Source organism: Pantoea sp. ICBG 828 (genome assembly GCF_002928355.1).
In the GTDB taxonomy this organism is placed as follows: Bacteria; Pseudomonadota; Gammaproteobacteria; order Enterobacterales; family Enterobacteriaceae; genus Pantoea; species Pantoea dispersa.
The window spans coordinates 1-115,343 of sequence record NZ_POWN01000009.1 but is presented as its reverse complement, the minus strand read 5'-3'; the positions used below and the strand labels follow the sequence as shown (position 1 = coordinate 115,343).

Here is a 115,343-nt window from a genome sequence, read left to right as displayed (position 1 = left end):
AACCGCTTGCGCGTGGCTTCTGCCACGCGGTTGCAGAGTACGTCGCCAAGCGTCGCACGGTCGGTCTTGCACTGCTGACGCAACTCCTTCAACCGTGCAGGATCGGCAGCCAGTTCCTCGACGGTCGGGATGTTGGCCTGCTTGGGCGTCTCAGATGGGCCGCAGGCCGTGAGCAAGCCGGCCAGCAGCAATAGCGTCATTCGCTTCATAGCTCGATTTCCTCCTGTGGGTCAGATTCGGCTGACGGCACGGGCCTTGCGCCTTCGGGCAAGTCGATTGCCTGTACCCGTTCGACGAATCGAGTCAGCACTTCAGACTCTTCCCCTTCGCGCCGCAGAAGGTAGGTGGTCAGCATAGGGGAGCGCCCGGCCAATGGCCGGGCCACCACGCCGCATTCCCGGCTCGCCACGATATGCGGCAAGCCGGCTAGACCCAAGGCGAAGCCAGCGGAAACCACCACCATCATCAGCTCGAACGAAGCGACACGTTCTGCGATCAGCGGCTCGCGGTCGGATCGACGCAGCATGCGTTCCACCTGGCGAGCATGGCCCTCGCACGCCTGCGGATCGCAGAGCACCAGCGGAAATTGCAGCAATTCATCCAATGGGATTCGCTTGTGCTTGAGCAGGTGATGCCGCGCGGGCACAGCCACCATGAGCGGATCGCTCCATACGGCCTCGGCGGTTATGCCGTCACCCACTTCATCGGATTGAGCAAACCCCAAGTCGTACAGATCGTCTTGCAGGCCCTTGAGTTGCTGTGACAGCGGCACTTGGAAAAGCCGAATATCCACCTCGGGTTCCTCCTGCCTGCACATCGCCAGCAAGCTCGGGAGACGCGAAGACGTGATGCCGTCGGAAACGGCGATTCTCAACTGGCCGTGGAAGCCGTTGGATGCTGCTTTCACACTGTCGCGCGCTTGCTGCAAGGCCGTGAACACGCGTGGCACATGCTCTAGAAACAGCTTGCCTGCCCGTGTCAGGCGCGTGCTTCGGCTGGAGCGGATGAACAACTGTTCCCCTAGTTCTTCCTCCAGCTCCTTGATCGTGCGCGACAGGGGCGATTGCTGGATGTGCAGCTTTTCCGCTGCACGAGCGAAGTGGAGTTCTTCCGCAACGGCGACAAAGCAACGCAGGTGCCGTAGTTCCATTTTGTAGTCCTTACTTTGGTTAGCGCACAGCCGGAGGTGGCATATGTTTCCTATCGGCTGGCGCCTGTGCAGTTGTCACGCCCGAAAGTGTACTGTATAGTACGTTACATAAACGATGAAGCCAAGGACAATCGAAGTGGTAAAGGATCAGCGCACATCACCGACGAAGCATCGAACCGCAAAGGGCGCACAGCGCCTTCAGGATCTAATCTCCATTGCGGCTGAGCTATTCCTCGAACGCGGTTTCGACAGCGTCGCCGTGGATGACTTGATCGCCCGCGTGGGAGGTTCACGCAGCAACATCTATAGCCACTTCGGCGGCAAGGAAGGACTGTTCAAGGAGGCCATGATCAGTCTGTGCGCAGACGTGGCGAAGCCGCTGGAGCAGTTGCGAATCGGGAATGGCGGGCCAGAAGAAGTGCTTCCATTGCTCGGCAAGCGGCTACTACAGTCCGCACTGTCCCCACGCACGCTTGCCCTGCACCGTCTCTTAGTCAATGAAGGCAGGCGCTTTCCCGATGTTGCACAGGCAATGTGGGAAGTGAGTTACGGCAAGGCCATCGAGATCCTCTCCGACTGGATCGAGACGCAACAGCAATCGGGAAAAGACCTGTCTGGCGCGGTTCCAGCCAAAGTGCTTGCCGAACATTTCATTGGCCTGGTAGCCGGCCATGCCAAGCTGCTGGCAGCTTCAGGACTCCGTTCGTCACCTTTGTCCAACAGCGAGATCGACCGAATTGTGGGCCACGCCGTCCAGACCTTTCTTCATGGCTCATTGAGCCGTGGAGTGGAGCGTAGAGAGAAGAAATAACAACTGAATTTTTCTAGTCCGGGGTTAGCACTCACTCCATGAATCGGTCCTCTACCTCCAACGGAGAGAGCGATCCGGCCGAATCCAAGGCGAGATCAATTTGTCAACATTAAGGATGAGGTACACACATCATGATCGATCAGAAAGATAAATTTGACACTAAACAAGTACACGGCGCAAAGGCCAGCGCGGCGACTTCAGCACAGGTCGGAAAGCATTGGGCAGACCCTGGTTTTTTCAATGACAACGTACTGCTTGACGCACTGATCAAGCACATCCTGAGCCTGATGCCCTACGGCATGACCGATTTCGGCGAGGTCATGGACGTGGTGCACCAGCTCAAGGGCAGCGACGAAGAGGCTTGGGTCAGTGCCTGGGCCGCGCTGGCAGGCCGGCTGCAGGACAGGGCCGAAGCGGCTGACCAAAAAGGCAAGCGCGTCACCGCCGCCAGCGCCTTTCTTCGGGCCTCCACCTACTGGCGCTGCGCGCTCCTGTATTTCAGCGACTTCGAGGACAAGCGCATGAAGGAGTACGCGGTCGCCAGCGCCTCGTGCTACGAGCGCTACATCAAGCTGTCGGGCTACCCCGGCGAGCGCATCGAAATCCCCTACGAGGGCGACTTCCTTCCCGGCTACTTCTACCGGTCGCCCCATGCGGGCGCAAAGGCACCACTGCTCATCGTCACGCCTGGCCGGGATACCTGGGCCGAAGACACCCGCTGGGTGTGCGAAGGCGCGCTGCAACGGGGTATCCACTGCCTGACCTACGATGGTCCGGGCCAGGGATTCGCGCTGCGACTGAACAATCTCACCTTCCGCCCGGATTGGGAAAAGGTCGTCAGCCCGCTGATCGACTTCGCGCTGGAAAAATTCCCGGAAATCGACGCCTCCAACATCGCGCTGATGGGACTGAGCTTCGGCGGCTATCTGGCGCCGCGCGTGGCCGCGTTCGACAAGCGCATCAAGCTCTGCATCACCGATCCCGGCAACATCAGTTGGGGCCGCCAGATCATCGCGCAACTGGAGCGCTTCGCTGACCACCCGCTGGACCAGATTCCGGAGCAGATGCGCAACCTGGTGCGTGACTACGCCTGGAAGCACGGCGTGCCGAACACGATCAAGGATGTGGTGCAGGCCCTCCAGCCCTACGACAACTCGGCCGTTCTGGACAAGGTGACCTGCGAGACGCTCGTGCTGGACGGCACCGGCGAGGTCTTCCATGGAGCCAAGCCGTTCTACGACGCCTTGCAAGGTCCCAAGGAATACCTGTTGTTCGACGAGACCTCGACGGCGCAGTCGCACTGCCAGATCGGCGGTTATGCGACGGCCACCGAATACATCTTCGACCGGATCGCCGAACGGTTGGGTTGCGCGTGATCCGCGCGTCCCGCTCGACCTGACAACCTCACGCAACTCCCATCAGGAACACGAAATGAATTCTTCGCTTCCCAGTACCAATGAGTTCCGCCTTGGCGGAGAGCTGCCCATCAACCGGCTGGGCTTTGGCGCCATGCGCCTGCCTTGCAACGGCTTCCGTGGTCCGGCGCGAGACCCGGAAACCGGGCGTGCCGTGCTGCGCCGCGCAGTCGAACTCGGCGTCAACCACATCGATACGGCCGAGTTCTACCAGAGCACCGATGGTTCGGTACGCGCCAATGCGCTCATCCGTGAGGCGTTGTATCCCTATCGGTCCAACCTGGTGATCGCGACCAAGGTCGGGGTCGTGTTCAACCCGGATGGCAGCCATCGACCGGCCACCGGTGCCGACATGCGCAGGCTCGTCGAAGAGAACCTGTCGAGTCTTGGCCTGGACCGTCTCGATCTGGTGTACCTGCGCATCGGCGAGATGACGGTGCCTCACGGCGAGTCGCTGGCCGAACGCTTCGAGGCGCTGGCCGCACTGCGTGCAGAAGGCCTGATTCGGCATCTGGGCATCAGCAACGTCGATATCGGGCACTTCAACGAGGCCCGCGCCATCGCCCCGATCGCGGCCGTGCAGAACAACTTCCATATCGCCAAGCGCGAGGACCTGAGCCTGCTGAAGGCCTGCGAAGAAGCCGGCATCGCGTTCTGCCCGTTCTTCCCGCTCGGTGGGGGCATGGGGGAGATCGACGACGGGCGGCTGGCCCGGGTCGCCGGAAGGCATGGTGCCACGCCGTCCCAGATCGCGCTGGCCTGGTTGTTGGCATCCTCCCCGGTGATGCTGGCGATCCCCGGCACGGGCTCCGTCGAGCACCTTCAGGAGAACGTCGCCGCCGGTGGCATTTCCCTCACCGAGGAAGACCATGCCGAACTGGCATGAATTCGGCGTCCGCTCGGTCATCTCGCGCTTAGCGCGAGGTGCCGCGCTGCTCGCCGTGGTTCTCGGAGCAGTCAGCCTGTCGTCCGGGTGCGCAACGGTGGATTTCAGCGAGTCTCCGGTCGGCTCGGTGAGCTTTGAAAAGTATCGACGCGACACGATCGCTCAAATCCAGGCCGGCCGCAGTTTCCAGCTTGCCGACCGGGATGCCGAGTTGGCGTGGAATGCCCCACAGGAGTGGCGGCCCGCTGAATCCGAGGCGGGAGCGCGTCCGCGAAAAGGGATTCTGTTCGTGCATGGCCTCGGCGATTCGCCCTGGTCCTTCCACGACGTGGGGCCGCCATTGGCGAGCCAAGGATTACTGGTGCGAACGGTGCTCCTCCCCGGCCACGGCACGCGGCCCGACGACTTGCTGACGACAACGGCGGAGCAATGGCGCCAAGTGGTCTGGGAACAGGCCATGGCGCTGCAGCGCGACGTCGATGGCGAGGTGTACCTAGGAGGGTTCTCCACGGGAGCGAACCTGGTCCTTGACTACGCGTATTCGCATCCCGAGATCGCAGGACTGGTGCTGTTCTCGCCCGGCTTCAAGAGCATGCCCTTCGATTGGCTTGCGCCGCTGGCGGCCCGTGTCCGGCCCTGGCTCATCAAGCCTGACGGGACGATTCCGATGCAGAACGCCGTCAAGTACTTCAACGTCCCGTCCAACGGGTTCGCACAGTTCTATCGGACCAGCGCCAACGCACGCCGGCTGCTGCGCGACCGGGCCTATGAGAAGCCGGTCTTCATGGTCGTTGCCGAGCACGATTCCGTGCTGGATACCGACTATCTGTTCGATGTCTTCCAGCAGCGCTTCACGCACCCGGACAGCCGCTTGGTCTGGTACGGAGGCGAGCCGGACGGACTGACGGATCGCCGGCGCGTTCTGGTCCGGCAGGACCGGCTGCCCGAATGGCGCATCAGCCAGTTCTCGCACATGAGCGTCACGTTCTCTCCCGCTAACACTGTTTATGGGGACGGCGGCAGCCTGCGCCTGTGCCTGAACGGCTTGCGTGAAGGCGACACGCAGGCCTGCGAAAAGGGGGAGCCCGTCTGGTACTCGGACTGGGGCTATCGAGAGGAAGGGAAGATCCACGCACGGCTCACCTTCAACCCGTATTTCGAGTGGCAGACCTCGGTGATGCTGGCGATGCTTGACACCGCAACCACATCCGTCATCTCGCAGGACGTCACGTTGAAGACCTCCACGAGCGAACGCTCCCGGCCAGCATCGCCCCCTCGATCCATTGACATTCCAAAAGCAGCCGAAAGGTAAAGAGACACCATGAAAAGAGTGCAGTTCAGCAGCTACGGCGGCCCCGAGACGATGGCATTCGCCGAATATACACTTCCCCCACTCGAAGCCCGACGGGTGCGCGTGCGCGTGAAAGCCGCTGCGATCAATCCGCTGGATTGGAAGCTGCGGCGCGGTGTCATGAAGTTCGTCACCGGACGGAAGTTTCCCCAGGGTATGGGTTCGGACTTCGCTGGGGTAGTGGAAGAAGTCGGCACCGATGTCACCGACTTCCGTGTGGGCGACGAAGTTTTCGGCACGGTCGAGATTAAGAGGCAAGGTGCGTTTGCCGAGGTCGTCGATGCCGACGCCAAGCTCATTGTCCGCAAGCCCGCCTCGCTCACGTTCAGCGAAGCCGCGTGCCTCCCCATCCCGGCGGCAACCGCCTGGGCGGCCGTCGTCGGCGTCGCGCGCGTGGGCCACGGTTCGAGAATCTTCATCCACGGCTGCAGCGGCGCCGTAGGCAGCAGCGCGGTCCAACTCGCGCAGGCGCATGGCGCGCAGGTGTGCGGCGCGTGCGGCGATGCTTCGATCGCTGCAGCGAGGGCTGCTGGCGTCAATCCGGTGTTTCCTTACTCGGAGAAGGCCTCGTTTGCATCCGACGGCCTCTACGACGCGGTGTTCGACACGCTCGGTACGCTGGCCGTCGCTGATGGACTGGCGATGCTCAAGCCCAAGGGCCGCTTCATCGACATCAATCCGACTCCGGCCAGGATGCTGCGCGGCCTCATCTCCGGGCGCTACCGGATGACGTTCTCGACAGGCGGTTTCAAGAATCTGGAGGAAATCGCCAAGTTAGCCGGCGACGGAAAGCTGCGTTCTTCCATTGGTCTGGAAGCGCCGTTTGCCGATGCGCTGTCAATGATCAAGGACACGGAAGTCGGCCGGCGCCCGCCAGGCCGAATCGTGTTGATCATGTAAGCGTACCTGGAGTGAAAGCCAATTTTCTGATTTTGCCGAATCTATAGATCGCGCTTGAGGCTATCCGCATTTAATTTCTGAGGGTGAGAACGCCAAAGTGTGCGGAGTCAATTCTCCGGGCACTTTTTATCACACGAATCGACCAACCTCTCAGGGTCGCTCTGCTTCGTCAGTTCCAGTGGAAACGCTGCTTTAACCGAGAAAACCCCCGTATCCGGGCGCGTTCCGAACCGCGCATCCCCAACAGTGACGTTGGTGTTCTCACCATTTCCTTTGATCATCGCGAAGGGGAACCGAGACCAGTACAGGAAATCGGCCATCTGCTTGCTCTGCCCAGCCACCAGAGCAATCGCCGACTGGTCCATGTGAGAGGAAACAAGTTCCTGGTCCAGCGATACATGAGGGTTGGGAAGCCAGCGAAAATCACCAAAGCCATACTGATGCTCTGTCTGCACGACGATCCTCCGCCTGAACGGGTCGGCAAATACCGGATTCGCCAGAACCTGCTGCGGTTGACCCAGACCAGACTCCTTGAACTCGCGGGCTACACGTTCTTCCACAACTCGCCCACTCGCGACCATTGCGCCGCTATAGAGTGTGGTTACCAGAAGGGCCACTATCGCCGGGCTGGATGTCCGACCTGCGCCCGAGCGCTCGCGGCGCCGTGATAGCCAGATTCCTATGCCAAGGGCGAGCCAGATCCATGGATCGGCGATGAAAAGCGCATCGCCATAAAACCAACGCTCCGAGAACGGCATCAGAAGCCGGATGCCCCAGCTATTCATCCAGTCCAGCAAGGGGTGCGAAAGCGCGCCGATATAGCTGAGCAACAAGAGCTGCCCCGGCTGAACGGCGGGGCGCGCGCCTGGTCGTGAACCTCTACGGGTTTGCCATCTGTCGAACCACAGCAGCACGAGCGTTAGAACCGCTGGCAGCACGAGCAACCCGATCGGGCCATGTGTCCAGCCACGCCTGCACGAGAGAGCCTCGCCGAAAGCGATACACAAGACATCCACGTCGGACAGATTCGCGCCGATCATCAATGCCGGCATCGCGAGCGCCGTTCGCCGCTTGAGCCCGGCCTGCCCCAAAGCGGCGCCGACCAAAGTGTGAGTCAGGTTGTCCACTACAAGAAGCTCGCAGTTTGGTTGTCTATTGGGCGAATCGGTTCTCTCAAGAAACTCATGGAGACGACTCCTCCACGCCCACCATTACGGCACTCTCGCGCCACAAGCGCTCCTGGGCCTCACGGTTGCGAGCCAGCTCCGAGGGATCGGGAAAGGTGGGATTTCCCTTGACGAGGGAGATGTAAATGCGCCCCTCCGGCAGGGAAAGCGTTCCGAGCGCCACGTCGGCCAGCATCCGACCCGAGTGCTCGGGCGCATTCATCACGAACTCGGGGCGGAAGATACCGACCAGAGGGAAGATCGTGCGCATCACGATGCTAAGGAGCGCCTTCTGCAACGCAGACGCCTCGCGGCCGGCAGCGCCACCCGTTAGGCCCGGGTTGAAGGCGATGACCTCGATCTGGCGCGCCACCACCGTGTCATGCCGGGCCAGGGACAGTGCCGTCATGAGGTTGCACAATTTCGACGCCGTGTAGGAGCGTATGCCGTCACCCGAACCGCCTTTCGGCGGATACGCCCACTCCTGAAGGTCGAGCGTCTTGGGACCGATCGCTTTGATGGGCGGGTTGTGCATGTTGCTCGACGTGATCACCACTCGACCCCGCTCAGCCATATGCGGCAGCAGCAGACGCGCCAGCAGATAGTGAGCAAGGTGATTCACGGCGAACGTGAGGCCATAACCCTCGGCGCTACGCTGATCGGCGGGTGTGCCATGCAGGCCTGCATTGAGGACAAGGATGTCAATACGTTCATCCCCAAGCTGCCGTATCACGGCGCCGGCAAAGTCGCGGACGCTGGCCAGAGAGGCAAGATCAAGCGGCAAGACATCAACGCCTTTCGGCACGGCGCGATTTTCTCCACGAGCGCCTATGATGACCCTTGTGTCAGGGGAAGCGGCCAGATCCTGCAGCGTAAATTGGCCAAACCCACTTGTGGCTCCGGTCATCACGACGACGTACTTCGAGTTCATCGGTCTCACCTCGTTTCTCCTTGAGTCAGGCCACCTGCGCGACGGTCTAGTCGCTGTATCGAGAACGCGATTTCTTCCATCAGAACCGCCTGCCAATGGTGAAGCTCCCAAAGGCCGGTCGCTCGCGCTGTCCATCGAACTCGCGGGTCCGGTGGTAGCGCGCGAAGGCGAAACGCCAGTGGCCATGGGTAAATGCGATACCGAAGCCGATGTCTGCAACCAGTGGGCGCTTGTCCACGCTGTGGCTGGAGCGGAAGGTATTTCCGTCGAGCGTGATGTCGCGCAGGACCCAACGCGCATCGGCAGCGACGAAGAAATGGCCGCGCCACCCCTGCGTCGCGCTCGTGCGGATCGGGGATGTGTTCTCGCCGGCCGGCCGCATTGGCGCTGTACCAAAGTCGTCCGGCAGCAAATAGCCGAAACGGAACTCGATCCCGGTGTTGGCGTAAGTGGCGAAGTTGCCCAGGCTGCCGCCCCAATGGGTAATCGCGTCCCACCGCCATGGCCCGGCAGGCTGCTGCAGCGCGAACCGCTTTCGTCGCTCGTGAATGAACTGCACCACAGGTTCGTTTTGCAGTTGGTTGTCCCAGCCATTGAACCTGTCCACGCCAATGACGCCGTGCCACCAGTCCTGAACTTCTCCGGCTTTGGCAGCAGGCCCCACGATGCCTAACCGTAGTTGCGAAGTCCGCAGGTCGTCGCCTTTTCGAGCGTTGTAGCCCACGCTGAACATCAATGCGCCGGCGTAAGGCCGGTCGTCTGCAATCAGTTCGTGCGGCTCGCGGTCGGTGGGCGTGTACATCGTCTGACCGAGCCCAATAGTCATGTTCAACTCATCGAACCCGCCAGGCTGCAAGCCGGAGAACGCGTGGTTCAACCGTCTGGCGATATCGGGCAGGCTCGGGTCATCCGCACGGTGGATTAGATTCGGCGAAACCAGCGTGAGCAGGAAGCCATTGGAGTACCCCTGGTCCTGCCCGAGGCCGCCGAACATGTCGTTGTCGATTCGCAGATTCACCGTGGATTCGGCCGCAATGCCTTTGCGGTCGCAGCGCTCCTCAGCCAGCGCCGAGCCACTCCAGAGCATTGCCCCAATCGCCATCCAGCCTTTCCACGCAGGGGATTCACTCGCTACATGCGGCAAGCGGCCAGAGCGCTTCGCCGCCAAGCGAACGGAACACAGCGTTTCCAGCCCAGGCACTTCTGCCTGGCACATGGCAGGTTCGCATGCGCCGTCGATAAAGCGATGATGGCGTGGCGTTGCAGTGGGTGACGGCGTGGGTCGCCGCTGTAGAGCCGGCTTATTCATTTGGACGTCGCACTTCTGCAGTTTCGCCAACGGCGAGAACCCGCTTTTCTGAAGCAGTCAGCCCCAGTCTTTTCCACTCCGCCGCCAGGCGAACTGGAGGTTCATCGAGCGGTTCGTAGGTCAACTTGAACGTCCCCCAGTGCATGGCGAAAAAGCTCCGCGCACCCAAGTCTAGATAGGCTTGGACAGCTTCCTCTGGATTCATGTGTTGCGCCCGCATGAACCATGCCGGGTCGTAGGCGCCGATCGGTAGAAGCGCCGCGTCAATCGCCGGAAAGCGACGACCGATCTCCCGGAAGCCGTCGAAATATCCCGTATCGCCCGAGTGATAAATGCTGGCGGATGGCCCCTCGACGACGAATCCGCCCCATAGCGTTTCGTTGGCGTCGGTGAGGCCACGACGGCTGTAGTGCTGAGCAGGCACAAAAGACACTTTGGCGGAGCCAAGTTCAGCGGATTCCCACCAATTCAGTTCGCTTGCGGGAATGCCCTTCTTCGCCAGGAACGCCTGCATGCCCAGCCCGGCGATCACCGGCGCACCGACCTGCTGTACGGAGGGAAGATCGAGGTGGTCGTAGTGGTTGTGCGTGATCAGCACGGCATCGATGGGCGGCAGGTTTTCGGGCAGCACGCCGGCCGGAACATTTCGTCCCCCCGGGCCCAGGGCAAGGTCGCCAAAGATCGGATCGATGAGGAACGACTTGCCCTCTAGCTGCACCAGCCAGCTTGCATGTCCAATCCAGGTGAGGCGAGCGCCTTCGCCCGGTCCCGGCGGACTGGCGATCGCTACGAGGTCGGTCTCGACACATGGGACGGGTGCTTTTCTTGGAACACCGCGGCCACGCCCGGCTAGGCTGTCCAGGACCAACATGCGAAATGCCGGCAGCACAGTACCAGGGGCCGCGCTGCCGTCGAGATTCCTGAAACGTCTGGAGCCATTGCGAGTTGCCATAGCTACCCCTCCCACAAAAAGAAGATCGAGATGAACGCAGTTGGCAGTGGCTGGCCAGATAACGCGCTCCAGCACACATTCCCAATGCCCTGCGTCCCGCTCATTTCGAGTCGAATCCGAAACACAGCAAAAGCCCAGCAACGGGCCATGCCATGAATCGCCTTCTCAGAACCGATACAGGTAGCCGAGTCCCACGCCGTACTGCGTGCTCTTTTCGACCAGCGGGCTGTTGCGGATCGAACTGCCCATGTGCTTGGCGCCCATATCGAGGAACACCGTGTGCTTGGGCACAGGCTGCCAGTCAACGCGCAGTCCGATTTCGGTATTGACCGAGGAACTGCCGCTGTAGGCCGGGCGCCAGCTTTGCGCTTCGTCCGACCTCACGCCGTAGTAGTAATCCACGTACTTGCTGTCCACCCACTCGGCCGCGAGCCGCGGTGTCAAACCGATCGGGCCTGCGGTGAAACGCCGATCGATCTGCAGCGTCGCCCGCGTTCCCTTGCTGTTGCTCATGGCATCGGTTAGCACTTCGGCAGACAGGTTGGCAATGCCGCTGCGCCAGATGGCGGCACCGCCGACCCAGAAGCTGGAATCCCGGTCGCGCATACCCGCGAAGTACGGCGAGTCGCCAGAATCGAACTCATCCATGGCATACCGGCCACGCAGCCTGAAAGACACCGGCCCCAACGACGGGAGCTTGACGTCCAGGCCAGGGCCGGCCACCTGAATCCACTTATTCTCATAGGTGATCATCGGCAAGCCACGCACGCGGTTATCGAAGTCCCGGTAAACGCGGTACTGCATGCCACCGGCGACGCCGATCCCCCATGTCGATTCACTGCGCTCGGCTTCGGCCATGGCCTGGCCTCTCGCGGACCTCTTCGTATCGTCGGTCTGAGCAACGGCGGCGGGAGTGGAGAAAATGCCGGCGACCAGAATCGGCAGCGCCGCATAAGACGGCTGGCGTCGCAGCCGGGCTGCGCAATGAAGGCGTGATGACATGATTGATCCCTTTCAAGGAGAACGTGAAGAATGCCTCTCCCCATGCAGGGGATCGGCTGCTGGCGGACCGCGCCATCGAACTGCGCCGATAGGCTCGCGGACCGTCGGCAGACGGCCGCACTTCACCGTCTGCCTGACTTCCATCTCGTTTTGACGACCCGACGTCGTCTCGCACCAGTCCGGCCACACGCTGCTCGCCATGAAGGGAGGCGACGGACGCGCTGCGGGAGTGCCGCATCGTGGCGAAGGCTGCTGTGTCATCGTTCAAGCGCCTCCTCGCCGGCGGTGGCGCGCTCGGTGTGTCGAAAGAATCCGAGCGATGCCAGCCATTTCTCGAACTTGTCCACGTACAGGAACACGGCAGGCACGACGAGCAAGCTCAATGCGGTCGATGTGATCAGGCCGCCGATCACCGCCATGGCCATGGGCCGGCGGAAGCTCGAATCCGCGCCAAGCCCCAGCGCGATGGGCAACATGCCGGCGATCATCGCGATGGTGGTCATCACGATGGGGCGCGCTCGCTTGTGGCACGCGTCCAGCAAGGCATCGTGAACAGACAAGCCGCGATCGCGCATGCCGATGACCGCGTACTCGACGAGCAGAATGGAGTTCTTAGTGACGATCCCCATCAGCATGACCAGCCCGATCATTGAAGGCACGCTCAACTGGCTGCGCGTGACCAGCAGCGCGAGAAACGCGCCGCCGATGGACAGCGGTATGGCCGAGAGAATGGTGATCGGCTGAAGAAAGTCCCTAAACAGCAGCACCAGCACGCAGTAGATGCACAGGACACCAACCACGAGCGCCATACCGAAGCCCGCGCCGAGTTCGGCAACGATCTCTGCATCGCCGGCCTCGACCACCTTCACGCTGGATGGCAGGGACTTAATCGAAGGCAGGTTGGCGGCTGCTGCTTGCGCCGTTCCAAGTGCGGTGCCCCCCAGGTCAGCCGAAATGGTGACGTTGCGAAGGCGGTCGTGGCGGTCGATCTGCGCAGGACCACTCTCCACGGACAGACTGGCAACGCTGGCAAGCGGCACCGGCCCGTCGCGGCCCGGTACGCGCATGTTGCCGATCGTGTCAATGTCCTGCCGTGCTGCATCGGGAATGCGCGCACGGATATAGACCTGCCGGTTGTCCAGGTTCAGGCGCGCGACCTGCGAATCGAAATCGCCGCTCGTCGCCACCCGTACCACGTCGCCGATCGCTGCGGTCGTCACGCCACGCTCGGCCGCGCGTTCCGGGTCGGGGCGGATGATGATCTCGGGACGTTCCAGGCTTGCGGTGGAGGCGATGCCCGTGAGGCCCTTGACGTCGCGCAGTTCGGATTCCACTGCCTCTGCGCTCGCCTTGAGCACCTCGGCATTGTCGCTGGCGAGGATGATCGAAAGTTTCTCCCCCGGCCCTCCACCACCAACAGCGAAGCGCGCGCCTGCAACGTTGAGCAGGCGCTCTCGCACAGCTTTCTCAATGACCTGCTGCGATGGCCGATCGCCACGCGGCCCCATCGTGAGCGTGAGCGACGCCCGCCGAACCTCGCCAGCACGCGTGCCTCCTGGCCCGGCACTCTGCGCAGTGCCCACCGTGGCGAAGACGTGGGCGATGCCATCCACATCGCTGACGGCCTTGCGCGCAGACTCGGCAACCGCCAATGTGTCCGCCATCGAACTGGCCGGCGGCAACTCGATGCTCACGGTCGTCGTGCCACTGTCGGAGGCCGGGATGAAGCCCGTCTTGATGAAGGGTACAAGGGCGAGCGAAGCGGCCAGAAAGATGACCGCGCCGCCCAAGGTGGTCTTGCGGTGCTTCAGGCACCAGCGCGCCGTTGCCATGTACCAGCGCATGACCCGGCCATCTTCTTTCTCGGGAATCGGCTCGGGCTTGAGCAGGTAGGCTGCCATCATTGGCGTGAGCAAGCGCGCGACGAGCAGCGACGCGAGCACGGCGATCACGGCGGTCCAGCCGAACTGCTTGAAGACCAAGCCGCCAATGCCGCTCATCATGGCGGTCGGCAGGAAGACGACCACCAAGCTCATGGTGGTCGCCATGACGGCCAGGGCGATCTCGGTCACGGCATCCTCTGCTGCCTTCCGGATCGATTTGCCCATGTGCCGGTGGCGCTCGATGTTCTCGATCTCGACGATGGCGTCATCGACCAGGATGCCCACGACCACCGCAAGCGCCAGCAGCGTGACGGTGTTGAGCGTGAAGCCCAGCCAGGCCATGGCCGCGAACGCGGGCAGGATGGACAGCGGTAGCGCGGTCGAGGCGATCAGTGTCGCGCGCCAGTCGCGCAGGAAGAGCCAGACGACGATCATCGCCAGGATGGCGCCTTCGTACAGCATCGCCATCGAACCTTCGTACTGCTCCAGCGTCTGGCCGACCGACCCAGAAATCTCCGTCAGGCTGAGCGCCGGATCGGCCTGCTGGAGGCCGGCCAGGGCCTCGCGAACGCCCTCGGCCAGCCGCACTTCGTCAAAGCCCCTGGCGCGATACACGCTGAAGCCGACCACGTGCTTGCCATCGAGCAAGGCCGCGTGCGTGGGATCAGCCTGACCATCGATTATGGTCGCGATCTGGTCCAGCCTGAAGCTCGTGCCGTTCGACAGCGAGATCCGCAGGCCCGCAAGCTCCGATGCTTGGCGAACCGTGGCGATCGTGCGAACCGACTGCTCCTCGCCGCCGAGCTGTCCGCGGCCACCCGAGGACTGCTGCTGTACCTGGCGCAACGCTCGGGAGACATCCGCCGCGGTGATGCCAAGGGCAGACATGCGCAGCGGATCGACCTCGATCCGAACCTCGCGTTCGATGCCGCCAAGCCGCTCGAACCGGCCAACACCGGACACGCCGAGCACGGTCTTGGCGACTGTATCGTCCACGAACCAGGAAAGCTGCTCCTCGCTGAGACGGGAGGAAGCGATGGCATAGGTGAGCACCGGAGCACCGACGCTGTTGGACGCGCTGACCGTCGGTTGCAGCAGATCAGGCGGGAGGTCGGAGCGAATGCCGTCCACCGCGTTCTTGGTCTCGATCAGCGCGTCCGACAGATTCTTTTCCAGTACGAATTGCACCTGGATCGACACCAAGCCATCCGTGACTGATGTGGTCAGATGGTTCAGCCCGCTCAAGGTCGCGAGCGCGTCCTCGACCTTGCGTGCGACCTCCGTTTCGAGTTGAGCGGGGGCCGCCCCCGGCTGCGACAACGCTACCGTAACCATCGGCAGATCGAGGTCGGGCAAGTCCTGCGTGGGCAGCTTCTGGAATCCCCACAATCCGGCGAGCGCCAGCAGCGCGAACAGCAGGATCGAGGGTATGGGATTGCGAATGGACCAGGTGGCGAAGTTCATGGCTTGGCCGCTCCTGCCGGACGGCCTTGGGAGATGCGCACCAGATCACGGTCCTTGAGGAACCCTGCGCCCTGGACGACGACGTGTTCATCTTTGCCAAGCCCGTCGGTGATCTCGACCTCCCGGCCATTGCGCCGGCCGACAGTGACGCTTCGCAGCGACACCCGGGGCGTTGCGCTGGCGTCGGCCAACGCGAGCACATGGCTGCGCCCATCGCGAATGACGACGCTCTCGGCGGGCACGACCAGCGCCGCGCCGCTCCCCAGCCCAAGGCTGCCGCTGGCGTACATGCCAGCCCGGGCCGAGCTACCTGGTCGGAGGTCGGCATAGACGATGGCCAGGCGCGAGGCGCTGTCCAGCACGGGCGAAGTCTGTCGAACGGTCGCCGTCGCGGTGTTGCCGTCGGGAAGTTCAAGCGTGACTTCCTGGCCGATCTTGACTTGGGCCAGTTGTCCCGCCGTCAGCTCGCCACGCCATTCCAGGCGCCCCTGGCGAATCATCCGGAACAATTCCTGGCCCACCGGGACGACGGTGCCAAGGGTCGCCGTTCTGGCGCTGATGACACCATCATCGGGCGCCCTGACGTCGGTGTAGCGCAGCCGTAGCGCATTGGCCGCGAGCAAGGCATCGGCGGTCTTGGATTGGGTCACGAGCTGCAGCACGTCCTGATCGCTCATGGCGCTGCTACGCTGCAACGCCAGACCGCGCTGGCGGTTGGCGGCCGCTTGATCGGCATTCGCCTTCAGTTGCGCGTGTTCCGCCTCCAACAGCGCGCGATCGAAACGGGCGATCACCTGGCCCTTTTTCACAACGTCCCCGACGTTGACGCGAACGTCGATGAGTTGGTAGCCGCCGATCTGCGAGCCGATGCTGGCTTCTTCCCATGCGGCAATCGCGCCGGTGGCTTTGATTTGCAGCGGCCAAGACACCTCGCGTGGCGCGGCGCTTGTCACGGTGAGCGCTGGCGTGGCGGCGGGAGTAACTTCGGCCGGGCTCCGATCGCGCTGCACGAAGACGAGCGCCAGCGCCGCCGCAACGACGGCGATGGCCCCGATGGCATACGCGACCCGGTTCCTGCGCAGGTGACCAGGAGTGGGCGAATTGCGGGGGTGCTCTTGTTCTGGGCTCATCTGCGAATACTTTCGTTGCGGGCGATAGGGGTATCGGTCGTCTTTCGGGTCACCGGCGGCTCCGGTGCCGCCGCCGACAGCGGCGGATTCCCTGCGGCGCGCACGAGGGTAACCCAGGATCGAGCGCGATCGGAAGCAGCCGAAATGGCGCTCTCTTGCGCGCTGTTGAACTGCCGTCGCGAGCCTTCCAGCTCGAACAGGCTGATGGCGCCGGCGCGATATCGGGCTTCGTTGGCTTGCAAAGCAATGCGAGCTGCATCGGTAGCCTGTCGGGACGTGCCCACGCGCTGCTGCGCCGACGACAGCGCAGCCAGAGCGTCCTCGACATCACGGGTCGCTGTACGCAGGGTGTCTGCCAAGGTCGCCAGGGCCGCGCGATACCGCGCTTCGGCGACATCGACGTTGGCCGCCCCCAGCCCCGCATCGAAGATGGGCACGGACACCGCGGCGCCGGCGGACCAGGTATCGAAATTGACCGTGGACCCCAGTGCGCGAATCCACTGGCCCGTCAGGAGCGCAGACAGATCAACACGCGGCAGACGCTCGGCACGGGCAACACCGATCTCGGCATATGTGGCGGCGAGTTCCCGCTCGGCTGACCGGACCGCAGGATGCTGGAGAAGAACGGTTGCCGGCAGATCCAGTCGGGATGACGGCGCGATGGGTACGATGGCCGCGGGACCAGCCGGGCGGCTGATGGCTGCGGCTTGCGACGAGTCACCGCTGGGCGATACAAGCGGCGGCTGCATCGCAAGCTGCCGTACCGTCGCGGCCTCCCGGCCGCTAAGCGCGACAAGCGCGTCCACCAGGGTCGTGCAGGCCTCTTCCTGGCTGAAGCGATTGGTTCTCGCGGCGGCAAGATTGCTCAGTGCGCTGGCTTCTTCCACGGGCGCGACATTGCCAACCGCGAGGCGCTGACGGATCAGCGAAAGCTCGGTTTCACGCGAGGCGATGTCCTGGCCGCGAATCGCGAGGGAATAGTTGCAGGCGCGCAGGGCCACGACGCCGTCGGCGATCTGCGCGGCCAGGGACAGCCGGGCGTCATCGGCGTCCGCGTTGCGCGCGTCGAGCCGGCTGCGGGCCGCGTCTTCCGTCGCACGGGCACGGCCCCAAAGATCAAGCTCCCAAGCAAGGCTGCCGCCCAAAGAACCCGTAGTGGCGTTGATTGTCTCGGCGCCGCCCGTCTGGCCCTGCGACTTGCCGCGCGACAGCGATCCGTTGCCACCAAGCTGGGGAGCGCGCCGGGCACGGCTCGCTCCCAGCCCCGCACGCGCTTCATCGACACGTGCGGCTGCTTGTGCAAGCGTGGGGTTGTCGATCAACGCCGAGGCGACGAGGGTGTCGATGGCGGGATCGCCCAGATGCGTCCACCAGTCCTCGCGCAACTCGGCGCCACCGACTGGCGTACCTGCCTTGGCGTTCGCCCAAGCCGTCGGCACATCGACGTGTGGCGTCGCATAAGGCGGCTGCGTCGCGCAACCACCGACGCAAAGCGCTGCGGCCATCACGCACGCCCCAAGCCGCGGTCCAGGGTGACCTTGGCGATGCGTCAGATCGTGCAGCGTCGCCATCACAGCTCGCGCACCAGTGAGAACGCTCTTGCCATGATCGGCCGCAGATTTGCCTGCCCACCGTCGGCGTACCATTCATCCAGGGCGGCCGTCCATGCTGACGTCGCCGCGCCCACGATGATGCGCGCCTCCAGCAGGCTCAGGCCCCGTTCGCCGTATCGCTCCACCAGCACGGCGGCAAGCACCACTTCTCGCTCCATCCGCTTCTCGCACTCCTTCGCGAGCAAGGGCGGTGCTTCCTTCAGGAGGCGCACCAGAGCAAAAGCCATGTCGGGATTGGCGTCATAGAGTTTGAGCACCGTCCCCAGCGTTTCGCAGACCGCATCCAAGGGGCGCTCCTCGGCGGGCCTGCCCCTCAACTCGTCGGCCAACTGAACGGTCTTTTCTTCATGCCAGGCAAAGACCAGATCCTCTTTGGTCTTGAAGTAGCGAAAGAAGGTGCGCCGCGCGATGCCCAGAGGGTCGACGATCTGCTCGATGGTGGTGTGGGTGAAGCCTTGCTTCAGAAACAGCGCGAGCCCGAGGTTGGACAACTCCCTGCGGGTGCTCTCCTTGTGTCTTTCGCGAAGGCCAGGGTTTTTCTGTGTCATGGGTGCATTCTGCCTTAACTGGCACTTGGTGCCAATACTGCATTATGCGCCAATTGGCACTTTGTGTCACAATGACTGAAGTTTTGGCTGAACCGCCCCTGTCGGCGTTTCATTGGCTTCAGGGGAGAGAAGCGCTATGGAAGACGTATCCCGAGCCACGGTTGAGCCGTGCGAACCCGGTCGCGCGCAGGCCACCAACGCCGACCCTCTCGGCTGCCGAGCCGCGCGCTCCGACCTTTCCGATATGCAGGAGGCGGCTTCATGAGTCGCCTTCGGCCCCCGTTTCACATACTGCTGTGGGTACTGCTCGTCGCGCTGCTGCCAGGCTGCGCGGTGGTGTCCGTTTCATCCATCTCACCCAAGGAGTACCTGGCTGAGCGACGTGGCGACGTGCTCACCACGGGCCGGCTGAGCACGGCCGCGCAGGAGGTGCTGCGCGTGGTCGGCATCGACGACTGCCGTGAACGCCAGGAGGCCTGCCGACAGACCCTGGCGCAGGCGAGCGGCATCACCGAGGAGCAGCGCCAGTCCGCGCTGTCCGAACTGTGGCTGGAAGCGGCACTCGCGGCCGACCAGGCGCCTGCCAGCTCGACCCGGCAAGCCCCGGCGCTGGACGCGTGGCTTGAAGCAGCGCGGCACGCCTGGGCCTACCTGTTTTTCACCGAGCGGCGCCCCGGAGAACGCGCGTTCGAGGACCGCCAGACCCAAGTGCGCGACTACTACAACTACGCCGTCGAGCAGACCGTGACACGCCTGTTCAACGCCCGCTGGCGCGAGCGGGTTGCCGCCACCCGCAACACCGGGGCTTCTGTCCTCCATCTTGGACAGTGGCGTCTAAGCAGCCACGTCGAGGGGTTTGCACGCACGCAGGGTGCGGCGCTGCCAGAGGCGCTGGTGACCGCTTCCTCGCTGCGCTTCTCCGGCCTGCGCAACACCTATCGGCGCGACGGCTTCGGCGCCCCGCTGGTGGCGGTCCTCCCGCCGCTACCAACCAGTCCCCCGGTGCCTTATACCGAGATGCGGTATCCCGCGATCACTGCGCTGATCACCTTCGAGGGCCGGAACCTGCAAGAGGTGCTGTGCACCCGCCGCGTGGATATTCGCCTCTACGATCCTTACCGCGCGAAGCAGATCGACACGGCCGGGGTACAGGCTCCGCTCGCGGCCAACTTCACTGCCGGTTATGGCCTTTGGCTCGCGCGCTCCGGCTTCGCCACACAAGCGCTGCGTACCCTGTTCGGCATGAGCGACGGCATCGTGCGGCCGCAAATCCAGTTGATGCAGCCCTATGACCCGGAACGGGGGATCGTCGTCATGCTGCACGGACTGGCGAGCAGCCCGGAAGCATGGGTCAATGTGGCCAACGAGGTGCTGGGCGACGAGACGCTGCGCCAGCACTATCAGATCTGGCAGGTCTATTACCCAACGAATGCCCCCCTGGCCCTGAACCGGCACGCCATCGAGCAGGCGCTGACACAGACACTGGCCCACTTCGACCCCCAGGGCACGGCCCGCGCCTCACGCGACATGGTGCTGGTCGGCCATAGCATGGGTGGCGTGTTGTCGCGGCTGTTGGTGTCCGATGCAGGCCAGGCAATGTGGCCGTTGTTACCGTCGGGAGCGAAAACGCGCATGGCATCGGACCCGGAACTCCAGCGCGATCTGACCGCATATGTGGAGTTTCAGCCGATGCCGCAGGTCACACGCGCCGTTTTTATTGCCGCACCGCACCGCGGCACGCCCTTCGCCGAGAACCGGCTGGCACGCCACGCCGCCAATCTCGTCACCTTGCCTCTGGCCATGTTGGAGCAGGCGGGCGATCTGACGAGACGGCTGGCCCGGCTTTCTCCCCAGGGTCAGGGCAGCGAACCGCTGCATATCCCGAACAGCATCGACAACCTGAGCGACCGCGATCCATTCGTGCGTGCGGCTGCGCAATTGCAGATCAGCCCGAGGGTGCGCTACCACTCGATCATTGGCCGCGAACGTCCCGAGGACATACTGGCGCAGTCCAGCGACGGCGTGGTGCCCTATGCCAGTGCGCACCTGGAGGGCGCGTTATCCAAGAGGGTCATCACGTCATGGCACAGCGTGCAGGAAACGGCAGAGGCGATATTGGAGATACGCCGCATCCTGCTGGAGCATCTCCTGTCGGCCGCAGCCGATCTCCGCTGCGAGGGCTGTTGACAGGAAATGCAAAGGCCTTCGGCACGACACGAAACAGCCGGCGTGGAAAGCGCCGCCTTCGGAGCACATGCATGCTCCAAGGCAGTGCTCCACGGTCAATGACAATACGGCGCGTCGCCCAGGATGATGATCACAGCTCGTGAACCAATGCGAACGCGCTTGCCATGATGGGCCGCAGGTCTGCCTGCCCGCCGTCGGCATACCACTCATCCAGCGCTGCCATCCACGCTGACGTGACCGCACCAACGATGATGCGCGCTTTGAGGGGGATCAGACCCTGCTTGCCTTCTCGCTCCACCAATGCAGCAGCAAGCGCCAGTTCCCGGTCCATCCGCTTTTCGCATTCCTTGGCGAGCAAGGCCGGTGTCTCTTTCAGAAGGCGTACCAGAGCGAAGGCAAGCTCTGGATTCGCGTCGTAGCGCTTGAGGGTCGTCGCCATGGTTGCGCAAACCGCGTCCAAGGGGCGCTCCTTTGCCGCGCGCCAGTGATCGCCTGCCGCCGGTTCGCCACAAGTTCGGCCGCATCGCGCACCGGCTTGTCCTCGGTGTGGACGTAGTGCATGAACATCGCCACGGTCTTGTGGCCCGTCAGCTTCATGCCCACCTTAGTCGGCACGCCCGAATTGGCAATATCGGTGGTCGAGCGATGGCGGATGCCGTGCGTGCCGACGTGCGGCACGCCGGCGGCCTTGAGCGTCCGGCACAAGCCGCCATAGTGCTCGCCAAAGGTCAGGTGCTTGGCCGGGTCGTTCGGCGACGGCAGGACGTAGGGGCAGCCGTCCCGGCGCGGTGCCGCCGAAAGCAGCCGATAGGCTTCCTCGCTCATGGGCTTGGAGATGCCGCCAACCTTGTTGTCGGGCCACACCACGCGCCGGTTCTCGAAGTCGAGCCAGCTCCATTGGAGCGGGCAGATTTCGGAGCGCCGTGCCGCGAACTCGAATTGCAGCCGGATCGCAAGCGGGATGACGTAGTTTTCCAGGCCTTCCGCCTCCAGCTTCTCCAACTGGCGGAAGATCCGCACCATTTCCTCGTCCACGATGAGACGGGTTTCCTTGCCCGGCGGGTACATTGGGACGTGGCGGCACGGATTCGTGCCGTCCGGGCGGAAGCCCCACACTTCGGCCAGGTTGAACATCTTGCGCAGCACGCCGAAGGTCTTGTTGGCTTCGGTCGGCTTGTAGGCCAGCTTTTCCATCAGCCCCGCAATGTCGGGCCGCTTCACGTCATGCACCTTCTTGCGGCCCAGCAGCGGGATGATGTTGCGGTCGATAACGCCCTGATAGCCGTCCTGCGTGCTGGGCTTGTTGCGCTTCTTGGAGTAGTCCTCCATGAACTTCTTGCACAACTCGGCCATCGTGGGCGCCTTGCGCGCCTCGGCCTTGGCGCCGCCGGGGTCGCCACCCCGGCGAACCTCGGCCAGCCAGTCCTGCGCTTTGACCCGCGCCTGTTCGACGGTCAACTCCCCGTAGAGTCCCAGCGAGGGCTTGCGGGGCTGGCCGGAGTTCGTGCGGTACTGGAGCATGAACACCCGGCGGCCCGTCGGGGTAATCTTGCACAGGAAGCCGGGCACCACGGTATCCCGCAGTTCGATGTCCTTAGCCTGGGGTTGCGCCGACTCTACTGCGGTCTTGGTGAGCTTGATCTTTGCCATGATGACTCCTTGGAACGACCCGGATTCCAGGAGCCAGATAGGAGCGGCGCGAGGGAGAACCGGGTCAAGTTTCAGAAAGCACCGGCATATGATGGACGCGCGTAAGTTATTGATAAACCTGCTGTATCGAGCTACGTCGCAGTCCAGCGAACTACCGGGCTGGAGTCATCGTGAAACAAAAAAATCCTCACGTCACGCTCGATATCCTGAGTCCGGGCAGTGAGTCACCGTTCTGGCACGGGCTTATCTGGGTTAATCCCGATCACACCGGCCTGTACGTGCTGAACACAGAGCACTTTGAGCCGCAGGCTATTGGTGAGCTTCTGGCGCGCGTAGAGAACATGTTAGCCGACGGCTTCATACCATCAGAAATTGTGGCTGTTCTGGGCAGAAGAGGCGGGTGCGCATGAACTCAAAGGGCGCTTTCTCAGGAATCACACCACGACGCAACGTCGATTCGGGCGCACTGCACGGCAGCGCGTTACAGAACTTCGAGGATGCAGTCGCCTCAGCGTGTGCCGGGCCGGATATTAATCGCGTATTTACCGGACATCTCCTCCGGTTTAACGCTGCCAGCCCGGCCGGGGCTTCATCATCGGGGCCGACCATTGTCATGTCTTCTGCAAGGGCACTGCGCCGACGGGCAGAGGAGCAGGAAGCATTACTCTGCGCAGCGGAACTGGCGCTTGCGTTCCAGACGGCCTGTACTTACCGTCGCTGGTACACCGGGTGGCGCCAGCGCGGAGTGGGCGTCAGCGATCTGCTGGATTTGACCTGGAGCTGGTGTCAGCGTGCCTGCGTGACTAACACATCCCGGTCACACAAAGTCGCAGCGAGCGGGAGACTGCATACCCGTTGTGCGCAGGCGGATATCAATGCTGTAAAAGTCAGTCAGGGAACTGAACGGGAGGCAGGCGATGTTTCAGGAAAGCGTTGAGTGTTCTGAACGGCGAGCAGAAGAGGGGCCTCAGCATCCCGCCAGCCATCGCGTACGCTTTTTCAGCCGGCTTTTCGCGCTGAATGAGAAGGGAGAATACGTGATGGCGAGCGACAGTCAGGTTCTGGCTGAGGCTGTGCTGGCCATCGATTATCGATATCCGGTCGGTGCGCCTTTTTCCAGCGCTGCCGATACAAAAGCCTACTTCCGGGCAAAACTTGCCCGCCACGAATACGAGGTGTTTGCGGTAGCGTTTCTGGATAATCAGCACCGGCTTCTCGCCTGCGACGAAATGTTCAGGGGATCGGTGGCCACGGTAGACGTGCATCCGCGCGAGATTGCCCGGCGTGCGCTGCAGCTGAATGCATCGGCGGTGATTTTGAGTCACAACCATCCGTCGTTTAGGCCGCAACCTTCAGAAGCGGATGTTGCCATCACCCTGCGCATTCAAAAAGCGCTCAGCCTTATCGCCGTCAGGGTGATTGACCACATTATCGTTGCCGGCAATGAAACGTTATCCCTGGCCGGGCAGGGATTTTTAAACCGTTAGCGGTTTTGTTCCTGCTGTCATTCGGGCTGAGTCAGTCAGCGGTAACCCGCATGAACGCTGCTGGTGGACCGGCCCCTTGCTGTCGTCATTGGCTTTCGCCGATGCCAAAACCATTAACCCGGTGTAAAAGGAAAAAAATGATCGTCATTGTCCCTTACATACAGTGGCGTTCAGGGTTGCGGCCGGAGGAGCTCGTGCGGACGATTTCTTATTGATGACGGGTAACAAATTCAGGCTCATAGCGAACCGGAAAATTTACTGACCTTGCTATAAAACAGACTTTATGGATTTCATGATGAATCGCCATTGCGGAGTCAAGGTTAGTACCGTTTGCTACCGTGATTTTGGGTCGCAGTACAGCCGAAGTAAATCTACCCGCACCGCCTTTCAACACCTCCGCTGTGGCTATCGGAGAATCTTCATATTCCAGAACAGCGATCCCTGCATCTGAGGCAAGGTGCAGGTACCAGAGCATGTGGCATGCAGAAAGCGAGGATAGAAGAAGGTCTTCAGGATTCATTTTAGTGGCATCGCCACCCAGCAGGGGATCGTTTGAGCAATGGATAATCTCTTTGCCGGTAATGGCGATGTCCCAGGTCCTCGCATACGCCTTATATCCCGATGTTCCAGTGCCTTGATTCCCGGTCCAGAATATGTGCGAGGTATATTGATGTTCCATTGCTGATTCTCCTGTAGAGGATAAAAACTGTCTCCAGCCCCATAAGCGGTACGGGACGCTTGTGCTGCTGACTAAACTACACGATATAGCGTTGTAAATTCCGCGCAATGGAACTTGTTGCATCTCTGCTCTGGCAGGGGGCTGACATGATAAAATTAACGTCCGCCATCTTTCTCGCTCAGGATTTCATCCCCTTTTCTGGTCAAAATCGTGCTTGCCGGACAAGGTTCTGCTTTCCTGCCCAACATGACTCCTGTCACGAGCGCACAAAACAGCGTGATGGCCGCCAGCACGCTGAAAAGCGTCGTATAGGCGCTGTCATAGCTGTCGTGTAGTAACCATCCGGGAAAACCGGGTAAAATCGTAGCGGCTTCATCACTATTACCACTTCCCAGCCAGGCAGCCGCCCGATGAATCACCTCCGGGGGATACCCGTGAGCATTTTTCTCAAGCGTGAATGTGTTCATGACGGTTAAAAAAGCAGACACAATTGCCAGCGCGATCCCCTCTCCGGCAACGCGTACGGTATCAAAGAGGCCTGCGGCCATGCCGGCTTTCTCAACCGGCACCGCAGAGAGGGCCAGACCGTCCATGAGCCCCCAGGGAAGGGCCGCGCCGGTGCCGGTCAGCATCAGTGAAAGCACAAGAAAGCTACTGCTATTGCCGGTTAGGGCGTATGCGAGTAAAAGCAGCCCACCCGTTGACACAGTAAGCCCCATGGCTGAAACGGTTCCCGGGGAAAACCATCGTGTCAGCACTGCGGCAACGGATGGGAAAATCAGCATCGGAGACGTCAGCGCCATAAGATAAAAAGCGCTTTGAGCCTCACTCATTCGTAAGCGTCTCACCTGCACCGTCTTGCGCTTTATCGGTTCGGCCCACTTCACTCTGACAGCACAGGTGATGCTTGTTTCGTCTAATCGGCTTTGAGTGCCTCATATTTTTACTAAGATTAATCTGGGCGTGGATTAATCCCGTCTTTTTAATAGCTTTTAAATGGAGATTACAATGGAACTTGTAAAAGAAGCGGAACTGAACAGAAGCGTCTCGTGGGGCAGCATCATTGCGGGCGTGGTAACGGTAATGGCAGTGTCCCTGCTGCTGACCACGCTTGGGTCAAGCCTTGGTTTTTCAATGCTTTCACCTCAGTCTGACGATGTCATTAACGGTGCTGACAAGGCTGTTATTATCTGGTCAGTTATCTCGATAGTGCTGAGTCTGGCCTGCGGCGGTTTTGTGGCCGGCAGGCTGGCGGGCGCGGATGGAACCATCCATGGATTTCTCTCATGGGCCACATCCCTGCTTGTTGCTTCCGTGCTGGGCTTCGCCGCCGCTGGCGGCATTCTGCACATGGCGGGAAGCGCCGTTGGCGCAGCAGCATCTGCTACGGGTTCTGCTGTGAGTGGACTGGGCAGTGCCGCAGGAAAAGCATCGGGCGCAACAGCCGATATCGCTCAGAATGTTGCTGACAGGCTCGGACTGAACACGCAGCTCACAGCCCCGCAGGCGGACAAACAGGTACTTGATGCGCTGCGCAGGAGCAACATTAAAGAACTTCAGCCGGAATTTCTGCAGTCCCAGCTTCAGGCAGCGGGGAGTGATATTGCAGATTCGGTCAAAGATTTGGCTGTTAACCCGGGCAACAGTGACGCCATTATTGATACGCTGAGCGGTAAACTGAAGTCACGGGCGGATGCAGTCAGCAAAGGTGTCGACAGGAATGAGGTGAAAAAAGCGCTGGCAGAAAATACCCGTCTGTCACCGGAAGAAGCGGACAGGGCCGTCGATAACTTCATTCAGGCGCGTGACAAAACCGTTCAGGAGGTAAGCGACCGTATGGCCCGGCTCCAGAGTAATCTGAACGATGCGAAGGCGCAGTACGCGGAATTCAAAAAGCAGGCAAAAGAGAAAGCTGACGAAGCCGCCAGCGCGGCTGCAAAAATCGCTCTGTGGTCATTCATCGCTCTTCTGGCGGGGGCTGTTGTCAGTGCGCTGGCCGGTTTGTGGGGGGTGAATACTCACCCTGCCTACCGGAAAATCAGGGCCTGAAAGACACCGGATGGGCGTAATAACCCCAACCATCCGGAATGGAGGTTGTCTTTCTGATGTGTAGCTCATCTCTGGATTCAGCATAAATAAAAAGGGCTGCGGCTAAAGCCGCAGCCCTTTTGTCTGCTGAAAACTGCAACTGTCCCGGACGTGTCGGGTGCCTCCCGATAGGTCAGAAAAGCCAGAACCTGACCTGCCGTTTCTGCTCATTGCCAGGATGATTATGTTTGTATCTGACTTGGCCCCGCCGCTGAGGGGGATTCACGTCCGTTTGTTTACATCCATCAGATTTCCTGTAGAAAACTGAGCGGTGCCGGGTGCCTCCCGGTGAGTCAGGAAAAGCCACAACCTGACCCGCTTATTGGCCAAGGCTTTCAGCCTTTTTGTGGCTCAGCCCCGCCGCTTAGGGGGATTCACCGCTTGGTTAAAATAACATACCTCACGCGAAATTTTGGCATTACTCATCTTAAAAATGGTACTGATGAGTGGTACCTAAAAAAGTATTTTCCTAACGGTGGTAACCGTGACAGCCAGTGTTCAGTGCCGGCCAACAGCCGATACTGAAAGTCATTGTGGATTTGTCAGGGAGGTGATTCTGCCGTATAACCCGCTGTGCCCTGCGCTCATTTTAGTTCCGGTTGGTATCTGGTGTGGTAAAAGGGATGCTGATAAATTAAGTAATTATGAATTATTTCCAACTGAACAGAGCGCAAAATAACCGTGAAAATTCTGACTATTCAGTACGTACGCGGACTGGCGGCCTTGCTTGTAGTCATTGCCCATAACGCTGCCTTTCTGGGGGATTACTGGGCAAATCACATTCCCGGAGCCCTGGGCGTGGATGTTTTTTTCATCGTCAGTGGTTTCATTATGACGTTCATCACCCGCCAGGCACCGGAGGAAGCCAGTACATTTTTAATTAAGCGTTTTTTCCGCATATGGCCTCCCCTCTTTCTGGTCTGGCTCGCCTCACTTGTCTTTGTTTATCCTGAACGGACCATCGGCCAGATGTCATGTGTGCTTTATTTCTGCCTTCAGGATTACACCAGACCGGGGCCGACGTTTGGTTTCAGTCCGCTGGGGCCACCCTGGACCCTGTCCTATGAAGTCATGTTCTACGCCGTTTTTGCCCTTTCCATGCGTCTCAGTTATCGCTACCGCAGCTGTCTCTGTGCGCTGATTTTTATGACTGCCATGGTGGGATTTCAGCTCTTTTATAACGGCAGTTTCAGCTTCTCCTCTCAGGTATCACCTGAAATGGTTGTCTCGGACTGGTGGCAGGGCTGGATTAAAATTGGCAGTAACACGATTGTTTTTGAATTCATTGCGGGTATGTTTCTGGCAGAACTGATGGTGAATAACAAAATCAGTGACTCCCGCGTTATCCGGGCAGTGGCGTGGGGTGCTCTCGCTTTAGCCATTACTTTTGTCACCATCACCGGGCCGCAGGTTTTCGGCATGAGCGGCGGCTTCTGGCCGGCGCTGGTAATTATGGCTTCGGTCATTGCGCTGAGCTGCCATATAAAAACCGTAAACATTCGCGCGCTGTCATTTCTGGGTGATATTTCTTACTCACTGTACCTGGTTCATTACCCGGTGATGCTTTTTATCAAAAACGCTTTACCTTCATCGGCGATGCAAAACGGTAACCCGGCAGTATTTATACTGTCAGTCGTCATAAGCACGGGAATAGCGTCAGTGATGTTCAGGCTGGTTGAAATACCCTCGGTACAGTTAGGGAAAAAAATCACCAGGAGCCTCTTGCTAAAAAGAGCCTCCGAAAGCAGCCAGTCTTAAAGGGAAAAGTCATTTGAGCCGGAATCTTTAAAGCATCAGATATATGTATTGATGAAACCAGACTTCGCTTATTTCACGCCAGTATTTATGAAGTTTTTTCCTGAACGGGGTTCAAAATGATTCATGAAAAAAAGCACGTATTGTGGACCGTCAGCCTGATGAGTTTAAATTTACTTTCATTTTCATCAGTGGCAGCCAGTGTCTGTGACTCGGTTGCCGATGAAGATTCACAGACCGTCACCAGTCAGGAAACCGAAGAATGTACGGTTTCGCCGTCACTGGGTTTTTTCTCGGTGGCTCAGGGAGCTTCTGTTGATGTTACCCGTGAGGGCGTGGGTGGCGTCGCGGTCTATATTCCGGACAACAATCTGGAAGTGTTTGGTAATGGTGGCACCATCACTTCTGCTTACACGGGTATACGCATAGCCAGTAACGGGCCTGGGGTGTCAAACGAAACTCACATTGATGACTTTATTAATGACGGACTTATATCCGTGACCGGAGGGACAGGTATTGCCGCCGTTTATAACGTTTCAGGGTTTATTGGGGATTTTACAAACAGCGGCACACTGCAGAATGATTCCCTGATCACCAATATGGCCCTCAACAGCGATCTGACCGGAAACGACAATTACACCACCGCCCTTTATAACCTTTCATCAATTGACGCGGTTTTTAATAACGGGAAAATCAAAGCTGCGACAGGTATTACTAACCTTACAACGAGTGGAATAACCAACCGGATAGGTAAAATTGACAATACGGGCACCATTACGGGCTCCGTCGGCAATGGTATTCTCAACGAAGGAACGATTGGCAGTATCCTCAATGAGTCTGGTGGAATCATTCAGGGGGCAGACACGGGTATAAGCAATGCCGGTAACATCTCTCAGATTGTAAACAGCGGCACAATCAGAGGGGGAAACTGGTCTGTATACAATTCAGGCAACATTAGCGGCGGTATTCACAACTCAGGATTGCTTGATGGCTCTGTTTACCTTGGCAACTCAGCGATTTATATCAGTGGGACCAGAGCGGTTATTAACGGCGCATTAACCGGTCAGGCGGGCTCTGCAGTGTTCGTGGGGGATGGAAACTCGTCCGCAGCGTTCACCGCCACGAATAACGCAAGCGTGGACAATATTACCGTCACGTCCGGCAGTTCACTGACGCTCTCACCATCTGCCCGCTGGTCCGCCGCTAACGGCACGGTAAATAACGGCACCCTGACCCTGGAAAGCGGCAGTATCCTTGACGGTGCCCTGTCACAGAACGGCACACTGCTCTTCAGTACGGAAAAAAACGCCTCCTCAGTCATTAATGCCAGCCTGACCAACCGCGGAAGCCTCGTGCTGAATCCCACCCCGGCCAGCGCGGGCAACACCCTGACGGTTAACGGTGATTATACCGGACTGCCCGGCAGCTCGGTATCGCTCGGCAGCGTGCTGGGCGGCGATGACTCCCTGACTGACCGCCTCGTGGTGACCGGCAACACAAGCGGTGCCAGCACGCTTTTCGTGACCAACGAGAACGGCGGCGGCGCGCAGACGCTGGACGGTATCCAGCTCATCAGCGTGGGCGGGCGCTCTGACGCCGTGTTCTCGCTGGGTAACCGCGTGGTGGCCGGTGCCTACGACTACAGGCTGCGCAAAGGAAACGTTTCGGGTACCGACACGGCGGGCTGGTACCTGACCAGCACTGCCTTCGCATCAGTCCCTGACCCCACACCTTCTCCCGGGCCTTCACCTGAGCCAGTCCGCATGTATCGCCCCGAGGCGTCGGCCTACACGGCTAACCTTCAGGCGGCGAATACCCTGTTTGACCTGTCAATGCGGGACCGCAGCGGGGAAACGCGCTACAGCGACCCGGTAACGGGGGAGGCCCGTACGACCAGCCTGTGGATGCGTAATCTGGGCAGCCACGGGCGCGCGTCCATGGCGGACGGCCAGAACCGCACGCAGACTGACCGTTATGTGCTGCAGCTGGGCGGGGATATTATTCAGGGCTCCACAAACGGCACGGACGCGCTTCACGCCGGCCTTATGGGCGGCTACGGCCGGGCGGACAGCGGCTCACACAACGGCCTGACCGGCCGGGACGCAAAGGGCAGCGTGAGCGGATACAGTGCAGGGGTGTACGGCACGTGGTACCAGAACGCAGAGGCCAAAACCGGCGCATGGGCCGAGACGTGGGCGCAGTACAACTGGTTCCGCAACGAGGTCTCAGGGGATATGCTGCCTGTGGAGCGCTACAACAGTCAGGGAATAAAGGCGTCGCTGGAGGGCGGCTATGCCTGGCTGGCGGGACGCTGGCAGAGCCGCAGCGGAACGGAGAACCGCCTGTTCCTTGAACCGCACGCGCAGGCTGTCTGGTCCGGCATCCGGGCGGATGACCACACCGAGGCGGGCGGCACCCGCGTGCAGGGGACGGGAAACGACGGGGTCACCACCCGCCTGGGACTCAGAACCTACCTGAACGGGAAAAGCCGGCTGGACCAGCAGACCGTGCGCGAGTTCCAGCCGTTCGTGGAGGTGAACTGGCTGCACAACACACAGGTGTACGGCGTGCGCATGAATGAAGAAACGGATGATGTGCGGGGTAGCCGGAACGTGGCCGAGCTGAAAACGGGTGTGGAGGGGCGTCTGTCGAGGAGCCTGTCGGGCGCCCTGGTGTTCACGCAGCAGGCCGGAGGCGGTGGCTACCGCGACAGTCAGGGCTCGCTGCAGGTAAGCTACCGGTTCTGAGATATCATCCCGTCGCGGGCAGCAGGTCAGCTTTCCAGGGCAGCAGATCGCGCAGCCGGTTCACCGGCCAGTCCTGGATGTGGCCGATGACGTAACGCAGCCACGCCTCCGGCTCCACGCCGTTCAGCCGGCAGGTGCCGATCAGCGAGTACAGAACCGCTGCCCGCTCCCCACCTGCGTCTGAACCGGCGAACAGCCAGTTCTTCCGGCCCAGGGCGACGCACCGCAGCGCGTTTTCCGCGATGTTGTTGTCGATTTCCGCCCAGCCATTGCTGCAGTACAGGTTCAGCGCGTCCCACTGCTTCAGCAGGTAGGCGAACGCCTTTGCCGTATCGGAGTGGCGCGACAGCTCCGTCATCTGAACCTGTATCCAGTCGTACAGCGACTGCATCAGCGGCACGGTCTGCGCTTTCCGGACCGCCAGCCGTTCCTCTGCCGGGCTTCCGCGTATCTCCGTCTCGATGGCATACAGTTCGCCGATGCGCCTGAGCGCTTCGGTGGTGATACCGGTCGGCGTGCGGGCATGAACGTCGTGGATTTTCCGCCGGGCGTGGGCCATGCAGGCCGCTTCCGTGATGCGGTCGTCTTTGTACAGGGCGTTGTAGCCCCCGTAGGCATCCGCCTGCAGGATGCCGCTGTACCTGGCGAGATGCTGCTGTGGATGAACGCCCTTACGGTCCGGCGAGTAAGCGAACCAGACCGCCGCCGGCAGCTGCGAACCGGCGTTGCGGTCATCCCGTACGTACACCCACAGCCGGGCAGTCCGGGTTTTGCCGCTGCCCGGCTCCTGAACCGGCACCGGGATATCGTCGGTGTGCACCTTACCCGGCATCAGCACGTACTGACGCAGCAGCTTATACAGTGGCTCCAGCAGTTCGCTCACCGCGCCGGACCAGCGCCCCAGCGTGGCACGACTCAGCTCCACGCCCTGACGGCGGTATATCTCCGACTGACGATAGTGAGGCGTGTGCTCCGCGAACTTCGCCGTGACGATGCGCGCCAGCAGCCCGGGGCCCGCGTAGCTGCGCTCTATGGGTTTTGACGGCATGGGGGCCTGAACGATGTGGTCACAGCGGCAGCAGGCCAGCTTCGGCCGCTGCGTCTCGATGACCTTAAAGGCGCTGCTGATGAGCTCCAGCTGTTCCGACACGTCGCAGCCCAGCGCGCTGAGCTCGCCGCCGCAGGCCGGACAGGCGGTTTCTGTCGGTGGCAGCATGCGGATTTCACGGTGAAGCGAGGCCGGCAACGGTTTGCGGGCGGAAGACTGGCGCAGCGGCGGCGGAAGTACCGGGTCATGCTGTTCACCCAGGACCTCTGCCATCTCCTCCTGCAGGGCGCTGATGTGCTCCTCTGCCTGACGCACCTGACGCTGCGTTTTCTCCCGCAGCTTTTCGGAGCTTTTGCCGAACTGCATCCGCTGCAGCTTCGCGACCAGCGCTTTCAGCCGGCTGATTTCGCTGGCGTACGCCGCCACCCGTTGTGACAGGAGGCGGTTGTTTTCGGCCATCTGCTCAAGGCTTCGCTGCTGTGTGTCCAGCAGCGCCCTGAGGCGGGCATTTTCTGCAGAAAGTGAGCGTTCCATGCGCTCACATTACGCCGGTTCAGATGCGCAGGCCAGGAGGATTTATCCGCTGCGGATGCTTCCAGTTAATGCCTTCCAGCAGCATGGCCAGCTGGGCCTGCGTCAGGTGCACCCTGCCGTCCCGGTTCACCGGCCAGACGAAACGCCCCCGCTCAAGGCGCTTCGTAAAAAGACAAAGACCATCGGGGTCTGCCCAGAGGACCTTAACCATATCGCCGCGCCGGCCCCGGAAGATGAACAGGTGGCCGCTGAAAGGGTCGGCACGCAGCGTGTTCTGCACCTTTGCGGCCAGACCGTTGAAGCTGCAGCGCATGTCCGTCACGCCGGCAACCAGCCAGATGCGTGCGCCTGCCGGAAAGCTAATCATACCTCACTCCCACGGATTGCACTGACCAGCGCCCGCAGCAGCTCCGGTGTCACGGGGCCGGTCAGGCTCAGGGTGCCGCCAGGCAGCGTCAGCTTACAGCTGATAACGGGGGGCGAATCCGGTGTGCCGCCGTTCTGCCTGACCGGAACAGGAAAAGGCTCAACCGTGACGGGTATCATCCCGGCGCGCGTGGCAGGATCCAGCAGGCCCTGACGGTGCAGGTTGCGCCAGTTAAATACCAGATTGTCATTGACCCCATGCTCCCGGGCCAGCTTTGCCACGCAGGCGTCCGGCTGCAGGCTCAACTCTGCCATACGGATTTTGAACTCCAGCGGCCAGTCCGGACGCCGCTTTTTTACGGGCAGGTTCGTTTCCAGATTGAAGGCGTAGAGCTCCTCCTCAAGCCGTTCAGGCGTGTAGTCCTCGGGCAGCGGCCAGTTAATACCCGTACGGCGAAAACGCTTGAACATTTTATGCGTAGCGGAAGTGCTGACTTTCAGTTGCTCAGCGATTTCACGGTAGGTCAGGGCGTCGTTAAACCGCAGGCTGAGTGCAGTAATGATCCAGGGTCGACTGGTGTAAGGCGTGTTTCTGTCCACGGTAGTGTCCATGTTCGCGAAAGTGTCCATGGTAGGAAACACGGGAAGAAATGGAAGACGGTATAAACGTGACGCTTACACTCATTCCGTCACCGCCCATAAAATGCTGCGGGAGAATAATCAGCAACACCACATAGCAATAGCATGTTGCTACCGGAAGCAGCAAAACGCCGGCAAAGTGTGGACGCAGCAGCAATGAGATATCCAGAACCGGATTTTGAATACGCAGGCACCGCACCACAAAACCGCTTAAAAACAGCCCGGCTGAGACAAGCAAAACGAGCACGGCAAATGATAGCAATCCGAAGGCCGGTATCAGCATTACCGCCGATGTGAAAAGTATCAGGGCTGCAGTAAACAGCATTAACCCCGCTATGTCGGGTTTCTGCTGTGCGCGTTCCTGTGATGCAGGCAGAAACGCAGCCCCGGTAAATAACACAATGCCTGCAAGCAGCGCTAACAGGGCATACAGCCAACGCCAGCCCAGCGCATCCGTGATAAAGCCCAGTAATACCGGGCCGAAAGCCAGGCCTGCGCCAAACATGGTACCCAGTAAGCTGAAAGCGCGTGTCCTGCTGGTGCGTTCGTGAAGGCAGGCCATCGCGGCACTGCCACTGGCTAATATCAGGGCCGCCGCCAGCCCCTGTAGTGACCTGAATAACCCAGCCATAAAAAGACCCTGCGCCAGACCGATCACCACACTGCTCAGAAAAAACAGAACTGCACCTTCAGTAAAAATACGCTTCCTGCCGATGGCATCCGCAGCAACGCCGGCTGGCAGCAGGCAACTGCCGAAAGCCAGCATAAATCCATTCGTCAGCCATGACAGCGCCGCCGGCGAGCCGCCAAGCGTATGATGAATTGCCGGCGTTGAGATGACACCGCCAGTAAAACTTAAGGGCAGCAGTACCGCTGCCAGATAAACAGAAAAGGATGCCATTCTGCTGGTGTACCGGCTGCGCTTTCTGAGTGAAGTAGGCATAGTGTGACCCTGGATCCGTGATATGAATACGTCAAAAATTGCAGGGATGTTATTGCAGACGTAAGCGCGGATAAATACACTGGAATTCCCTTCTTTGCGGACATCAGGTTTATAATCGATGGACAGTCTGACGTCGCTCACTTCTTTATGTCCGGACAGCCGAAACGCGGAGCTTTGTGCTGGCGGCAAGGCTGCTTGGGATATCTGCCTCCGCGGTCGGAAAAAATGTGGCCAGACTTGAGCAAAAACTTGGCGTACGCCTTTTAAACCGCAGCACGAGAAACGTGAGTCTGACGGAGGAGGGTGCTGCTCTCCTGGTCCGCTGTCAGCACATACTTGAACAGCTGCATGAGGCAGAGTCAGAACTGACGAACAGCGTGGCACAGCCCGCCGGTAAGCTCAGGGTGTCACTACCTGTTATTGGCTACAGGCTGCTCCTTCCGCTTCTGCCTGCGTTTTCACGCCGTTACCCTGAAATAGAACTGGATCTGGATTTCAGCGACCGGCTGGTCAACATCATTGATGAAGGATTTGATGTGGCCATTCGAAGTGGTGAGCTCGCGGACTCGCGACTGAAATCAAAAAGGCTCGGAGACTTTCGTTTTATCCTCTGTGCCAGTCCTGATTATTTGAAAGAGCAAGGTGTGCCCGACTCCCCTGAAGCGTTAGCGATGCACAGATGCATTTCTTTTCGTTTCCCCTCAACGGGGCTGCTCCAGCCCTGGGAGCTGCGCGACATGAAGCCCCATGCTGACGTGAAGGCCGCTTCTTTTCTGACAGTAAATAATATAGAAGCGTCTGTTCGCCTGAGCCTTGCGGGGATGGGGATAAGCTATGTGCCCGATTTTGTTGTGCGCGAATCCATGATCAGCGGGCAGCTGGTTGAAGTATTACCGGGCTATTGCATCAGGCAGGGCTATTTCTCGGCACTCTGGCCGGCCAGCCGGTATCTCTCTCCGCGGATCCGCTGTTTTGTTGATTTCATCGCTGAGTCAGGTTTATCTCTTTGATGCCTCTCAGGCGGTGAGTGCCGCCTGAAACTCACCGGTTATTCGTCTGATGGAATGCAGCGTCATCCTTTGCCTGAAGCGGGTAGGTCGCGGGCTTAGCAAAAATGCCGTATTCAGTTCGCCTTGTTTGATTTTTGCTGTCATATTTTTGAATCGAAATAAAAAACTCACCTGTAGCAGCCAGTTGTCTGCCGGCTGTTGCGCTAGGATAATCTGAACAGGAAGCTGACTACAGTGAACGATACTGCATTGTTAAACGAGAAATACCCTGGCGCACTGACATGGCAATTTGGCGACAGTCCGGCACTGGCAGACGAGCTTGCGCAGCTGGTTCTCGATGGCCTGAAAACGGCAACCTGTACCTCTATGGTGGCTTATCAGAAGGAAACTGCGCGGGGTGAAGCGCCTGCCATCGGGAGTTACAGTATTATTTTAAACGGCAAAGGGCAGGCGGTATGTGTAATCAGGACCCTCGCAACATCCGTTACCCGGTTCTGCGATGTCATGCCTGAGCTGGCAAGAAAAGAGGGCGAAGGTGATTTGAGCCTTGAGTACTGGAGGCGGGAGCACCGCCGCTTTTTTGAGCGCGAAGGGACCTTTTCAGAAGAAATGGAGTTAGTTTTTGAAGAGTTTGAGGTAGTGGAAAGGCTTGGTGTATGAGGTATAAATTAAAACACAATGGCGTGCCTGGCAGGCCACCTTTGCGTGCATCCTACCTTCCCGTTTGGCCATATTCCCGGATACACCGTTGAAACCCATGGTATGGCCTCTCTGAACGCTTCGCTTAATGCGGGAAAGCTGGTGCGACTCGACAAAGTCAGAGGCATAGCCACCACGCTTGCTGCACGGCGGGTATGCGAACATGCTTTTAATGTGGCCAGCAGGTTAAACGCCAGAAGCTGGCTGGTTTCTGACCAAGAAGCGCTGAATGCGTGTCGGCGCATCGGCCTTCCCAGGCCGCAGCACCTACTGTAAAAAAAACCTTTGATTAATAAATATAATACTTGTCACCATGAGAAAATCATTGCGGTGGAGAACACTATCTCTGCCAGATCAGGTGAGAGACAAGGTAAGGGTATAAGCTTTATCTGAGTAAGCGTATTAGTGGAAGTATTGTGGAGCATTACTACTCCGCTTTTTAGAAGCAGCAGGGGTAAGCTTGATAAGCAATGGCTGTTCGAAGTAAATACCTATCCCCTCGAGTAAGCTTTTCCAACGTGGATGAGCTCGGCCAAAGTAATGACTGGCCGCAGTAACAACTGTAGGCTGCCCGCCACAAATAACCACGTCCCGCCAGTCATCAGTGAGTCGTAAAAAAAGAAAATACTGCCGATGAGGAACCATAACGCTATCAACAAATCGTTTAGCGCACCCAGCGCCCGATAACGCCTCTCAATAATGATATGGTCGGCACCGATATCTATTTCTGCTTCTCGCTTTCGCATCCACTCCCCCGTGCTTAATGAGAATTTTCTCCTTATTGATAAGGTTAGCACTCTTGTAGTAGCTGTTGTTGGCTGTGAATGTAAAAAGGGCATCCCTGACGACTATCCGGAATATTTTCTTTCATCTGGATTGTCCCAGTAATAGAGATCACCCAGGCACTCACTACGTGAAGTCTGGCAACAGTAAACATCAGGATCAATGCGCGCTAAAAGTCCGCTTCTGGCACAAAGCGGACTGACGCACAGGCCAATGTCCGCTAAGAGCGAGAAGCGGACCTTAAAATCTTTATTACTTGGCACTACCTAAGTCACGATCACTTTCCAGACCTTTAAGCATAAGTGTTGCTTCTTCGATACGAATAAATCGCCCTGAATCATCTGTTTCAGCAAACATGTAAACCTCCATATCTACTTTTTCTCCATTGCGCTTATTTAACAGAACACGATGGCGGGTTGCATAGAGATTCCCATCACGTAGTTCGTCTTGCACCTCAATTTTACCGGAAGCCAGGATTTCCCGAAGTTTACGTGCATGGCGGGCAAAGCTATCTAAGCCCTCCCACTCGTTATCAGTACGCTGCCGATAACCGGGACTAAAATGGCGATTGAGTATCACCTCCAGGGCCATCTCCTGTTTGTTGATAATCTCATCCAGCACGGTAGAAATAGAAATCATTGTCATGGTCAGTCCTCAGCGAAAGTTATGAGTACTCTACAATCGACTCAATGGCTTCGGTACGGTATAAAAGACAATAAATACCTCAAGTACGCCAATATGACCGTTCCATTGATTCCATTAGTCCAAGCTCTTTCTTCAGATGGACCCACTTTGATTATTGCGGTTCGCCAGTCTGATGCTGTAAGGGAAACACCAAGGCACCATCACAGTCGCGGACAGTTACTCGGCGCTGAACACGGGCTGCTTACGATCGATACCGAAAATAGTCGCTGGGTCGTTCCGGCAACGCATGCCGTATGGATACCTCCAAATGTTCCGCATGGTCTTCTCTCGCACGGACCCTATTCAGGATGGAGTGTTTATATATCTGCCGCGGCCTGTGGCGAATTAACTGATAAGCCTGCTGTCCTCTCAGTCACAAACCTGCTGCGTGAGGCGATAACACGAGCAGCCTCATGGAAGAATGCAGAGCTTAATGCGCCTCAAAAACGTTTATGTGGCGTTATCCTCGATGAAATAGGAACTCTTCCTAAGGTTAATCTTGGGCTGCCAATGCCGCAGGATGTTCGGCTCCTCAGAGTTGCACAGGCGCTGTCAGATAACCCAGACGACGGCCGGAGACTGGAGGAATGGGCATACTGGGCTGGAGTGTCATCACGCACACTTACACGTCGATTCAGTGCTGAAACCGGTTTTAGCTTTAACGAATGGCGACAGCGCATACGGTTACTCAAGGCTCTCGAACTCCTGGCTACGGGTAAGCAAGTGACGACAGTTGCACTGGAGCTTGGGTATGACAATGTGAGTGCCTTTATTGCGTTGTTTCGCAGGGTGTTTGGCACTACACCCGCGCGGTTTAAATTTTAAATATGTAAACCAGTAGTTAATGTCCGCTTTTGGCACAACGCGGACCTCATTGTTCCAGCATAGATTCTTTACCCTGGCTATACAGCGCTTATTCTATCTGCAAAACAGCAACTGCCATGCGTCTGTTCACTCAATGGCGCAGGCAAGCTTACAGACCTGACCCGGTAGAAGCAGGTAAACAGCGCCTGTTAAGTCGGGTGATAAAATGAAGGTGGTTGGCCTGTAACCCGACGGAACATCGTTGCGAAGGAAGAGCTATTGTCATAGCCGAGCGACAACGCGACTTCATTCACCGGTGTGCCCGTTAGCAGCAATGCCAGCGCGCTGACCACACAGGCTCGTTGACGCCAGGCGGAAAACGACATGCCGGTTTGCTGCCGAAAATGGCGACGAAATGTGCTGCTGCTCATGAACAGTGTACTGGCCCAGCGTTCGGCCGGATCATGGATGGCTGGCGCGCGTAAAAAAGCCTGACACAGGGCTAACAGCGCGGGCTGCTGCGGCAAAGGGATCTCGAACTCGCGCACCGGCATTGCCGCCAGTTCAAGCAGCATCAAATCTGTCAGCGCCCGATCGCGTACGCTTTCATAGCGCGGCGGCAAATCCACCGCCGCTATCAATAACTGTCGCAAAAGCTGTGATACGGCAATTACTTCGCAGCGACTGTTGTTACGTAAGCTGGCGGCGCATACGGGTTCGATATACAGGCTACGCGTAGTGACCCCCATAAACTTTACTGCATGCAGGGTTTCGGGGGGGATCCATACCGCATGCTGGGGCGGAACCACCCATTCCCCGTCACGGGTTGAAACATACATCAAGCCGGTAGCGCCATACAGAAGCTGAGCACGGCGGTGATGATGTTGCGGCAGGAAAAATCCCTGCGCATAGTCGTTGCCGAGCGCCACAATCTCGCGATCCAGCCGATCGAAATCGTCGATTTTTCCGTTTCGCATATCCGCCCCCATCTGACCAGTTTGCAAGGGTAATTGAGCGCTGCGCAAATGGGAAGCGGGACGCTGGCGCGATAAGCTGCTGCCTTATTTGCAAGGGGGCACTTCGTTGAACGATTTAATGATTATCGCAATGGCCGGCTTTACTACCGGCATTACAACGGTACTTTTTGGCTTCGGTGGCGGTTTTGTGGTGGTGCCCTTTGTTTACCAGCTGCTGGTGCGGCAGCCTCAACTGGCGGGCAGTGCGATGCATATTGCCGTGGCCACCTCGACGGCGGTGATGATTTTCAACGCGGGCTGGGTCAGCTACCAAAACTGGCGCGCGGACAGGCTTTCTTCAACTGTCCTGTTCCCGCTGCTGTGGTTTATCGCCATGGGCGCGGTGGCCGGTTCGTGGCTGGCGGGAATATTGAGCGAGGCGCTGGTTCGCGCGCTTTTTATCGTTTATATGCTGGCGACGATTGGGGACTGCATGTTGCGCAAAGGCTTCTTCAGCGGCAGCGCGCCGCGTCGTTTATCATTTTTAACGGTCACCGTTGGCGGTATGCTAATCGGCATGATTGCCGCAATGCTGGGCGTGGGCGGCAGCGTAATGACGGTACCGCTGTTACGACGACACGGTCATGCGATGCGTGAGTGTATTAGCGCGGCAAATCCGCTTTCCCTGCCGGTTGCGCTGTGCGGTGCGATGACCTATGCGATAAGCGGCTGGCATAAAATTCCGGCAGGCGGCTTTGTGGGATTTATCAGCCTGAAAATTCTGGGCTTGCTTCTGGTGACCGGCTGGGCAGGTATTATGTTCAGCCGTCGGGCGATCCCCGCCGTTCCCGATGTCTGGCACGCGCGAATCTACGTGATGCTGCTGTGCTTAGTGCTCATGGCAATGTTGCTTTAAACAAACCCTGTTTTGCGAGTTTGGGATATCTCAATGAAGAGTTGCTCCTGGTACAAAGCGGGCTGACGCGCAGTCGAAGTCCGCTATGAGCGAGGAGCGGACGTTACGCATCCCTGCTAGCATTGGTTCTGAGCAGTCAGAATTGAACTTAGTGATTCATTGTGAATTCCCGAACGCCTTTGCACCCAGTCTGATTCGCCGCAACTTTTTGAATTACTGATCCTAATTAATCTGTCCATTGTTGCCATAGTTGTGAAAAACATGATGTTAGAAACCGGATTCATGGTCATAAATCACGTTCTTATGCTCCACACCATAATCGTATGAGGTCTTTATGCTGATAGCGCAGGTTTCAGATATACACGCCTCACCCGAAAATGATCACCTGCTTCGGTTCGACCAGATACTGAACTGGCTTGCGCATCTGCAACCTGACGTACTGATACTTACAGGTGATTTAACGGATGGGCATTGGCAGGAAGGTTATATAAAGATCGCTGACCGTCTGAATCAGGAAAATTACCCTTCGTTGATCCTGCCGGGTAACTCAGACGACCGCAGTCTGATGCGTTCTGTTTGGGATGAGAACAGATGGGAGCACGATGCCCAAGGAGAGGCCCTGCACTTCATTCATAACACCGGTGGCATTCGCCTGATTGGTCTGGATTCGACGATTGATTATAAGGATTACGGCAGTGTGACTGACCATCTGGAATGGTTGGATAATCAAATTAGCGACGAATGCAGCTCTCCTTCATTGCTGTTTATGCACCATCACGTATTTGCATCTGGCATACCAACGCCAGACGAAACGATGTGCAGAGGTCTGCCTGAGATGGAAGATTTGATTAGACGCGCCCCGACCAGACTACTCGCCATTTCTTCAGGCCATGTCCACAGACCAATAGCGGGTACGTTTGCGGGCATACCTGCCTACATTTGTGGCTCCGTTTGCCCGGCTAATCCTGTCTGGTTTGGAACAGTAAACGCTCCTCCTGCGAATGACCCGCCAGCATTGATGATTCACCGCTACGTCAGTAAATCCATTACCAGTCATCACGTTTGCGTTTAACTGGTATTCAGCAAAGCATAGACCTCATAGAAAACGACCTGATCCCCAGTGATCAACACATAATGTTGTGCGGGAGCAATGTCCGCTTCTGGCACAAAGCGAACGTTAGTATCAAAAACCTGATGGCCCCCTCCGGCTCCCCGGCGTTGCCGGGTCGTCAGCCCCACTGGGCTAACCGGCCGTGCCGGTAAGCTCCGCCGGACCGCGAGGCGTTCCGGGCCTTACGGCTAAGGTCTGATGGCAATGGCAAGGTTAGCCTCAGCAACCTGCATACCGTCTGCTATGAGCGAATAACGGACGTCCTGACCATTCAGATAATCCCCGCCGGATTTGAAATGCGTATCCGCCAGCCCTTATCCGCCCCTTGTTCCATCACCTGTGTGGCGATACCGCAATCATCTTTTTGAGTGCCGTCTTCTAACGTTGTAGTCAGCGACCATTTGATGATGGCAAGAATAAGGTCACCCGAAGGGATGAGAGTATGGATCTGGTTTCTGATAATTGGCCTCGATGCTATCAACGTGGTTAAAGCCATACGCAATGCAACAGGATCACTTTCGATGACAACATTGCTGGGCATTCTCATCGTGGCACGATTACTGAAAACAGACATTAATGCGTCAATTTTTCCGGCATTAAATGCTTCATCAAATGCAGCGATGGTTTCAGCTGGCGATCGATGGACAGTGTCGCTCTTCTCAACCGAAGCGGCGAAAGTGGATATGTGTCCTGCAATTTCTTGAGGTGATTCCAGCGGCGAAAGATGTCCTGTGCCATGAACAATCACCATCGCTGCGTGAGGAATGCGAGGCAGTAGCTCTCTTTGCAACGTTTCCGGCGTATCGACCCGGTCCAGCTCTCCTGATATGACTCTCACGGGAACATTAATGAAGGCAACTTCACTGGTAATGTCTTCGCGCATCGCGATGTCGGGCCAGGCGGCCTTCGCTTCAGTTCCGGCGCTCAGACTGTCTTCAATAACCTGCTCACGGAGCGCCGGGCTAAGCGGCCTTGACGTCAGAACATTGTCGATAACAAATTCGACTGATTCACGACTGCTGTATGCACTGGTAAGTCTGTCGCGATCTTCTTTAGAAAGCATCATGGGCGAAGGAGGAGAGGGTGCAATTAACATAAGCCCTTCAAGACCCTGAGGCCGACGGGATGCCATCAATTGGGCAACTTTTCCTCCCATTGAGTGGCCAATCAGGATATAGCGTTTGAGCTTGAGCGCGGTAATCACGCCTTCAGCATCACTTGCAAGGTCCGCAATCCGGTATCCGGACTCCGGCGCATCTGATAATCCCCAGCCACGGTGATCGATAGCTACCGCGCGGTAGTGATCAGGTAACTGAGATATCACGTTCTGCCACGTTCTGGATGATCCGCCATAGTAATGCAGGAACACCAGTGCAAGTTCACCGCGACCATGTTGCTGTACATTAATACCTGTGTTGTTCACTGTAATTTTCATTATTTCATTCTCCTCATGGTTTAAAACAATGTTAATTACAGTTCTTATAAATGATAATTGGCTGAATAGTATTTGCAGTCGATAACCGTATTATCGAATGGTGCGTGTAATGGACAAGTTTACCAGTATGAGGATTTTTATCGCGGCAGTTGAGGAAGGCAGTTTTGCTGCGGCCGCAAGACGTTTTAAGCTTTCATCTGCCATGGCAGGAAAACATGTCAGTGCTTTAGAATCCGATTTACACGTGCGGCTTATTCAGCGCTCTACACGCCGGCTGAGCCTGACGGATGCTGGTCAGCGATATTATGATCGCTGCAAAGTTATTATCGAGGCTCTGGATGACGCGGACAGGGAAGCCAGTGACATTCAGACAACTCCCCGGGGATTATTACGCATCGCCGCCCCTCTTGCCTTCGGCGAAATGCATCTGGGGAAGATTGTGTCACGCTACCTTGAGCAATTTCCGGAAGTCAGTGCGGGTGTTGTCCTTGAGGATAAGTATATTGATTTGCTTGAGGAACGGATTGATGTAGCCTTACGCATAGGACGTCTGGACGACCCGACGCTTGTCACCCGACGTCTGGCACCATGTAGAATGGTTTTTTGCGCATCAACAGGCTTTCTGAAAAAATACGGTACGCCTGAAACGCCGGATGACATCTCGCGTATGCCGCGCCTGGCGTTCAGCCAGGCAATTTCTGCCGGAGACTGGACAATCTATGACGCAGATAACAGGCCGTACACTGTCGAAAGCCGCTGCCGGCTCACATCAAACAATATCCAGTTGTTAATGGACGCGGCCCTGGGCGGAACAGGGATTGTGTATGGTCCCTGTTTCGTTTTTCGAGAGCATATAAGACTGGGTCAGCTGATTGAGCTGCTGCCAGACTACAGAACATCAGAGCTTACCATTCAGGCAGTATATCCGAGTGCGCTCCGCATTCCTTTTAAGGTTCGCACCTTCGTTGATTTTATTGCTGATGCTTTGAAAGCTATGCCGCTTTGAGATGCGGGTACTTGAACAAACATGGAAAAATGTCCGCTTTTGGCACTTAACGGACAGGGGTGTCCAAAACCTGATGGCCCCTCCGGCTCCCCGGCGCTGCCGGGGCATTGAGTTCTACTGCGCTAACCGGCTGAACCGGTAAGCTCCGCCGAATCCCTTCGGGGTTCGGGCCTGACGGCTAAGGTCTGATGGCAACGGCAAGGTTAGCCTCAGCAACCTGCATACCGTCCGCTATGAGCGGATAGCGGACTATAAAATTTAGTATGGCTTTTTCCGGCCTATATAAGTTGCTCTGCCCACTCTTTATGGATTGATTCAAGTGTGGAAACAGTTTTCATCGTCATATCAGGGCTCATAACCGGGCTTGTAAGCATATGCTTGTCCAGACAGTCGTGAATATGCCGAACCTCGTAAACAAGCTCGTGTTTGCAGGGGAAATGCAGCTCTTCTTTATCACCACAGGCATAATGGACGGTTGCCTTTCTGGCTTTCCAGTAGTCGGCTATTTCTATGTATCCTTTTTCTCCATAGATAAAGGCCTTATTAATCGCATTAACCTGCTGAGAGATTTTACTAACGATAAGGATACCGGCTTGCGTAGTGAGGTTAATGACGCACTGCGCGTCTGTCCCAGATTTAGAACGGATGGCTGTGCCTGCACGGTATTCAGGCATTTCATCAAACAGGCAGGCGAGCATCTGAAAGGTATAACTGGCGTTTCCGTACAGGCTGCCGCCACCAGCCTCGGGTAGTCCTAGCCAGTTGTTATAGGTTGCCTCGCAGGAGCTGGTCATGTCGACCAGGCGCACCTGACCCAGACGGCCATTCTGCAGAATGTTCTTTATGGCAGCCATAACAGGAAGGAATACCACCTTCTGGGCCTCCATAATGAAGAGCCCCCGCTCAGCGGCCAGCGCGAAAAGATGCTCAGCTTCCTGGCTTTTGAGCACGAAAGGTTTTTCGCAGATGACATGCTTACCGTGCTGCAGTGCCATCAGACAGTTAGCATAATGCTCGCTGTTTATGGTGGCGACATAAATAATATTCACATCCTTATCGTCCATCAGCGCCTGATAAGAACCATAAGCGCGTTCGATTCCGAGCGCGTCAGCTTTTTCCCGCGCCTTCTCTTCAGAACGTGAGGCGATGGCCAGTACCGTGCCGTCACCGCTGGCGCGAACCGCGTTGACAAAACGCGGAACAATCGATGCTGTGCTCAGAATGCCGTAATTTTTTTTCATGACAGAATATTCTCCCGCTTTATTGCCGTTTAATTTTTACTGGCTGGCTGAGCTCCAGGCTGCGATGCACTGCGTCTGCAATGATTTCAGCTTCAAGCCCGTCCCGCGCGGTAGCGATGAACGGCTTGTTATTGAGCAGGCAATCTACAAAGTCATTGATGGGCTCAATACCGAAGCCATAAGGACGCCCGTTGTTATCGATAATGAAATAGGAGTTAGGCGTGCTGCCTTTGCTGGCATTGTAAAATTCGACGCCGCGATTCTGAGAATCTGCGCGAAGTAACGCGTGTTCAGTCAGAATCTGAGTGCGGCCGTCGTTTGCCTTGGGAAAACCTGAAGGCAGTATCCAGGAATTTTCGACAGTCCAGTGGCAGCCGTTTTCAAATGTGAGGAAGGCCTGAATAGTGTCCCAGGTCTCAATTCCCCGACCACTTAAAACACCTTTCGAACCCACGGCGTACACTTCAGTCACCTCACACTCCATGTACCAGCGAATGAGATCGTAACAGTGTGTACCCAGGAAATGGCCGGGCGAGGAGCGGTGAGCCCAGTCAAACCATCTGGTGGGAACATCGATAACGTCGTCCATGCTCATATATCCGCGGATGGGACGCCCGGTCTCCTGTTTATGAAGTTCATTTTTGAGATTGATGGCTGCGGGGTCCCAGCGTTTATGGTAATCCACGGCAACACGCACGCTGTTTTCTTCAGCTGCCTGAGTAATGGTTTCTGAATCACCCAGTACGGTAGCCAGAGGCTTTTCAACCAGAACATGCTTTCCGTAACGTATCGCTGTCATGACTGGATCAAGGTGGTAGGCATCAGGTGTGGCCACCGATACGGCATCTATTTCAACGCTGAGGAACATAGTTTCCACATCAGTAAACGTCAGTACCGGATAGCGGGCGGCCACCGCAGCCAGTCTTTCTGTCCGGTAATCGCAGACGGCAACCAGATCAACATTGGGGTTAGCAGAGTAGGCCAGGAGGTGATTTGAACCATATATTCCGACGCCGATGACGGCCACGCGAAGCTTTGACATGCTGTTCCTCTGCAGTGCAGGTTATAGAAGAGTTCGGACGCAGTATCTGCTTGCAGGTGGGGCGGAATATATGAACAATTCAAAAAAGACTGTTCAGGTTTTTATATGCGTATTGTTCATCGTTTAAAGCAGTATGAAAAACTGTTTGCGCGTCTGACCACCCAGCCGTGCCATACCAATGCTGACACGCTGGCCTCGCTGTTCAGCTGTAGCGAGAGACACGTCCGGACGCTTATCAGTCACTTTCGGGAGAGAGGCTGGATAAGCTGGGAACCTTTACCCGGCCGCGGCAATAAATCGCGATTACAATGCCTGCGGGAACCGCCTGAAATAAAAAAAGAGATTATCCGTGAAATGCTTGGCCACGGTTTGTCACTGGCGGCGCTGCGACTGGCTTTTCCGGAAGAAGACAAGCTTAATACGTTGCTGGCTCCCTTTGCTGGCGGCCAGTGGCAGGCCAATAAGCCTGTTCTGCGTATCCCTTTCTACAGAACACTCTCAACGCTTCAGCCGCTAAAAGTAACGGGGCGTACTGAAGAACATTTCTGCCGTAACATTTACGCGGGCCTGACTCGGTTTGAAACTGGTAATGCTTTTCCCCAACCCGATATTGCTCATCACTGGTTTCATGTCAATCAGGGAAGTCAGTGGGATTTCATGCTGCACTCCGGGCTCAGCTGGCATGACGGGAGTGCGGTGACGACAGCGCAAATCCTCCTGCAGCTTAAGAAGCTTTGTGACCATCCTGTCAGCGCATTTCACTTCAGAAATGTCAGGTCCATAACCTCACCCCACGCGCTCTGTATCCGCTTCCAGCTGGACAGCTCGGATTTCTGGCTGCCATACCGGCTCGCAACATTGCAGTGCCTACTGACGCATCCTGATAATCCGGATATAGGCGCTGGACCCTTCAGAACAGATTTTTTTAACAAGCGGTTTATCCGACTTGAGAAGCATCGCTTTTATCATCTCCGCCATCCCTACATTGAACAGATTGAATGCTGGGCCGATCAGCAGGGTCAGAGTTCAGCTTCAGAAACGGGGAGGCCGATACCACACGTGCTGGTCGGAAAGCACGTGCAGCAGCTTCCGGCCAGCCCGGTTGAAAAACAGATCAGCGCAGGATGCTGCTTTATGGCGGTTAATCTGAAGCGAAAGTGGCTGACAAGAGAACAGGCGCAGTGGCTGAAAGGCTTTGTTCATCGCTCGGGTATCATTACGCGCCTGCCGGTTGAGGATGATTTGATAACAGAAACCAGCACGCTACTCCCGGGCTGGCCCGACTTCATGAATCCCGAGCGGGAAGCTCCTCCTCCAAAGCGCCTGACCCTGCTTTACAGGAAACAGCCGGAGTTGGATCTGATGGCGCAACGGTTGGCTGAAGAGCTTCGCTGCAGCGGGTGTGAGCTGCTGGTTAAGGAGGCCGCTCCGACGATGGGACTGGCGCAACTGGATGAGACCGATATCCTGCTAGGAGACTGTCTGATTGGCGACGCGGCTGAAGCGACGCTTGAAATGTGGCTACACCGCGATCCATTCTGGCAGGCCTTTCTGACATCACGTGATATGGCATGCGCAGAAGCAAGGCTGTGTGATGCCAGAGCAGAGCCGGAACCGGATTCGCGTAATACTATTATCAGGCAGCTTTTTTCGTGGCTGATGCAGAGAGCATACCTGACGCCACTATTTAATTATCGCTATCAGTTGAGCTCAGTCAGTCAGGTTAACAATATCCGCATGACAGCCTATGGCTGGTTTGATTTCGGTGAGGCCTGGGTTTCCCCACCGGAAGACAGTGTCTGACTAAAGAGATAAAGCCTGAGTAATAATCGTTCAGGGACGCCCGCATCTTTAACCTGCATCTGGAAATCGGTAAAAACCTTTCTGGCGGCGATCATGTGATTTTTCCCGAAAACAGTGCTCTGACCTGTTCACCTCCAGTACTGTATCTGCCAAGTAAGCGGACAAAATTACCGGACTCATAATTATCCCCTGGCTTCCGCCTGCGCTTTCTCTCTCCGGAACGCTATCTCACGGTCTTTTCTCTCTGCTTCCTGCTGCTGTTCATTCTGCTGCTTTGCTGCAGCGGCTTTACCGGTTTCGTGTTCATAAAGTTCAAAAGCATAAACAGCCTGATGGCCCCCTCCGGCTCCCCGGCTCTGCCGGGTCGTTAGCCCCACTGCGCTAGCTGGTTGTGCCGGTAAGCTCTGCCGGACCGCGAAGCGTTCCGGGCCTGACGGCTAAGGTCTGATGGCAACGGCAAGGTTAGCCTCAGCAACCTGCATACCATCTGCTATGAGCGAAAAGCGGCCATAAGACGTTTCAAATCGAGAAGGGTGAGTTACATTAATGCTTAACAATTAGTTGTACACAGCTTAAATCATTTGAAAGGGTGAAAATTAAAATACTCATGAGCAGACGGCTTAACAGAGATCATCGAACTAAAGTCAGAAATATTCCACGCCGCTTGAAAGCTCTTAACCGTTGGGCTGGTACATTTCATAACCCTCAACGAAGCGTGTTTCCAGAGGATGAGCATTACTGGAATTTCAAAATCCCGGTAGAGATTAATCTTGTTGAGGGAAGGTACAGCACACTTAAAACTAAAGCAGATTGCGCGCAAGCCATGATTAATGCTTGTTCAAATCTTATAACGGCAACTGCTGGTATGAATTACAGCCCCCGGATTACTGCGGTTATATGCCTTCCGGATATGTTTACAAGCGAGATCTGTCTCTATCGATCAGAAGACTATTACCAAGGCTTTATTACTGAAGACCGTTCTGAAAATGGTGCCTCCGCTTTGATTAAAGAGCGCAGCCTGGCTGCTGAGTGGGGGCTCATTCTTCCAGTTAATGTACAGGAACTGGGTATTACGCTCGAATATTATGGGAGTGAGGATCGTGATGAATGGTTCACCGGAGAGCGTTGGTATTATGGACAGCTCCTGTGATAGTGCTGTTTTCTATGTTTACTTGAACGTCCGCTCTTGGCACAAAGCGGACCGATACTTTCCAGTCAGTGGATGGGAGCGGGTCACAGGATTAGCGTGTCTTCGCACAGGTAGGCAAGACTGCTGATGAAGGATGAAACGGGGAGCTTTTTCTTTACCGGAAAGTTGATTAGCCTGAGTCCGTTGAGTAAATGCACATCGCAGCGCCCCTCAGCGGTATGCAGAAACAGCCTGTCTATGTGCCGGGCGGCGTAGTCGCGGCATCGTTCACGGTTGCGCCTGTCAGCGAGGTTCAGTCCGGCTATCCACTCCCCGGAGCCGGCCACGCCCCGGTTTTTGAGGGCTCGCAGCTTCAGTTCACCGGCCCGCAGCTCTTTACTCAGTTCCCGCACCTTCATGGCCAGTTCCGGAACGTCCGGCGCAATCTGCAGCGCAGCGATAAGCCGGTTGATGCTCATGTTGAGTTCGACCAGACGGTTTTCCAGCTGACTGGCGGTACCCATGACGGTTCCGTTTGCCTGCAGCATATCCATGCTGCACAGCAGGACACCCACCAGCGCCGCATCAACGTGATCGCGTCGTATGGCCGGTTCGCTGCAGCGATGCAGGCGCCTCATCGGACAGGCGTAATAACCCGCGCCCTTTTTGTCGACGCTGGTCAGCATGATGGAATGCCCGCACGTTCCGCAGTACATGAGGGATCTGAAAATATTAATGAGGTAAGGATTCTCGCTGACGCCAGGGTTACCGAACCGCGCGAGACGGACGCCCTGCACGTCGTGGAACAGTTTGTCCGGAACCACCGGGGGAAAATAGCCGCGGATTTCGCTGACGCCTTTTGCCATCGTCTGATAAGACGGCGTAAACGTGCCCGTCAGGGCTTTGTTACCCAGCAGACTCTCAATGGTGCTGGGATTCCACCGCCCGATTTCCCCCGTCAGGGTGGGAACACCGCGTTCGTTGAGCGTTTTCGTGATGCCATTGAGTGAGCAGCCTTTCAGCCTGAGCCTGAATATCAGGTTAATGGTCCTGGCATGTTCTTCAATCAGCTCAAATTTCTCACCGTCAGGGGAAACAGTCAGCCACCGCGGGCAGCTGCGCGTGATGAGTTTCCCTGTTGCCGCCGCATCTTCCCGTTTTTTCTGCCAGGCCGCGCGCATGCGACGTGACTTCGTCTCGCTCTCCTCATTTGCACGTTGTGCGATGAGAATAGCTCTGATGAGAACATAAGGGTCATCAAGCGAGTCGATGCTGTAGTGAGTATGATCGCACAGCGTGACGACTTCGACGCCAGACCGCAGAATGCTCTTCAGCCGTTCGGTGGCATCACTGATTTTTTCACGTGACAGCCTGTCCAGGCTCTCCACCAGAAGAACAGTTCCGGCAGCTATGTAGCCGTGCTCTACGGCGTCAAGAAAGTCGTAAAGCGCGCCGCGGGTGGCGTTCATGCCGCTGTAAGCACTGAGCCCCAGATCCTGATAGGTGATGTCATCGAGCTCATAATCCGGATGCTGAGACAACCACTCAGAGATGAGTGTGTTCTGGCGCCGCAGGGAATCACCGTACTGCTGGGAAGCAGTTGAGAATCTCACATAGGCTATGGCTTCTTTATCATGATGCCCTCCTTCATATCGCGACAGCATGCCACCTGTGTCGCTCAGGTTATGTGAAGGCGGGCACACCATCCGTTTTACTGGCCGGGCATTTTTATCGTTAAGGAGTGCCTTACAGGCAAGGACGGGGTTTATCTTGGCACACGCGTTAAGAAAGCCGGTTCACGAAAGCGGGCGCCCGGTATTATAACCGGGTTTCTGACATGACGATTGAAGCCGATGATGAAGAGTTTTCAGCCGCTGCACATTTCATCAGCCATGAGTCAACACTTGTTATCCCCGCCGAAATACCCAAATGGAATGACTTCATTCTGGCCTGATGCTTAATCGCTGCGCAAAAAACTAATGGCATTAGGTTAATAGAAGGAATGATAAGGACGCCAATTTATGCTTCGAGCGAGAGAGCGGCGTCACCAGTCCTGAAGTGAAACAATGATGACTGTAAGTAATATCTTACATAAAGCTCGCTCTTCCAGAATGTTTAATGCAGATCACACTTTAAATCTCAAGATGCGGCACTTTGTTCGGATGAGGGTTTTACCTCATTCAAACGATAACAGTTAGGCTGACGCCCTTTTTATAGTGCTCTTAAATTGACCTGTAAGGAGCACTTTCGCAATGAATCCACGTATCCAGTTAGGTGTCAGCCCATTGAGCTGGACCAATGACGTTCTGCTTGATTTAGGCAATAACATCCCTCTTGAAACCTGCCTTGAACAGGCCGCATCTGCTGGTTACCGCGGTATAGAGTTAGGCAGAAAATTTCCCCGCACCGCGGCTGAACTAGCCCCTTTACTGAAAGGAGTTGACCTGCGACTCGCTTCTGGCTGGCACAGTGGATTTCTTGCCGAACGAAGCGTTGAAGATGAAATCGCTGCCGTAAAAACTCACGCAGAGTTACTGCGGTCATTAGGGGCAAACGTCATGGTCTATGGCGAATGCGCAAAAATGCCTGGCGTTCATCCGCTGGACGAGCCGCTCTCTCTGTCCCCGGTTTTAACCAGCCTGGATGTTGACGTTTATGCCTATAAAGTCAATGAATTTGCAGACATTTTGCTGAACAGGTTTGGCCTCAAACTTGCTTATCATCACCATCTGATGATGCTGGTCGAACAGCATCAGGAGTTGGATGAATTTTTGGCAAAAACCTCCGATAGCGTCGGGCTGGTTCTGGACTCCGGGCATGCTTACGCTGGTGGCGTTAACCTGACACAGACATTAAAAAAGTATGGCCACCGTGTGGTCCATATTCATCTGAAAGATGTTCGCCCGGATGTCCTGCAACGAGTGAGAAGAGAGGATCTCAGTTTCAATGATGCGGTACGTGCTGGGCTGTTTACGGTGCCGGGTGAGGGATGTATCGATTATTCACCTCTGATTGAGTTTGTTGCGATGTCAGATTATCAGGGCTGGCTGATTGTTGAAGCCGAACAGGATCCGAGAAAAGAAGAGCCGTTTGCTGCGGTCTCTCGTGCATTTAACTGGGCACAACATGCTTTCCAGTTGTCCGCGCCAGCAGAGGAGATTGCTCAATGAAAGAGAAGCTTAATATTGGTCTTATCGGCTCAGGTTTTATGGGGCAGGCGCATGCTGATGCTTATCGTCGAGCTGCCATGATTTATCCCGATCTGCCAAAGCGTCCCCATCTGTATGCATTGGCCGATCAGAATCAATCGCTCGCTGACGCAAATGCGGTGCGCTTTGGTGCAGATAAAGCCTATGGCGACTGGCGCGAATTAGTAAATGATCCAAATGTGGATGTAGTTGATATCACCTCACCCAATCATCTGCATTACGAAATGGCACTGGCAGCGATTGCCGCCGGCAAGCATGTTTATTGCGAAAAGCCGCTGGCCGTCAGCATGGAAGAGGCGTTGCAGATGACCTTGGCAGCCGAACAGGCAGGTGTCAAAACGATGGTGGCTTTTAATAATATTAAAACGCCGGCAGCGCTACTGGCAAAACAGATTATTGAACGGGGTGATATTGGTACGCCGATCCGTTTCAGGGGCACCTTTGACCAGGGTTTTTATAACGATCCCGAACTACCCTGGTCCTGGCGCTGTTCCAGGAAACTTGGCGGCAGCGGTTCACTAGGCGATCTGGGAGCTCACACCCTTTCAATTGCGCAGTTTCTGATGGGGGGGATCAGCGAGGTGACCGCCAGCGCCCAGACTTATTTGCATCAGCGGCCGGTACCACAGGTCGATGCTGGTTATGCCAGTCATATTAATGAGCATGCGGAATGGCGCGAGGTCGAAAATGACGATCAGGTGCAGTGCCTGGTGAACTTTACGAGCGGTGCCAGCGGCGTAATCGAAGCATCGCGCATCGCGGCAGGACGCATTTTTGGCGTGTTCTGGGAAGTGTCCGGTACCAAGGGCACAATTTATATGGACGGTGAACGCTTCAATGAGCTGCAAATTTATCGCTGGAGTGATGACAAACACGATCGCGGTTTCAAAACCCTTTTTGCAGGCAGCCAGATTCCGGCCTATGCGGGCTTCTTCGGCTTTGATTTTGGCGGCGGCGGTCTCGGTTATTTTGATGTAAAAGTCATTGAAGTTCACGATCTGGTGCAGGGGGTTTGCAGCGATAACGACTGTTATCCGAATTTTGCGTTTGGTCTGCAAAATCAACAGATCCTCACCGCCATTGAACAGTCCATTGTTTCCCGTCAGTGGGTTGCAGTGGCCGGTAACCGCTGAATCAGTACTTTAAAAAGGAATCACTATGTTTCCCTCCTCTCTACCCGTTCCGCGCCTGCCCTCTGAAAAGGCGATACCCGTATTGCGCTGGGGCATTATGGGCCCCGGCTGGATTGCCGAACATTTCGCCCGCGCATTAAAGGAACACACTGGTCAACAGCTGGTTGCAGTGGCCGGAAGAAACCGTGCAAAAGCGCAGGCATTCGCTGAGCGATGGACGATCCCGGCTGTTTTCAGCTGTATTGATGACATGCTGTTAATGAATGATCTGGATGCGATTTATATCGCCACTCCGCATAACCATCATTATCCTGATGGCCTGAAGGCACTCAGCGCAGGTAAGCATGTGCTGATTGAAAAACCCCTGGCTTTAAATGTCACAGAGGGGGAGGCCCTGCAGACCCTGGCCCGACAAAAAGGGCTACTGTGTATGGAGGGTATGTGGTGTGACTTCACGCCGAAATATGATGTATTGCGCCAACTGATAACAGACGATGTACTAGGAGACATTCACACTTTGATTGCTGATCATGGTGAGTTTTTTACTCCCGATCACCGTATTTTTAATGCTGATCTGGCCGGGGGACCTATGCTGGATTTGGGCAGCTATCTGGTTTCACTTAGCGTGATGGTGGCAGGAGCACCTGTTAAAATACAATCAAGTGGGCAATCCGCGGGAGGTAATGTCAACGGACAGGCTTCAATGCTGTTTGAACATGCCAGCGGTATGCATTCGGTGCTGAATACAACGCTTTTCAGTAATACACCCGGCAGTGCGGTAATTGCAGGACGTAATGCAACTCTGGTTCTGGCGGGGCAGTTTTACGCGCCGGGCGGATTTGTACTGACCTCAAGCCAGGGCAGACAGTCATTATGCTGGGAAGAACCCTCTAACCGCTACACCCAGCTTTACCATGAGATTCAGCATTTTTCCTGGTGCGTAGGACAGGGGTTGAAAGACTCCCCGGTTCGCCCGATGTCTACCGTACTGATGACCCTGACTGCCATGGATACCGTCCGGGAGCAACTGGGGATTGTATTCAATGAAGAACAGCAATCTGCTGACAGTAAGAGCTGAATATTAATGGAAACCAGAGGCCGCATCCCTAAAGGATGGGCTCTGGTTTTTCTCTCAGATCACCTTATCAATTGGGCACGACCTTTTTGTTGAAAGAGATAAGACCGCTGCTTCTGCAATTGCCTGTGCCTGAACGCCATCCAGCAAATCCGGTAGATCAGCGACCTCTTCGTCGTTCAGGTACCGGACAAACGCGTCAAGATGCTGATAATAGGTTCCCTGCACACGACTGAACCAGTCTGGATAAACCCCTTGGTTTATTATGGTTTTATCCTGAAAAAGTTTTAGCCCTGGCGGACTCTGAGGTCCTGACTCTGCCAGTCCCTTCTCACCCATTACACAGATCCTCTCGTCATAGCCATAGCCAGTGCGACGTGTATTATCCAGCTGAGCGAGACCGCCCTGTTGCATCTGCATGATCAGGACAGACGTATCCACATCACCAAATTTACTGATGGCGGGCATTGCCAGTGCTGCCCCCATTGCAGCAATTGATGTCACTTCATCCCCTGTCAGCCAGCGCAGCAGGTCAAAGAAATGGATTGCCTGGTCACGCATCTGACCTCCGGATGTCTGGAGATAACTAAGCGGTGGAAGTTCGGAAGAGCGGCAAACCATCTGGATTAATTCAGGCCGGCCGATTATTCCCTGATCCAGCAGACGCTTTAACTGCTGATGGCTGCTGTCAAACCGGCGATTGAAGCCTACAGTAATTTTTGTGTTCAAATGCAGCACGTTTTCGGCCACCCGCATTGCTGTTTGCAGTGACAAATCGATCGGTTTTTCGCAATAAACAGCTTTGCCTGCCCGCGCCGCGGCTTCAAGTAATTCGGCATGTGAAGGTGTTGCGCTGGCAATAAGCACCGCATCAACATTATCACTGTTAATAGCGGCGCTGACCTCGCCTGCCCTGCAATGCATTTGTCCGGCCAGAGTAGAGGCCCGTGTGCTGTCTGCATCGGCCAGCATTACGAGTTCAACACCCGGATGAGTTGCGAGATTTGCTGCATGGACCTGTCCGATAAATCCACAGCCAATCAGGGCAAAACGTTTTTTATGAATCATGCTGGTTACCTGTCTGTAGGTCTAATTTTAGCGATAAAGTCATTGCCAAAATAGCCTGCCGCTTTACCCTGAGAAATCCATGTTTTGAGGGGATCACCTCAAAAGGAGCTGTCATGAAAACAACCACTCTTGAAATGTTGGCAGAACAGGCGGGGGTCAGTCTGGCAACGGTTGACCGGGTGCTGAATGAACGCGGTGGCGTTTCTCCACGCACAACGCAAAAAGTACTGGATGCTGCGCGAAAGGCCGGACTGAAGCGCATTCTTCCTGAAGAGCGCCGGCATGCCTGGCAGATCGAAGTTTTGTTAAATGATGACGACTCATTCTTCTTCAGACAGCTTGCCAGCGATTTCGCCGCTATCGCGACCGCACTCGGTTATCGCCGGGTTGTGCTGCATCGTACTTTCGTGTCTGTATCCCGACCAGAAAAGCTGGCTTTACTCATTGAAGAGCGCAGCAAAACGCGTGATGCGTTAATTGTCTTCGGGCATGAACATCCTGCTATTTATCAGGCTCTGCAACGGTGTAAAAAGCGCGGAGTTCCTGTAGTCACTCTGATAACCGATCTGCCAGGCGCAGAACGACTGTGTCACGTATGAATTAATCAATTGCAGGCAGGACGCACCGCTGGATTGATGATGGGCAGCCTGGTCAGGCAGCATGGAGAGGTGATTGTTGTAAGCGGCCGGATTGAGTATCGGGCGCATCAGCAACGTATTCAGGGTTTTCGCGACATTATTGAGGAGCGCTTCCCTGAGGTGAAATTACGGGAGGTTCTGGCGGGCCAGGAGAGTCGCATGACCATCAGCAGACTACTGGAAAAGCAGCTTCAGCAATCTAATCATGTCGTCGGGCTCTATAATACCGGACTGGGGAACACTGAAATCAGCGAAGCGTTGGCCCGTCATCGCCTCACTAACACCTGTATTCTTATTACGCATGAGCTTTATTCAACTACCAGAGCACTGCTTGCTAGAAAAGCACTGTCTCTCACTCTCGACCAGAATACGGTTCGCCATGCGCAACTGGCGGTGAATATCCTGCTAAGTTATTTCGAACATGGCGAAATGCCTAAGGAATATGAAACCGGCAGGGTCAATTTTATGCTTTATACTCAGGAGAATTTCCTTAATCAGTAATTATAATATAAATAATTCCTGCATTAAGGAGTGGTGGGTATTAATAATTAAGGTGATGGGTAAAGACACTGTCTCTTCAATTTCATGCTGTGTTATATTATGTAAATATTTTAGTGTAAATTTCTATGGCGGCTATAGCTCTGAGCATGATTCTTTAGTGAGCAGATAATGAGTCTTTATTTATTCTTTCAGAGGAGGAGGTTTGTCGTATTTTCTTCGAGAATATCCATTATCTCTTCTGTAAAGCAGGTGAATCGATGAGCTTAAAAAGTTGGTTATAAAAACCAGAGATGAATTATTTAGTAATTCCACGGAAAACAGAATTTATCAGGAATGCTGAAGGGTTATCTATAGGACTACAGGATAATGATATAAATCCTGCAGTGATCATGCTATAAGCGATATAACCTTTAAAATATTTCATCCAAACTTACCGTTAATATGATTTACCCTTTGTGCGCTCCGAACCCAAGCCTGATTGTTTAATTTGCCTGCCTCAATGTTAAGGAATATCACTCTGTTTTTCCTCACGTTCTGAAGCTACCCAGCTCACTACTGCATCAATAAAAGCCCGCACCTGAGGCATGAGAAAGTGACGATCCGGGTATACCACTGCAATCTGCATTTCAGTCCCTAATATCTCTCTCAGTACCGGGACAAGAGCGCCCTGTCGCAGGTGTTCGTGCATTAAATCTTCAGGCAAAAGTGCAATGCCAAGGCTGTTTATGGCAGCTTCACAAAGCAGGGTAATATCGTCTGAGAAAAAAGCGCCCTCCACCTTTATCCGTTCTCCGGAAATTAACGGCCAGTACATATCGGGCATCTCTCCGCGCGCGAATCCCACCAGGCATTGATGATCTTTAAGGTCATCAGCGGTAACAAGAACGCCCATTTTTGACAAATAGGCCGGCGAGGCAACGGCAATAACCGGATCACGAAAAAGCGTACGGGCGATCAATCCGGGCTGCATTTGGCTACTGGCTCTCAGTGCAACGTCATAACCTCCCTGTCGGAAATCGACATGGTGACTGGAGGTATGAATATGAACGTGCAGCATGGGATGCCGGGCGATAAATTCACACAACATCGCACGAAAGCTTTTTTTCATACCGGGAGGCAGCGATACGCGTAAGTCGCCTCGTAAATGTCCTCCGGCTCTCGACACACTTTGCTCTGCCTGCCTTATCGCTTCAAGTGCGATGATGGCCTCTTTATAAAAGATGCTGCCCGGTTCCGTCAGCACCAGACTTCGGGTTGTCCGCAGGAGCAGCCGTGCGTCCAGCTTTTTTTCAAGCTGAGCAATGCGTCGGCTCAGGGTTGCGCGGGGAAGGCCCAATTCGGTCGCGGCACGGGAAAGCGATTTTGCTTCGACAGTTTTCGTAAATGCAATGAGCTCAGAGGTTTCTGTTGCAAGCGCCATATGGATCATTTTCGGTCAGGTGATGACAGTTTAATGAGTATTGTCACGGATTACGCTCAGCGGCAAGCTTTCTCAGACGACATTCGGGCGACTCGGGTTGCCTGTCACTTATGCAGAGGGTGTGAAATGGCTGAAGAAAAGAGAATTATTGCGGTGTTTGGCGCAACCGGTCATCAGGGAAAGGGCGTGGTGCAGGCATTAAAGCGTGCCAGCCAGTTCAGGGTTCGGGCCTTAACCCGTAACCCGCAAACCTATTCCGGAGAGGCTGATGAAGTTCAGTATGTGGATCTTGAAAAGCCTGAAACGCTCCACGACGCGCTGAAGGGGGTACAGGGCGTATTTCTGGTGACTGATTACTGGCAACAGGGTACAGACGAGAGAAAGCAGGCGGCATTGGCCATCGAAGCCGCAAAATCGGCTGGGGTAAGCCATGTTATCTGGTCCACGCTTCCCGACGTTGAATCTGTCAGTCAGGGTGAATTCAGACTCCCGCAGTTTACGAATAAAGCCAGAATAGACAGTCTGGTCAAAGCTGCGGACTTCACGTATTACACCTTTGTTGTGCCGCCGGCATATTATCAGAACTTCGCAGGTCCCTTTGGCCCACAAAAACAACAGGACGGGAGTTATGGCTGGATTCTGCCGATTAACCCCGACGTTCGCTGCATTCATATGGGCGACATAAACGAGCTTGGGAAAATTGTGGCCGGCGCGTTTACTAATCCTGACAGCGCAGGAAAAGGGGCTTATTTGCCGCTTGTCGGTGACTTCATGAGCTTCAGTGACATTGTTACTACCCTGAATCAGCTCGGACATCACGTCACTTTTAAACAGGTTCCACGTGACGTTTATGCCGGCTTTTTCCCGGGGGCGGAAGCACTCGGTGATACGCTGGCCTATTACGAAAAATATACCTACCTTGGTCCGGGCTCGCATGAAGCAGCCATTGCACTGGCTAACCGCATCGCTGACTTTCAGCCGACCACTTTTAAATCCTGGGCCAGAAAAAATTTTGCACTGAACAGGAAATAAATGCCCCAGGCTGCCGTCATTTTCCACGGACGGAATAAATCATTTTGCAGCGGTCCTGTTTTGCCGAATCCTGCAGTGCTCGCAAATTAATGCAGGAATCAACTTTACTGTCCGCTCTGGCACAGAGCGGAAATGCAGATCTACGTTCTGATGGGCCTGTTAAACTCAACGGCGCTGCAGATTCATAGAGTCCTGTGGCATAAACCGGTAGAGCCTGTATGCATCTATGAACTCCGGGTTCGTTTCTGAGTGGCAGGGGCAACTCCTGCCGTTGGCTTTCACCGTACGTTACCGCCAAAAAACGCAGAAGCTCAGAGCCGAATTCGTACCGCGTTGTGCCTTTCCAGTCCCGTATCCCACTCATCCCTTTTTTCCGGGTTATAGACAAATACTTGTGCTGTTTATGAAGTCCTTTCCAACAGCATTCTAATTAAAAAATCTATAAATGCATTCTAAACGAAACTTAAATGGAGCCGATAGTAACGGAGAACCTTAATCACTCCGGTAAATTGCTATGAAAGTTTCTGTCCGCCTTGCCATTGGTTTCAGCCTGATGGTGCTGCTGCTAGCTGTATGTACCGGCGTTGCAATTAATGCCTTAGGTAATGCACGCGAAGGTATGAATGACGTGGTCAACGTCAAAATGAAGGAATACAAGCTTGCGCTTGATATGCGCGGCAACGTGCGCGATCTGGCCATTGCGGTACGTAATCTGGCGCTGCTGACCGATCCAAAAGAGATGCAGCCTGAATGGGATCGGGTGCAGAAGCAAAAGGCGCAGTTTGCCAGCAGCCGGGAGGAGCTGATGCGCATTATGCAGACTGATTCTACTCAGGCCGGGCGTGATGCCATGAAGCTGATTATTGAGCGCGAGAAAGCGGCAATGCCCGCCTTTGACAAGGCTGCTCAGCTGGGGCTGCAAAATAAGCAGGCTGAAGTCGTTCCTTATTTAATGAACGTGACGCGGCCGGCGCAGCGTGCGCTGCTGGATGCGCTGAGCACCATGACTGATATTCAGATGAATAACGCGAGCGGTGCCGTGGAGCAAAGCAGTAATGAAAGCCGACAGGCTTCGGTAACGCTCTTTATACTCCTGGCCGTTTCAGTCCTGCTGGCCGCAGCTATCGGATACCTGACCACACGAGTACTGATACGCCAGCTGGGAGGCGAACCGGTGCAGGCTCAGACCCTGGCTGCTGCCATCGCAGGCGGCGACCTTACCACGCCGGTCGCCCTTCGACAGGACGACAGTACCAGTATGCTGGCATCACTTGCCCGCATGCAGAAAGGGCTCAGCGACATGGTTTCACAGATTAAAGACGCTTCCGCAACCGTTGCCCTGGCATCTGATGAGATTGCCCGTGGAAACACTGAGCTTTCTGCGCGGACTGAGCAGCAGGCGGCGGCTCTGCAGGAAACCGCGGCCAGCATGGAGCAACTGACCGCAACGGTGCGCAGCAACACATCGGGTGCAACCCACACGGCAGGAGCTGCGCGGGACACGGTTGCCTTTGTTAAAGGCGGAGAAGAGAACGTCCGTGCAATGACGAAGACCATGGCGGAGATATCCACTAGCGCAGCCAAAGTTGGCGAGATCACTGGCACGATAGAAAGCATCGCTTTCCAGACCAATATCCTTGCCCTCAATGCTGCCGTTGAAGCCGCGCGTGCCGGCGAGCATGGCCGTGGCTTTGCTGTGGTTGCCAGTGAAGTGCGTAACCTTGCCCAACGCAGCGCCACGGCCGCCCGGGATATTAAAGCCTTGATTGAAAATGCCTCAGCGCTGGTCAGGCAGGGCGTTTCGGTTGCCGACAGCACGGCCGAAAATATCATGAACGTTAATGTGCGGGGCAGTGAACTGGCAGGGGCTATGGATGAAATCGCGCTGGCATCTAACGAGCAGATGCAGGGTATTGCTCAGGTTACTGTAGCCGTCGGGCAGATGGATGGTGTGACGCAAAGCAATGCTGCACTGGTTGAGGAATCTTCAACTGCTTCGCAGTCACTGGCTGAGCAAGTGCATGCGCTGCGCGGGATGGTCGAAACCTTCCGGGTCTGATAAGCCCCTGACTGGATGACGGGGGTATCAACCTTTACCCTGAGGGCACCTATATTATTCATAAAATGTTATGTGTGACTGGAGCGCCGGTTTCTTGGACAAAACATCAGACAACTTGTCTTCACCGCTTATGCGAACATCGCTGGGCCGGAGCCTGGCAGTATTTTTATGTGTCATTGTACTGACGGTCACAGGCATCAACACCTGGTCTCTCTGGCATGACTGGCAGCTCAAACTGGCGCAGCGTGAACTCGAAGCTCGTAACCTTTCTGTATCACTGGCCAGGCAGGCGGAGGACGCGTTCCTGCAGGTGGACATTATTCTTTCTGAAGCGGTCAGAGAGCTTATCCAGAATGGACCGGCGTACGCAGCTACGCCAGCCTTTAAAACACACATCCGGGCGCAGCAGGGGAAAATCCCCCAGCTGCACGGCCTGTTTATTTATGACAAACAGGGAAACTGGGTCGCATCCTCCGCCAGCTACGTGCCGGCAAAAGCCAGTAATGCCGACCGGGACTATTTCATCTGGCATCGCATGCACACAGATGATGGCCTTCATATCAGCCGCGTGATCCGGAGTCGTTCCACAGGAGATTTGGTCATACCCGTATCAATTCGACTGAACGATGCGGCTGGCAACTTTGCCGGCGTGGCGCTGGCGACAGTGAAGGTGGACTATTTCAGACAGTTTTACAGCTACTACAGTCTGGGTGAAAAGGATGTACTGGCGCTAATCCTCGCCAATACGTCAGTACTGTACATTCGTCCTCTGCCGGATTCATTTATAAACCGCAGTCTTTCCGCCAGTCCGCTGTTCAGAACGGCGCTTAAAGCCTCTGATAGTGGCAGTGCTACCTGGCGATCGGCGCTTGACGGGGTGGAGCGAGTATTCGGCTATGCCCGGCTGGACAGATACCCATTGATTGTCACCGCAGGCTTTGACCGTGATGCGGCGCGCAAGGAATGGCTATCTGAGAATCTGGTGGATCGGGCACTTAACGTTGTGCTGCTTTTTATTATCAGCGGCATGGGCTTCTTTATGCTGAGGCAGGTCAGGGTCAACGTGAAAAACCATCTGGAGCTGACGCTGGTCAGGGATGAACTAACCGGCATCAACCATACGCTTCAGTCTCTGGCTCTGGTAGACGGTCTGACGGGGCTTGCTAACCGCAGACAGTTTGACGTGCTGCTGGAGAAAAATCTGGAACGTTCAGCGAAGTCAGGCGAATCGCTGTCGCTTATCATGGTGGATATTGATTTCTTTAAGCGCTATAACGATTCGTACGGTCATGTAACGGGAGACCAGTGCCTGAGAAGCGTTGGTATTGCGCTGAAGAGCGTAATTCATCGAAGCGATGATATTGTTGCCCGCTACGGTGGAGAAGAGTTTGCGATTATCCTGCCGAATACTGGCGCCGCTGACGCGCTAAAGGTGGCGCAGCGGGTAGTACAGGCCGTGTCAGATCTCAGCCTGGCGCATCAGGCATCGGCTGTACCGGAAGGGGTAGTGACCATCAGCGCCGGGTGTGGGACGATAACTGCCAGTGGCGATGCCAGTGAAGAGGAAAGGCTTAAAGAACAAGCGGACAATGCCCTTTACCATGCTAAGCGAAGTGGTAGAAATCGTGCTGTCAGCGCAAGCGATTAGCTTTGGACATGTCTCATAACATTACGCTGGCGGGTTATTGCATTATGAGATTTCCCGCCGGGAGCGGGCCTGGAGGCCAGGGGCAGGTTAGCCTCATTAGCTTACTCACAGTCTGATATGAGGGAGAAACGGATGTCCCGTCCATATTAAGATCGTAAAAAACCGCCTTACGGCGGTTTAGCTCTCCAGTTATGACGTTGCGCTTGCGAGTCATGCTGCAAAATTAATAAAGAATAAACCTGCACATCTCTGTGTTACCTCTTGAGAAGAATACATTACGGTCCGCTTCTGGCACAGAACGCAACTAGCAAGCCCAGAGGTAATTCCATGTATATATCGAATCATTCCGTTAATTTATCTTTTGACTCAACTGCAGTCTTACATCGGGGCCTTTTTCCATCGCAGAACCTTCCTTTACGGAAATGCTCACATTGTTCCCTTTACCTGCAACATATCTTGCCTGCACACCATAACGGGCATCGATCCTGAGATTATGCAGTGAGACGTCCTGGATCGGGGATTCAGGCAGACCGCTGAAAATCATGGCATGGGTCGCTTTAGTCGCTATTACATCGGAGATAATGATCCCTCTGATTTTTGGCGTTGAAGCCGTAAGCGGGGCCGTTTCTATCGGCTGCGTTAGCGTATGCCCTTGTGCCCCTGCCTGGCCGCTGTAGCTGCTGGTCACCAGGATGGGGGTGTTTACATTTGACATGGTAAGGTGACTGGCGATAAGGGGGCCTATGGTGTTGCCACGGTCCCGCGCTGACTTTATCCTCACGCCATTTTCCGTATTCAGGAAGGCGACGGACCTGACAGTCACCTTTCCGATACCGTTTGCGGTTTCACTGCCTACAGAAATACCGTGGCCGTCACGCATGATGGAGTCGTGGATGACAATATCTTCCGATGCTGCTCCCGTGCCGTTAACCAGTCCGGATTTAATGGCAATATTGTCATCGCCCGTTGCAATATCCATGTCTGAGACAGTGATTTTTTGGGACGAGACAATATCTATGCCGTCAGTGTTTGGCGAGGTAACAGGATTGGTGATCGTCACTTTATTCACATGAACATCAACGCTGTTGCGAATAACAATATTCCACATGGGCGAATTAGTCAGGTGTAGATTGTCAATCTTACCCTGCGAGACCTCATTAAATTCTACAAACCAGGGCCGTGGGACGCCATTTGCCAGAGGAATTCCCGGAAAGCGGTCGGTGAAGATTTTTTTATTCCCGCCTCTTACTTCGCCCCGAATTTTCAGTGCCTCGGGCCACCAGGTTTTCTCGCCGTCGCCATCCAGTGTGCCTCCGCCCGTGATGGCGATATTGTTTACATTACTGGCAAAAATAAAGGCCTCATTAACCCTGGCGGGGTGCCCGATAAACGCTGAAATAAATTTTCCTTCCTGATTGTTAGATTTAAGGGTTGCCCCTTCTTCAATTTTTAGCGTGATATTATTTTGCAATTGCAACGGCCCACTCAACCATAGCCCGGGTGAGAGTTGAACGGTTCCTCCACCGCGACGGCTGCATTGCTCGATAGCCTGTTGGATAGCTTTTGTGTTAAGGGTTGCTCCATCAGCTTTGCCGCCAAATGCCTGAGGGCGGCAGACTGATTCGTTGGCTTGCGCTATACAAGACGAAAGAGAAACACAGCAGAGCAGGGTCATCAGAGACTTATTCATGCATCCTCAGTAAAGCAGACTTATTGGACGGCCGTCAGCAGGGCGACTGGTTTCATGCTACCAGCGGCGTGAATACGCCACCATCGACTCTGCAGGTATGATTTTATTTATATTGCTTTCTTAGCGAACCAGCGATGGACGTTTAGCGTCATAGCGCCAGTTATCTATCAGGAATTGCATGCCTAACGCATCGTTTCGGTTTTTATCCGGCAGCGTGTTGTAAAGCGCATGCGCCTGTTCGACGCGCTCCATATTCAACTCAATGCCCAGGCCTGGGCCGGGTGGTAATTCCAGATAGCCATCGCGGATCTGCGGCGGCTGGTGCGTCAGTTGCTGTCCGTCCTGCCAGATCCAGTGCGTATCAAAAGCGGTCAGACGCTCACCTGGCGCCGCCGCGCCAAGGTGCGCCACCATGGCCAGGGAAATGTCAAAATGATTATTTGAGTGGCAGCCGGTGGTCAGCCCCCATTCGTTGCACAACTGCGCCACCACGTTGGCGTTGCGCATCGTCCAGAAGTGCGGGTCGGCGAGCGGAATATCTATGGCGTTTAGTTGCAGCGCATGGTGCAGCTGACGCCAGTCGTTCGCTATCATATTGGTCGCGACCGGCACGCCCGTGGCGCGTCGGAATTCCGCAAGCGTCTCCCTGCCAGAGTAGCCTTGTTCAGCCCCACAGGGATCTTCCAGATACGGCACTTTTCCCGCCAGCTGTTTACCAAAACGAATGGCCTCATCCAGCGACCAGCATGCATTAGGGTCGACGGTGACGCGTGCGTCAGGAAATCGCCTCAGCAGTGCTTCTACCGTTTCAACTTCCACTTCGCCTGCCATCACTCCGCCTTTGAGCTTGAAGTCACGAAAGCCATATTGCTCAACCGCCGCTTCGGCCAGCCGCTGCACTCCAGCGCTGTCCATCGCTGCCTCATGACGTAAACGGAACCAGCCATCGGGCGCCTGTTCTCCCGAGCGATAATGCATATTTGTGAGCCTGCGATCGGCGATGTAGAACAAGTAGCCCAGTACCGGAATACGATCCCGTTGTTTTCCGCTGGCAAGCAAATCGGCTACTGGCAGGTTAAACAGCTTGCCTTGTAAATCCAGTAGCGCAGCCTCAATGGCTGCAGCAGCGTTATAAAACTTCTCCGGATTCATCTGCGGAATATGGATCTCGTCAGTATGTGCGGTTTGTTGCTGACGCGCCTCGCTGTTAAAAAGCTGGCTCAGCGTGGCATTCAGGCGCAGCAGCGAGCTGCCTTCAATTAAGGGGCGAAATTGCTCCAGCAGCTGCAAGGTAGATGCATGACAGGGCGTTTCGCCGACGCCGGTATGCCCGGCAGAATCGGTCAGGATGACGATAATGCGTGTAAAGAAACAGTTATGGGCTCCCCCGATATTCAGAAGCATGCTGTCGTAACCAGCTACCGGTACGATGCGCATTGAGTTAATGACTGGACTGTCTGACATGGTGTCTCTCCTTGTAACCCAATGAGGGAGGTACAGGTTTACTGCGCAGTAACAGCCACAGGCCGGTAGCCGCTGACACGCTGGTCAGCGCGTAGAGGCCACCGGTGGTGCTGCCTGTATGCATTTCAAGATAGCCGAACACCGTAGGGGCGAAAAAACCGCCAAGATTACCAATGGAGTTGATCATCGCGATGCCGGGTGCAGCGATCACGGCGGGCAGTTCGCTTTGCGGCATTGGCCAGAAGAATGCGGCGCTGACTTTGGAACCAATGCAAGCCACAATCATTGCCACAAAACCAAACCATGGCGTACCAAGCGTGGCCATAAAAGTACCGCATGCGGCGAGCAGCATAGCAATACCGAGACCTTTATCCAGCTTATCGCGATAACGATCAGTGACCTTGCCCAGCAGAAACAAGGCAATAATGGCGCATAACCAGGGGACGGCAGTCAGCAGTCCGGTTTCGAAACTGTTGTACCCCTGAATACGCTGTATGATTTGGGGTAACCAGAATACCAGTGTGTAGCCGGTCATGGTCATGGTGAAGAAGAGCAGGCAGTAGGAGAGAAGGCTGCGATCGGTTATTAGCCCCCAGTGACCATGCGTAATGGCGTGCTCATCACGGGCAGCGTCTTCAAGAGCCAGTTGCTGTGCCAGTGCCTGTTTTTCTGCATCACTTAGCCATTTTGCCCCTTCTGGTTTTGACACTAAAACAAGCGCCGCCAGCAAGCCAATCACTATCGATCCGCCGCCTTCCATGAACATAACCCATTTCCAGCCCGCGAGCCCGCCCACATCATGCATCATCAGGATTGCGCCTGTCAGCGGGCCGGAAAACAGAAAAGCGCTGGCAGTTGCACTCAGCACCATTGCAGTAGCGCGCCCCCGCCAGGCATTTGGAACCCATTGACGAAAATAGAACAGAACGCCTGGAAAGAAGCCTGCTTCAGCAACGCCAAGCAGGAAACGTAGCAGATAAAAATGCAGCGGCGTGCTGACAAAACCGGTCAGAACCACCACCGCGCCCCAGGTTATCATAATGCGCGTGAGCCACACGCGTGCGCCGAATTTTTTCAGCATCATATTGCTGGGCACTTCAAACAGCGCATAACCAATAAAGAAAAGCCCCGCGCCTAAACCGAAAGCCGCGGCGCTGATGCCAGCATCGGTTTGCAGCTCGGCTTTGACGAAGCCGATGTTGGCGCGATCAATCTGGTTGACAATGAGCATCAGCGCCAGCATTGGAATAATGCGACGGAAAAACTTGCCTACTGCTGAAGCAATAAGAGCCTCGTGATCGGCTGTTAATTCATGGAGTTGTTGTGCCATGCGTCACCTGTAGGGGGAGAAAACACCGTTACAGGTATACGCAGCAAAGCGGGTGCGTAGATATGTGCTTTTGCCCTGGAACTATAAGGCAAATGCCGTGTGTATTTATAATTTCATGAAATTAGGTGATTTTACGCCGACAGGTTTTGTGCTCCTTTGTGCACTGGCTCACATCAGAATTCATGTCTGCTTGAACAAAGCGGTCGGACTCACTGGCTGCTGTCTGCTTCAGGCACCATGCGGCTTAGTCACAATTTCGCGTGAATTGGTCAAGGTTAGGGTCCTAGTGAATGATTTCCGTCTGTTCCCACATGAAGTGAAGCAGACCAGGAAGACGCATGGCTGGCTGTCGTCTACGCTTTCCTTCATTATTTTTGTCGCAAAGCGCTAGGTAATGCAACCTGCTTTCAAAATTTGCAAAAAGCTCAACAACTTTGCTGATGTTCATCGCATTATGGCCGAGACGATCCAGTTTTGTCACAATCAGCACGTCAATATTTTCCATCCTGTCAAGCAGGCGCATCATTTCCGGACGTTCGGCTGCAGCTACAGAACCGCTGACATATTCCTCTTTTTGTCGCTGTGGCCGAATGGCAAAACCAGCTTCTTCGATCTCGCGTTGCTGGTTTTAAGTACTCTGTTCCGGGTGAAAACCATGAAATAGGCAAAACTCGTGACAGTTGATTATCATGTGTATCAAATGGATATGCTTATTATGAGGTGTGTACGGAATTAAAAAGACTGACTTTAGTACATGTCTTGTGAGTCATGTCCGAAACCGACCATATTCGTACGCACGCAAAAACAGTGGTTAATGTAAATTTAGTCTCCATATAAAACTATAAGCACGCTATTTAAATTATGGTTCATTCTTAATCGAGACTTCAATATTGAAAATTAATAGGATTAGTCCTAGGTTAGAGAGGTGGCAAGCGTATCAGGCGAATTTCTACCTATTCATGAAGGAAACAAAAATGGAACCTATAACTACTGCGATTCTGGCCAGAGGGATTTATGACCTCTTACAAAAAAGTGTCACATGGTCAAAAGATGCGCTCAAAGAGAAGCTACGTACGTGGATCAATGATGAAACAAAGGTAGATGAGTTAGCTCAAAAGATTGAAAAAATTGATGTTAACGAAGATATGAGCGAAAAAGCCATTGAGAAAAAATTATCGGTTGACCCCGAGTTAATAGAAATTTTGAAATCAATAAAAGAAGAAGAGAGAGTGACTGTTAATCAACAGCACTTTGGCATTGGTGATAACGTTGGACGCGATAAAATTATAAAAGGATAAAATATGTCTGATAACGCTTTGTCACAGTCTCATTCCGGAAGTGGTGATAATGTTGCAAATAATAAAGTGGTTTTTGAAACACACGTATCGGTTATAAACAAAATCGTACCTGAAAACCTTCAAACTCCTATAAAAGACATACTAAAGCAAATTAGAAGCAGAGAGTTTATAAAAGCAAGGGATGGTATTAAATTTATTGAAGGGATGAATAATTTAAGTGAAGAGATAAAGGAGCTTTTACAACTATTAGTAGTAAAATGTGACATCAGCGAGAAACAAGATGGATCAAACGATTTAGCGTTACTCAATAGTATTTATTCAACTTCAAAAGACCCTATGATAAAGGATTTAGCTCTATCACTTATCTTTAGAAGTGAGGTCTTAAAGTTTGGAGTTGAACATTCACTCAAACGCTATAATAAGACTCCACCTATAGGGTTGTTTAGCCGAGCAGCTGCATTACAGTTATTTGCTGATAAAATTGAATTAATAGAGGTTTTTGAAAGTGAAATATCATCTTTAACAGAAGAGGAAAAGTTAGGGTTGATTAATGGTCTGTTTAGGGAAGAATGCTATGAAGAGGCATTAGAAGCATCAGAGGATCTATACCATTGCTATGACAATTATAATTCCAAAGTGGTTCTGCTTTTTGCTAAGTCTTATAAACTTGATGTATCTCTCAAAGGAACTGATTACTTCACCCTAAAACAAAACAAGAAAAATGAGGTGGTGAATTTAATTGATGAAGCAATTTCTCTTTTTAAAGAGAGTGAAGATATTGATATAAGGTTTTTTAATATCTTTGTTCCATGTTTAATTTACGTTAAGATGACGCATAAAGAACTAGAAAATATATGCTTGGAAAATATTGAGCAAGTAAGCGTTATAAATCAAGATTTTTGTGAGGATTTAAAGTTAAAGAGTGGAAGGAATGATCTTTCAAGTGAACATCCTGTTAATATTATAAGTAAAACTAAGAGAGATAAAGGGTTTGAAAAGGAAACAATAAATAAAATAACGCAAAAAGAACAGGTAAGTTATAATGAATTAAGAATGGCTAAAGAGATAATGCCGTTTGCTGAGTTTAAAGATTGGGTAGGTAAAGGGGTAAATATTGAGGGGGATTTCACTAGCGTTGGTGAAAAACTAAATAAAATATTTATTGCGATAAGTATAAAAGATAAGGATTCAATAAAAACGACTCTAGCTGAACTAGCTCAAGAAAATCATGTAGAGCTTCAAAAGGCATCATCTGAATTTATAACAATGCTCGCTGATTCTATGCAGGCTATGGGCTTGATATATGATTCATGTAGTTTAATGTTAAAGTATATAGGGGAATTAGATGATGTTTGGTGTTCGCCTTTAATAGAGAACCTTATTTTTTCTCTTTATCATGCAGCAAGATATAAAGATTTCCTATGGCTTTCGGAAAGAATTAATGATCAAGATAAAACATTAGATTTTGATAATATAGTTATTTACACTCAATTGCATTTTGATTCGCCAGACAAAGCTTTTAAGCTAATTGAAAATTATAAGCATGAAAGTAATATTGAATATTTGCGATTAAGGTTGTTGACTTTCATAAAGCTCGACAGGCAAGACTGCATCATGCAAGATGTTGAAAATTATGATTATTCTTTATTTTTCCCACCTTCACGGGTAATCGGAAATTTTGTGGATTTATTAGTATATAGTAATCAAATGGCTGCTTTTGAAAAGATAGTGGTTAACTGGTTCATTGACTCTCCGGAAAAAAATTACCTTTACATATCAGAGGCATGCCTTAGCCTTGTTCTTAATGAAAATAAGGTTGATTTCAATCCTTCATATGATGTTCAAGGGTTATCATGCGGTATTCAATATAGGGATGGTAGTAAGACTCTAACTAAACTCATATCAAACCAAAAAAAATTTTCTAATCCTTATATCTTAAATCCCGATACAGCTTTAGCGATTAGTTTGACGAATGCTAAAGCAGGAGATAAGTTAAACGTTGGGTTCAAAAGCATTGTAGTAGAGGAAATTATCCCTCCATATGTGGCGATCCATAGATTAGCTATTCAAATTCGAGATGAGTTTAACGATGGTTCTGACTCGTTTCAAACCTTTAGCGTTCCAAACGATCCTGAAGAATTGATGCAGCAGTTAAAAATTAGTCTTTCCGTTAAACAATCAAGCGTGGAGTCCTTACAAAAAATCATCAGCAATGATATAGTCCCATTAAGCTTTCGAATGTTTTTAATTGAGAAGAGCGATCATGTCAAAGCTGCTTTGTCGTTACTTCTTAATAAAAATTCTTTTATGAAAGGATTTATAGATTCAGGTGAAGAACACTGCGAATCTTTCTGCACAGACTTAATAACTATTGTCTACTCTTGCTTAACTTCATTTTCTAAATTCTTTATAGGGAAAAACATAAATTTGTATATAATGCAGGAGGATATAGACGCTATCAATAACTGGATTGAACGGATTGATAGAGATAAATATGTGGTTTTGGGTGAGTCTGAATCAGGAAAAATGTTTTTTAATACAGCCAAAGATATAAGAGAGCACTTCGGTTCTTTTTTAAGTAACCTCAGAGAGATTTGCTCAATTTTATATCCACTAAACTTAATTCCTGATAACTATAGTCAAGAAACAATAGATCTTGTTGAGTCATTTGGGCAAAACTATCCTAAGCAAGTTTATGCATATAAAAACTGTGGTTTATCCTATCTTTCTATTGACTCACAAAACTGCTTTTTGACTAAAAGTCTTGTTCCAATAAATTTGGCCAATGCCAGTAAAATATTCCATGATGCTAGAGAATATGTTGCCTTTTCTGAACGGGAGGAAGGCCTGTTCTTGCATATTCATGGAGCCATGCCTTACCCATTAATGATTAATGACTTCATTGAGTTATCAATATCTGAAAATGATGAAAATGGTCTCCATTTATCATCGCTCATTAAAAAATATGCAGGTAATTATAATAATAACATCAAACTACCGCATTTTATGGGGGTATTAATGGCTAATTATTGTGACAAATCACTAAATCACTGGGGTTTGAATGGATTAATTTATAAGAATAACCCATTTGGGCCTCGTGTCGATAGAGTCTTTAATGCTGCCGCTACAGCTATCATTTCAAGTAATGAGCCCGGAGATAAAGAAACCAAATTTGCTAAGTTTTTCGTATCTTTATTTTTTTATAATAACTTTATCAAAGGCTTTGTAGGTCTTGTGAATCATTTGGCCTATGATTTTTGCAGAGGTCATTTTTTAAATGTCTCCCGTGTTAGAAAGCAAGTTGGGAGAGTTCTAAGAGGAAATGTTAATTTATAATGAACGTCCCTCTCGATAAGAGGGGGGTTAAAGGTTGTTATTCTTTTAAGCTTTGTTGTAAATATCATGCTGATATATTAACAATATAAAGCACTTGCCGAACAGACGCAGATTATCAAAAAAATACTCTAGGCAGCCGATTTAATTTCTGTACATTAAGTTCAGCTCACGGACACTTAGTATTATAGGGCTTTAGTATTTTTTCACAGACACAGCTGCAAGACGTAGCTGGCGAACAGCTTGATATCTATATGGACTAGTTACTGCAGGACATTAGCTGCTGCGAAGCGGAAGCTGATGACTGTTCACGCGAGTTCGGGAATGAGGTTTATCACAGGATAAAGCAACGCATGTTGCATCAGGAATTGAGGCGGCACCGCAGGGAGCTGCGGCGCGTACTTGATGAAAAAAAGAGACGTCTTTCCTAGTGGTGTCACTGAAGTCAGGCGGCTCTTACATGCAAATGGTTACTGATAGCTTCTATATCCGCATCTGTGTAGCCTTCAGTTAGCTCAATGAATGCTATTCCTGCACTGCTGCATGATTCACGTTTGACCGCGTCACGCAAAATCGCGTCGTCCTGATAATGGCCGCTGCCGTGATATTCAACAACGGCTATTGGCTGCCCTGACCAGTCTATGATCACGAAATCTGCCCGTTTGCTGTTAATCGCCAGGTAAGCCTGTTTGTCATCTGAGCCCAGAATCTCACCAAGTGATACCTGAGAGAATACGCGATACCCACGGTGAGACGCTGATAGCAACTTTTCGAGCTTGCAGAATACACGGTACTCACTTTTATTCATCAGAGGACGCTTGCGAAAATCGCTGGTTCTGACGGCGTTCAGTTGTCGTTCGGCCGTAGTTTCTTCCCGCGTATATTCAGGCGCTGGTCTGTTATCCCGCCACTCCGGTTTCTGAGTTGGTGCTGGCCGGTATGGCCTTTTCTTACGTTTCTGCTTATCTCGTACTGCCAGAAAAATCACGACCGCAATGGCAATAAGAAGCCAGTTAAATGTATCCATGAGCGATGTTCCCTCCTTAAACGTAGTGCAGGTTATCATGACAAGACCTGCTATTTTTACAAACTAAACTTGCCCGTCCCCTGCCCTTCTCTTCTAAAGCCACTAAATATATGTACCACTGTTAAGCAGTTAAGATTAGCTAATTCAGCAATTTAAAAAAAATATGTATATACATAAGTATATACGTAATTGATTTTTTGGGAGGTAACGTGTCGTACCCGGCAATGATTTATAAGCAGCGATGTATATGCTTATGTATATACATTGACATGGCGCAGGATGCATGTAGTATGCATATACCTTTGTATATACATGGCGGTGTGAAATGAAGAAGCCCTACATTATTTCTTTTGCGAACAGCAAAGGCGGTGTTGCCAAAACGACAAGCTGTATTGCGGTTGGATGCGCGCTGGCTTCAGCTGGCTATAAGACCTTACTGGTTGATCTGGACCACCAGGGAAACCTGAGTGACGACGTGGGATGCGGTGACGAAGACTATACAATCACCGATCTTTTTGAAGACCCTAAGTTCGACACCAATAAACTCGTTTATACCGCCCTCGACGGGGAAACCGTCATTCCTAACCTGGATGTTATCCCCGCCGATATAACCCTCGCAGTTGAAGCACGCAGCGCCGAACGTTTCCGTCACCGGCTCAATATTCTGGATGAAGGCCTGGCAAGACTCAAAAACGTTTATGACTTTATCCTGATTGACCTGCGGCCAGCCATCGATCTCAGCATCGAAAACGCGCTACTGATAACAGATAAAATTGTTGTGCCGGTAGATATGGATCGCAGGGCAGTAAAAGGCATTGATGACCTGTTTCAGGTTGTTCGCGAAGTAAGGCGTAATGACGATTTTGTATATACACTTGTAAAGACAAAAGTTAACGAGTCTCACTCTAAAATGAAAAAAGCCATTGATGGGTACATCAGTGAAGCGGGCTACAAAGTTGCGAATACTGAAATACGCCAGAGTGAGCTTTTCAAACAGGCAACTGAGGTGCATCGTCCCGTTATGATGTTCGCCAGAAATGAACGTCCTTACCGGGATTACAAAGCCTTCACGCAGGAGTTGTTGCAGCAGATTGAGGAGGCCGCAAGTGGCAAGAAGTGATCGTATAGCGAAAGGGGTTACGCGCGTTACTGAACGCAGAAATATCACAACCGGAAAGCAGATGAACCTTCGCCTTACTGGCCTGGATGACGATGCGCTATCCATTCTTGTTGAAAGAATACAGGAAAGGCTGCCTAACAAAAACATAACGCGGTCGCGTGTAGTCCGGGCCGCCTGCTATATAGAAGATGATAAGTTGATCGATAAGCTGGCTCAGCTTCTCGTTGAAAACACTTGATTTGTATATACATAATACAAGCTTAATGCATATACGTATGAATATGCTTTTGTATATACATAACTAGAGCGTAATGCCTATACATTTGCATAGGCATTATTGTATTGATGGGTTATGAATATGCTGATTGCTCTCAGGATTTTGTATATATATTTGTATATACAATAACGCGCTGTAAGCAGCCCTGCAGCTGGATGTCAGATTAATTTTGCGACCGGTAATTCTTTCCAGTTTGTCGTCCATGCTTTACTCAGCATCTCCCGCTTCATCTTCCAGTCAGGGTCGATACCTTTCCCCGCAAAGCCTATGCTGTAGCGCCCGGAGCGGTTCATCGAATCCATTAGGCTCATCAGCGCTTCACTGCCGGAGCGCGGCGCCTCATCGTCGAACAGGTTGAGCTGCGCCACGCCGTTTGGCCGCAGCTCACTCAACATGATGCCGGCTTTCGCATAGCGAAAACCCGGGCGCCAGATCGCGTCTAAGGATTTCACCGCCGCCTCGATGATGTTGCGCGTGTCCTGCGTGCCTACGCGCAGTTTCACAAACGCTGTGTTGCCGTAGCCAGGCTGTCCGGTGTCGAAAGGGGAGGTGCGGATAAACACGGAGATGTGGTGACAGAACTGCCGATCCTCACGAAGCTTTTCCGCCACGCGTTCAGCATACGCGCAGACGGATTGTCGCATCGCGTCATATTCCGTGATGCGCTCGCCAAAGCTGCGGCTCACGACAATCTGTTGTTTGGGCGGGGGCGCATCCTCCATCGGGATGCAGGATTCACCGTTAAGCTCGCGTACCGTTCGCTCCAGTACCACACCGAAATTCTTGCGGATGAAAGAAGGGGAGGTGCGTGCCAGATCGAGCGCCGTTGTCACGCCGAGCAGCTGCAGGCGTTTTTCAAGCCGGGAGCCTACGCCCCAGAGTTCACCCACGGGCTGGCGTGAAAGTAGCGTCTCTGTCCGCCTGGGGTTGCCCGGCGTGAGCGCCAGCACCCCGCGAAACTGCGGCCACTCCTTTCCGGCCCACTGCGCTGACTTCGCCAGCGTCTTCGTCGGCCCTAGGCCGACGCCGACAGTCAGCCCGGTGCAGGTTTTAACATGGTTGCGGATCATGCGGCCAAAATCCTCATAGGGCATGGCCATTTCCATGCCGCGACAGTCGCAGAACCCCTCATCCACTGAATATACCTCCAGACGCGGCACAACTTCCTCGATGCAGGACATCACCCTCGTGCTCATTGAGTGGTATAGGGCGTAATTGCTTGAAAAGATATGGATTTTCTCAGGGAAATGCTGATTCTTTATCTTGAACCACGGATCGCCCATTTTCACGTACTTTTTGGCTTCCTTACTGCGCGCGATAACGCAGCCGTCGTTGTTCGACAGAATGGCCACCGGTGCATTTTTCAGGTCGGGCCGGAATACCTTCTCCGCGCTGGCGTAAAAGCTGTTCACATCAATCAGGCCAAACATGTCAGTTCCTTTTGCGGGGGGTATGCACGAAGTGCACCACTACGCCGAAGATCTCAAGCGTGTCCGGGTCCGGAATAATGACGGGATAGGCGGGATTCATGGGCTGCAGAACGGGCCCCTTCGGCGTAAGCAAAAGGCGCTTTACCGTGAATTCGCCGTAAAGCTCGGCGATAACCACGTCGTTGTGCTCCGGCGTCAGGGAGCGATCGACAATAAGCAGGTCGCCGTCGTACAGGCCAATGTCCTGCATGCTGTTGCCCTGCGCGCGCAGGAAAAAGGTGCTTGCCCGGTGGGCTATAAGATATTCGTTGAGATCGAGCTCCTGTTCCGCGTAGTCCTGACAGGGTGAGGGAAACCCGCAGGGAACACGTTCCAGGAAAAGAGGCCTGAAGCTGGGCGGCGGATTGTCCGCCGGGTGCATCAACTCAAAGGCGTTAAACATAGCTAAAATCCCTGTTAAAGCGCTGTATGTATTTACAGTATTATTAGCTGGCTTCCTGATACGCGCAAGAAGTCGCTTGATCCTCACCGTCGGGAAGAAAATACAGCCATTGATTTATAAAGATTTACAGCGAAACGACAGCTCATAAATTAACCGTTTGTTTGCATGCACTATCGGGAAAGGGCTGCAGATGTTTATCCACAGCTTTACGCGCGGGATGTGCAGGGAAGATGTGGATAAGGGCCCCCTTCGGCTCCCCTGATCGGGTCGTCAGCCCCATTCAGCTAACCGGCAGAGCCGGTAAGCTTCACCGGACCGCGCGACGCGTTCCGGGCCTGCCGGCTGGGGTCTGAAGGCTGAAGGCAAAGCGTGCTGGCGGTCGTCTGAAAAGACCATTGCAGGGTTTTTAAGCGAAGCCTGTTGTGTATGATTAATGTTCATTTTCAGGGAGCTGTCGCATAAGGAGTATGTCTTGAAACCCTTTCAACCCGCCTTTCTCATTCTCATCTGTATTTGCCCGACGCGCGTGCGCCGGGAGGCTGCCGGCTGAACTGCTGCCGGCAGTACCGCATAAAACCCGGACCAGACACATACACGGCAGGGCAGGGGCTGCAGCCAGCCCACAGGCTGGCGCGAACCGCGACGGCCTGAATCCGCCGTCGCTCTGAGGCGCAACGCCGTTTCGCTGCCGCTCAGCCGCCGTTGCCGCTGCATCGTGCTGTGCTTTTCCGCCGGGCTTCACCGGTTTAAGTCCTTTCGCCGGGGCTGAGACAAGCACAGGCGCCGTGGTCGTCCAGGGTGAAGTGAACGCCGTGAAAATTTATTTCCGGCCACTGCGTTAGACCGGAAATAAATGTCCCCGTCGCCCTGGACGCCTGCCGTCAGCCGATCTGAGCACGCAGTTCGTAGACCGCACCACGTCCTGGCGGGTGAAGCCCTCGCATATCCGCATCGAGGGCAGCGACAGGGACAGTAAGCCGTTTGCCGCGCGCATGGTGAACCTGAACCTCGACAATAACCCGCAGGAGCATTACCTGTGGCAGAACGGCAATATCTTTCAGGACCTGATGTCGCCGACCAATGGTATTCCCTGCCCGTTTATCTGCACGATGGTGCTGACCACCGAGGAGCAGATGAAAAGTCAGGGGGAGGCAAACAGCCGATTCCTGGCGCTGGACTCGCGCGTGAACACCAGTTACGCCAAGTATATTCCGTCAACGACGCGCCAGCACGCCGAGTGGAAAGACGCCCGCGCCCGGCTGCTGTCCAATCAGACGTCGCTCACGAGCTACTTCTACGGCATTACGCTGTTCTGCCCGGACGATGACGACCTGACGTCGCGTTACACCGAAAAGACGCGCAACGCCTTCGCCGCGCAGGGGCTGCGCTTCGTGCGCGCCGACTTTATGCAGCTGCGCAACCTGCTGGCCACGCTGCCGTTTGCAATGGTGAACAAAAAGCTGCGCGCTGACTGCCGCAAGACCGGCGGCATCCAGCGTTCGGAGTCGTTTCACGCGGTGAACCTTATGCCGGTCATCGGGGATAACAAGCTGTGCGCCTCGGGCATTCTTATCCCGAGCTATCGCAATCAGGTCGCGTTCATCGACGTGTTTGATGAGAGCCTGCCGAACACCAACTTCAACTGGTTTATGTCCGGCACCTCGGGTGCAGGCAAGTCGGTGCTGGCGAACTCCATTGCGCGCTCGGTGCTGGACAAGGGCGGCACGGTGGCGGTGCAGGACATCGGTGACTCTTACAAGGCGGCCTGCAGCAGCCTGGGCGGCACTTACATCAACGGCGAGTCGCTGCGCTTTAACCCGTTTGCGAACGTCACCGACATTACGCTCGCGGCCGAGCGTATTCGCGATCAGCTGTGCATTCTGGCAAGCCCGAACGGCCTGCTGGACGAGGTGCACGAGTCGCTGATTCTGGAGGCCATCACCGAGTCGTGGCCTCAGTATCAGCAGGACATGCGTATCGATCACGTCATTGAGTACCTCAAAAAACAGCAGGCCGCGATCACTCGCGAGCACTCCTCGCTGATTGGCGGGCGCATTGACGAAATTACCACGCTGCTCGGCAAGTACAGCACCACAGGCATCTACGGGAAGTTCTTTAACTCCTCTGAGCCGACCCTGAAGCCTGACCTGCAGTTCGTGGTCACCGAGCTGGGCGACCTGCGCAAGCAGCAGGACCTGCTGTCGGCCATTCTCTTCACCATCATGATCTGGAACGAGAACATGATGTACACCACGCCGCGCAGCATGCGGAAGATGAACATCATCGACGAGGGCTGGAAGCTGCTGGGCGGATCGAGCACCAAGATTAAAGACTTCATCGAGGAGGGTTACCGCACCGCCCGCCGTCACAACGGCTCCTACGGTACGGTGACCCAGGCGATACGCGATAAAAACCTGTCCACGGCGGCGCTTGCGGCCTACGACAACAGCTCGTTCAAGTTTACCTGTATGCAGGACGCCAAATCGTTCACCACCTTCCAGAAGGAGGAGCCGCACGCCTTCAGCGAGCTGGAGTGGGAGATGATCAGGAAGTTTCCGCCGGCGAAAAAGGCGCGCTACAGCTCGTTCCTGCTGAGCGTGGGCGAATTCTCCAGCTTCCATCGCCTCATTCTCGATCCGCTGAGCGACGGGCTGTTCTCCTCCAAAGGCGAGGACTTCACCTACCGCGAGAAGCGCCTGCGCGAGGGCGCTGACATCAAGGACATCCTATTTGAGATGGCCGACAACGACGCGCACAAGCGCGACATCATCCACATGCTGCGGGAGATGCAACTTTGAATACAAAACACCTTGTGGCGGGCTGCGGCCTGTCGGTTGCGCTGAGCGTGAGCGCATGCGCGGCCGCCTGGTTCCTCTGGCTGAAGCCGCCGGCGCTGGTCACCTTCGACATGAAGGGCACGACCAACGCGCTTATCCGCCAGACCGCGAAGCTGGACCTGACCGACGACCAGCGTAAGGCGCTGCTGACCCGCTTTGACCGCAGCGTCACCACCGCGACGGCGGAATATGCCAGCGAACACGGTGCGGCCATTCTGGTGAGCCCTGCCGTAGTCACCGGCCTGCCGGACGCCACGCCGGAAATTCAGGCGCGCCTCGCCGAGCTGATGAAGGCCGGTGAACCGTGGTCGCAAAGTGGCTGCGGCCTTTTTTAAACACAATTACCCGCAATCAGTATCGGCCAATTAGGCGCAACTACATTCAGCGCTACGCGCAAAACAGTCCTGACTTACGTCAGAAAGAATAATCATAAGAATAAATAAGGTTTTCATGCCGGCATTTTGCGTAGAAAAGGTTAATGCCTTCGCTTGCAGCGTCCGTAGGCGTTTGCGCCGCTCACAATCAAAGGTAGCACCCGCCAAGCGGCGGGCAGGCAGAATCGAATTAGTTACAACACCCATAAACACGTCTGTTAACCCCAGCCCTGTGCCAGGCCTGAAACCCTGCGCCCCTCTCCATCAGGACCCGCGCCGTACCTGAAGCCCGGTTGCCCCCACTGACCAGCCGCCGCCGCCCGGCCCGAAGGGCCGGAACTGCAGTGGCTGATAAATGGGTGTTGTAACTATAATGCTAGGGCCGATGTAAGTAGTGCTGCGGGTTCTTTCTTTCGTCTACGACCGTCAGACTTCAGTGCGCCTGAATGGCCGCTGCTTAAACGGCGTCGGTCAGGGGGTGGTTGGATTTGCGCGATATATAAGTCAGGAAGCGGCTGCGCCGCGCTACCTGCGCCGTTGAACTGCAGAGTGATATGTAGCACCAGCTGGCGCCTTCATGCCGCTGCGCGTCATAGTACAAAGTCTCTTTTGCTGATTTTAACTGTTTAGATTTAACTGATTATATCAGCTGAAAACGGCTAGCCGAAGTTCTGGCAGTAAGCGGCACTAAGTGATGTGGATAAATATGTACACAATTATGCCACGTACGCTATAATCTCATTGCGCCTTTTAACCCCGGCGCATGAGTAGAGCATCAGCTTAGCAATTCTGCGAAGCTTTTAAAAAAAATTTAAGGGTACAGTTAATCCTGTTTTAGCCCTTTTCAAGGTGTTAGTGAGGTCCCTCTATGTCACAAACCATGTCCCAGAAACTCGCAAGAGACAGTCTTGGAAATGCAGGTACTTTCGAAGGAGGTGTTTACGTTACAAAAAACGGTGTAGCAGAACTATTCATCCAGACAGCAGCCGAGCGTCAGGCTGAGTTAAAAGAGCTTGAGCAGGAAAGAAACATAAATGCTCTTTTTAAGCTTGCAATGCAGGCGAAAAAAGAAATTACAGATGGCAAAGGCATGTCTCCAGAAGAAGTCCTCGAGAGGTTGCGTGCCGCAAGAAATTAAAAGCGAGGTATTGAGTGTCAAAGCAGTATCAAGTTTCGATCGCGCCGCTGGCGGAGCAGTGTCTCAGGGATATTGAGTCCTATAAATGCGGAACAGTAGGGGCGCAGCAGGCCGCCAGTTTTGTGGATAACTTGCTGATGGAGTCAGTTGCAAACATCATGCAGGATCCAGAAAGATACCGCTATAACGTCTACCTGTCTGATCGGGGGCTGATGCTCCGCGAACGGCTGGACGTAGAAGGTGAATATCGTGTCCTGTACGATTTTGACGGCAGCACAATAGATATACTGCTTTTTATCAGCATGAAGCAGGATTTTGGTAAAGCGCTCTATCGATATAACATTCTGAAGTGACACTCAATGCCCGGTCAGCCGGGCTTTTTTGTGCCACTCGCAAGTACACCTCGATCGCGCGCGCGTCCTTGTGCCTCTCCAGCGTCTAAATGACCTTGAGCTGCTGGCGGTGATACAGCAGGTGCATCAACCAGGAGTGGCGGAACGTGTGCCGGGTCACTTGAATGGAAAAAACAGCCCATCCGCAATTGCCCGCCTGACCGCGGCCTTCAGCCAGTTGCGCAGCGCATGGTTTCGTCGGTCGCGCTCCAGAGCAGCTCGCGGCGCTTCAGCCACTCGGTGGCGATCCTGCTCTCCACCAGGCGCACCGCATCTCTAGGCGGGCGCCCGCGCCGGCTTTGGACCTTTTCCGACAGAATGCGCACGAATGGGCGCGGCCTGTCGATGGCAAATGACTCGGGCGTCCGGCTGCAGGCCTCCCCAATGAACGCCCCGGTGTTCCAGAGGTACAGTCTGGAAAATATCTGGCAGCAGCAGAAAAATTTCTTTCGGGAACAGCATCTTTCTGATGTGAATAACGGGCTGGAAACATATCAGTTCAGTGTCCAGTCTGGCGTCCGGGCCTGCCTTGAAGCCAATCTCGACAGGGCGTTCCGATCCGGAACCGGGGCAAGGGCAAGGGCAGGCAGTGCTTTATCAAAACCGAGTTTGCGCTGCGCCGGCGGGAGCAGCAGGGTGAACTGCACGTGTTGCTGCTTGAGGAGCCTGAAAATCACCTCAGCCACGTCAGCATGAAAAAGCTGGTCAGTCAGCTGACGGCAGAATGGCACACACAGCTGTTTATCGCCACGCACAGCAGCCATATTTCATCCCGGCTGGATCTCATCATGCTCGGGGAAAGCGGTCCTGTGCTGCTGCAGGAGCTATCGGAAGACACAGCCAGCTTTTTCATCAAGGCGCCGGACAATAACGTGCTGGAGTTCGCGCTCGCACGGCGGGTTATTCTAGTTGAAGGGGATGCGGAATTTATTCTTATTGAGGCGTTTTACCGCAGCCAGACCGGGCGCGCGCCGGAAGATGACAGGATACACGTTATAGCCATCGGCGGGACAAGCTTCTGGCGCTACCTTGAGCTGGCGCGGCTGCTGGGTAACCGGGTAGCCGCAATCCGTGAAAATGACGGAAATTATCAACAAAACTGAGTTGAACGCTATGCATCTGTGCTCTACGCGGGTATTAGCTGACATGGACAGCAGCCGGTCTACCTTCGAGATCAGCCTCTAGCAGGACAACGCAGTGCTGTGTGAGGCCACCTTTTACACGCCCCGTCGCCGACTGACGGTGCGGGAGTTCATGCTGTCAAAAAAGACTGAGGCCGCCTTCAGGCTGTTGAGGGAGCACGGGGCAGATCTGTCCGTACCAGCCTATAGATAACGAGTCCGGCAAGAGCAGTATGCTGCTGGCGCTGGGACTGAGCAACATCTGATATTGGGTTGAATCGCTGGACATAAAGGCATTGATTTCTCAGCAACCATATCCAGGCTAGGCCTCTACATTCAGCTATTAAATTTAATGTCAAAGCTAAGTTCAGATGTCCGGGGCAGGGCAAAACTGAAATGTCCGCTCTGTGCCAGAAGCGGACGTTTAGGAGGCAATTTATGCGTAATAATAAAGTGAGGATAAACATGGCCGGAAAAAAAAGGATATCATTGAAAAATGATCCCAATAGTTTGAGAAGTAAATAACTATTCCGGTTACATGTACTATCTGTTAGAATTATCTAAATATATTTATCACTAATGAACTGACTACAATTTTTACTCTATGACAAGAATGATGATTAACAGACCCGGGGCCATTGCCCTTATGCAATACGATGATGGAAGATCTTTTCAGTTCAGCGAGGGCGTTGAAGATATAGTGACTAACTCTCCAATTGGCAGAAATAGTATATTTGATATTGCATCTCTATCAAAACAATTCACAGCATTTAGCATTCTTTTGCTTGAGCAAAGGGGAAAACTGAAATTAAACGATTTGCTTTCTCAATACATCCCTGAAGCTGCTGTTTTTGAGAGTGACATAACCATTGAGAATCTCATTTATCACACATCCGGGCTTCCATGCCTGTTTGATATAGCAGAAAAAAAAGAAATTGATTTTTTCTCAAAATTCAATACAGCAAAAATCATTACTGGAGTTTTCGAAGAGAGGATCCTTCATTTCACTCCAGGCACCAAGCATGAGTATAGTAACACTGGATATATATTTCTGGCTCAGGTGGTTGAACGTGTTTCAGGAACAAGATTTGCTGATTTTGTAAAAAAGGAAATATTTAATCCTTTAGGCATGAGTAAATCCTTTGTTTCTGATGGATTAGCCAGGGAGGAAGTGGTGGTAAGTGGTTATCATAAAAATGAAGATAACACATTTTCTCCTGTATTCAGCCCATGGGGAGTGACCGGGGCAGGTCTTGTGCACTCATCTGCTAATGACTTAATGAAATGGGGACTAAACTTTTGTACTGGTTTAGTAGGAGGTAATGAATTAATAAGAAAATTACTCACTCCACTTCCTAGGCTTACTGATACAGGCATTATGATTGAAGAACATAGCTCTTACTGTTTTGGCATTGAACTGGATGAAGATGCTTCAGGTGAAATTTATTGCCATCTTGGTTCTACTTTTGGTAGGGAGAGTTATTTTATACGTTCGCAACATAAAGGTTTCACTCTTGCAGTATTATCTAACATAGAAAATTACGATGTATCTGCGGCTGCTCTTAAATTATTTAAGGGTGTGATGGCAATTGATACCTAAAGAAAATAACTCATTTTCTGAATGGTATACATCAACCGTATACCAAGACTTAAGGTCCGCTTTTGGCTCACCGCGGACTTTAGCCTGCCGTAAGTTTGCTTTGTGCCAGAAGCGGACCATACCGATATCCCTGTATGTTAATTAGCGACAGAAGAAACAAATTTCCGTATGACTGAGCCTTGAAGAATACAATGAAATTTAATTACGCCTTCCAAGGCTGCTCACTATTAATGCAAACATGGCGAGCACTAAAATTGATCCACCAAGGTTAAGCTGATTAATTCCTAAACCTGTACTCACTATGGTTGCACAAAGCGCAGCACTACCGATTTGCATAAAACCAACCAGTCCCGACGCAGTAGCTGTATGACCATGTTCACCACTGACTGCGCCCGATACAGCCAGTGAAAGGCTTGAACCATTTGCAAGACTCACCAGACACATAGGAACAAGGATGCCTGATACGCTTTGTGATCCCGATATCAGAACGACAGCATAAGCCACGCCACCAAGCAGAAAACAATAAATTCCCGTTCTGACAATATTGTCATAATGCCAGATATTCAGGAGCCGTTTCGTCAGTAAATTGGCACCAATAATACCTGCGGTCAAGGGGAGATAAAGCCATCCACGCGCCTCTTCAGTGACCCCCATTTGTGCAAACAAAAAAGGGGACTGAGTAAGATAAATAAACCATGCACTATAGATGCAGCAGACAATCAACGTATATCGCCAGAAACTGACGTCAGCGAATATCTGATGAAATCCTGCGAAAGGTGATGTTGCAGCACGCATCGATCGTGGCCGGGTTTCAGTCAAAAAAAAGACTAGCAAGAGCGTAAGCAGCCCAAACAGGGCTACAAAGATAAAATCAGCATGCCATCCGAACAACACGGCCAGGTGTCCTCCAATTACAGGTCCCAGCGCGGGTGAAAGTGAAACCAGCGGATATACCACTGAGTAGACCTTCGCCGATGTGTGCTTGTCGCAGGTGTCAGCAATGAGTGCGCGACCAATCACGAGCCCGGCCGCCGCTCCCAGTGCTTCAAAAACCCGGAAAAGAAGGAACATTCCATAATCATTGGTAGTGGCGCATCCCAGCGAGCCTGCAATGTAAAGTACGATGCCAACAAACAGCACCGGCTTGCGTCCCAGCCTGTCTGATAAGGGACCACAGAAGAGTTGAGCAATAGCCAGCGCAGCTAGATAGACAGAAACAGTCTGCGAAATGTGCGAAGGTGCGACATTCAAATCGTGCACCATGGCTGGCATGGCCGGCAAATAGATGTCCGAGGCAATAAGGCCAAACGCACTCAGCATGGCGATTGTAATAATAAAAGAAAAGGCGGGCATAATATCTCCTGAAATATGTCTGTCAGGCAGCGCCTGAGCGTTAAGGCGATATCTTACATACTGCAGTGTCGTGCCAAAATGCACTAAAATGCAGTCTTACCCTGCAAAATTGCAGCGAGAGAAAAAATGAACTGGGATGACGTCAGAATTTTTTTGGCAGTTTACCGCGCCCGTACATTGCGCGGCGCAGCTGAGCATTTACAGGTTGATCAGACGACAGTTGGCCGCAGGCTGAGTGCGCTTGAACAACTACTTGGCAGTAAACTTTTCCTCAGGACACGTTCGGGCTGGACGCTGACGGAAGGAGGTAAAAAGATACTTTCTACCGCTGTAAAAATTGAGGAGCTTGCGGTTAGCTTTGAACGCCGCAGCGCGGGGGATGACGAAAAGATAGAGGGCGAGGTGCACGTGACGACCACTGATGCGCTGGGCCTGGACTTCGTAATGCCGGCAATTGAACGCGTGCAGGACACTTTCCCCGGCGTACGGGTAACGCTTACCACCACGACACGCCTGCTGGATTTAAGCCTCCGGGAGGCAGATATTGCTGTACGAACACTGCGTCCGGAACAGCCCGATCTCATCGTCAAAAAGCTGGCCTCATGGGACGTCGGACTTTTCGCTACACGAAAATATACTGATCGGTTTGGCGTGCCGGAGGCAGGCAGCGGCTTTGCCGGTCACCGCATCGCGCTTTACAAGTCAGGCGTTACGCAGCATCAGGATGGCCTGCTGGCAGGCGAGCACCGCCATAAAGGCAGTATCGTCGCCGAACTCGACTCCAGCCTGATGCTGACAACCTTTATACGGGCCGGGCTTGCCTTGGGCGAACTACCGGCTTACCTTCCCCTGAAGTATCCGGAACTAATCCGGCTATGGCCAGGGCAGGCACGCCGTAAACCCTATGAAGTCTGGCTGGTTATGCATCAGGACCTGGCACACACCGCAAGAGTCAGGGTCGTTATGAATATGCTGGCTGAAGAGTTCCGCCAGTTGCAGTGACATTCTGAGCATCAAGATATTTTTGCATCTGAAAGCTGAAACTGCGATACCCCTTCAGGTAGTTATTATTATCCTACCAGTCATGGCATGCCAAAACGCACAGGTTCTTCTGTGGAGCACGGCGCACAATATAACCTCCATGATTTCCCTACGTAGTGAGTAGAGTGAGAAATTTAAAATCCGAGCTTTTAGGTATTGGTCTTGAAACCTACTGGCCGCAACTTGAAGGGCTGGAGATAAAGCTGAAATCCTTTGTGAATACAGCTCAGAACCGGCTTGAGACGTCAGGCACCACAGTAATCAATACCAGGCTGATCGATTTACATTTGTCCGGAAGCAATTGAATTAATGGAAACCACACTGCGTAGCGCCAAGTAAAAAGTTTTAACGTCCGCTTTTCGCTCAAAGCGGACGTTAGATACCGAAGCATTGCTGTTTACCATAGGATTTAAGTCATCTCCTTGGGCCAAAAATTTCTTCAGAACGTGATTGCAACGTCTTCAATGCTTCCAGCATGTCGTCATCGTTAAGCGAGCGCTGGGATTTCTTCTCAGTTGGTTTTCTCCGTCTCCGCGAGGGGCCATCTCCAGCAGGCAGTGCCTGTGAACGGTTATTATCGCGTTTATCCTGAACCAGCTTGATGAATTCGAGTGTGCGTCCGAGTCGTTTGTTGTCCACAATAGCCCCCTGGTCAATTTCCTGACGGCGATCATAGGTAGAGTAGGGAAGGACGACTCCGTTTAGCCGGAGTTCTTTCCGGTCATCCGGGTAATGCCAGACCTCAATGTACTTCCCAATAGCTCTGCGGCTTAACTCATTATCTTCAATCAGATAGAGTACTTTGTCATATTGCACCGTCAGGGATTTTGAAACACGGCGCGGCTCCCGCCATGTGAAAAATGCGGCCAGATCATCGTCATCCTCAAGTGGCCGATGCACATCAAAGTCATGCCGGGGCGCTTTCGCAAAGCGCCGATTATAATCGGCCATAAACTCAGCGGCAAAATCATTGGCTATGTCCACGGAGGAAATCCCCCTGAGCCAGAGCTCCTTTACCAAGCGATCCTGAAGCGTCAGATGGGCGCGTTCCACACGACCTTTGGCTGAGCTGGTATTGCCGCAGATAGTCTGGATGTTCAGTTCGTGCATCGCACGACCGAACTGGGTATAGCCATCGCCACCGGTGGCATTTTTATTGTTGATTCTGAAGACACTGGCTTTGTCGCTATACAACGCCAGTGGTTTGCCATGCTTTTCAAGATAGTCCCTAGTGGCTTCAAAATAGGTGAAGGTTGATTCCGATTTAACGAAACGAAGCTGCATCAGGCGGCTCCTCGCATCGTCGACGTAGACCAGTGCGGTACAGGCGGGCGCACGGTTCTCGAACCAGTGATGGTCGCAGCCATCAATCTGTATCAGTTCGCCGCAGCAGGCCCGCCGATAGCGTGGCTGCTGAATTTTTGGCGCACGTTGTTTACGGGGGATCCAGAGACCGGCTTTGACCATGAGTGAACGGACAGTCTCTTTGGACAGGTGAACATCGTGCAGTTCTGCGAGTTTCTCGCACGCCAGCGTCGGCCCAAAGTCGGTATAGCGCTCACGGATAATATTGAGCGTGTATTGTGCAAGGCCATCAGGCAGCTGATTATTGCTGGGTTTTCCGCGACGGCGGCTAGCCATACCAAGCGGGCCAGATTCACGGTAACGCGACAGAAGTCGTCTGCACTGGCGATCGGAGATACCCAGGCGCTGCGCGGCCATCTGAGTGGTCAAACGCCGGTCTACAACATCCTGAATGATTTTGAGTCGGTTAACTTCATCCAAAGTGAAAACTCCGCTGCGTGAGTCGTCATCAGAATCCCTAGAGGGTAAATCTACGTGACGGACATCTTAACTTAGCCCAAGGCGGACATTACAACTTTGCTGTTACATTTGAAATTCGCTTAACGTAGATTATGTTAAATAAAGCTAATTTTACATTTGAATCTAGCTCGGCAGTTTTCCCCTCTGTAATATAAGTGGCTGAAAGCCGCTGGAGAGATCAGGATATACATTCTGCGTTCGCCAGTCTGGGACAAACGCAGCAGATGATATTATGTAAATGCCGCCGCCATGTTTACGAAGAATGTCTGAGGTTATTTCGGGCACTCACCAAGCTGCACTCTCTCCGCGTCATAGCTTTAATGATATTTTTGTCATACACCAAACAGAAAGCCTGAAAAATAATACTATACATGTAGCCAGCGTTGATGCCGATAGCGTTGTTGTCGTCTTCGCCGATGCTAATAGTCAAATTTGAGAGCAGAATTGCTATAACTCTTTACACACAGTAAATGGTAAAAAAATTCAGGTAAGTGTCTAAAGTTGTATCCGAGGTATTCTGAGATCATCTTGAAAGATGGACGCAGGGCCAGGCCTGAGGATATTAAGGCAGCGCATGGTAAAAAGGCGGCAACTGCTATCTACCGCCCTATGTTCATTCATCTATCAGGCAATGCTTAATATCCAGTCCTTGAGAAGGGCTGCTATATCGTTGCTGTTTTTTTCAAAGAACATCATATGACTGTTACCAGAAATTCCATGATCAGGCAGGAAGATGCTGTCTGCTGTGCCGTTGACGGCATGAATTTCATCGACCAGCGTTTGATTAAGCTCTCCAGAATGCCCGGTATTGGAATAATGCCCGCCTGCACTGTTAACGTTCAACAGTGGAATATTGTTTTTGGCCATTGTAACAGCCAGACTTTTATATTCACTGATAGGGCCATTATCGAACCAGTTACCAGGCTGCGGGAACCGATTTTCTCCGCTATAGCCATCCAGCAGAATAAGTGCTCTGAACAGTTCAGGACGCTTAAGTAGAAGGCGTTGCCCTAAACCGCCTGCCATAGACCACGCTATAAAAACAGCGGGACCGGACATACTGGTGACCTTTTCAAGGACGCTGATGAATGTATTGTCCAGAATAGCTTCAGAGACTGGCTTATTTGGAATAAGTGTACTAAGCAGGCGAACTTTAGATGCGTGGTCACCGGGCATCTGATTGCCCTGAAGAATCCCATCACCAGGTACTCCCCATTCTGGCCCCATATTCCATGCAGCCCATGCACTGCTGTCCTGACCGGGCCAGAATCCTTTATCAACAGGCATTGCACCTTCAATTACTGTCTGGTTGTGATCAATATCATCCGGATTAAAACCTGCACGTCCTGACCCCGGAGGATCGATAATATATACCGGATGTCCATTGCGCAGGAAGTACTGTGCCCAGCCTTCTTTCCCGTCAACATTACTTAACCACGCAGACGCCGCAAAATAATTATGAGTGAGAATTACAGGCGGTCGTTCCGCCGACAGTTCTGAAGGTATGAAGTATTCTACGTAAGCCTGATTACGGAGTATAACATCTTCTGTACCAGGGGTATTCTGCCGTCTGACGACTTCGCCACCGGCAATAAAAGAACCAAATGTTGAAAGTTTAATATTTTGCATAGCGGACTCTTTTCACAGGATAAAAATGTGCAACGAACATGTTTTATTTCGTACAGTTTTAGCCTTATTAAAGTTTTGCATCCAGGATCACGGAGAGAATAGTCGTTCCGGGCTCTCTAGAAAAATCGGGTGCCAGTTGTGCTGCCACACTGGCCAGCGAGGTAATTTGGGCTCCTGCCTGTACGGTTCGGGCGAGAGCTGCATCTTCGGTTCGTGCTGAGCGATTACCAATACAATCCACGGGGATCAAAACCCGATATCCGTTATCCAGAGCTCCCAGAGCGGTGAGCATGACGGCAACTTCTGACGTATAACCAGAGACAATGATGGTTGATTTTCCTGATTTTTTTATCGCATCAACTATTTTTTTAACCCTGAACGGGTCCGCATTTTCCCGGTAAATGGTATTTTCTGCAGTCGCGTAAGGCTGTAATTCCGGAAGGAGAACTCCGGGTTTTCCGTTTCGAGGAACAGTCAGAAATAGGGATGGAGCCTTGATTGCATGTGCAACTTTAGCCAGTCCACCGGCATTAGCTGCCAGAGCAGACGGGGTCATAGTGTGACTTGAAGCTATCAAATCAGGATGCAGATCTGCAAAGATAAAAAGCACATCTGATGGGTCAATGTTATCATTTCTGACGTTTTTTACGCCGGCAGATGAGATTGCCGGAGATGTGTAAGTTAACTGAGTTCCTGGCGAAGCTGTCTGGTTATCTTTTGCCTGTACGCTGGTCAGAAACAGACTGGCTCCCAGGAATATTCCTGCGTTAATTAAGTTAAATTTTTTGTTCATTCGATGTGTCGCTCTGATTAAGTGTGAATTGTTTGTTCGGTAGCAGATGTGTCTGGTTCGCTCACTGCAAGTATATCTGCTATCCGCAGATACTTAGTTCCCTACAATTGTGACGCTACGGAATCAATATTTCTGACAATGTTCTGATATGCCAAAGCCGCACAGGGAACACGTTCAAAGACTGAAACCATATCAATACCTTCTTCCATTTTCAGAACAGACAACATAAGCATGCAATTGCAGCTAAATGCTGCGCATCAGACATGATTCAAACAGGTACAGCGCATGCAAGAACTGCGTCAGGGCCGCTTCCTGATACACTATACTATAGGCAGTTAATGACATTTAGTGCAAAGATGGACATAAACTGATGAGTTAATTTCAGCAATCATAAGGGTAAGGTTCAGACACTCTAGGACTACTGCTTTTAGTGCCTGTTCTCTCAAAAACCTTCTAAGCATCTGTAATAAATTTCACACCAGTTCCTATGGATTGTTATGGCAAAAGATAATTACAACGATCTCGCAGCGTTCATGGCGGTTGCCACTGAACTCAGTTTTACCCGGGCGGCAGCCAGAATGAACGTCTCTCCTTCTGCGTTGAGCCATACCATACGTAATCTGGAAAGCAGGCTGAGCATGCGACTGTTTACCCGTACAACTCGGGCCGTGGCACTGACTGAGGCCGGTATTCGTCTGCATTCCGGTCTTTCTCCCTTGATGGATGCGATTGACGAAGAGCTCGATGCACTTAATACACTCAGGGATAAGCCTGCGGGCACTATTCGTTTATCTGCTCCAGAATTTGCTGCGCGTTTTTACCTGTGGCCGAAGATTACTCAATTTATTTCTGAATACCCCGATGTCACTGTCGAAATGAATGTGAGTAACAGCCTGCTAGACATTGTGTCAGAGAATTTTGATGCTGGCATTCGAATGGGGGAAAACCTGGCTAAAGATATGATATCTGTGCGGATAAGTCCGGATACAAGGTATCTGGTCGTAGGGGCGCCGGCTTATCTGGACACAATTACTATTCCAGAGCATCCGCGAGACCTTTTCCAGTGTAAATGTATCAATTACCGCTTTTCGCTCGCAGGTCAGATCGTTCCCTGGGAATTTGCCCGTAACGGTAAAATCGTTAAAGTCCGCGTGGAGGGTCCCCTAGTATTCAATGACGTCGAGCATGCTCTGAAGGCGGCACAGGAAGGGGTAGGACTGGCCTATGTGCATGAGGAATATGCTCGCGAGTACATCCAGAATGGAACGCTTCAGGAACTGCTGACTGACTGGTCGCCGCAGTGGGAAGGCCTGCATCTTTATTATCCTAACCGGCATCACACTTCGTCCGCCTTTACCGCGTTTATAGAAACCCTGAGGTTTCGCGTCTAGCAGCCTTTTAGTCTGATCTGCACATGAGGTTAATCATCTACCTGCATCGCGATTTTCAGTCTACATATAGCCTGGCAAGGTAATTTCTGACAAGGTTCAGGACTTTATTACACCAGTTTCAGTTTGTGGCCACCGTTTACAGAGTGGCACTCCCTCAACATAAAAGCTCAGGCAAAAGCTGAGCTTTTTGCTACCGAATACTATTTCGGATCAGCGAAACAGCAGGTTGTTTCTCCGGTCAGCTCTTCCGCTTTGTTCCACAGAGCTTTCGCCTGATCAGGATCTGCGGCATAAGAACGCACGCCTTCCCGCAGTCCCTCTCCATCTATAACCTGCGCAACGTGGCAATCTTCACAGTATCGCCCCCCGGCCTGTACTGAAGGTGCTACTACCGCAGCCCATACCGATGTTGCGGCACCCTGCGAAATATTCTTATAGCGAAACGGTGGCCGTCCTGCTTTCCTGTTGGCTTCATTTATTGAGGCTACCTTGGCCTTCTGCTCATCATCACTGTAGTGTCGTTGCAATTCTGTGCGAATGGAGCCCGGATGAACGGCAATTGCACAGATCCCGTATCGTTGCGCACGTCTGTTAAGTTCGAGGGCCAAGAGAGCGCAAGCCGTTTTAGAGCGGCCATAAGCGATCCACGGATCATAGGCGCTGTGCGTAAAATTGATGTCGTTCAGATCAATATTTGCGCGCGAGTGTGCCCCGGAGGACAAAATGATCACCCTTCCGTCTTTCTTTAGTAATGAAAAAAGACGGTTAATCAGAACAAAATGGCCGATAAAGTTTGTGCCAAACTGGGTTTCATATCCGTCTTTAGTCAGACCGAACGGCGTGGCCATAACCCCGGCATTCGCAATAATAATATCAAGGGGTTTACCTGCTTCCTGAAGTTTGGCAGCACATGAGCGAACGCTGTCAAGGTCAGCAAGATCGAGCTGGATTAGTGAGAATTTCCCGCCGCCCTGTACTGCCGCATCCCTAACAGCCTGGGTCGCCAGTTCACCTTTATCAGGATCCCTGACTGCACCAATAACTTCAGCACCATGTGCGACCAGCGACCGGGCCGTCTCCACGCCAAGGCCAGCAGAGGCTCCCGTAACAAGTATGCGTTTTCCGGAAAGATCCTGGCCTTTCAGAACATCATCTGTTGACGACTCAGCATTAAATTCGTTTTTCATTATTACTCCCGTTAAGGTATGGCTAACGTAACAGAGGCGTTGTACACGTCCCTGCCGTTCTTCATTTTTCGGTTATCGGCCAACCAGTTTCAGATCCTTTTCGGTATATCTGGTCCCTTTCACCGGCATTTTGAGCAACAGTGCATGAAGCTCATCCATGATATCCGTCGTCAGACTGACTGAAGCGGCGGCTGCATTTTCTTGCATACGCTGTATTTTGGTTGTTCCTGGAATAGGAACAATCCAGTCCTTTTGCGCCAATAACCAGGCCAGTGCAAGCTGAGCGGGCGTGCAGTTGATTCGTGTGGGCAGACGAGCAATCTCTGAGGCGATTTGCAGATTATTATCCCGGGAATCGGCACTGAATCGGGGAAGGCTATTACGCACATCATCGCCCTCAAAAACAGTGTCTGCTGTGATGGTTCCCGTCAGGATGCCTTTACCGAGGGGGCTGAATGGAACAAATCCCACACCGAGTTCGTTCAGAAGCGGCAGAATGTGTTCTTCAGGATCCCGGGTAAACAGGGAATAATCACTTTGAACGGCCGTGACCGGGAATACCGCATGAGCACGGCGTATGGTTTCAGATCCTGCTTCAGACAGCCCAAAGTGTTTCACCTTCCCTTCTTTCACCAGATCAGCAACGGCTCCCGCTACATCTTCAATCGGAACGGCAGGATCCACTCGATGCTGATAAAACAGGTCGATATAGTCCGTTTTCATCAGCTTCAGGGATTTTTCCGCTACCTGACGGATCCGCTCAGGTCGGCTGTCAACCTCCCCTGTCCTGGCATTCCCGTCCTTCCAGCCAAATTTTGTGGCCAGCACTACCTTCTGGCGGAAAGGCGCAACCGCATCTCCCAGGAGCATTTCGTTTTCCGCGCCGTAGGCTTCAGCAGTATCAAAAAAAGTGACTCCCTCATGGTACGCAGCCTGAATGAGCTGTAATGCGTCATTCCTTTTTATCGCTGGCCCATATCCATAAGAGAGCCCCATGCACCCGAAACCCACAGCAGATACGTGAAGATCCTGACCTAGTTTACGTGTTTTCATTCTGTCTCCTGTTGAGTTCATCAAGAGACAGTTATAGATCTGGTAGCGGCCAAAATTAATCCTCAGGTTTGGCATGCACTTGTGAAAAAAAATCAGCAATAATTCCGACACGAGCTATTTCACCTCAATAGCCATACCTGATCGGGACTTATCAAAGAACGTCCTGCTCATTCTGCTGACAACTGTTCCGATCTCCAGGGAGAGAATAGCCCCCAGTTACCAGCGAGCCTCTGCGCGGTAGTGTCGGGGAAACTAATGAGGTAGATGAATGTAAGGTATTGGTCAGCTGGCGAAAGGCTGTCCTGATTTACTCTGTGTCGAGCTTCTCATTTACCAAGCGGTCCGCTTTATTCCAGAGCATGCTCGCATGTTCCGCATTCAGGGCATAGGAACGAACGCCGTTGGTTACGCCGTCACTGTCATTTATGTCGGCAACATGGCAGTTCTCGCAGTATTTACCGGCAATATCGCAATCACTGGCCACAACTGCCGCCCATACGGTCGTGGCGGCACCTTGTTGCAGAGTCTTCCACTGGAATGGCGGTAATCCTCTTTTCGCGTTCGCTTCATTAATCTGCGCGATGAAAGCCTCATTTGCATCCTTACTGTAATGGCGTTGTAGCTCAGTCTGAATTGCACCCGGATGAACAGATGCCGCATGGATACCCTGACTGCCGTACCGACGTTCCAGCTCAACGGCAAGCAGAGCGACAGCCGTTTTTGAGCGGCCATAGGCAAGCCATGGATCATATGGCGTGGTCTCAAAATTCAGATCGTCAGTATCCACATCGGAGAGTGCATGGGCAGCCGATGAGAGCAGGATGACACGGCTTCCAGCATTCAGGAGCGGGACTAGTCGCTTGATAAACGCAAAATGGCCAATGAAATTGGTTCCTATCTGGGTTTCAAAGCCATCAGCTGTTTTTCCTTCCGGTGTAGCCATGACCCCAGCATTGGCGATCAAGACATCAAAATTGTCCTGCGCGGCGAGCAGACGGTCTGCGGCAGCAAATACACTGTTTAGACAGGAGAGATCCATCTCAATCAGATCCAGTCTCCCGCGTGAATTTCGCGCAACTGAGCGAATTTTAGTAACTGCAGCTTCTGCTTTTTGCAGATTACGTGCAGTACCCGTCACGCATGCGCCTCGTGAAACCAGAGCGCGAGCGGTTTCTACACCCAGTCCGGCTGAGACACCAGTAATCAGAACACGTTTTCCGGACAGATCAATATTATTCAGAACGTCATCAGCAGTGGACGTTGCGGTGAAGTGATTTATCATATAGAACCTCTTAGTCAGAACATCGTATTAATGCAATAATTAAGCGCATCCATTGCATGTTAATGCCGTGAAACATCCTCAGCTGCTGACAAGATTTCCACGTAAAAAAAACCAGATCAGGAAAGTTGCCACGAGTGTGGCGATACCTGCACAGGCAACGGCATACCAGTTACCGACATTCCAGAGCACACCCGTCATGGCTGAGCCCACAGCCCCGCCGATAAAATTAACGGTAATAAATGCTGTATTAATCCGGCTTCTGTTAGGTGGATCCAGTGCCAGCAATCTGGACTGATTCACCACGTTCAGTGTCTGGATAGCCATATCAAAGAAAATAACCGCAATAATAATCATCCAGATAGTGTGGACAGCGAACAGCGTCAGCGAAAGTGAGGCAATGGCCAGGATGAGCGCATAACCCGTTGCCGCGACAGAACGGCCTTTATCATGTAGCGCTCCTGCACGTCGGGCTGCAAGCGCGCCAGCCAGTCCGGCGATCCCGACCAGACCGATTTCATCTGTCGTGTAAGAGAATGGCGCACTGCTCAGTAGAAATGTTAATCCCGTCCAGAATGCGCTGAAGACGGCGAAGACACCAAATCCCAGCAGCAGGGTGGTCCGGATGGTTCGGTGGCACGCAGCGATCCTGAAAACGGAGACGAGCAGAGGCGCATAAGCTATCCGTTCTTTGTTTTTTTCTGCAGGTAGTTTGGCTAAAAGCACTAACGACAACACGATCGAACAGCTGGCGGCGAAGAAATAGATTGAGCGCCAGCCCAGATATTCACTGAAAAATCCACTCAGGGTTCGGGATATCAGGATCCCGACAAGCATACCGGACACAATTGTTCCGATAACCTTCCCTCGCTGAGCGGCGGGGGATATCTCACTGATAAATGGTGTTAAAATACCTCCGCCCACTGTCGTCAAACCAAGAAGTCCCATAAAAATAGTCAGAATGCTGAACCGGAATGACAGGGCACAGCCCAGCAAGGCAAGTGCGGAAATGAAAAGGATACATGGGATAAGATATTTTCGGTTTAACGTATCACCGAGCGGGACAATCAAAAAAATGCCCAGTGCATAACCCAGCTGTGTAATGGTAATGAGAATGCTGGCGTTCCCGACAGGGATGTTCATATCACCGGCGATAACATGTAGCAATGGCTGAGCCCAGTAGAGGTTGCCAACAGCAAGCCCACCAGTGGCAGCGTACAGCAACACCATCGCGGTCGTCAGATGTATTTCATGGCGTGAATTTGTTTCAGACACGTTTTTTCCTTCAGATTATTCGACGGAAATAAAATAGCCAGCCGGATCGTTGTAAATTCGCCTGATTTATTCACTTCTGATATCAGTAAATATATTCCCGATAAAGTAATTTTCATAGGCATTGCATTGAATTTATTATGGACACAATGGAATAACTGTTTTGATTCATTAATGGAGTAGCATTACCTTTAGAGATGTATACTTATTACAAATGCCTCCCTGCCAAACCTTCATTTAACACCATGCATATTTCTAACATACACTCAGATGACATTTCCCCGCGTAACAGAATTTTGCTGAATGCTGAAACACTAATAGTACGTCGGGGCTATCATGCAACCGGTGTCAACGAAATTCTGTCAGTCTCAGGCGTATCTAAGGGCAGTTTTTACTATTATTTTCCTTCAAAGGAGGCCCTGCTGAGCGAAGTGCTGATATCTTATTTCGAAAATCACATCAGATGTCTTAATCAGTCACTAACATGCAGTATTAGAGCGGACGAGCGTATTCTTCGATATTTCCATCACTGGCAGGTGAGCCAACAAAATGCGGTTCATTATCAGACCAGCCTCATGGTCATGCTGTCAGCAGAGGTCGCGGGTCTGTCTGAAGCAATAGCGGAAATTTATCATCAGAATATACAGTCAATCGTCGCGCGACTTGCGGTTGTGATCAATCAGGGTAAGCGGGAGGGGTCTATTGTAAGCATGCTTGAGTCTATGCAGTTAGCCCGAAGTCTGCTTAACATGTGGCTGGGTGCGGCACTGATGGTAAAAATAAATAAACGTACAACCGAATTCGATTCAACGCTGAAGATCACCCACTCGCTGATATATTCCCGTTTTTACTAAATCCTTATCTGACGTATTCCCGACAGAATTGGCAGAGTTTCTCTTTCAGGTTAATCGAAGAACGTTTCAGCTGGAGGCGTAAATAATGAGTTCCACGGCGTGGGTTCAGGAAAAATTTCCTTTAGAAACTCCAGAAAGGCACGTACATTTGGATTGCCGCGCCGGCTTTCCGGCCAGTAAGCCGTAATATCATTTCTGGCCACCCACATGCCCTGCAGGACCGGAACCAGCTCGCCGCGAGACACATATGGGTATGCGAGATAGGAGGGGAGCAGACCGATGCCACCTCCATTACATATGATCGCCAGGGTTGTGTCAGTACCAGTAACTGTCAGCCGTGATGAGGGTATGTACTCAATAATCTCTTCTTCAGCCTGGAACAACCATTTTACAAGCTGCCCTGAACTCTGAAACCGTGTGCAGACAAGGTCGTGCAAGTGCAGCTCTTCTGTGCTGGCTGGCATTCCCCTCTGCTTCAGATATTTCGGAGCAGCAAACGTACAGACAATATTTGTTGCAAGTTTTCGGGCAATAAGCCGGGAATCCACCACAGGCCCGATACGAAGAGCAATATCGATACTGTCTTCCATTAAGTCAGTAAAAGTATCACTAAGCCGGAAATCAATGGCAATTTTAGGGTACCTCTCCATAAAAATCGGTAGGTGGGGCGCCAGTAACTGACTGCCAACAGAAAAAGGCGCAGTGATTTTCAGTGAGCCGGAAGGTTCAGTACGTGCAGCAAGCACCATCTGCTCTACCTCCTCTGCTTCCTGTAAAAGACGTAGGGTTCGCTTAAAAAGCTCACTGCCTTCTGACGTCAGGGTGATTGAACGCGTTGTTCGGTTAAATAATTTGACCCCCAGTCGTTCTTCAAGCCGCATGATACTTTTGCTAACGGCAGAAGGTGAAATGGCAAGGGCGCGGGCAGCGGCAGTATAGCTGCCAAGCGATGCGGCTCTAGAGAAAGCGATTAGACCAGTAAGTCTGTCCAGAGAAATATGGTTCATTCTGTGTCCTGCTGAAGTCTGTTAACCGTAAGCAAATGATTTTATTATACATCAACCCAAAATTATCTCGAATTGCATTCTGAATTTCTATTTGATGCAAGCAAAGCAAGCGATAACCATAAACAACAACTTATTTCATCAGATTAAAACATAGAGGGTTCCTTGCATGCTTGCACCTAAAACATCTAAGAATATAATATCAGTCGATGCATCAACTTTCCTTTGAAGACCTTATCATTGTGAAAAGCAATGGCCCTCAACCCATCTTTAAACCCATGTTAAATAAAACCACCACCTCCTCGGCACAAGTTTTATATCGGCAATGAATAGTCTTTTCTTAATTCATGAAACTCTAATCGTGAATTCGATTGATAAAGAGAATAACCCCCTCTTTTCTGAATATCTTTTTCAAAGTTAAATATATAAAGGTTTTTGCTGTCACGTCTGGCATAGAAATTTTTATAATACTATTCTTCAAGATCTCAAACCCTATAGTCCGGTTTAGAAACTTCGTCATCGAGATTTTCATTGCGAGCGCGTTTTCACTGACAGAGGCAGGGGAACAAACAATACCGGCTGCCGATATTTAGCTGCCGGTAGATGCGAAATGGTGCTGATTATGTGATTCATTAACACTCTGAATTACAGTTGACTTCATCTTAAAGCCCCCTGGAATTTAGTGCCGTCAGGAGACCTGACAGACAGTGCCTGGCTTTATCTTTTAAGCCCAATTTGTGATGTTACTATTGCCACGATCCCTCCCAGCAAAAGCACTGCTGCGCTGGCCAGAAACGTGCCCTGATAGCCAGCAGTATCATAAAGCATGCCTCCTGCCGTTGAACCCAGACCAATTGACAGCTGAACAATTGCTACCATCAATCCTCCTCCAGCCTCTGCGTTATGAGGAATCTGAGCCAGCCAGGTCCACCATCCTACCGGTGCTGCTGTCGCGACTAAGCCCCAGAGTGCAAGTAACGCTACGACCAGAATGGTTTTGTCACCAAACAGGGTTAGCATGACTGCGATACCAGCCATCAGGAAAGGGATAATCGCCAGCGTCCTGTACAGACCTGACGTCAGGAATCGCCCGATCAGGCTTGTTCCCAGGAGACCTGCAAGCCCTATCATCAGCAATATCAGCGATAGTGATGCATCATGAATCCGGGTAATGGTTTCAAGAAAAGGTCGAATATAGGTGAACAGGGCAAACTGCCCCATAAAGAAAGCACCACATCCGGCCATTCCCCATGCTATCTGTTTATTTTTTAAGACATTAAAAACATTTCCAGACTGATGATTTCCGGTCGGGCTTTTCATTGTGGGTAGTGAGATCCACTGCCAGACAAACGCGCCAGCAGCTATTGGAACCAGGCAAAAAAAGGCACCCCGCCATCCAATCGTGGATCCCAGCCATGCACCCAGCGGGGCGGCCACAACAGTAGCCAGCGCGCTGCCACTGTTAAAAATAGCCATGGCTCGGGATATCTGATGTGGCTTAACCATCCGCATTGCTGTAGCCACTGACAGAGACCAGAATCCTCCAACCGCAACCCCGATTAACGCTCTTCCCAGCATATATATGGCATAACTGGATGCCATAGCGATAGTTATGCCTGAAATGCCCATCAATACGGTTAAGCTCAGCAGAATAGATTTACGATCCCTGCGTCCAGCAAATGCAGGTATGCATAAGCTGGTCAGAACAGCCAGTGCACCGGATATAGCTATACCCTGCCCTATCATGCCTTCGCTGACAGCCAGGGCACCGGCCATAGGTGTCAGCAGACTGACGGGCATAAATTCTGATGCGACAAGCACAAAGGCGCAAAGTGTAATAGCAAACACACCACCCCAGTTCGCTTGTTGTATTTCATTTGAATGATGCCCAACGTCTGGCGGGCTCAGTTCTGTATTTTCTTTGTTTGTCATCATTATTCTTTTGCAGGTGAGCGACCCGCGATAAGACGAGCAGGCGGCGGGTCGGGTTAATATGAAATAAATTACGGTGAGTTATCGGCCAACCAGCTTCATAGCGGCTTCCCGGTAACGCTCACCTTTAACAGGCCAGGTTTGGAAAATGTCTTCGATCTGCTGCATATCAGCCGGGTTAAGTTGTATTTCAGCGGCCCCGTTGTTTTCCTGCAGGCGCTCTGCTCGGGTTGTTCCGGGAATAGGAACAATCCATGGCTTTTTAGCCAGCAACCATGCCAGAGCCAGCTGAGCTGGTGAGCATCCTTTTTCAGCAGCGAAATCAGAAAGTGCCTGTACGAGTTGCTGGTTAGCCGCAAAAGCGTCTCCCTGAAAACGTGGAAGCGTGCTGCGAATATCATTTTGAGCAAACTTGGTATCTGTTCCTACCTTGCCCGTAAGGAAGCCTTTTCCAAGCGGGCTGAACGGCACGAAGCCTGTACCCAGTTCTTCAAGCACCGGAAGAACTTCCCGCTCAGGGTCTCGGGTAAACATTGAGTATTCACTTTGCAGCGCAGCAACTGGCTGAATTGCATGAGCACGTCGGATAGTACTGGCACCGGCTTCTGACAGGCCGAAATGTTTAACCTTACCTTCTGCAATCAAATCTTTTACCGTCCCGGCCACATCCTCAATTGGAACCGAGGGGTCAACACGGTGTTGATAAAATAAATCAATGCAGTCGGTGCGTAAGCGCCTGAGCGACTGTTCGGCAACGAACCGGATGCGTTCCGGACGGCTGTCAAGTTCGCCGTGGCTGGCATCGCCGTTTTTCCAGCCAAATTTTGTCGCAATGACTACCTTGTTACGGAAAGGCTCAACGGCCTCTCCCAGCCACTCTTCATTATCCGCGCCATAGGCTTCAGCGGTATCAAAAAAAGTTATTCCCTGATCATAAGCTGAACGGATCAGCGAAATGGCTTTATCTTTACTCTGGCTCGGTCCGTATCCATAAGAAAGTCCCATACATCCGAGGCCTAATTCCGAAACGGTTAGCCCTTGACTGCCCAGCGTCCGGTATTTCATAAATCACTCCTCACATATGTCTGGCTGCCTGAGGGTACAGAGATACATTCCTGCATTAAACCGTCAGACTTTTTCGCGTAAAATTGCTTCGCTTTTTTCCCACAGCGCTTCAGCCCGCTCAGGTGAACACGCATAGGAACGTACGCCACCGTGAATGCCTTCACTGTCATCAATTTCGGCCACATGGCAGTCCTCGCAATAGCGGCCGCCTACTTCGTCTGCATCAGCAAATACCGCAGCCCAAACCGATGTCGCAGCTCCCTGAGGGATTGTTTTATAACGGAAGGGAGGCTGACCGGCAGCAGCGTTTGCCTTATTGATTGACTCAACCAGCGCGGCCTCTTCTTCCGCCGGATAATGACGCTGCAGTTCAGTCTGTATACCGCCCGGGTGTACAGCCACAGCACGAATTCCTTGTCCCCGATAACGACGGTCAAACTCAAGAGCAAGGAGTGCACAGGCCGTCTTTGAACGGCCGTAGGCCAGCCAGCGGTCGTAAGGTGTATGTTCGAAGTTGATGTCGTCCAGATCTACATCAGAAATATGATGAGCCGCTGAAGAGAGAACAACGACGCGGGAACCTTCATGCAACAGTGGCGTTATGCCTTTAAGCAGTGCAAAATGTCCCACATGATTTGTACCAAACTGAATTTCCAGTCCGTCAGCTGTGAAGGATAGCGGTGTCGCCATTACACCAGCATTAGCAATAACAATATCAAAAGGCTGTCCTTTCTCTACCAGTGCTTCCGTACACGCTTTGACATTTTTAAGGTCAGCAAGATCAAGCTGGACAATTTCAAAATGACCGTTTCCTGCTTGAGCCTTTTTCTGAAGTTCTTCTGTAGCCTTCTCAGCTTTTTTAAGATCGCGAGCTGTGCCAACAACCTCAGCATCGTGCGCAACCAGGGCTCTGGCAGTCTCGATACCCAGGCCAGCAGACACTCCAGTTACGAGAACGCGCTTACCCTTAAGTGAGATACCGCTGAGAACGTCTTCAGTTGTGGTCGTAAAACCAAAATTGTCTGGCATAACAGATTTCCTTTTTTTCTGTGTAAAGGATAGGGATTTACATTGTCGTTCTGAAGCCGCAGCGTATGCTGCGGCCACAGGGGAACAGCTGGAGGAAAAATCAGTAAAGACCCTGCTGGTCCCAGAACGCACAGTGATGGGTATCAGAGAAGCGTCCTGAAATCATCCTGGCCTCCGGTAATGCAAAGGTCATGTAGTTATCGGTCCGGGAGCTATAGCGAGGCCATGCCTTCTCACGCGAGGCCATTTTTGACATTGAGACAAAATAGCTGACCATACTGTCGGATAATTTTACCTGAAGAGGGTTCAGGCTAAGCTGCGTTCTGCTTGCGCCATGAAAACCAGGAAAAACATAAGCGAGTTCAAAAGTATGCGCCGCCAGGAGCGGAAATGTAGTCGGACCTACATAGGACGGTGCGGTGCGATCGCTAAATTCATAGGCGTAAACAGGAATTTTATCTGCCAGCGTACGGTTCATTGCTCGTGCCGGGCATGAGAACATACTGTCAGTAGCGGCTGCAGCGAAAGCCTCACTTGGGTTGTCATAGTTCGCCAGCGGGTATTCAGCCAGTACTTTTAATTTCAACGCTTCACCATACTGACGGCCAATCCAGACAGGATAATCACTTTCCTGCATGGTTTTTTCAGTTAACAGCTCTGGAAGTGCGACAAAGAAACGGCCTTCATCGCGGTTAGTGCCGTTAATTAGCGAGACATGGTTAATCTTGTCGCTTTTATAGGCATCTGCTGGATGGATCGGTAAAACTTTTCCGTCGATGATAAATTCATTCATCGCATAGGCAGGCTGAACATCGAGAATACGTTTTGCCGGCACCGCTCGCAGACAAGCTGCATCACTGGCATCACATCCTACCGCCTTGGCAAATTCAGTACCGGTTTCCCGTGCCACAGCAAGAGGACGAGGGGCACCAAAAGCTGGATGACGTGACATAATGCCCGATCCGCTCATCGCCACTACATGCTGAAACAAGCCTGCTGAGCCTGGTGCAGCAATATGAGCCATGACGCTGTTACCACCAGAGGACTCACCTGAAATTGTTACGTTGGCCGGGTCGCCGCCAAACGCGGAGATATTTTTCTGAACCCAGCGCAGAGCTGCCTGTTGGTCCATAAGTCCGTAGTTACCAGAATCATGCCCTTCCGCATCAAGCGCAGGGGTGGACAAAAAGCCAAACAAACCCAGCCTGTAATTGAGAGTTACTACAACAGCTTTTCCCTGTGTTACTAGTTTTGAAGGATCATAATCTCCCCCCTGCCCTACCTGAAGGCCCCCCCCATGGATCCAGACAAACACAGGCAGCTTTTTGCTGTTGTTTTGGATATCTGCCGGGCGATAAACGTTAAGGTAGAGACAATCTTCACTTCCTCCCGCGCTCGCAAATTCACCCAGGTCAGCATTTTGAGCGCAGCTTGATGCCAGCGCATTTGCTTTCACTGGTGTATTCCAGGGTTTTACCGGCTGAGGCGGTTGCCAGCGCAGGGGGCCGACGGGAGGTGCTGCATAAGGCAGTCCCTGCCATGAGTTTATGCCCTTGTGAACCACTCCTGTAACGGGTCCGGTAGTGGTCTGAACAGTCAAATCATCGGCAGCCATGGCCGGCATTGCTATCAGCAGGCAGGCAGAGGCAGCGAACGCGGACAGCATGTTTTGTAGCTTTAACTTGCGTTTCATTTTAGTCCTCGGGAAAGGCGGAGCATACGAGACATAATGATAGGGCGGTTTTGATAATTAAATTAGTATCTGAATACTGGATGTAATCATGTAAAATTTGCATAAATAAAGGCAGGGATTTTTTTCCTGAACACAACAATCGGACCAGGCGTCAGTGTCAGCTGTAAAAAGCTGTTCCTGAAGATCGGGATTTAACTCAGAATAACAGACCAGAGAGGTGTTTTATGGTTCGTGACAATATCAATGACCTGCTGGCTTTTCTTGCCGTTGCCCGGGAACGCAGCTTTACCCGGGCGGCAGCAAAAATCGGTATTTCGCAATCAGCTTTAAGCCATACCATCAGAAATCTCGAGAAAAGGCTGGGAGTGCGTCTACTAACACGTACTACACGAGCGGTCTCGCCTACAGAAGCGGGAGAAAAATTGTTACAGGGTATCGGACCCCATTTTGATGGAATTGAAGTACAACTGGAGGCGCTTAATGAACTGAAAGATAAGCCTTCAGGTACTATCCGTATAAATGCACCGGATTATGCTATTAGCTGTGTGATCTGGCCAAAAATACATGAGTTCCTCCAGGCTTACCCCGATATTAAAATCGAGCTTATGCTTGATAACGGTCTGTCTGACATTGTCACGGAACGTTATGACGCAGGCGTTCGTATGGGTGAGCAGCTCGCAAGAGATATGATATCGGTCCGTATCAGTCCCGATTTTCGCTTTGCTGTAGTAGGTTCAGAGACTTATTTCAGTAAAAATCCTATCCCTGTTAACCCTCAGGAACTCATTTCACATACCTGTATAAACTATCGTTTTCCTACTTCGGGTGCCCTTTATACCTGGGAGTTTGAAGAAAATGGTGAAGAATTTAAGATCCGAGTGGATGGCCAGATTACTTTTAACCACATTTTTCATGTGCTAGATGCTGCGATCGCAGGGCATGGGCTCGCCTATGTTCCTGAAGAAATCGCATTACCACACATTGAGAACGGCAAACTCATCAGAGTGCTGGAAAAATGGTCTCCATTCTGGGACGGTTTTTATCTTTACTATCCCAACCGGCATCATGCATCTCCCGCTTTTACGGCACTCACTGAAGCGCTTCGCTACAGAAAATAGAAAATAGGCGTACAATAAAGCTGGCCGAAGCTGGCCGGCCAGCCAGAGTTTAGTTTTCGCTGTACTGCTGATCTGTTACGGGCTCAAGCCAGTCAGCGCCTTTGCCGTCCTGCAAATAAGTGACAGCTATGTGGCTCATGCCGGTGGTATCAGTGGCACCGTGCCAGTGTTTTACGCCTGCCGGGATCCAGACTACATCCCCGGTATTGATAACACTTCTGGATTGGCCCTCTTTCTGAATCCAGCCTTTACCGGCAGTCACGATGAGCATTTGCCCTGCCGGATGGGTATGCCATGCTGTCCGGGCACCTGGTGCGAATGTTACCTGACCAGATGACGCCGGAGTTTTTAAGGATGAGGGCGTGAGCAGATCGATGACTACATGCCCGGTGAAATTATCAGGGGTGCCTTTTGCTGAAGCTACTGAGCCTGCCGGAGTAACCACGATATCCTGCCCCTCAGCGGCATTAACGCTGCCAGATATAACCATTGATGCCAATGTAGTGACCATTAATAAATTCCTCATGTTGAATATTCCTTGTATCAGAAATGCATGCAAAAGATTTTCCTCAACTGTTGCGGCTTTTCAGTACATCCTGAACAACCGGAACTGCGGAAAATGCGTTAGGCCAGCCTGCGTAAAACGCAACCTGAGCTATTAATTCACCGACCTGTTCGCGGGTCAGGCCGTTATCCATGGCTTTATTGAGGTGAAAACCGATTTGGTTAACCTGACCATTGGCGATGAGGCCAGAAACTGTGACCATGCTTCTGTCTCGAGGGCTGAGATCGGGACGTAGCCAGAGGCTTCTGAAAAGGACATCCGTAGTATATTTCACTAATGCGGGCGAGACGGAGCCAGCACTTTTCTCGGCTACTTCAACCCGCTTTGCCTCTGCTGCCTCATCAAGAGGTAAAAGTAAGGGTGCAGCAGAGGGAAGCTGCTCAGCGCCAATACCCCGGGCGGCAAAAACGTTTTTTGTCACGGTTGCAGCGTTTTTGGCATTGGCAAGACCTGAATAGAATGCAAGATGCGTTATGATTTCTGAGATTTCACCGGGTTTAACACCGTTATCAATAGCTCTGTTCAGCTCTGTCGAAAGCTCAGATGTCTGATTACGGGCTATCAGCACTGCAACGGTCACGACGCTACGATCTCGCGCTGAAAGCTGTGGGCGTTTCCACAGGTCACCCTCAATAGCGTCTTGAATATAACTTTGCAGGGCCGGTGAGACGGTCGAAACAGATGATGAGTCTGCAGGCATAGGATGTTCTCCGTGCGTTGTCTGTGCAAAACCGGGAGCTGACAGGACGAGTCCCAGAAAAGCAGCTGGTATTGATTTCATGATGTTTCTTGCTCCAGAAGGTATGTATAAAGGTGCTCAAAAAACCAATTTTCCTAATATGAAAATAAATGCATATCGTCGATAATAAATAAGCTTTGTGTCCTTCAAGCCAGACAGTTCTTGGGGACGGGTCAGGAAAAACCTGATGTCGCCCGAACTTTCAGCTGCTCTGGCTAATTATCACTGTGAGCGAAGATTATCTTTGAAAAAACGTTCAATCTTACTAAATGGTATTTTTTCTGTTTTATCATATAAATCTACATGATCGGCATCAGCGATAATAACCAGCTCTTTAGATGTTGTAGCCTTTTCATATACATCTTGGGAATAATAAAGAGAATGTGCATTTGCTCCAGCAATGAGCATTAATGGACGTGGCGAAAGCAGCTCAAGATTATACATCAAAGGGAAGCTAAAAAAGGAAGCGGGTGTAGTAGCGGTAAAAGCCGTGACTGAGTTAACTGAACGTGAGTGAAATCCACGCAGAGTACAGTAATAGTCATAAAAACTTGCGATTACCGGATCGGCATCTTTTGGAAGCGTTGCAGGAAAAAGACGATCTCTTTTGATTATGTTACCGTTATCGTCAAAAGGAATTTCATGATAGCCCCGGGACGGCATATGGTTTTCCGTATCTTCCCAGCGTTGCTGGCTGACATAATCAATGATTTTGTGTCGTTGCTCCTGGGTGTAACTGTCTTGGTAGCTCAGGCTAATGCTGCGAGACATGTCATACATGGAGGCAGTTGCAACTGCCCTGATTCTGGAATCGCTGGCTGCAGCAGTTATTGCCATGCCGCTCAGGCCGCAGATTGCCATGACACCAATCCGGTTACGATCAACCAGCGGCTGAAGACCAAGATAGTCTACTGCGGCGCTGAAATCTTCTGTATAGATATCAGGTGATGCGGTATCACGTGTATTTCCACCACTTTCGCCTGTAAAGGATGGATCGAAAGCAAGAGTAATGAAGCCCCTTTCAGCCAGAGTCTGAGCATAAAGTCCAGAGGATTGCTCTTTGACAGCCCCAAACGGACCACTGAATATAATAGCGGGCAAAGCGCGTTTAAGTTTTTCTTTTGGCTGGTATAAATCTGCGGCTAGAAGAATCCCATAGCGGTTATAAAATGTGACCTTAGAATGTACTACCTGATTACTCTTTGGGAACGTCTTATCCCATTCATGTGTTAAAGTGTTTCGCATTCAGCCTCCATATGAGTTGCACAAAAATTGAATCATAATTTTTGAGGGGAAATTGATAACCCACTCCCATCACACAGTATATTTAATCGAACCCTCATAAAGTTATAGTGCTAGCGCTTGAATATTTCTTAGGGTTTCAAACCCTCACATCTAGATGCTGGCATTTATAATCCTTTAGTCAACTAAATTAGGGCTTTATACAAATTGCCAACATATTTTCACTATAGCCTTACCCTTCAAAATTAACTATGATAGTAAATAAATTGAACTAATGAAGAAAAATCATGAGTTAATAACTTAACTATCTCGAATTGAAAAAATAAAATGATTTAACTGATTCCTATTTTATTTTTTATGCCTGTACATCAAAGCGTAAGGCATCCAGATGTCAGCAAATGAAATCATTTACGTGAGAAATAAAAGTCAGCGATAAAATCTGAGCCGAACGACAGTTTTGCCGGAACTGTACCGTTAATCTTACCGGTGGAAAGATGCTGTAGTCAGACTGCACGACACGCGTACGCTGCACGTCTTGAACTGACTTTTCAGGTGGTGTTTCCATGAAAAAGGCGATTGCATACCTTCGTTTTTCCTCGCTGCAGCAGGCGAAAGGTGACTCAGCCAGGCGCCAGAAAAAACTTATCGGTGAATGGCTCAGCCACAATCCCGACTATTACCTTGATCCTGTTACCTACGAGGACATGGGGCTGAGCGCATGGCGTGGCCAACACGCCGTCCGGGGTGCCTTCGCCGTTTTTATGGCAGCGGTTGAGCGGGGGCTCGTCGAGAGCGGTACAGTACTGCTGATTGAAAGCCTCGACAGGCTGTCGCGCGAGAAAATCGGCGACGCCACCGGCCGTCTGCGGGCGGTGCTGGAAGCCGGCATTGACGTCGTCACGCTCAGCGATAATTTACTTTACACCCGCGGTTCACTGGACGACCCTTTTGCCATTATCAGGGCGATTCTGATTGCCCAGCGGGCGAATGAGGAAAGCGAAATGAAGTCCAGGCGCATGCGCGCCGCCTGGGCGGAAAAGCGAAAGACTGCTGCAGCGGGAACGATCATGACAGCAAAGTGCCCCTACTGGCTGAAGGTTAACGCTGCCCGCGACGGCTTTGACGTGCTGGAAGAGCGCGCAGAGGTAATCCGCTCAGTTTTCCGCATGCGTCTTGAAGGCATGTCTTTTGTCAGGATCAGCTGCGCGCTGAACGCGCAGGGAAAGGAGAATCTGAAGGGGAAGGTATCACAGTGGAACTCTTCATCCATTGAACGACTGGTCAGAAAAAAGGCGGTAATAGGGTATCTCGTGCCGTCACATCAGTGCACCGCGACAGAGGCGGAGGAAATACCCGGTTACTACCCGCCAATCATTAGCGAAGAGGATTTCGCGCGCGCGCAGCTGATGTACCGGGAACCGGAAAGCCGCAGGGATGGTAATTTTAACCCTTACCTCATCAATATTTTCCGCGGGCTGATGCGGTGCGGCCTCTGCGGTCATGCGGTGATCCTGACCGGAATCTCGGTAAAGGGCTATGGCTACTACGTTTGCTCAATGCGCCGGCAGAACCGCTGTGAAGCCGTCACGATACGCCGGGACCTGACCGATCGTTATCTGATAAGTGGTCTGGTGCAGGGGGCATCCGCCACGAGCGGGCGCGTTTCAGCTGAAGATACGCTGCGGCCGCTGACGGCGCGGCATCTGCAGCTGACCGGAAGTCTGCACAACGTCATCAGGGCGATTGAAATCACGCCGGACGTGACTGAACTCTGTGAGCGGGCAAAGAGCCTTTCCGGAGAGATAAAAAGACTGGAGGGAGAGATGGCTGGCGTCCGACAGATGCGTAACTGCGCAACGGCAGCGGATCTGAACCTGCTGGATATCAGCGATCGCCGGGCGTGCCAGCTGACGGCACGCAGCCTCATCCGGGAGATCAGGATGCATACCGGGGCAAAAACGTGCGACGTATTTCTTAACAACGGCATGAGGATATACAACTTTCCGCTGGCCAGACAGGTTAGCTGGTCATCCATTCTTGATGCGATGGCTTACCTTGGAGAAGAAGAGGTTTATATGTAATAGCGGCGCGGGCGATGATAACCAGCCACATTTTTGCTGCGGTGAGTACGGTTTCACGCATAAGGAGTTAAACGCTCATCTGTCGCGGTTTTCCGTTTTACGGCTCCGCTTTGTGCCTTGCCCGCATCTTGAGACTCAGCACTAGTCACTTACGTCATCTGATGTCGCAAATCAGTCGAACTGCTTCATCAGATCGATCATTGCCCCCGCGTGCGCGTCAACGTGGCGGATATAGCGCATCACTGTTTCCGGCTTTTTCCAGGTTCCTTCCTGCATGATCTGTGCGGTACTGTATTTTTTCGTGGCCATATCAATGGCGGCGCCGACCCGCGCGCTGTGACCGGACCAGGCGCGGTAGCGGTTCTTGTTTGGCCGCACACTGCCGGCATCGCCGGCTTCCAGCCAGGCGCGGGCAAAGATATCCTCCAGCGCCCGGGCGGAAAGCGGCTTTTCAGTCGCAGCGACTGCCCGGTTCGAGCGATGAACCGGACCGAAGATGAAGGCGTCGGGTTCGCCGGCCAGCCCCGAAAGCGTCAGCCATTCCGTAAGGCGCTGCGAGGAGAGGTCGCCCAGTGCCTTGATAAGCCCCCCGGTCATCACAATGGTTTTGGTCCACGCCACGTCTAGGATAACCCGGCCGTCCGACGCGCGCGAGATGTCACGCACCCGCAGGCGGCCCAGCTCGCTGATACGCAGCAGGGTGGCGTAAGCCACGTGCAGAAACGCCAGGTCGCGCCGCTGCTGCAGACGATCGGAGACTGACCAGTGCGCGTCGAGCGAGAGCAGGTTATGCAGGCGGAAGGGAATGGCCTGACCGGTACGCTCGCCGGCTATAACAGCGGTGCGGTTGATCTTCTTCACCGCCCGGAATACCTGCGGCGATGCGTTAGGCGGTATCAGCCCGGCGTTACGGTGTAACATGGAAATGAGCGCGGCGTGCGTGCTGATGGTGGATGAGGCGCGTCCGGACGCCTGCAGCCACAGCAGGTAATCGCGCAGATCGGCCGGCGCCATCGGCAGCAGCGCCCGGCCGTGCTCTGCCGCCCAGCGGCCGGCAATGCGCATCACGCTGAGCAGCTGCTGCCATGTATTGTCCGAGAAGGCTTCCCGATCGCTGACGAATTCGCGCAGCCGGCCGGTGATGTCGCCGTCCTCCGGGCCGGTCAGGCCCGGCAGTAGTGCCGTATGTGTCATGTTTCCGCCGATTATCCGTCTGGCGTCGCTACGTGAATTCTGAGAAGAAAGCAGGGTCTTACCCCTGCAGAATTCACGCAGCGCTACCGCATTCTTGTTCGTTCTGGGCCCATGCAGGCCGGATCCCCATCATACCCGGATCCTCGGAAGGATCCCAGCTTCATATAAACCCTATTATATGAAGTTATTAAGTAAGAAAGAGGGGAATATAATGAGGTTTTGCTACTACTTAATCTTAAGAACAGCGAACTTAACTAATCAATTCGCTGTTCTCCAAAATTTAGCCTGCAGATACAGTTGGCGCTAATTCAGTATTATTAATTATTTCCAACGCATCACCATAAGGAGTTATCGTTGGAGTTTCTGATAAATAATCGTCCACCTTTAAATACCCAAAATTACTCCTTCTTGTATGGAATTGTGCACTTGAATTGCTTTTATCAATACTCTTGAGTATATCTTTCTTATTACTAACGGTTTTAAAATGAGCCGGGCGAGAAGTGCAAAATATCTTTTTTGCACGCTCACCGTACTTTTTCAGCATGTCTTCCCTAGGTAATCCAGATGAATTATAAGTAGTTAAAATACATTGCGGCGCTTGGTTTATGAGCTCAAGCCACGTTCTTTCATGATAGCCTGTTTCTGAACCATGATGAGGAAGTTTAAATAGATTTATTCTGTTAGGTTTCGGACTCAAAACACAGTCACAAACGGCTTCCCAACCTGCACCTTTTCTTACTTCAAGATCAGCACCTAAAAGTAATTCATGCTGAATATGCGGATTATAAACCCTGAGCACTACACTATAATTATTGGGATTGATTAATGGCGCGGAATTTGTGTTTCCGGGGACATTATTCCCAATTTTGCGCAGGTTATCAAAATTAACATTTGATTCAGCAATATCTTGATCGCAAGGAGATAATGATATGACTTCTAGGCCATCATGATTTTTATAAAGACATCTGTCAGCAAGAGCATATTTTAGCCGACCAGCTTTATGCAAAGCTCCAAAATGAGACATTATCTTGCTTATTTCTCTTGTGCCAGAAAATTTGTCATCTGGAGCTGATATAGCTGACAAGTATTGTTTAAACTCTTCTGTATTCAGAGCATTACTTAGCCATACTGTAGATGACTTACAGCACTCAATTATCTCGCTTAGCCCTTTAATATGGTCATTGTGAAAATGACTTATTACAATAACCTTAACGCACACACCAGGGTCAAAGCCATGTGTAATTAAATAATCGAGCGCGGCAGGTCTTTTATCTTCATTAGTGCATGAATCAACTATCATCCAGTCATCTTGTGAGAGACGCACCAGATTTGACTCACCATAGCCCTTACCAAACAGAACAGATTCATTCATATTCTATAAAATTTATCTAGTTGCAATTCGCCTTAAGCGAAATTCAGATACGTGTTTCTCTTGGCCAAATATGTTTTTTTCAACGCCAACATGCCAATAAAAAACTGCATTCTCATTGATACGTTTTCTATCAGATGGTGTAAACTCCGAGCTTAAAAATGAAATTTCATCAATAAACTCATCGTCACTTATATCATAAATTCTTGCATAGATTTCATATATACCGTTTTCTTTAGTTTTTGATATATTATCTATAACACCATATGAATCCAAGTGTTTGGTCAGACTTATGGTTTTAGAACTTAGAAACTTATTAGCTTTTGCTTTAGCTTCTTTTAGTTTGCCTTTTAAAGTCAACCCACCTTCTAAATATGTTTCATCTAAACCGATATCAATTACTGGTGCATCGATAGCCGATAGATTATCTGGTGTAACACTTTCACCGAATAAAGCACTTGCAATGTTCCCTTCACCATCCTTGTTTTTATTCGCAGATCTTACACTTTCTAAAATAGGATGCCAAAAACTAGAATCTTTTTCGACACTAATTTTATTCCCACTAAATATGCTATTAGCTGTATCTTGGCTCATGACAATATCCTAGTAAAAAGTGATTCCAATGTTTTGACGTCATTTTTTACTGCATTATCAAACGCTTTCTCTAAAATACTTACAAAAAGCTTAGTAAATTCTATTTGGTTTTTCTCTTTTGTCACTTTGTAATCATGATTAAAACCTGCCATCAACCCGTACTTAACATCTTCAAAATTCAATCGAGGAGTTAATGTCAGATTAATATTCTCGTCATAAATACAATTATCAGCAGAATTAACATCTGCTATTTCCATGACGAGCTTTCTTATTCCGAAATGATAAGTAGGATCATCCTTAAGTATTTTGGATTTATTCTCTTCCTTCCAAATATCTTTTGGAACTATGAAATCTCCAAGCTTGTCATAATTTTCTCTTGTATCAAAACTATAGTAATAGTTAGTATTTATACCAAATGCATAAGTTGGGGTCGTAACCAGAAGAGAAATTGTAGATGAAATTAAATCTAAAAAAGATGGTTCCAAACCAGCACGAGCTAATTTAAATATAACCCTATGTGGAGTGGCTTTTATTTCCAACCATCCAAAATCAACAGTTATACCCGACTCCTGAGTAGTTACTTTAGCTGCCTTTAAATCCTCTTCTCTGATTAACTCAAATTTTTCAAACCAAGTCGGCACAAAAAGATCGGGGCTAACTGGAGCCACCCAAACCACGTTAACCGATTGATTTTCAAGCTTAAAATTCATCTGGTATTCCACCGTGACGTGGCTTAATTCCTAACTCATTAGAGCAAAAGGAAAAATGCCAAAAATAATAATTCCTTCAACTTTTGAATCTAGCATTAAAACCTTTAAAAATCAACAGGAAATACACTTTGATATTGCATTAACTAATTGTGTTAATTATAGATTTTATCTTAACCAAAAAAAGTTTAGTTGGTGGCAATTGATAAAAACTAACATCCAACTCTTAATTTCTTTTTCTCTAAATTAGCACCTCTGCAATAAAGAAACTCATTAATCAATTCAATAAGTCAGTAATTGCTTCTATAAAATTATAATATCTCTTAGAATTACCCAGGATGAACTCTTAAATAACTTATATTTTAACATACATAAAATGACTTTAACTTCCAAATCAATCTTAAAGATATAGTGGGCCAAAAGATTATTAATAATATCTGCACTGCACAAATTCAACATAAATAGCATTAAGCGAACTTCACATATGATCGCTGAATGCAGACGTTTAGCCTGGATATGCTTGCTGACAGAGCAATGCCTTTATGCCCAGCGATTTAATCCGATGTCGGCTGTCGCTCAGTACCAGGTCCAGCACCATACTGCTGTTGCCGGATTCGTTATCGCCGATGATCACATTCCTGCCAGGCTGGAAAGAAAAAGACAGCGAGGGTAATTTCTTAGACATCTTTTCCAAAAACGAATCGGCAGCATCAGAAGGCGTATCTGGATACCTAAGAGATGGCTCGGAAATGGCATGACTGCTCAATGGTGAATCTGCGCCAACTCGTCCTCTGTCAGGCCGGTCATCTGCATGACTATATTCTGGTCAAGGCCATTTTGCAGCATGGTTCGCGCAATTTTCAGGGTTGCTTCGCGCTCGCCCTTTTCAATGCCTCGCTGCTCGCCAAGCTCAATCCCCTCCTGGCGTCCTTCCATGCGTCCTTTCTCAATGCCCTTCTGCTCGAGCTGCTGTGCGATGGTCATGAGTGCGTCTCCGTGTTGCGGCACACGCTGTGCCAGTTCGCGAACGAAGGCTTCAGAGTCGGCTGACTCTCCCGCCTGTAGTAAATAGTGTATCAGCACCGTCACCTGAGATGAAGAAAGATAGTCCGCCATCAGCAGCGTGGCCAGCCGGTCGGTCAGCGCGGCCATGTCGCGCTGGTGAATATGCTTCTGCAGCAGCGTGAGTGCCGCCATGCTGCGGTGATTCATGATGTCATCGTCCGGGATGACGGTGATGTCTGTCAGGGGAAAGGCGCCGCCGTAGAGTTTCTCTGCCACTGCCGGGTCATCAAACTCTGAATCGCCACGGCTTTAACAGACACCTCGGAGTCATTTAAGATGGCTTAAAGAGAGGTGCCCATGAGCGGTAAGCGTTATCCCGAAGAGTTTAAAATCGAAGCAGTCAAACAGGTTGTTGATCGCG

At 52.6% G+C, this 115,343-nt stretch carries 91 protein-coding genes and 9 pseudogenes (1 of these 100 running past the window's edge); 42 read left to right on the top strand and 58 right to left on the bottom strand.

Annotated features, from left to right (window positions below):
- Both C1Y43_RS20000 and C1Y43_RS19995 read right to left on the bottom strand, forming a co-directional pair.
- Nucleotides 1-209, bottom strand: partial view of an EexN family lipoprotein gene (locus C1Y43_RS20000; RefSeq protein ID WP_038862368.1) — the 5' portion only. 55 nt of this gene lie to the left of the window's left edge; only the first 209 of its 264 coding nucleotides appear in the window; it begins with the start codon at nucleotides 207-209; its stop codon lies beyond the left edge, outside the window.
- Entirely contained in the window at nucleotides 206-1,150 is a 945-nt protein-coding gene (locus C1Y43_RS19995) for a LysR family transcriptional regulator (protein WP_104189427.1), read from the bottom strand. The genes C1Y43_RS20000 and C1Y43_RS19995 overlap by 4 nt, the downstream gene beginning before the upstream one ends.
- A 136-nt stretch (nucleotides 1,151-1,286) precedes the next feature.
- On the opposite strand from C1Y43_RS19995, the gene C1Y43_RS19990 reads away from it, so the two are divergent.
- The 5 genes from C1Y43_RS19990 to C1Y43_RS19970 all read left to right on the top strand — a co-directional run bounded on the left by C1Y43_RS19990 (nucleotide 1,287) and on the right by C1Y43_RS19970 (nucleotide 6,513).
- Nucleotides 1,287-1,961 carry a TetR/AcrR family transcriptional regulator gene (locus C1Y43_RS19990; RefSeq protein WP_233209863.1) on the top strand — a complete coding sequence of 225 codons (675 nt, stop codon included), beginning with the start codon at nucleotides 1,287-1,289 and terminating at the stop codon, nucleotides 1,959-1,961.
- A 131-nt stretch (nucleotides 1,962-2,092) separates the two neighbouring features.
- A complete protein-coding gene (locus tag C1Y43_RS19985) occupies nucleotides 2,093-3,337 on the top strand; it encodes a S9 family peptidase (protein WP_007704378.1) in 1,245 nt (414 codons plus the stop codon).
- 55 nt (nucleotides 3,338-3,392) lie between these two features.
- Nucleotides 3,393-4,262, top strand: coding sequence for an aldo/keto reductase (locus C1Y43_RS19980; protein ID WP_007704388.1), 870 nt, complete (start codon nucleotides 3,393-3,395; stop codon nucleotides 4,260-4,262).
- Nucleotides 4,246-5,574, top strand: coding sequence for a carboxylesterase (locus tag C1Y43_RS19975; RefSeq protein WP_033944414.1), 1,329 nt, complete (start codon nucleotides 4,246-4,248; stop codon nucleotides 5,572-5,574). Before C1Y43_RS19980 ends, C1Y43_RS19975 begins: the two co-directional genes overlap by 17 nt.
- A gap of 9 nt (nucleotides 5,575-5,583) precedes the next feature.
- A complete protein-coding gene (locus C1Y43_RS19970) occupies nucleotides 5,584-6,513 on the top strand; it encodes an NADP-dependent oxidoreductase (RefSeq protein ID WP_032805122.1) in 930 nt (309 codons plus the stop codon).
- Nucleotides 6,514-6,620: 107 nt separating this feature from the next.
- Here C1Y43_RS19970 and C1Y43_RS19965 read toward each other — a convergent pair whose 3' ends face one another.
- The 9 genes from C1Y43_RS19965 to C1Y43_RS19925 form a co-directional block, all read right to left on the bottom strand.
- Entirely contained in the window at nucleotides 6,621-7,640 is a 1,020-nt protein-coding gene (locus C1Y43_RS19965; RefSeq protein WP_053531607.1) for a metal-dependent hydrolase, read from the bottom strand.
- A 55-nt stretch (nucleotides 7,641-7,695) separates the two neighbouring features.
- The gene (locus C1Y43_RS19960; RefSeq protein WP_104189423.1) at nucleotides 7,696-8,610 is read right to left on the bottom strand and encodes an SDR family NAD(P)-dependent oxidoreductase; all 915 of its coding nucleotides are present in this window, start codon (nucleotides 8,608-8,610) and stop codon (nucleotides 7,696-7,698) included.
- Nucleotides 8,611-8,689: 79 nt separating this feature from the next.
- Nucleotides 8,690-9,712 carry a lipid A deacylase LpxR family protein gene (locus tag C1Y43_RS19955; protein ID WP_050555886.1) on the bottom strand — a complete coding sequence of 341 codons (1,023 nt, stop codon included), beginning with the start codon at nucleotides 9,710-9,712 and terminating at the stop codon, nucleotides 8,690-8,692.
- Between the two features lie 199 nt (nucleotides 9,713-9,911).
- Complete coding sequence (locus tag C1Y43_RS19950) at nucleotides 9,912-10,871, bottom strand: MBL fold metallo-hydrolase (protein WP_032805126.1); 960 nt, start codon at nucleotides 10,869-10,871, stop codon at nucleotides 9,912-9,914.
- A gap of 165 nt (nucleotides 10,872-11,036) precedes the next feature.
- On the bottom strand, nucleotides 11,037-11,873 hold the full coding sequence (locus C1Y43_RS19945; RefSeq protein ID WP_233209862.1) for a MipA/OmpV family protein: 837 nt from the start codon (nucleotides 11,871-11,873) through the stop codon (nucleotides 11,037-11,039).
- A 257-nt stretch (nucleotides 11,874-12,130) separates the two neighbouring features.
- On the bottom strand, nucleotides 12,131-15,220 hold the full coding sequence (locus C1Y43_RS19940; RefSeq protein WP_104189421.1) for an efflux RND transporter permease subunit: 3,090 nt from the start codon (nucleotides 15,218-15,220) through the stop codon (nucleotides 12,131-12,133).
- Nucleotides 15,217-16,350: an efflux RND transporter periplasmic adaptor subunit gene (locus C1Y43_RS19935; protein WP_007704425.1), complete on the bottom strand. Its 1,134-nt coding sequence runs from the start codon at nucleotides 16,348-16,350 to the stop codon at nucleotides 15,217-15,219. The genes C1Y43_RS19940 and C1Y43_RS19935 overlap by 4 nt, the downstream gene beginning before the upstream one ends.
- Nucleotides 16,347-17,921: an efflux transporter outer membrane subunit gene (locus C1Y43_RS19930; protein WP_199189161.1), complete on the bottom strand. Its 1,575-nt coding sequence runs from the start codon at nucleotides 17,919-17,921 to the stop codon at nucleotides 16,347-16,349. Before C1Y43_RS19930 ends, C1Y43_RS19935 begins: the two co-directional genes overlap by 4 nt.
- Nucleotides 17,921-18,511, bottom strand: a complete 591-nt coding sequence (locus tag C1Y43_RS19925; protein WP_032805134.1) for a TetR/AcrR family transcriptional regulator — start codon at nucleotides 18,509-18,511, stop codon at nucleotides 17,921-17,923. Before C1Y43_RS19925 ends, C1Y43_RS19930 begins: the two co-directional genes overlap by 1 nt.
- Before the next feature lie 261 nt (nucleotides 18,512-18,772).
- Between C1Y43_RS19925 and C1Y43_RS19920 the strand changes: the two genes are divergently transcribed.
- Complete coding sequence (locus tag C1Y43_RS19920) at nucleotides 18,773-20,698, top strand: triacylglycerol lipase (protein WP_233209861.1); 1,926 nt, start codon at nucleotides 18,773-18,775, stop codon at nucleotides 20,696-20,698.
- A 130-nt stretch (nucleotides 20,699-20,828) separates the two neighbouring features.
- Here the strand turns inward: C1Y43_RS19920 and C1Y43_RS19915 are convergent, their stop codons facing one another.
- Nucleotides 20,829-21,137 (bottom strand): hypothetical protein, encoded by a 309-nt coding sequence (locus C1Y43_RS19915; RefSeq protein ID WP_233209860.1) that lies wholly within the window; start codon nucleotides 21,135-21,137, stop codon nucleotides 20,829-20,831.
- Nucleotides 21,138-21,169: 32 nt separating this feature from the next.
- Nucleotides 21,170-22,348 (bottom strand): annotated as a pseudogene (locus tag C1Y43_RS19910) (tyrosine-type recombinase/integrase); the annotation flags it as partial.
- A gap of 170 nt (nucleotides 22,349-22,518) precedes the next feature.
- Between C1Y43_RS19910 and C1Y43_RS19905 the strand changes: the two are divergent.
- Genes C1Y43_RS19905 through C1Y43_RS19900 form a run of 3 tightly spaced genes read left to right on the top strand, consistent with a single transcriptional unit; the run spans nucleotide 22,519 to nucleotide 23,835 of the window.
- Nucleotides 22,519-22,758, top strand: coding sequence for a conjugation system SOS inhibitor PsiB family protein (locus tag C1Y43_RS19905; RefSeq protein ID WP_104189419.1), 240 nt, complete (start codon nucleotides 22,519-22,521; stop codon nucleotides 22,756-22,758).
- Complete coding sequence (locus C1Y43_RS23720; RefSeq protein ID WP_146068679.1) at nucleotides 22,755-23,285, top strand: hypothetical protein; 531 nt, start codon at nucleotides 22,755-22,757, stop codon at nucleotides 23,283-23,285. The genes C1Y43_RS19905 and C1Y43_RS23720 overlap by 4 nt, the downstream gene beginning before the upstream one ends.
- Nucleotides 23,266-23,835 (top strand): RadC family protein, encoded by a 570-nt coding sequence (locus C1Y43_RS19900; protein WP_104189417.1) that lies wholly within the window; start codon nucleotides 23,266-23,268, stop codon nucleotides 23,833-23,835. Before C1Y43_RS23720 ends, C1Y43_RS19900 begins: the two co-directional genes overlap by 20 nt.
- A 208-nt stretch (nucleotides 23,836-24,043) precedes the next feature.
- On the opposite strand, the gene C1Y43_RS19895 is transcribed toward C1Y43_RS19900, so the two are convergent.
- Entirely contained in the window at nucleotides 24,044-24,514 is a 471-nt protein-coding gene (locus C1Y43_RS19895; RefSeq protein WP_104189415.1) for an OsmC family protein, read from the bottom strand.
- 155 nt (nucleotides 24,515-24,669) lie between these two features.
- Nucleotides 24,670-25,347 (bottom strand): annotated as a pseudogene (locus C1Y43_RS19890) (MFS transporter); the annotation flags it as partial.
- Between the two features lie 175 nt (nucleotides 25,348-25,522).
- On the opposite strand from C1Y43_RS19890, the gene C1Y43_RS19885 reads away from it, so the two are divergent.
- The 3 genes from C1Y43_RS19885 to C1Y43_RS19875 all read left to right on the top strand — a co-directional run bounded on the left by C1Y43_RS19885 (nucleotide 25,523) and on the right by C1Y43_RS19875 (nucleotide 31,104).
- Entirely contained in the window at nucleotides 25,523-26,563 is a 1,041-nt protein-coding gene (locus C1Y43_RS19885; RefSeq protein WP_022622972.1) for a hypothetical protein, read from the top strand.
- A gap of 720 nt (nucleotides 26,564-27,283) precedes the next feature.
- Entirely contained in the window at nucleotides 27,284-28,360 is a 1,077-nt protein-coding gene (locus C1Y43_RS19880; RefSeq protein ID WP_104094418.1) for an acyltransferase, read from the top strand.
- Between the two features lie 116 nt (nucleotides 28,361-28,476).
- Entirely contained in the window at nucleotides 28,477-31,104 is a 2,628-nt protein-coding gene (locus C1Y43_RS19875) for an autotransporter outer membrane beta-barrel domain-containing protein (protein ID WP_233209859.1), read from the top strand.
- A gap of 4 nt (nucleotides 31,105-31,108) precedes the next feature.
- On the opposite strand, the gene C1Y43_RS19870 is transcribed toward C1Y43_RS19875, so the two are convergent.
- From C1Y43_RS19870 to C1Y43_RS19855, 4 genes and pseudogenes are all read right to left on the bottom strand, one after another.
- The gene (locus C1Y43_RS19870) at nucleotides 31,109-32,686 is read right to left on the bottom strand and encodes an IS66 family transposase (protein WP_104094417.1); all 1,578 of its coding nucleotides are present in this window, start codon (nucleotides 32,684-32,686) and stop codon (nucleotides 31,109-31,111) included.
- A gap of 19 nt (nucleotides 32,687-32,705) precedes the next feature.
- A complete protein-coding gene (gene tnpB / locus C1Y43_RS19865) occupies nucleotides 32,706-33,053 on the bottom strand; it encodes an IS66 family insertion sequence element accessory protein TnpB (protein WP_058702782.1) in 348 nt (115 codons plus the stop codon).
- On the bottom strand, nucleotides 33,050-33,652 hold the full coding sequence (gene tnpA, locus C1Y43_RS19860) for an IS66-like element accessory protein TnpA (protein WP_233209870.1): 603 nt from the start codon (nucleotides 33,650-33,652) through the stop codon (nucleotides 33,050-33,052). The genes tnpB and tnpA overlap by 4 nt, the downstream gene beginning before the upstream one ends.
- Before the next feature lie 73 nt (nucleotides 33,653-33,725).
- A pseudogene (locus C1Y43_RS19855) lies at nucleotides 33,726-34,634 on the bottom strand (MFS transporter); the annotation flags it as partial.
- A gap of 118 nt (nucleotides 34,635-34,752) precedes the next feature.
- Here C1Y43_RS19855 and C1Y43_RS19850 point away from each other — a divergent pair.
- Together C1Y43_RS19850 and C1Y43_RS19845 are read left to right on the top strand one after the other, a co-directional pair.
- Nucleotides 34,753-35,644, top strand: a pseudogene (locus tag C1Y43_RS19850) (LysR family transcriptional regulator).
- A gap of 234 nt (nucleotides 35,645-35,878) precedes the next feature.
- Nucleotides 35,879-36,304, top strand: a complete 426-nt coding sequence (locus tag C1Y43_RS19845) for an ASCH domain-containing protein (protein WP_104189411.1) — start codon at nucleotides 35,879-35,881, stop codon at nucleotides 36,302-36,304.
- A gap of 530 nt (nucleotides 36,305-36,834) precedes the next feature.
- Here C1Y43_RS19845 and C1Y43_RS19835 read toward each other — a convergent pair.
- The gene (locus tag C1Y43_RS19835; RefSeq protein ID WP_104189409.1) at nucleotides 36,835-37,089 is read right to left on the bottom strand and encodes a YrhK family protein; all 255 of its coding nucleotides are present in this window, start codon (nucleotides 37,087-37,089) and stop codon (nucleotides 36,835-36,837) included.
- Between the two features lie 289 nt (nucleotides 37,090-37,378).
- Nucleotides 37,379-37,765: a nuclear transport factor 2 family protein gene (locus C1Y43_RS19830; RefSeq protein ID WP_166718446.1), complete on the bottom strand. Its 387-nt coding sequence runs from the start codon at nucleotides 37,763-37,765 to the stop codon at nucleotides 37,379-37,381.
- Between C1Y43_RS19830 and C1Y43_RS24185 the strand changes: the two genes are divergently transcribed.
- On the top strand, nucleotides 37,688-38,635 hold the full coding sequence (locus tag C1Y43_RS24185; protein ID WP_348770978.1) for a helix-turn-helix transcriptional regulator: 948 nt from the start codon (nucleotides 37,688-37,690) through the stop codon (nucleotides 38,633-38,635). The genes C1Y43_RS19830 and C1Y43_RS24185 overlap by 78 nt on opposite strands.
- Before the next feature lie 188 nt (nucleotides 38,636-38,823).
- On the opposite strand, the gene C1Y43_RS19820 is transcribed toward C1Y43_RS24185, so the two are convergent.
- Nucleotides 38,824-39,591, bottom strand: coding sequence for a helix-turn-helix domain-containing protein (locus C1Y43_RS19820; RefSeq protein ID WP_104189403.1), 768 nt, complete (start codon nucleotides 39,589-39,591; stop codon nucleotides 38,824-38,826).
- Nucleotides 39,592-39,697: 106 nt separating this feature from the next.
- On the opposite strand from C1Y43_RS19820, the gene C1Y43_RS19815 reads away from it, so the two are divergent.
- Together C1Y43_RS19815 and C1Y43_RS19810 are read left to right on the top strand one after the other, a co-directional pair.
- The gene (locus C1Y43_RS19815; RefSeq protein ID WP_104189401.1) at nucleotides 39,698-40,486 is read left to right on the top strand and encodes a sulfite exporter TauE/SafE family protein; all 789 of its coding nucleotides are present in this window, start codon (nucleotides 39,698-39,700) and stop codon (nucleotides 40,484-40,486) included.
- A 334-nt stretch (nucleotides 40,487-40,820) separates the two neighbouring features.
- Nucleotides 40,821-41,558, top strand: a complete 738-nt coding sequence (locus C1Y43_RS19810; RefSeq protein WP_104189399.1) for a metallophosphoesterase — start codon at nucleotides 40,821-40,823, stop codon at nucleotides 41,556-41,558.
- Between the two features lie 310 nt (nucleotides 41,559-41,868).
- Here the strand turns inward: C1Y43_RS19810 and C1Y43_RS19805 are convergent, their stop codons facing one another.
- Nucleotides 41,869-43,032: an alpha/beta fold hydrolase gene (locus C1Y43_RS19805; RefSeq protein ID WP_104189397.1), complete on the bottom strand. Its 1,164-nt coding sequence runs from the start codon at nucleotides 43,030-43,032 to the stop codon at nucleotides 41,869-41,871.
- Nucleotides 43,033-43,141: 109 nt separating this feature from the next.
- Here C1Y43_RS19805 and C1Y43_RS19800 point away from each other — a divergent pair, with 109 nt between their 5' ends.
- Nucleotides 43,142-44,038, top strand: coding sequence for a LysR family transcriptional regulator (locus tag C1Y43_RS19800; protein ID WP_233209858.1), 897 nt, complete (start codon nucleotides 43,142-43,144; stop codon nucleotides 44,036-44,038).
- A 278-nt stretch (nucleotides 44,039-44,316) separates the two neighbouring features.
- Here the strand turns inward: C1Y43_RS19800 and C1Y43_RS19795 are convergent, their stop codons facing one another.
- Nucleotides 44,317-45,279, bottom strand: coding sequence for a Gfo/Idh/MocA family protein (locus C1Y43_RS19795; protein ID WP_104189395.1), 963 nt, complete (start codon nucleotides 45,277-45,279; stop codon nucleotides 44,317-44,319).
- A gap of 19 nt (nucleotides 45,280-45,298) precedes the next feature.
- Complete coding sequence (locus tag C1Y43_RS19790) at nucleotides 45,299-46,321, bottom strand: Gfo/Idh/MocA family protein (protein WP_104189393.1); 1,023 nt, start codon at nucleotides 46,319-46,321, stop codon at nucleotides 45,299-45,301.
- A 105-nt stretch (nucleotides 46,322-46,426) separates the two neighbouring features.
- Here C1Y43_RS19790 and C1Y43_RS19785 point away from each other — a divergent pair, with 105 nt between their 5' ends.
- Both C1Y43_RS19785 and C1Y43_RS19775 read left to right on the top strand, forming a co-directional pair.
- The gene (locus C1Y43_RS19785; protein ID WP_104189391.1) at nucleotides 46,427-48,124 is read left to right on the top strand and encodes an SgrR family transcriptional regulator; all 1,698 of its coding nucleotides are present in this window, start codon (nucleotides 46,427-46,429) and stop codon (nucleotides 48,122-48,124) included.
- Nucleotides 48,125-48,731: 607 nt separating this feature from the next.
- A complete protein-coding gene (locus tag C1Y43_RS19775) occupies nucleotides 48,732-49,274 on the top strand; it encodes a DUF3916 domain-containing protein (protein WP_104189387.1) in 543 nt (180 codons plus the stop codon).
- Nucleotides 49,275-49,357: 83 nt separating this feature from the next.
- Here C1Y43_RS19775 and C1Y43_RS19770 read toward each other — a convergent pair whose 3' ends face one another.
- The gene (locus C1Y43_RS19770; RefSeq protein ID WP_104189385.1) at nucleotides 49,358-50,917 is read right to left on the bottom strand and encodes a recombinase family protein; all 1,560 of its coding nucleotides are present in this window, start codon (nucleotides 50,915-50,917) and stop codon (nucleotides 49,358-49,360) included.
- A gap of 588 nt (nucleotides 50,918-51,505) precedes the next feature.
- Here C1Y43_RS19770 and iolE point away from each other — a divergent pair.
- The 3 genes from iolE to C1Y43_RS19755 are packed head-to-tail and all read left to right on the top strand — an operon-like array spanning nucleotide 51,506 to nucleotide 54,673.
- Nucleotides 51,506-52,423: a myo-inosose-2 dehydratase gene (gene iolE / locus C1Y43_RS19765; protein WP_104189383.1), complete on the top strand. Its 918-nt coding sequence runs from the start codon at nucleotides 51,506-51,508 to the stop codon at nucleotides 52,421-52,423.
- Nucleotides 52,420-53,595 carry a Gfo/Idh/MocA family protein gene (locus C1Y43_RS19760; RefSeq protein WP_104189381.1) on the top strand — a complete coding sequence of 392 codons (1,176 nt, stop codon included), beginning with the start codon at nucleotides 52,420-52,422 and terminating at the stop codon, nucleotides 53,593-53,595. The genes iolE and C1Y43_RS19760 overlap by 4 nt, the downstream gene beginning before the upstream one ends.
- 25 nt (nucleotides 53,596-53,620) lie before the next feature.
- On the top strand, nucleotides 53,621-54,673 hold the full coding sequence (locus C1Y43_RS19755; RefSeq protein ID WP_104189380.1) for a Gfo/Idh/MocA family protein: 1,053 nt from the start codon (nucleotides 53,621-53,623) through the stop codon (nucleotides 54,671-54,673).
- Nucleotides 54,674-54,727: 54 nt separating this feature from the next.
- Here the strand turns inward: C1Y43_RS19755 and C1Y43_RS19750 are convergent, their stop codons facing one another.
- Nucleotides 54,728-55,738: a Gfo/Idh/MocA family oxidoreductase gene (locus tag C1Y43_RS19750; RefSeq protein ID WP_168715129.1), complete on the bottom strand. Its 1,011-nt coding sequence runs from the start codon at nucleotides 55,736-55,738 to the stop codon at nucleotides 54,728-54,730.
- A gap of 113 nt (nucleotides 55,739-55,851) precedes the next feature.
- On the opposite strand from C1Y43_RS19750, the pseudogene C1Y43_RS19745 reads away from it, so the two are divergent.
- Nucleotides 55,852-56,877: pseudogene (locus tag C1Y43_RS19745) on the top strand (LacI family DNA-binding transcriptional regulator).
- A 502-nt stretch (nucleotides 56,878-57,379) separates the two neighbouring features.
- On the opposite strand, the gene C1Y43_RS19740 reads toward C1Y43_RS19745, so the two are convergent.
- Nucleotides 57,380-58,297, bottom strand: coding sequence for a LysR family transcriptional regulator (locus tag C1Y43_RS19740; RefSeq protein ID WP_104189378.1), 918 nt, complete (start codon nucleotides 58,295-58,297; stop codon nucleotides 57,380-57,382).
- Between the two features lie 126 nt (nucleotides 58,298-58,423).
- Here C1Y43_RS19740 and C1Y43_RS19735 point away from each other — a divergent pair, with 126 nt between their 5' ends.
- From C1Y43_RS19735 to C1Y43_RS19725, 3 genes are all read left to right on the top strand, one after another.
- Complete coding sequence (locus C1Y43_RS19735; RefSeq protein ID WP_104189472.1) at nucleotides 58,424-59,329, top strand: NmrA/HSCARG family protein; 906 nt, start codon at nucleotides 58,424-58,426, stop codon at nucleotides 59,327-59,329.
- 514 nt (nucleotides 59,330-59,843) lie between these two features.
- Entirely contained in the window at nucleotides 59,844-61,388 is a 1,545-nt protein-coding gene (locus C1Y43_RS19730) for a methyl-accepting chemotaxis protein (RefSeq protein WP_104189376.1), read from the top strand.
- Nucleotides 61,389-61,482: 94 nt separating this feature from the next.
- Nucleotides 61,483-63,036 carry a sensor domain-containing diguanylate cyclase gene (locus C1Y43_RS19725; protein WP_348770977.1) on the top strand — a complete coding sequence of 518 codons (1,554 nt, stop codon included), beginning with the start codon at nucleotides 61,483-61,485 and terminating at the stop codon, nucleotides 63,034-63,036.
- A gap of 349 nt (nucleotides 63,037-63,385) precedes the next feature.
- On the opposite strand, the gene C1Y43_RS19720 is transcribed toward C1Y43_RS19725, so the two are convergent.
- From C1Y43_RS19720 to C1Y43_RS19705, 4 genes and pseudogenes are all read right to left on the bottom strand, one after another.
- On the bottom strand, nucleotides 63,386-64,726 hold the full coding sequence (locus C1Y43_RS19720; protein ID WP_104189374.1) for a glycoside hydrolase family 28 protein: 1,341 nt from the start codon (nucleotides 64,724-64,726) through the stop codon (nucleotides 63,386-63,388).
- 120 nt (nucleotides 64,727-64,846) lie between these two features.
- The gene (locus C1Y43_RS19715; RefSeq protein WP_104189372.1) at nucleotides 64,847-66,190 is read right to left on the bottom strand and encodes an enolase C-terminal domain-like protein; all 1,344 of its coding nucleotides are present in this window, start codon (nucleotides 66,188-66,190) and stop codon (nucleotides 64,847-64,849) included.
- Nucleotides 66,168-67,520, bottom strand: a complete 1,353-nt coding sequence (locus C1Y43_RS19710; protein WP_104189370.1) for an MFS transporter — start codon at nucleotides 67,518-67,520, stop codon at nucleotides 66,168-66,170. Before C1Y43_RS19710 ends, C1Y43_RS19715 begins: the two co-directional genes overlap by 23 nt.
- A gap of 382 nt (nucleotides 67,521-67,902) precedes the next feature.
- Nucleotides 67,903-68,148 (bottom strand): annotated as a pseudogene (locus C1Y43_RS19705) (recombinase family protein); the annotation flags it as partial.
- A 346-nt stretch (nucleotides 68,149-68,494) separates the two neighbouring features.
- Here C1Y43_RS19705 and C1Y43_RS19700 point away from each other — a divergent pair.
- Complete coding sequence (locus tag C1Y43_RS19700) at nucleotides 68,495-68,818, top strand: hypothetical protein (protein WP_104189368.1); 324 nt, start codon at nucleotides 68,495-68,497, stop codon at nucleotides 68,816-68,818.
- Nucleotides 68,819-68,821: 3 nt separating this feature from the next.
- Nucleotides 68,822-72,154, top strand: a complete 3,333-nt coding sequence (locus C1Y43_RS19695; RefSeq protein ID WP_104189366.1) for a hypothetical protein — start codon at nucleotides 68,822-68,824, stop codon at nucleotides 72,152-72,154.
- A gap of 442 nt (nucleotides 72,155-72,596) precedes the next feature.
- Here the strand turns inward: C1Y43_RS19695 and C1Y43_RS19690 are convergent, their stop codons facing one another.
- Complete coding sequence (locus C1Y43_RS19690) at nucleotides 72,597-73,178, bottom strand: DUF2726 domain-containing protein (protein WP_158252675.1); 582 nt, start codon at nucleotides 73,176-73,178, stop codon at nucleotides 72,597-72,599.
- Nucleotides 73,179-73,503: 325 nt separating this feature from the next.
- Here C1Y43_RS19690 and C1Y43_RS19685 point away from each other — a divergent pair, with 325 nt between their 5' ends.
- A complete protein-coding gene (locus tag C1Y43_RS19685) occupies nucleotides 73,504-74,298 on the top strand; it encodes a ParA family protein (RefSeq protein WP_104189362.1) in 795 nt (264 codons plus the stop codon).
- Between the two features lie 435 nt (nucleotides 74,299-74,733).
- On the opposite strand, the gene umuC is transcribed toward C1Y43_RS19685, so the two are convergent.
- Together umuC and umuD are read right to left on the bottom strand one after the other, a co-directional pair.
- Nucleotides 74,734-76,005 carry a translesion error-prone DNA polymerase V subunit UmuC gene (umuC, locus tag C1Y43_RS19680; RefSeq protein WP_104189360.1) on the bottom strand — a complete coding sequence of 424 codons (1,272 nt, stop codon included), beginning with the start codon at nucleotides 76,003-76,005 and terminating at the stop codon, nucleotides 74,734-74,736.
- Nucleotide 76,006: 1 nt separating this feature from the next.
- Nucleotides 76,007-76,447: a translesion error-prone DNA polymerase V autoproteolytic subunit gene (gene umuD, locus C1Y43_RS19675; protein ID WP_071199882.1), complete on the bottom strand. Its 441-nt coding sequence runs from the start codon at nucleotides 76,445-76,447 to the stop codon at nucleotides 76,007-76,009.
- 875 nt (nucleotides 76,448-77,322) lie between these two features.
- Between umuD and traC the strand changes: the two genes are divergently transcribed.
- The 4 genes from traC (at nucleotide 77,323) to C1Y43_RS19655 (ending at nucleotide 81,149) form a co-directional block, all read left to right on the top strand.
- The gene (gene traC, locus C1Y43_RS19670) at nucleotides 77,323-79,245 is read left to right on the top strand and encodes a type IV secretion system protein TraC (protein ID WP_104189358.1); all 1,923 of its coding nucleotides are present in this window, start codon (nucleotides 77,323-77,325) and stop codon (nucleotides 79,243-79,245) included.
- Nucleotides 79,242-79,619 carry a TrbI F-type domain-containing protein gene (locus tag C1Y43_RS19665; protein WP_104189356.1) on the top strand — a complete coding sequence of 126 codons (378 nt, stop codon included), beginning with the start codon at nucleotides 79,242-79,244 and terminating at the stop codon, nucleotides 79,617-79,619. Before traC ends, C1Y43_RS19665 begins: the two co-directional genes overlap by 4 nt.
- Before the next feature lie 907 nt (nucleotides 79,620-80,526).
- On the top strand, nucleotides 80,527-80,796 hold the full coding sequence (locus C1Y43_RS19660; protein ID WP_104189354.1) for a hypothetical protein: 270 nt from the start codon (nucleotides 80,527-80,529) through the stop codon (nucleotides 80,794-80,796).
- Nucleotides 80,797-80,810: 14 nt separating this feature from the next.
- Nucleotides 80,811-81,149: a type II toxin-antitoxin system RelE/ParE family toxin gene (locus C1Y43_RS19655; protein WP_104189352.1), complete on the top strand. Its 339-nt coding sequence runs from the start codon at nucleotides 80,811-80,813 to the stop codon at nucleotides 81,147-81,149.
- Nucleotides 81,150-81,237: 88 nt separating this feature from the next.
- On the opposite strand, the pseudogene C1Y43_RS24180 reads toward C1Y43_RS19655, so the two are convergent.
- Nucleotides 81,238-81,595: pseudogene (locus C1Y43_RS24180) on the bottom strand (site-specific integrase); the annotation flags it as partial.
- On the opposite strand from C1Y43_RS24180, the pseudogene C1Y43_RS24335 reads away from it, so the two are divergent.
- Together C1Y43_RS24335 and C1Y43_RS19640 are read left to right on the top strand one after the other, a co-directional pair.
- Nucleotides 81,573-82,523: pseudogene (locus tag C1Y43_RS24335) on the top strand (ATP-dependent endonuclease); the annotation flags it as partial. The pseudogenes C1Y43_RS24180 and C1Y43_RS24335 overlap by 23 nt on opposite strands.
- Nucleotides 82,524-82,913: 390 nt before the next feature.
- Nucleotides 82,914-83,909 (top strand): serine hydrolase, encoded by a 996-nt coding sequence (locus C1Y43_RS19640; RefSeq protein ID WP_104189350.1) that lies wholly within the window; start codon nucleotides 82,914-82,916, stop codon nucleotides 83,907-83,909.
- Between the two features lie 198 nt (nucleotides 83,910-84,107).
- Here C1Y43_RS19640 and C1Y43_RS19635 read toward each other — a convergent pair whose 3' ends face one another.
- The gene (locus C1Y43_RS19635) at nucleotides 84,108-85,262 is read right to left on the bottom strand and encodes a multidrug effflux MFS transporter (protein WP_104189348.1); all 1,155 of its coding nucleotides are present in this window, start codon (nucleotides 85,260-85,262) and stop codon (nucleotides 84,108-84,110) included.
- A 126-nt stretch (nucleotides 85,263-85,388) separates the two neighbouring features.
- Here C1Y43_RS19635 and C1Y43_RS19630 point away from each other — a divergent pair, with 126 nt between their 5' ends.
- Complete coding sequence (locus C1Y43_RS19630; protein WP_104189346.1) at nucleotides 85,389-86,264, top strand: LysR family transcriptional regulator; 876 nt, start codon at nucleotides 85,389-85,391, stop codon at nucleotides 86,262-86,264.
- A 453-nt stretch (nucleotides 86,265-86,717) separates the two neighbouring features.
- Here C1Y43_RS19630 and C1Y43_RS19625 read toward each other — a convergent pair whose 3' ends face one another.
- On the bottom strand, nucleotides 86,718-88,037 hold the full coding sequence (locus C1Y43_RS19625; RefSeq protein ID WP_233209855.1) for an ISNCY family transposase: 1,320 nt from the start codon (nucleotides 88,035-88,037) through the stop codon (nucleotides 86,718-86,720).
- Here C1Y43_RS19625 and C1Y43_RS24170 point away from each other — a divergent pair.
- A complete protein-coding gene (locus tag C1Y43_RS24170) occupies nucleotides 87,990-88,109 on the top strand; it encodes a hypothetical protein (protein WP_233209868.1) in 120 nt (39 codons plus the stop codon). The two genes, C1Y43_RS19625 and C1Y43_RS24170, sit on opposite strands and share 48 nt — an antisense overlap.
- A 642-nt stretch (nucleotides 88,110-88,751) precedes the next feature.
- On the opposite strand, the gene C1Y43_RS19620 is transcribed toward C1Y43_RS24170, so the two are convergent.
- Both C1Y43_RS19620 and C1Y43_RS19615 read right to left on the bottom strand, forming a co-directional pair.
- A complete protein-coding gene (locus C1Y43_RS19620; RefSeq protein ID WP_146068678.1) occupies nucleotides 88,752-89,756 on the bottom strand; it encodes a hypothetical protein in 1,005 nt (334 codons plus the stop codon).
- 67 nt (nucleotides 89,757-89,823) lie between these two features.
- Nucleotides 89,824-90,549 (bottom strand): isochorismatase family protein, encoded by a 726-nt coding sequence (locus C1Y43_RS19615; RefSeq protein WP_104189340.1) that lies wholly within the window; start codon nucleotides 90,547-90,549, stop codon nucleotides 89,824-89,826.
- 497 nt (nucleotides 90,550-91,046) lie between these two features.
- On the opposite strand from C1Y43_RS19615, the gene C1Y43_RS19610 reads away from it, so the two are divergent.
- On the top strand, nucleotides 91,047-91,940 hold the full coding sequence (locus C1Y43_RS19610) for a LysR family transcriptional regulator (RefSeq protein WP_104189338.1): 894 nt from the start codon (nucleotides 91,047-91,049) through the stop codon (nucleotides 91,938-91,940).
- Nucleotides 91,941-92,140: 200 nt separating this feature from the next.
- On the opposite strand, the gene C1Y43_RS19605 is transcribed toward C1Y43_RS19610, so the two are convergent.
- The 4 genes from C1Y43_RS19605 to C1Y43_RS19590 form a co-directional block, all read right to left on the bottom strand.
- A complete protein-coding gene (locus C1Y43_RS19605; protein ID WP_104189336.1) occupies nucleotides 92,141-93,127 on the bottom strand; it encodes an SDR family NAD(P)-dependent oxidoreductase in 987 nt (328 codons plus the stop codon).
- A 72-nt stretch (nucleotides 93,128-93,199) separates the two neighbouring features.
- Nucleotides 93,200-94,180: an aldo/keto reductase gene (locus tag C1Y43_RS19600; protein WP_104189334.1), complete on the bottom strand. Its 981-nt coding sequence runs from the start codon at nucleotides 94,178-94,180 to the stop codon at nucleotides 93,200-93,202.
- A gap of 307 nt (nucleotides 94,181-94,487) precedes the next feature.
- A complete protein-coding gene (locus C1Y43_RS19595) occupies nucleotides 94,488-95,462 on the bottom strand; it encodes an SDR family NAD(P)-dependent oxidoreductase (RefSeq protein ID WP_104189332.1) in 975 nt (324 codons plus the stop codon).
- Between the two features lie 78 nt (nucleotides 95,463-95,540).
- Nucleotides 95,541-96,734 (bottom strand): MFS transporter, encoded by a 1,194-nt coding sequence (locus tag C1Y43_RS19590; protein ID WP_199189160.1) that lies wholly within the window; start codon nucleotides 96,732-96,734, stop codon nucleotides 95,541-95,543.
- 194 nt (nucleotides 96,735-96,928) lie between these two features.
- Between C1Y43_RS19590 and C1Y43_RS24330 the strand changes: the two genes are divergently transcribed.
- Nucleotides 96,929-97,585 (top strand): TetR/AcrR family transcriptional regulator, encoded by a 657-nt coding sequence (locus tag C1Y43_RS24330; RefSeq protein WP_104189328.1) that lies wholly within the window; start codon nucleotides 96,929-96,931, stop codon nucleotides 97,583-97,585.
- A gap of 50 nt (nucleotides 97,586-97,635) precedes the next feature.
- Here the strand turns inward: C1Y43_RS24330 and C1Y43_RS19580 are convergent, their stop codons facing one another.
- The 5 genes from C1Y43_RS19580 to C1Y43_RS19560 form a co-directional block, all read right to left on the bottom strand.
- Complete coding sequence (locus tag C1Y43_RS19580) at nucleotides 97,636-98,592, bottom strand: LysR family transcriptional regulator (protein ID WP_104189326.1); 957 nt, start codon at nucleotides 98,590-98,592, stop codon at nucleotides 97,636-97,638.
- Between the two features lie 714 nt (nucleotides 98,593-99,306).
- The gene (locus C1Y43_RS19575; RefSeq protein WP_233209854.1) at nucleotides 99,307-100,524 is read right to left on the bottom strand and encodes an MFS transporter; all 1,218 of its coding nucleotides are present in this window, start codon (nucleotides 100,522-100,524) and stop codon (nucleotides 99,307-99,309) included.
- Between the two features lie 78 nt (nucleotides 100,525-100,602).
- Entirely contained in the window at nucleotides 100,603-101,586 is a 984-nt protein-coding gene (locus tag C1Y43_RS19570) for an aldo/keto reductase (RefSeq protein ID WP_104189324.1), read from the bottom strand.
- A 63-nt stretch (nucleotides 101,587-101,649) separates the two neighbouring features.
- A complete protein-coding gene (locus C1Y43_RS19565; protein WP_104189322.1) occupies nucleotides 101,650-102,615 on the bottom strand; it encodes an SDR family NAD(P)-dependent oxidoreductase in 966 nt (321 codons plus the stop codon).
- Nucleotides 102,616-102,715: 100 nt separating this feature from the next.
- A complete protein-coding gene (locus C1Y43_RS19560) occupies nucleotides 102,716-104,308 on the bottom strand; it encodes a carboxylesterase/lipase family protein (RefSeq protein WP_104189320.1) in 1,593 nt (530 codons plus the stop codon).
- A 224-nt stretch (nucleotides 104,309-104,532) separates the two neighbouring features.
- Here C1Y43_RS19560 and C1Y43_RS19555 point away from each other — a divergent pair, with 224 nt between their 5' ends.
- Nucleotides 104,533-105,426 carry a LysR family transcriptional regulator gene (locus C1Y43_RS19555; RefSeq protein WP_104189318.1) on the top strand — a complete coding sequence of 298 codons (894 nt, stop codon included), beginning with the start codon at nucleotides 104,533-104,535 and terminating at the stop codon, nucleotides 105,424-105,426.
- Between the two features lie 49 nt (nucleotides 105,427-105,475).
- On the opposite strand, the gene C1Y43_RS19550 is transcribed toward C1Y43_RS19555, so the two are convergent.
- The 3 genes from C1Y43_RS19550 to C1Y43_RS19540 form a co-directional block, all read right to left on the bottom strand.
- Nucleotides 105,476-105,952 carry a cupin domain-containing protein gene (locus C1Y43_RS19550; protein WP_104189316.1) on the bottom strand — a complete coding sequence of 159 codons (477 nt, stop codon included), beginning with the start codon at nucleotides 105,950-105,952 and terminating at the stop codon, nucleotides 105,476-105,478.
- Between the two features lie 43 nt (nucleotides 105,953-105,995).
- The gene (locus tag C1Y43_RS19545; protein WP_104189314.1) at nucleotides 105,996-106,772 is read right to left on the bottom strand and encodes a carboxymuconolactone decarboxylase family protein; all 777 of its coding nucleotides are present in this window, start codon (nucleotides 106,770-106,772) and stop codon (nucleotides 105,996-105,998) included.
- A 180-nt stretch (nucleotides 106,773-106,952) separates the two neighbouring features.
- Nucleotides 106,953-107,975 (bottom strand): alpha/beta hydrolase, encoded by a 1,023-nt coding sequence (locus tag C1Y43_RS19540; RefSeq protein ID WP_146068677.1) that lies wholly within the window; start codon nucleotides 107,973-107,975, stop codon nucleotides 106,953-106,955.
- 560 nt (nucleotides 107,976-108,535) lie between these two features.
- On the opposite strand from C1Y43_RS19540, the gene C1Y43_RS19535 reads away from it, so the two are divergent.
- Nucleotides 108,536-110,053 (top strand): recombinase family protein, encoded by a 1,518-nt coding sequence (locus C1Y43_RS19535; RefSeq protein WP_104189312.1) that lies wholly within the window; start codon nucleotides 108,536-108,538, stop codon nucleotides 110,051-110,053.
- Between the two features lie 171 nt (nucleotides 110,054-110,224).
- Here the strand turns inward: C1Y43_RS19535 and C1Y43_RS19530 are convergent, their stop codons facing one another.
- From C1Y43_RS19530 to C1Y43_RS19520, 6 genes and pseudogenes are all read right to left on the bottom strand, one after another.
- On the bottom strand, nucleotides 110,225-111,247 hold the full coding sequence (locus C1Y43_RS19530; RefSeq protein WP_104189310.1) for a tyrosine-type recombinase/integrase: 1,023 nt from the start codon (nucleotides 111,245-111,247) through the stop codon (nucleotides 110,225-110,227).
- A 280-nt stretch (nucleotides 111,248-111,527) separates the two neighbouring features.
- On the bottom strand, nucleotides 111,528-112,619 hold the full coding sequence (locus tag C1Y43_RS23715; protein WP_146068676.1) for a hypothetical protein: 1,092 nt from the start codon (nucleotides 112,617-112,619) through the stop codon (nucleotides 111,528-111,530).
- Between the two features lie 12 nt (nucleotides 112,620-112,631).
- Entirely contained in the window at nucleotides 112,632-113,210 is a 579-nt protein-coding gene (locus C1Y43_RS23710; protein ID WP_146068675.1) for a hypothetical protein, read from the bottom strand.
- On the bottom strand, nucleotides 113,207-113,920 hold the full coding sequence (locus tag C1Y43_RS19525) for a hypothetical protein (protein ID WP_104189308.1): 714 nt from the start codon (nucleotides 113,918-113,920) through the stop codon (nucleotides 113,207-113,209). Before C1Y43_RS19525 ends, C1Y43_RS23710 begins: the two co-directional genes overlap by 4 nt.
- A gap of 502 nt (nucleotides 113,921-114,422) precedes the next feature.
- Nucleotides 114,423-114,602: a hypothetical protein gene (locus C1Y43_RS23705; RefSeq protein ID WP_146068674.1), complete on the bottom strand. Its 180-nt coding sequence runs from the start codon at nucleotides 114,600-114,602 to the stop codon at nucleotides 114,423-114,425.
- A gap of 77 nt (nucleotides 114,603-114,679) precedes the next feature.
- Nucleotides 114,680-115,216, bottom strand: a pseudogene (locus C1Y43_RS19520) (Rpn family recombination-promoting nuclease/putative transposase); the annotation flags it as partial.
- Nucleotides 115,217-115,343 lie beyond the last annotated feature (127 nt).

Excerpts from the sequence above, each read along its gene's own strand:
- C1Y43_RS19980 (WP_007704388.1), top strand. The coding sequence starts at position 3,393 with ATGAATTCTTCGCTTCCCAGTACCAATGAGTTCCGCCTTGGCGGAGAG.
- C1Y43_RS19935 (WP_007704425.1), bottom strand. The coding sequence starts at position 16,350 with ATGAGCCCAGAACAAGAGCACCCCCGCAATTCGCCCACTCCTGGTCAC.
- C1Y43_RS19640 (WP_104189350.1), top strand. The coding sequence starts at position 82,914 with ATGACAAGAATGATGATTAACAGACCCGGGGCCATTGCCCTTATGCAA.
- C1Y43_RS19560 (WP_104189320.1), bottom strand. The coding sequence starts at position 104,308 with ATGAAACGCAAGTTAAAGCTACAAAACATGCTGTCCGCGTTCGCTGCC.
- C1Y43_RS19920 (WP_233209861.1), top strand. The coding sequence starts at position 18,773 with ATGAGTCGCCTTCGGCCCCCGTTTCACATACTGCTGTGGGTACTGCTC.
- C1Y43_RS19630 (WP_104189346.1), top strand. The coding sequence starts at position 85,389 with ATGAACTGGGATGACGTCAGAATTTTTTTGGCAGTTTACCGCGCCCGT.
- C1Y43_RS19605 (WP_104189336.1), bottom strand. The coding sequence starts at position 93,127 with ATGAAAAACGAATTTAATGCTGAGTCGTCAACAGATGATGTTCTGAAA.
- C1Y43_RS19945 (WP_233209862.1), bottom strand. The coding sequence starts at position 11,873 with ATGTCATCACGCCTTCATTGCGCAGCCCGGCTGCGACGCCAGCCGTCT.
- C1Y43_RS19790 (WP_104189393.1), bottom strand. The coding sequence starts at position 46,321 with ATGTCAAAGCTTCGCGTGGCCGTCATCGGCGTCGGAATATATGGTTCA.
- C1Y43_RS23705 (WP_146068674.1), bottom strand. The coding sequence starts at position 114,602 with ATGTCTAAGAAATTACCCTCGCTGTCTTTTTCTTTCCAGCCTGGCAGG.
- C1Y43_RS19775 (WP_104189387.1), top strand. The coding sequence starts at position 48,732 with ATGAGCAGACGGCTTAACAGAGATCATCGAACTAAAGTCAGAAATATT.
- C1Y43_RS19525 (WP_104189308.1), bottom strand. The coding sequence starts at position 113,920 with ATGAATTTTAAGCTTGAAAATCAATCGGTTAACGTGGTTTGGGTGGCT.
- C1Y43_RS19575 (WP_233209854.1), bottom strand. The coding sequence starts at position 100,524 with ATGATGACAAACAAAGAAAATACAGAACTGAGCCCGCCAGACGTTGGG.
- C1Y43_RS19685 (WP_104189362.1), top strand. The coding sequence starts at position 73,504 with ATGAAGAAGCCCTACATTATTTCTTTTGCGAACAGCAAAGGCGGTGTT.
- C1Y43_RS19820 (WP_104189403.1), bottom strand. The coding sequence starts at position 39,591 with ATGCGAAACGGAAAAATCGACGATTTCGATCGGCTGGATCGCGAGATT.
- C1Y43_RS19770 (WP_104189385.1), bottom strand. The coding sequence starts at position 50,917 with ATGCTGTCGCGATATGAAGGAGGGCATCATGATAAAGAAGCCATAGCC.
- C1Y43_RS19900 (WP_104189417.1), top strand. The coding sequence starts at position 23,266 with ATGTTTCAGGAAAGCGTTGAGTGTTCTGAACGGCGAGCAGAAGAGGGG.
- C1Y43_RS19970 (WP_032805122.1), top strand. The coding sequence starts at position 5,584 with ATGAAAAGAGTGCAGTTCAGCAGCTACGGCGGCCCCGAGACGATGGCA.
- C1Y43_RS19540 (WP_146068677.1), bottom strand. The coding sequence starts at position 107,975 with ATGCGAAACACTTTAACACATGAATGGGATAAGACGTTCCCAAAGAGT.
- C1Y43_RS19985 (WP_007704378.1), top strand. The coding sequence starts at position 2,093 with ATGATCGATCAGAAAGATAAATTTGACACTAAACAAGTACACGGCGCA.
- C1Y43_RS24185 (WP_348770978.1), top strand. The coding sequence starts at position 37,688 with ATGGCGATTGAGTATCACCTCCAGGGCCATCTCCTGTTTGTTGATAAT.
- C1Y43_RS19830 (WP_166718446.1), bottom strand. The coding sequence starts at position 37,765 with ATGATTTCTATTTCTACCGTGCTGGATGAGATTATCAACAAACAGGAG.
- C1Y43_RS23710 (WP_146068675.1), bottom strand. The coding sequence starts at position 113,210 with ATGAGCCAAGATACAGCTAATAGCATATTTAGTGGGAATAAAATTAGT.
- C1Y43_RS19550 (WP_104189316.1), bottom strand. The coding sequence starts at position 105,952 with ATGAGGAATTTATTAATGGTCACTACATTGGCATCAATGGTTATATCT.
- C1Y43_RS19660 (WP_104189354.1), top strand. The coding sequence starts at position 80,527 with ATGTCACAAACCATGTCCCAGAAACTCGCAAGAGACAGTCTTGGAAAT.
- C1Y43_RS19800 (WP_233209858.1), top strand. The coding sequence starts at position 43,142 with ATGGACAAGTTTACCAGTATGAGGATTTTTATCGCGGCAGTTGAGGAA.
- C1Y43_RS19895 (WP_104189415.1), bottom strand. The coding sequence starts at position 24,514 with ATGGAACATCAATATACCTCGCACATATTCTGGACCGGGAATCAAGGC.
- C1Y43_RS24330 (WP_104189328.1), top strand. The coding sequence starts at position 96,929 with ATGTATACTTATTACAAATGCCTCCCTGCCAAACCTTCATTTAACACC.
- C1Y43_RS19810 (WP_104189399.1), top strand. The coding sequence starts at position 40,821 with ATGCTGATAGCGCAGGTTTCAGATATACACGCCTCACCCGAAAATGAT.
- C1Y43_RS19595 (WP_104189332.1), bottom strand. The coding sequence starts at position 95,462 with ATGATAAATCACTTCACCGCAACGTCCACTGCTGATGACGTTCTGAAT.
- iolE (WP_104189383.1), top strand. The coding sequence starts at position 51,506 with ATGAATCCACGTATCCAGTTAGGTGTCAGCCCATTGAGCTGGACCAAT.
- C1Y43_RS19555 (WP_104189318.1), top strand. The coding sequence starts at position 104,533 with ATGGTTCGTGACAATATCAATGACCTGCTGGCTTTTCTTGCCGTTGCC.
- C1Y43_RS19740 (WP_104189378.1), bottom strand. The coding sequence starts at position 58,297 with ATGGCGCTTGCAACAGAAACCTCTGAGCTCATTGCATTTACGAAAACT.
- C1Y43_RS19835 (WP_104189409.1), bottom strand. The coding sequence starts at position 37,089 with ATGCGAAAGCGAGAAGCAGAAATAGATATCGGTGCCGACCATATCATT.
- C1Y43_RS23715 (WP_146068676.1), bottom strand. The coding sequence starts at position 112,619 with ATGAATGAATCTGTTCTGTTTGGTAAGGGCTATGGTGAGTCAAATCTG.
- C1Y43_RS19795 (WP_104189395.1), bottom strand. The coding sequence starts at position 45,279 with ATGAAAAAAAATTACGGCATTCTGAGCACAGCATCGATTGTTCCGCGT.
- C1Y43_RS19610 (WP_104189338.1), top strand. The coding sequence starts at position 91,047 with ATGGCAAAAGATAATTACAACGATCTCGCAGCGTTCATGGCGGTTGCC.
- C1Y43_RS19940 (WP_104189421.1), bottom strand. The coding sequence starts at position 15,220 with ATGAACTTCGCCACCTGGTCCATTCGCAATCCCATACCCTCGATCCTG.
- C1Y43_RS23720 (WP_146068679.1), top strand. The coding sequence starts at position 22,755 with ATGAACTCAAAGGGCGCTTTCTCAGGAATCACACCACGACGCAACGTC.
- tnpB (WP_058702782.1), bottom strand. The coding sequence starts at position 33,053 with ATGATTAGCTTTCCGGCAGGCGCACGCATCTGGCTGGTTGCCGGCGTG.
- C1Y43_RS19960 (WP_104189423.1), bottom strand. The coding sequence starts at position 8,610 with ATGAACTCGAAGTACGTCGTCGTGATGACCGGAGCCACAAGTGGGTTT.
- C1Y43_RS19925 (WP_032805134.1), bottom strand. The coding sequence starts at position 18,511 with ATGACACAGAAAAACCCTGGCCTTCGCGAAAGACACAAGGAGAGCACC.
- C1Y43_RS19620 (WP_146068678.1), bottom strand. The coding sequence starts at position 89,756 with ATGCAAAATATTAAACTTTCAACATTTGGTTCTTTTATTGCCGGTGGC.
- C1Y43_RS19805 (WP_104189397.1), bottom strand. The coding sequence starts at position 43,032 with ATGAAAATTACAGTGAACAACACAGGTATTAATGTACAGCAACATGGT.
- C1Y43_RS19730 (WP_104189376.1), top strand. The coding sequence starts at position 59,844 with ATGAAAGTTTCTGTCCGCCTTGCCATTGGTTTCAGCCTGATGGTGCTG.
- C1Y43_RS19950 (WP_032805126.1), bottom strand. The coding sequence starts at position 10,871 with ATGGCAACTCGCAATGGCTCCAGACGTTTCAGGAATCTCGACGGCAGC.
- umuD (WP_071199882.1), bottom strand. The coding sequence starts at position 76,447 with ATGTTTAACGCCTTTGAGTTGATGCACCCGGCGGACAATCCGCCGCCC.
- C1Y43_RS19975 (WP_033944414.1), top strand. The coding sequence starts at position 4,246 with ATGCCGAACTGGCATGAATTCGGCGTCCGCTCGGTCATCTCGCGCTTA.
- C1Y43_RS19750 (WP_168715129.1), bottom strand. The coding sequence starts at position 55,738 with ATGATTCATAAAAAACGTTTTGCCCTGATTGGCTGTGGATTTATCGGA.
- C1Y43_RS19715 (WP_104189372.1), bottom strand. The coding sequence starts at position 66,190 with ATGTCAGACAGTCCAGTCATTAACTCAATGCGCATCGTACCGGTAGCT.
- C1Y43_RS19635 (WP_104189348.1), bottom strand. The coding sequence starts at position 85,262 with ATGCCCGCCTTTTCTTTTATTATTACAATCGCCATGCTGAGTGCGTTT.
- C1Y43_RS19755 (WP_104189380.1), top strand. The coding sequence starts at position 53,621 with ATGTTTCCCTCCTCTCTACCCGTTCCGCGCCTGCCCTCTGAAAAGGCG.
- C1Y43_RS19760 (WP_104189381.1), top strand. The coding sequence starts at position 52,420 with ATGAAAGAGAAGCTTAATATTGGTCTTATCGGCTCAGGTTTTATGGGG.
- C1Y43_RS19700 (WP_104189368.1), top strand. The coding sequence starts at position 68,495 with ATGGAACCTATAACTACTGCGATTCTGGCCAGAGGGATTTATGACCTC.
- C1Y43_RS19695 (WP_104189366.1), top strand. The coding sequence starts at position 68,822 with ATGTCTGATAACGCTTTGTCACAGTCTCATTCCGGAAGTGGTGATAAT.
- C1Y43_RS19720 (WP_104189374.1), bottom strand. The coding sequence starts at position 64,726 with ATGAATAAGTCTCTGATGACCCTGCTCTGCTGTGTTTCTCTTTCGTCT.
- C1Y43_RS19565 (WP_104189322.1), bottom strand. The coding sequence starts at position 102,615 with ATGCCAGACAATTTTGGTTTTACGACCACAACTGAAGACGTTCTCAGC.
- C1Y43_RS19735 (WP_104189472.1), top strand. The coding sequence starts at position 58,424 with ATGGCTGAAGAAAAGAGAATTATTGCGGTGTTTGGCGCAACCGGTCAT.
- C1Y43_RS19885 (WP_022622972.1), top strand. The coding sequence starts at position 25,523 with ATGGAACTTGTAAAAGAAGCGGAACTGAACAGAAGCGTCTCGTGGGGC.
- C1Y43_RS19530 (WP_104189310.1), bottom strand. The coding sequence starts at position 111,247 with ATGACACATACGGCACTACTGCCGGGCCTGACCGGCCCGGAGGACGGC.
- C1Y43_RS19545 (WP_104189314.1), bottom strand. The coding sequence starts at position 106,772 with ATGAAATCAATACCAGCTGCTTTTCTGGGACTCGTCCTGTCAGCTCCC.
- C1Y43_RS19915 (WP_233209860.1), bottom strand. The coding sequence starts at position 21,137 with ATGGCGACGACCCTCAAGCGCTACGACGCGAATCCAGAGCTTGCCTTC.
- umuC (WP_104189360.1), bottom strand. The coding sequence starts at position 76,005 with ATGTTTGGCCTGATTGATGTGAACAGCTTTTACGCCAGCGCGGAGAAG.
- C1Y43_RS19930 (WP_199189161.1), bottom strand. The coding sequence starts at position 17,921 with ATGGCGACGCTGCACGATCTGACGCATCGCCAAGGTCACCCTGGACCG.
- C1Y43_RS19995 (WP_104189427.1), bottom strand. The coding sequence starts at position 1,150 with ATGGAACTACGGCACCTGCGTTGCTTTGTCGCCGTTGCGGAAGAACTC.
- C1Y43_RS19690 (WP_158252675.1), bottom strand. The coding sequence starts at position 73,178 with ATGGATACATTTAACTGGCTTCTTATTGCCATTGCGGTCGTGATTTTT.
- C1Y43_RS19535 (WP_104189312.1), top strand. The coding sequence starts at position 108,536 with ATGAAAAAGGCGATTGCATACCTTCGTTTTTCCTCGCTGCAGCAGGCG.
- C1Y43_RS19615 (WP_104189340.1), bottom strand. The coding sequence starts at position 90,549 with ATGAACAAAAAATTTAACTTAATTAACGCAGGAATATTCCTGGGAGCC.
- C1Y43_RS19955 (WP_050555886.1), bottom strand. The coding sequence starts at position 9,712 with ATGGCGATTGGGGCAATGCTCTGGAGTGGCTCGGCGCTGGCTGAGGAG.
- C1Y43_RS19875 (WP_233209859.1), top strand. The coding sequence starts at position 28,477 with ATGATTCATGAAAAAAAGCACGTATTGTGGACCGTCAGCCTGATGAGT.
- C1Y43_RS19580 (WP_104189326.1), bottom strand. The coding sequence starts at position 98,592 with ATGAACCATATTTCTCTGGACAGACTTACTGGTCTAATCGCTTTCTCT.
- C1Y43_RS19710 (WP_104189370.1), bottom strand. The coding sequence starts at position 67,520 with ATGGCACAACAACTCCATGAATTAACAGCCGATCACGAGGCTCTTATT.
- C1Y43_RS19600 (WP_104189334.1), bottom strand. The coding sequence starts at position 94,180 with ATGAAAACACGTAAACTAGGTCAGGATCTTCACGTATCTGCTGTGGGT.
- C1Y43_RS19785 (WP_104189391.1), top strand. The coding sequence starts at position 46,427 with ATGCGTATTGTTCATCGTTTAAAGCAGTATGAAAAACTGTTTGCGCGT.
- C1Y43_RS19870 (WP_104094417.1), bottom strand. The coding sequence starts at position 32,686 with ATGGAACGCTCACTTTCTGCAGAAAATGCCCGCCTCAGGGCGCTGCTG.
- C1Y43_RS19570 (WP_104189324.1), bottom strand. The coding sequence starts at position 101,586 with ATGAAATACCGGACGCTGGGCAGTCAAGGGCTAACCGTTTCGGAATTA.